We start from the raw sequence: 115,343 nt of genomic DNA on the forward strand, positions 1-115,343 counted from the left end.
AGCACCAAGCAAGTGAAACATTTACAGCCAAAGATCAATCAAAAATTATCCTTCGCCCTGCACAAAAACATGATGCGAAAGATATTATCTATTCTGTTACCTCTATCATTAATCAAGGAACATATATCCAAAAAGAACGAGTTCGAACCATTCAAGAGGAAGAAGCATTTATCAAGGAAATGAAAGAGGCTGGCAATATGTACATCGTCATTGAAGTGAATGGAGCAGCTCGAGGTATTGCGAGAGTTCTCCGTGGAGAACTTCAAATGAAACATCATACTGGCCTATTCCGAACATGGCTTCATGAAGAAGCTCAAGGGAAAGGAATTGGGAAAAAGGTGATGGAATACACGCTTGCTTGGTGTAAACGAGAACAGTTGCATAAGTTGTGCCTTACTGTTTTCTCATCAAATAAAGTAGCTACGCACTTATATGAAAAAGCTGGATTCGTCATTGAAGGCATACAAAAAGAACAAGCCTATCTTAATGGGACGTATGACGACGAGATATGGATGGCTTATTTCTTTAATCGTAATAGAAAGGAGGATTCATTGTAATGTTATGGAGAATGGCAAAATCAGTGTTAATCGTCGGGCTCGTCGGTATCGGGCTAGCCATTATTGGAAGAGCTCTTATTGACGACAATGGGTATACAATTCAATCCAAAAAGATTCCAGAGGATTTAGAAGTCTCTGCTATGAATCACTTAATGGCAGAAGATCTATCTATGACCACATCAATGTTTTTAAAGCAGCTCTCCTCTCAAATGCAAAGATGGGCAAATCAAGACTTAGAGGATCAAGAATTACAAACTAAGTTTAAAGAAGAAGTAAGAGAACATCCTCATTTTCACGGTTTTGCTATACTAGAAAACGAAAAGGTTATCAGCCAAGTTGGTCAAATTGAACGAATGGATGTAACAAAGCTAACGCACCGTCATATGAAAAGTAACTTTTCTGACCCTTATTCAATTGATGGAAAGCAATACATGTTAATGGGGGAAACACTTGAAGATGGTCGAACGGTATTAGGAGAAATTGATTTATCTTTTGTGAAATCCTTCGTAAAAGGCCTTGCTTCTGTAGCCGATGCAACTGGAACCTTTTTTGTTTCGGGCGCAGACCCAGAGGTCGAATGGGAAACAACTGAAGATATCCCTGAAAATTTAGAAGCTGAAACCGTACCAGAATTAGGTTGGCAAATCGTTGTTCATTCTGATAATCATAAACCAGAACAATTTCAACAGCCTTTCTATGAGAAACAAGCTGTAATAAAATTTAAAAAACGCGAAGTTGCGTCAACGTGGTTTACTGAAAATCAAGATTTGCTCGTTCTAGAAGATAACAATCCGTTGTTTGTGGTTGAATCCAAAACGGAATCGACCGAACAGTTAATCCAACGATTACGCAAGGAATATGATTTAGCGATTGCAGAACCAAATTATAAAATATCGAAACAAGTTATTCTTTTTTCTACAGATCCAAATGAAAGAAGACACACTCCTCCAAGGCAAACCACTAGAGAACAAAACAGAAGCCGTGCCGGAGATGAAGAGGACCAACATAATGTGTTAACAACTAAACCGAATGATGAATTTTTTGAACCATATCAGTGGAACTTAGATCAAATTGAGATAGATGAAGGGTGGAACTTGTCAGGAGGTCAAGGGATAAAAATTGCCGTATTAGACACCGGCGTTGATCCTAATCACCTTGATATTGCCGAGAAGTTAGGACCGGGATACAACTCGTTTGATGATTCATCCGATTTCTCTGATGCACATGGACATGGAACTCACGTTGCGGGTGTTGCCGCTGCGTTAACAAACAATGTAACAGGGATAGCTGGTGTGTCTTGGGATAGCACAATTTTGCCTGTTAAAGTATTAAACGATGAAGGAGAAGGCTCATCATTTGAAGTCGCTAAAGGGATATACTGGGCTGTTGAACAAGGGGCAGATGTGATTAACATGAGCCTTGGTGATTACTACTCGTCTGATTTGTTACATGATGCCATTCGTTATGCATATGAACAAGATGTTGTTTTAATTGCCGCATCTGGAAATGACAATGTCGAAGACCCTATGTATCCAGCTCAATATGAAGAAGTATTCACTGTTGCTGCAGTGGATGAAGCAAAAAACCGTGCATTCTTTTCCAATTACGGAGAACATGTTGATATTTCCGCTCCGGGTGAGCATATTCCAAGCTTGTTTCCTGACAACAACTATGTAGTCATGTCAGGGACATCAATGGCGGCTCCACATGTCGCTGGCTTGGCTGGGCTCATTCGCTCTCTACGCCCTGATTTAACCAATGAGGAAGTATATGAAGTGATGCGGTCAACAGCTAAAGACCTCGGTACCGATGGACGTGACCCTTACTATGGATATGGCGAAATCGATATAGCGGCCGCGTTAAAATCCATAGCCAATTAACAAACTAGAACTAGTCCATATTGCGTTACCAATGTTAAGGAGGGAGTCTGACCCTTCCTTTCCTTTTTTACACCCAAAAACTTTAGTAGCTAAATGACAAAAGTCAGACCCTCTCTGCAATCGACCGCTTTTTAATACGGTGAAGATCAACAGAGGGGTCTGACTCCTAAATATGTTTTTATAAAATATTCTTGTCTTTTAAGTAAGCTACTATTACATTGACTGACTCTTCGACAGTCTGCTTATCCGACTCTACGATGATTTCTGGAGCATCAGGCTCCTCATAAGGCGAACTAATTCCTGTAAATTCAGGAATTTCTCCAGCACGAGCTTTTTTATAAAGCCCCTTTGGATCACGTTCTTCACAAGTCTCCAAAGAACAACGCACGTAAACCTCAATAAATTCTCCTTCTTCCACTAAGTCACGAATACGATCGCGGTCTTCTTTAAAAGGAGAAATAAAGGCCGTACAAACGATCGTTCCTGCATCAACAAAAAGCTTGGCCACCTCGCCGATTCTTCTTATGTTTTCTTTTCGATCCTCATCACTAAAGCCAAGACCTTTATTTAAACCATGACGTACATTATCTCCATCTAAAACATAGCTGTTTTTTCCTTCCAAGAACAGCTGATGTTCTAATGCGTTAGCTAATGTTGACTTCCCAGCACCCGATAGCCCTGTAAACCATAATATCGCGCTTTTATGACCGTTTCGCTCTTGGCGTTCTTCTTTCTTGATTGTTGTCTCATGCCAAACAATATTGTGACCTGCCATCATTTCTCCCCCTCTAAAAACTTCTAATATTTATCTTTTATAAGACCTCTGCCCCACCCAATTAATTGGTGCTCTAGTTGTTGTAATGAACTAGTCACATATTAAGCTCAGCGAGAATGATGGAGAATTCGACAGCGATGGAAGTCAGAATCATCCCCATTCCCACTCGTTCTACTTAAGCGTGCACTTTCTGCATTCCACGAATTAGCACTTCAACTACTTCCTTACGGCTGAATTCTGGCGGTGGTACGACACCTTCAGATAACATTTGACGAACTTTAGTTCCAGAAAGAACCACATGATCTTCTTTTCCATGAGGACATGTTTTCGTTGAAGCCATGTTACCACACGCTTTACAGAAAAAGCTATGTTCAAAGAATAGCGGGCTAATCGCTAATTCACCTTCTTCAAATTCAGAGAAGATCAATTGCGCATCATACGTACCATAATAGTCACCAACACCAGCGTGATCGCGACCAACAATAAAATGTGTACAACCGTAGTTTTGACGAACAATCGCGTGGAAAATGGCTTCACGTGGACCAGCATAACGCATTGCCGCAGGGAATACCGCTAAAAATACACGATCTCTTGGATAGTACTTATCAAGTAACACTTCATAACTTTCCATTCGAACATTAGCTGGAATATCATCTGATTTGGTCTCACCAACTAATGGATTTAAAAATAGACCGTCAACAATCTCAAGAGCTGATTTTTGTATATACTCATGTGCACGGTGAACTGGATTACGAGTCTGGAACCCGACAATTCGCTTCCAGCCTAATTCCTCAAATTTCGCTCTTGTTTCTTTTGGGTCTAAATAATACGTCTCAAAACGATCATGCTGCACACGTTTAATCAACGTAATTTCTCCACCGACATAAACATTTGGACGTTCAAACATTTTTTTCACGCCTGGATGAGCATCATCACTTGCTCGGTATACGTTGCTAGCCTCGACTTTTTTATCTGGTGTAAAAATGTCAGCAATTTCAATGACACCATAAACCTCACCATTAAATACTAACTTCACCTTTTCACCAACAGTAAGAGTGGCTGCCTTTTCTTCTAAAACTGGCAACGTAACAGGAATACTCCAAACCGTTCCATTCGCTAAGCGCATGTTGTGTACGACTGATTCATAGTCTTCTTTTCCTAAAAATCCCGTTAATGGGCTAAATGCACCAATTCCTATTAGTTCTAGATCTGACAGAGAAAACGAATCTAGTTCAATTTCTTTCGTTAGAGCTGATGTGTCATAAGATTGGTCAAAACGATCAATTAGTGTTCCTCCATGTGCTTGAATCATGTAACATCTTCCTTTCTAGTTCCGTTATTATTTGTGTAATCCACATTCTGTTTTTGCTAAATTGGCCCAGCGTCCACTTCGAGGATCTTCGCCTTTTGCAACTGGCTTGGTACAATATTCACAACCAATACTTGGGTAACTTTTATCATGTAATTCGTTATAATCCAATTGATGAAGTTTCACATACATCCAAATCTCTTCTTCCTTCCAATGAATTAATGGGCAGATTTTAATGGACTTGAATCGGTTATCTCGATTGACAAACTGTGTATTGGCACGTGTTGGAGACTGTTCTCTTCGCAAACCTGAAATCCATGCATCATAACGGCTTAACTCCCTCTCAAGAGGAACCATTTTTCGAATATTACAGCAAGCATCAGGGTCACGCTCCCAAAGGCGATCTCCATGTTGTTGTTTTTGTTCTTCCGGCGTAAGGTCTGGTTTTGCTAGCTCAATATTTAAGCTAGGATAACGTTTTTTCACTTTATCAATTAAGTGATAAGTTTCTTTGAAATGAAAATCGGTATCGAGAAAAACAATCGTGGCATCTTTTTTTACTTTGCTTATCAAGTCAATTAATACCATTCCTTCGACACCGAAACTACAGGAGTAAACTAAGTTCTCTCCAAATTCACGATATGCCCATTTTAGAACTTCTAACGAATCCTTATGTTCTAACTCCTTGTTCAACCTTTCATAATCCTCATTGATTAACGCTTGATAGTTAATATCCATACACTCACCCCTCTTTGAAACATAAAAAACGACGAAGATTAAGTAATCCTAATCAAACGTCGCCTCTAGTTTTCTAGTCAGCACGCCTTATTTAATTCGTACTTTTTCATTTTTCTCCAGTTGAATAACTTTTCCATCTTGAACGATTAACGTTACAGAGCCATATTTCAGACCATCTAATAGCTCTTGTAGTTGTTTACTTATTCGTTGGAATTCCTGTTGACTTCCCATCGTAACCTTAACCTCCCTCAATTACCGTTATTTAAAACGAGGAAGTTTAATTCCTTGTAATTTGATATGATTTATTAGTTTAATAGTATTCTATCCAGCATTCCAAAAAAAGTCAAGATGATATCCGCCTAAAAAGAAGACAAAAAAAATAAGGAGTATCACATTAAAGGGGAAGTTTCCCTTTTTCAGTGTTCTCCTTATTTTTTAAGGTTGTGTAATAGTCCCTGTCACATCTTCAATATTAACGGCTCCGCCCCGACTTTCCAAAATTTCTACATCACCATTTACGCCTACAATGTTAATGTTACCTGAACCACTTCTAATCAGAACATCTCCAATATGATCCTGAAAATCAACATGCCCTGACCCCGCTATAAGTTTCAATTGACCCGATGATCCGGAAATATTTGTTGTTCCTGCATTGTTATTAATCGAAATGGCTCCACGTACATTTTCTAACGTCACATGCCCTGCTCCGTCAGTAATCTCAACATCCCCTTCAATATCTTGTAACGTAAGGTTGTTAGACCCATGTTGTAATTTTATATCCGACTTCATTGATAAGATTTTTAATTGACCTTCATTTTGTCGATAAGCTAAAGGTAAGTGATCTGGCACTTCGATCTCTAAATGAACAAAGCCTTGTTCAATATCTGTTCCACGTTTCACAGAGGTGCGTAGCTCTCCGTTTCCCTCTCTCGCTTCCAAAACGAGTGAAGTGTTATTTTCACTAAATCTTTTAGCCTGTTCAATGTCTTGATCACTCATGGCTGCAAACGTCGCTGTTACTTGAATTTGCTCAAGCCCTTCAACACCCGTAATGGTCACATCTCCTTCATCTTGATCAATGACAAGAGCCTCTAATCCCTCTGAATCCAATGTGAAAATTTCTTCATTCTCATACGTTACAATATTACACCCTGTCATAACAAAAATTGCCAAGACAAGTAGTCCTGCACTTACTATTTTGTTCATTCTCTTCTCTCCTGTCTATTATGCATGCCAGTTTCCAAGTTAAGTGTACAGAATGTTCCGGGCACAAGCCAATAATTATAAACAGAAAGTACGATTATTCACGATTTAGTCACTTTTTCAAAAATGGAATGACTTCAGCTGGGGGTTTAACAATGGAAATATATTCAATTTTATAACCTTCTTTTTTCCTTTTGAGAAATGTTGATTTAGAAATCGGTCGAGCTCTAGACCACCCTAATGAATCAATGTTTTCCCAAGAGTCATATGTAATTAATTCTTTTTTATAATAATAGTCATTTCCGGATGGATATGACTCACAAATGTATTTTACCGTCTGTTTTGAATGCATATATAGCCACCCCTTTGGCTATTAGCTTTCCCCAGATTAAAACAAGTTAAAACTACTGGTTAGAGTTTATGATTGTAATTGATTCATGCTAAACTAAGAAAGTAAAATTGGAATGTTCTATTATTTAAATGCGATCATTTTCCTTGTCGTAACTCATTTTTAATGGCAGACTCACGTCCTTTAAATAGCACTTGTAAAATGGGCCTGGTAACACAACTCGGCACTTTTGCTTTAAAATTAACCACATCTTCCATAATTGTGTGTGCACCAAATTTAGTAAAGTTGTGCAGATGGCTCCATTCCGTAAATGGAAAAGGGAGATCTTCGCCCTGATCTAGAAAGCAACTTAGATGATCTACCTTACTTATCCGCGAAGTCCAGTTTACACTTAACAAAGCAACTTGAAGCTTCAGGTGAATTATATTTCCCTCAACGGTTTCTGGGTTGGATAAAATGGTTACCTTAGGAAAAGTTGTAATCTTAGCTAAATTGTCTGCAGTAGAAAAAAAGGCCCATACTTGTTCAATTGGTGCATCAATTATTGTTCTATATGTAAATACAAGTGAACCCATGGCAAGTACCCACCACCTTTAGCAAATTTACTATCATTTTAAGAGGGATTATCTATGGTAAAAGAAGATTTCATTTTTTATTTTGGTTATTCTTTTGGCAGTTATGCTACTAGCAGTCAGCTTTATGATTATTCCCAGTTATTTTTGGATTCTTTTTCCTTTTTCACTTTTTTCGTTATCTATTTACAGTTGGACATTTGAGAAGCCACAAGTAAAGAAACTCCATATCTTACATTGGCTACTCTCACTATCAAGTGGCCTCTTTCTTTATCTCCTTTTTGCTTTTGGAAAATGGTTTATAGAGATATCCGACATTCCACTAATGAACCAACTGCAAGCCCTTTATGAATTAGTTAAGCCGAGTGATTTGCTTCATTATATTTGGCTATTTATTGTAGTCATCCCTGGGGAAGAATGGTTTTGGCGGGGGTTTATTGTGGAGCGAGTCAGCAAAAAAACAACGATGTATAAAGCGGCTTTTTCGGTACGCTTTTATACGGAGGAGCACATCTTATGACCGGAAGTCTCCTGTTAGTACTAGCTGCTCTATTTGGAGGCTTACTTTGGTCCATTCTATATTTGAAGACAAGAAACATTCTTGTCCCGATTATTTCCCACATTTTTTTCGATATTCTTTTGCTAATCGTTTTTCCTTTAGTATAAAAAGATGACTCAATCCCTAGGTGTTATTGAGCCATCTTACGCATAGATATTTACTAACAGTCCTTTAATCTCCCCAACCATATTTAGAATATCTAACCCTTTTTTCTCCTTTTGAAGTACCGCATCTGTTAAGTCTAACAACTTCCGATCAACTTCTTGAACAATTTTATAAATCTTCGTTCGCCCTCTGCGGTTAAATCCTCGACGCTCTTCTAAACTTAAACCAAATTGAACAGCATCTTCCATAAATTCTTTGACAAGTGCCTTGTATTTGCGCAACTCATCGACAGTTCTCGTTTCGGAAAGGACTTTTCCTTGATCGTCAATTTTACTCATGAGTTGCGAGAGCCGTTCATAAGCTTTTTCATCTCGTTGTTTGCCCATTACTTCTTGAAAGGACACCTTTGCCTCGGGCCCCGTCTTCTTTGGTTCTAAACGCCCCAGTCCTGTTTTGGCTATACGTTGCACATCCATAATAAACCTACTTTCTAAGCGAGTCTCATGTTTGTAGTTTACCACAAATTCCTTAGAAAATGAGGTGTCTCATTAGGCAAACAATCCCTATGAGGCACCTCTAAAAAAATATTATTGTAACAATTGTAAAACACCTTGTGGCAATTGATTTGCTTGAGCAAGCATTGCCGTTGCTGATTGATTCAAGATGTTGTTACGAGTAAATTCAGTCATTTCAAGTGCCATATCAGCATCACGAATTCGTGATTCAGCAGCTGTTAAATTTTCGTGAGTGACTTGTAAGTTGTTAATCGTATGTTCAAGACGATTTTGAATCGCACCAAGAGTGGAACGCTGACCTGATACGGTTTTGATAGCAGCGTCTAGTAAATCAATTGCTTCTACAGCACCATCTCTATCAGTTACACTTATATTGTTAATACCTAACTCGGTACTATCCATTTTTGAGATATCAAAATCGACGCTTTGATCACCGTTGGCACCGATTTGGAAAAACAATGTCAAATTCCCAGCACCACCATCTCCATTTAACAAATTTAATGTATTAAACTCCGTTTTCTCAGAAATATCATCAATTTCCTCAATCAACTGAGAAATTTCTTTATTAATTTCAACACGATCATCGTCTGTATTCGTATCATTCGCTGCTTGAACGGCTAGTTCTCGCATACGCTGAAGCATTGAGTGAACCTCTTGCATCGCTCCCTCCGCTGTTTGCATAAGTGAAATACCATCTAGCGCATTTCTTTCAGCCATTTTTAACCCACGAATTTGTGAACGCATTTTTTCTGATATTGCGAGTCCTGCAGCATCATCTGCAGCGCGGTTAATACGTAGACCTGAAGATAGCTTTTCTAAATTTTTTGACGTACTTGCTTGGTTTTGGTACAAATTACGGTAAGAGTTTAATGCTTGGATGTTGTTATTAATTTTCATGTGATTTTATCCCTTCATTTCTCATAGAGTGAATTGGTTTCATACACGTTTACCTTGGCCGTTGTTCTTTTTGCCATTGAATTCGGTTTCGTTTTCATTGATTCATTCCATGATGACATAATTTCAGTTAACAGATGAATAACCTCATTGATGATTTTCTTGTCTTTTTTTATATTAGCTTCAACTAAACGGTCAGCCATATAGTTATAAATTTGTTCAAGTTGATCTGCAATAATTCCAGCACCATAGTTTAATCCTGCACCTAAACGGTGAACAATGTCACTTGCCAACTTTAGCTTTTCATTAGCCTGAATAAAGTCCTTTTGATCAATAAAAATGATCGCATTTTCTAAATTCGTTACGCATGCTTCGTACAGCAATGCGGTCAGCTCTTGAGGAGATTTTTGATAAAGTGTCTCGTTCGTAAGGCTTGTGGTCAAGCGTTCCACCTCCATATTGTCCATTCTTCCATATACTTAATATCGGATCTTGTCGAATATAGTTTAATAGTTTTTTTCCATTTCCTCGATCAAAAGTAAAATCTCTGCCATAACAGAATAAAGTTGTGGTGGAATGTTATCCCCCAAGTCCATATCAAGTAAATTTTCAACTAGCTTCGCATCTTCTTGCATATGAACATTGTTTTTCTTGGCTAACTCCATAATTTGTGTAGCAACTTGTCCTTTCCCTTGTGCTACAACTTTCGGCGCTTCTCCATTCTCATCATATCTAATAACAGCAGCTGTTGGACCATTAATCTTCTTGCGCTGTTTATGATTAAAATGTCTTGTGACCATCATATTTTATAATCAAACCCTTTCTCACCAAACACAGGTTGTTGAGATGTTTCTCGTTCTTCTTTCTTTATCAACTCTTCACCTTTTGACAGTTTACTAAAATTAATACCATTTATTGAATAACCAATCTCAGAAAGCTTTGCGACAGCCATTTCAACAAGAGGGGTCATTTTCTGTTCAAAATCTCCTTTATCATTTTTTAACGTTACAGAAAGGTGCCCTTTTGCGGCTGATACAGCTATCCCAATTTCGCCCATTTTGGGCGTTTCCATTAAAAAGTAAAGACTACAATTCTCCCAATCTACTTGCTCACCTTCATTTCTCGAATTAACAAATACTTGTAAATTCTCTACTTTATCCTCTAATAGCATCGGAAGTTGAAAATACAAACTTTGTAAATTATTTTGTTGATCTGATCTACTTAATAGTTGCTGTCCAGTAATATTGGAGAGCGCTTGACTTGCAAGCTGTTGGACACGAGTACCTTCCTCTTCTCCGCGCGCTAATTGCATTAAAATTGATTTTAAATTTCGATCAGAGGCTTCGTGTTGTTCACGTCCAGAGGCTAATTGCATAGCGATCTCGCTATCACGGTTTAATCCTGCATTTCTGATCATTTCAAACATTGCTCGCGGAGAACCTTCTTGTATAGGTCCACGGACAGTTTCAGCATATTTTGATCCAAAAGATTGATTTGGTGATTGCCATTCACGTAAAACTTGTTCATTTGCTGCGGTATAAAGCTTCACTTTCGTTTCTGATGGTTGGAATTGTAATCTCTCGACCTGCTGCTTCACATCTCGAACAATTTCATTTGCTTCATGATGCTTCCCTTGTGTTAACAATTTTTTTGCTTCAGCTAATTGACTGCTAGCTTGCATCAATTGCCGTTCTGTCTTCATATCCGTTAACAACATCATCTCACTTTTTAAAATCGCATTATCTAAATTTTTTATCGTCGTTTCAAGTAAGGGCTTGGCCTGAGGATGGGCTTGACTTCGAAATTGCTCAATTTGCCGGTTAATCAGGTCTAAATTTCGAGTAATATCTCGTTGAAGTTTCTTAAAGTCGCTTGCCATTTCTGCCATTTTTTCTGTAACCGTTGTAACCGCAATTGACTTACTGGACAGATCCACACTTGTTTGGAGCCCTTCATTTTGTGTATACGTAGTTATCTCTTGTTGCCTTATTTGATTAATTTGCTTAATATCTTCAATTGCATTGGCTACTTCTTGACGAGACTTTAATTCTCTCCCCTGTTGCTGCAGCTCATTTGCTTCGTTAATTGATTGTCTAAATTTATTTTGCTCTTCTTTAGTAAGAGCTTGATGGCCACTTAGTAAAGAATGTACCTTTTTGATAGCACGCTCTAAAGAAGCTTCCCTTTGAAGCGCCGTTTCTGCTTCTTTCGCCACTTCCCCTAAATTACTTACCTGCAAAATTGCATCAGACCTTTGTTTCGATGGAATACTTTGTTCCATTGCATTTAGTGATTGCTGTAATCGATCATGAGCGACATTTTGTAATTGGTTTGCCTGAAGCAATGTTTTAGAAAGCTGTTGGCTTATTTGGACATCTGAATTGGCTATTTGTCTAATAATCATTTCTACTTTTTCGTTCACAGAATGAGATAACCCACCTTGTGCAAGTTGTTGCCGAACCTCCAAAAGAGCTTGGCGTCTTTCTTCATTCTTAATAGAGTGTTCTGTTTGTTGTAAAGCTGCGTTCATACGATCATGAGAAATTCGATCTAGTTGTCTTGATTCAGTTAGTGCGCGGTTAACAGTTCGGCTAGTTTCTCGGTCTATTTGAGGATCGTGCGTAAGCTGTTGCACTCGGTCCGCAGCTCTTTGGATGGATTCACGAGGAATCTCATTTCGTACTTGTGCAATTTGATCAACTATCCGAGATCCATTACCTTCATTTGATTGAGCTTGACCTCGATTCTGAGTCCCTCCTGCAGCATCACTTCTTACCTGCTGTGCAACGCGTTCTAACTGGCCCACCTGATCACGGCTCACTCGTTCATTTTGGGTCAATCTTCCTTCGATTTGTCCACTCGCTTGTTGCACCGTTCTTGCTCCTTGTACATCTTGCCGTCCTTCACGATCAATGGGGGCTCCAGTTTGAGTTGGTTGTTCCACATGTACTCGTTGAACCTGGCTTTCAATTGAATTAATTGCCCTAACTAAACGATCATTCGATACCTGCTGAACTTGATTCGCTTGACGAATTTCACGTATTAGTTGTTCATGTACCGGAGTACGAGCCTCTCCTCTAATCGTCTCAACTCTTTCTCTCGTTGCTTGCGTCAACCCTTGTTGCTCTAACGACATTCGGATATCTCGTAAAGCTTGGCGTTCTGCTGGATTTTTCGTAATTCGCTCGACTTGCAAAAGCGCTTGAGAAATTCGATCGGTCATCACACGGTCTGCTTTCCGTACTTCAGCTAGTACCCGCTCAATCGCCTTGCTAAATTCCGGATCTTTTTGTACCAAATTCGCTAATTGAAGCACTCGATCAGTTGCTTTTTGGACTGACTCACGCTGAATTTCGTTTCGTGTTTGCGCAATTTGATCAGCCACTTGCGATCTATTTCCTGCAGGGATTTCGGTTACTTGTCCTCGTTCTTGAGGTCCTCTTACGTCTCTCTCCATCTGATTAAGAGTCCGAACTATCCGCTCCAGCCCAGCACCCTCTCGGCCTCTGGTAACATCACTTCTTGCCTGCTGTACGACGCGCTCTAATTGATCGGCCTGATCACGGCTCACTCGATTATTTTGGATCAATCTTCTTTCAATTTGCTCACTCACTTGTTCGACCGTTCTTGCCGTTTGGACATCTTGGCGTACTTCGCGAATGCTCGAATTAAGTGTTTGATTTTGACGTTCAATCCGCTCTCTTGCAACAGGCTCTACCTTGAAGTCACGATCTATTTCTTTTGCTAAATCTGTTAATACATTATGGACCGGCCGACCATGTAAGGCTTCATGTATAGAACGCAGATGCGTAGAGGTCGCTTCTAGTCGCTTATTCGCTAATGCTTGAACGGATTGCAGGCGTCGTTTTGAATCGCCTTCGTTTAAAAACTTTTGTAAATCTCTAACAGCTTCCTTTGATAAGGCTCCCCCTTTATCAAGTATTGTAGTAGCAGCCTGCCTTAACTCAGGAGTTGGCTGTTGAATTCCTAATTGACGTAATGTTTGATTAACACCTTGCTGACGTCCCGGCTCTTGATTTCGAGAGTCTTGAGTCCCTCTCACACCCTCATCATGAATCACCTTTACATGAATGCGATCTGCTTCTGAACCAAGTACCTGGACCGTTGTTCGTTCACCTTTCGGCATGGCACCTTCAAACTTAGCTACCATCTCTCTTCCCCTAACAGAAAGCAATGCTTCATGATTCCCTTTTTGTTCTTTCACGGTAACCCGATACACGTCACCCTCTCTGAGTTGCATCGCTCGTTCCGATTGCTGTGTTGTATGTAAAGGTGGTTGAATCTGCATCCTCTCACGCTCCGCTCATCTTCATTCTACTTTTATTATCGGTTGCATTTGAGAGAATCTTTACTACTGTTCCTCTTCTTCTTTTTTCCAACCTCTTTGAACAACGCCTTCACCAAACCGCTCACGTAATTGATTTATTGTCTCATTTATTTCTTCTTTTTTGATCTCCTCTGTGTAAGTAAATAAGTCCAGTTGTTTGTACGCATGCTGTTTTTCAAGTAAATCATAAGTACTTATCCCTAATAACCGGATCGCATTTCCGTTCCATGCTTTCTCTACAAGCGCCTTTGCCTCTTTCATTAAGTCTTCGTGAGATTGAACCGGGTTTACAAGTTTATGACTTCTCGTAATCATTTTCCAATCATAATATCGAATCGTGATTTGCACTCCTCTAGCAAACATGTCTTTTTTCCGCAATCTTTGGTGTACCCGTTTAGCAAGGTCATCCAAGGTCGCTCTTATTACTTGTATGTTTTTTGTATCTTTACGTAATGTTGTTGAATGCCCTATTGATTTATATTCAGAATAAGCATGAGGGTTAACAATTCTGCAATCATTTCCGTTTGCTCTTTCTTTTAACTCTAACCCTCGCTCCCCAAATTTTTTCGAAATTAATTCTTTTGGGGCCAATGCTAAGTGACCGATCGTCAGAATGTCTACTTTCTTCCACTTTTCTACTGTTCTTTTCCCAATTCCGTGCATCTCTTCTATTGGTAGTGGCCATAACTTCTGCTTAATGTCGCGTTTTCGTAGTATTGTAATCCCATTTGGCTTTTGCATGTCACTAGCCATCTTAGCTAAAAATTTATTCGGTGCAATTCCAATGCTACAAGGAAGGTCCAGCTCTGTTAACACACGTTTTTGCATATCTTTAGCTAGTTGAATTGGATCTTGTTTATGTAAATATGTCGTTAAATCTAAGTACCCTTCATCAATAGATACTTGTTCAACAAGAGGAGTATAGGTAAAAAGAAGCTCAAAAAGAGCTTTCGAAGCTGCGCGATACCGATCACCATTTGGTCTAAGAATAATAAGACTAGGACATAACTTTTTTGCTTGCCAAATTGGCATCGTTGTTTTCACCCCTTTAGCTCTTGCTTCATAACTACTTGTTATAATAATACCTCGGCGCTCTTCTGGATTTCCGGCAATAGCAACTGGTTTTCCTACTAATGAGCGGTTATAGGCAATTTCCACCGAAGCAAAAAAACTATTCATATCCAAATGAAATATCAAACGAGCACGATTCATCTACCTGACCTCCTTACCCTCATTATACGAAAATACGTTCGTCTTTACAAAAAAAGCCCATAGTTGCAAGACGAATCAGATTACGGTAAAGTTTTAACTACCAATTAGTAGGAGGGAGTAATAAGTTATGAAGAAAAAGAATTCTAATAATCAATCACGCCACTCTGATCTTCTTCAAAACATACTACTCCTTGAAAACATCACTCGTAGAGAAAAAAGAAGATCACCAACTATAGCTGAACTAGCAACCCTTGTTGGTGACTCAGAAGAACATATATTAGAATGCTTAGAGCTCGGCAGATCCACTTCACCCACCAATATCCATTAATTTATCTAATAAACCCTTCCTTTTCCATAAAAAACGGGATGTCCTAAGTTTTAGAACATCCCCCTGCACTAAATTATTTCACCGATACTTCTTTAATCACTGCAACTACAGCCTCTGAAAGCTTAACGAGTTCAGAAATCGGCATACGTTCGTTTTTCGTATGAATTTCCTCATAGCCTACAGCTAAGTTTACAGTCGGTATCCCATGTCCTGCAAAAATATTAGCATCACTGCCTCCCCCACTTTGAAGCAGCTTTGGTGTACGACCAATTTGTAACATCGCTTTTTTGGCCACTTCAACGACCTCGTCGCCATCTCCAAGCTTAAACCCTGGATACATAATCTCAACCTCTACTTCAGCCGATGTGCCCATCTCTTTGGCAGTAGCTTCAAAAGCTTCTTTCATCTTTTCAACTTGTGCTTCCATTTTCTCGGCAATTAACGAACGCGCTTCAGCCAAAATAGCTACGTGGTCACAAACGATGTTCGTTTGTGTTCCGCCTTCAAAACGGCCAATGTTTGCCGTCGTATCCTCATCAATACGTCCAAGAGGCATATTTGAAATTGCTTTTGCAGCTACAGTTATTGCAGAAATTCCCTTCTCCGGAGCTACACCTGCATGAGCTGTTTTTCCAAGAACTGTCGCCTTTACCTTTGCTTGAGTAGGCGCAGCAACAATGATATCGCCAACAGGACCGTCACTATCTAAAGCAAACCCGTACTTCGCTTTTAAAAGGGCAGGATCTAGAACTTTAGCACCATTTAAGCCCGATTCTTCCCCGACTGTTATAATAAATTGAATCGTACCATGCTCTATTTCTTCTTCTTTGAGTACACGAATTGCTTCAAACATAGCTGCAATACCAGCTTTATCATCTGCCCCTAGAATGGTCGTTCCATCTGTCACAACATAGCCGTCTTGAATAGATGGCTTTACACCATTCCCAGGTACAACGGTATCCATATGTGAAGTAAAATAAATTGTTTCGACACCTTCTTTCGTTCCCTCAAGAGTACAAATTAAATTCCCTGCTGCATGTTCTGTTTTACTAGCCGCATCATCCTCAACAACAGACACTCCTAAGTCTTCAAACTTCTTTTTCAAAATTGGGGCTATAATGTCCTCGTGCTTTGTCTCTGAATCAATTTGTACAAGTTCTAGAAACTCATCTACTAAACGTTGTTCATTTACCATATGTATATTCCTCCATTTTCAATTAAGAGCAAAGGGCAGAGTGTGGGTTGAAACTCCTCCTCTTTGTAAGCTCTACTAAAGTCAATCGTTAAAAAGGGACCCCCTATTTACGACCTATATAAATGGTACCGTTGTCTTTCATAAAGCGCAAGTTCTACAACAAGCTCCATTACATCTTCTCGCAAAATTCATATAAAACACCATTTGTTGATTTCGGATGTAAAAAGGCTACTTTTGCTCCACCAGCACCCTCAACCGGTGTTTCATGAATCATTTCTATCCCATTTTTTATAATATCTGCTATTCGAGATTTAATATCGGTCACACCTAAAGCTACATGATGAACACCCTCTCCTCGCTTAGCAATAAATTTTGCAATCGGACTATCCTTGGATAATGGTTCAAGTAATTCTATCTTTGATTGTCCAATTGCTAAAAAAGCAACCTTCACACCTTGAGATGGGACTTCTTCTATTCCGAGCAACGGTAATTGCAGATGGTCTTTATAAAAAGGTAGTACTTGATCAATTGAATGAACGGCGATTCCAATATGGTCAATTCTCTCTGGCCTATTCATGGTCAAACTATCACTCCTAAAACATCGTTTCATTTTTATTCTTTATTCAATTTAAGATTCCTTCTTTTATCTGGTATTTCTAGATTCCTCTTAGTCCAAAAACGTATAAGAGGATAAAATAGAACAAGGTATTGGTATTGAAGAGGAGGGTTTCACATGCCACGTAAATTTCAAAAAGCTATTATTTATATTATGATTGTAACTATGGTTCTTGGTACCCTTTTAATGGGTGTATCTTTTTTCTAAACAAAACGATAAAGCAAGCTCATTATAATGAAAAGGAAAGCACCTGGTATATACATTACCAGGTGCTTTCCTTTATGGCTCCAAACTCTTTTGCTATTTCAATATATGGTTCATCTTGATCGGTTATATATATTTTTGTCCCTAAAGGAATCCCATCAAATATCTCCTCAACAATTTGGTTTGGCAATCGAATGCAGCCTGCTGTAATGGAATAGCCAATAGAGTCAGGACGATTTGTTCCATGGATCCCGAACGTTCTACCGTCTGTATCATTTGCATCAAAGCCTATCCACCTGGAACCAAGTGGATTAGTTTTATCTCCACCTGGGATATCTTTCTTCCGATAATAAGGATCTTTTGCCTTCACAATAATGGTAAAGGTACCAAGTGGGGTCTCATCCCCTGTTTTACCGGTCGCAACTTTATACACTTCTTCCACTTTTCCATCGTGAATATAGGCAAGTTCATTCTTTTTGACATTTACGATAAGAAACGGATCTCCTACGATTGGATTTTCTCCAATTGGCCAAATCGGAGAAGCAAGTAAGAAAAATAACATTGCAAGAAGCGAGAGTCTCATTCATAATCCTCCCTTTACTTTTAGCAATTGTGCTCATCATATTTTTGATTAGTTTCTCACTACAACTTCTTTTTATCCGCATGATTCCATAAACGATCCTTTATATGCAAATATTCCTCAAGTTCATGTAAGATATAAACGAGAGAAGACCTGACTTCAAACTCCTCTCGCGTTTTTGGAAGTGGCATTTCTTCAAATCCAGCTCTCATCAAACGAATTCTTTCCAAGAAATAGGGGACTCTGTTAGCAGGACTGACAGACTGACTAAGTTCATCCATAAAATCGGCTACCGTCTCACTTTGAGAAACTGTTTGATGAATTTGTGATACAAATGGCATCAACCGTTCGATGATTTCAAATTGTTTCTCGCGCATCTTAAAGTAATAATAGTATTGATCATCATATCGCAAGATGTGATTATGAATATTTTTCAATGCAAGGTTCTTTCCTTGCTGTAGTAGCTCAATTGTTTCTGGTATTTCTTTCCCGTCCCAATCACTTTCTCCATATCGTAAATAAACGGATAATTCATGAAGAATGGTCTTAAAATGCTCCTCAATCTCTTTATGATACATTCTTAAAGCTTGATCACTATTTGGCATATAGAGATTCATTAACAAAGCAACTCCAACCCCAATAACAATGATCAACAGTTCATTGAAAATCAACGCCAATGACATGTTGCCCACTGTATAAAGATGAAGAATAATGACTGAGCTAGTAGCAATGCCTGCATTCATTCTTAATCGTACAACAATTGGAATGAATACGATCATAATTAAGGTTAGCGTCCATGGGTGATAACCGATCACCTCAAATAAAACACCACTTATCATCATCCCAATTAAACACGAAACGACACGAGCCCAAGATACCTTAAGTGAATCTCTTCTCGTTACAGAAATACAAAGAATCGTAATAATAGCAGCAGATCCGTAAAAATCTAAATGAAGTCCTTGAGCAATTGCAACGGCAAGTCCAGCCCCTACTGCTGTTTTTAAGGTACGATAGCCAATTCTAAATGACATGAGTTCCCTCTCTTATGTACAATTTATTTTTAAGTCATTTTACCATATATGTCATCTTTATATGATGTCCTTCATGAAAAGAAAAAAACGACTACATTTTTGCAGTCGCTTCAACTATAGTACTTTTTCCAAAAACTCTCTAGCCCGATCAGAACTTGGCGCATGGAAGAATTCACTCGGCGGCGCATCTTCCATTAGTATTCCTTGATCTAAAAAGAGAACACGATCAGCAACTTCCTTAGCAAAACCCATTTCATGGGTAACAATAGCCATTGTCATCCCAGTTGTTGCTAAATCTTTCATAACCGCTAGTACTTCTTTTACCATTTCCGGGTCAAGAGCTGATGTCGGTTCATCAAATAACATAACTTCTGGTTCCATAGCAAGTGCACGCGCTATGGCTACACGTTGTTTTTGTCCTCCCGAAAGACGACTAGGGTATTCATCACGCTTTTCAAGTAACCCTACTTTTTTAAGTAACGTTTCCGCTCTTTCTGTTGCCTCCTGCTTAGATAGTCCTTTTACAGTCATCGGTGCATATGTTAAATTGCCCAAAACCGTCATATGCGGAAACAAGTGAAAATGTTGAAATACCATTCCAATTTGTTGTCTGACACTTAGGACGTTCGTTTTTGGACTCGTTAATTCTTTCCCATCGACATAGATTTTACCTGATGTCGGTTTTTCAAGTAAATTCATACATCTTAGAAACGTCGACTTCCCCGAACCAGAAGGACCAATTATTGCTACCACATCTCCCTTATTAATTTCGGTAGAGATGCCTTTTAAAACTTCGACTTTTCCAAAGGATTTATATAAATCGTCTACTTTAATCACTGCGCTGCAATCTCCTTTCAATCAGTCGACCTATGATCGTCAATACCATCACAAGTAAATAGTATATCAGCCCAACAAATAAAAGTGCCTCAAAATATCGATAAATTTGTGCATTTAATACTTGAGCACGGCGCATAAGGTCCATAACACCAATAATAGAGACAATCGCTGACTCTTTTGTTAAGTTAATAAATTCATTGAATAATGCAGGCAATATATTTCGGAATGCTTGAGGTAAAATGATTCGTAACATCGTAGGACGATAGGGAATACCAAGTGCCTCTGCAGCTTCCTTTTGCCCCTTGTCTACGGCTTGAATACCTGCACGAATAATTTCAGAAACATAGGCTGCTGAGTTTAATCCAAAAGCTAATACCCCAGCCACATACGCCGAAATATCCATCCCAAACTGCGGAATTCCAAAATAAATTATTGATAATTGTAATATCAATGGTGTTCCACGGAATACTGACGTGTAAGCATCTGCAAACCAACGGAGCACTCGGAATCGACCAATTTTAAAAATGGACAAAATGATTCCTAACACTAAACCTAATACTAATGCTGCTGATACAAATTGTAACGTGACCCCGATCCCTTGTAGTAAAAAAGGGATATGGGGCACGATTTGGCTAAAATCCAAATTCATGCCCAATTATCCTTCCTATTAACATTCTTGTAAAACATAACACATCCCGCGGCAAAAATTTGCGCGCGGGTGAGATTTAAATAACTTTTATTTTACTGCGCCATATGACCTTCTGCAACAGTATCTTCCATTAAGATAGCATCGATACGTCCAGCTTGCAATTCTTGCATGATTTCAGGAATACGATTTAATTTCACTACTTCAAATCCATATTCTTCAGCAAGTTCATCTGCTTCTTCTTCTTGAATTGAACCTAATTGAACTCCAACTTTTAATCCTTCTAAATCTTCAAGAGATGAAAGATTCGTACTTTCTTTTGAAACAATTAGATTTGTTGCCTCATAATAAATATCAGAGAAATCCACATTTTCTTTACGTTCTTCAGTAGGCGTCATACCAGCTAATACGAAATCAACTCGACCTGATTCCATTGCAGGAATTAATGCATTAAAATCCATATCTTCTATTTGTAAGCTATAGCCTAATTCTTCAGTGATGTACTTAGCAATATCAATATCAAAACCAATAATTTCTCCTGTTGCAAGGTCAACAGATTCATACGGAGGATAATCTGCAGATGTTCCCATAATTAATGTAGTTTCTCCATCAGCCTGCTCTGTTTCTTCTGAATCTACTTCTTCAGTTTCACCAGCATCAAACCATTTTAATACTAGTTCATCCATTTTCCCACTTTCCATTAACTCATTTAACGTTTCATTGAACGGTTCAACAAGTTCACTTCCTTGTGGAAAAGCAATAGCAGACCCTAATTCTCCTTCTGTAGGTACTTCAAAGCTTACTAATTGATTAGCATCATCGCCACCACATCCAGCTAGTAATCCCACTGACATTACAGCAGATACCCCTAACATCCACCAACTCTTTTTCATTGTAAAATAACCCCCTGTATCTTTTTCAATATAATATTTATTCTCGTAAATGCATATTAACACATAGTTTAGTTGTTGAAAATAACTTTTTTCGCAAAATCATCATTACTATTATTAGCAGAATATTCATTGCTTTTCAATTATTCGAAGTAGATTACCTAACAGTAATATTTGCTATTTCTCAATATTTTATTGAAAGTCAACGAAAAGAGCGACCGATTTTTTTCGGTCGCTCTTAATACTAGTTTTCAATTGTTACGTAAGTATTTTAATCTGTAGCTTCTGCATCATCTTCTGCAGGCTCATCAATTGTTGCTGGATCATCCACTGGTGCATCCTCATCCACTGGCTCTCCACAAGCTGCTAATACACTGATAGAAAGTGCTCCTGCTAATACCGTATAAAGTAGTTTCTTGCTCATCGCAAATTCCTCCTTTGTCGTTGAGTTGGAATTATGATGCGCTTCCAACTGTAACCATCATACTAAACTACCACAGCCGTTAGAAGCATATTGCCTTTTTTTACAAATTTTCACAAACTCATTTGATATTATCACAATCTACTAACTTATTTTTTTAGAATTCACAGACTCTTTACATATGCGAAATTTATGGGTGTGTATCTCTTTTAAATTCAGTATACTAACGATATGAACTATGCAGAAGAAAGAGAGAGATTAACTATGCCTTATCGACGTAATGACGCTTTTCGTTATGTATTTAAGCACCCGATCGATGCTAAGTTTAAAATCATTAAAGTTGCTGATAAAGAAGTTGCAAGTTCAGAGGGCAGCTTAAAAATAGTTGATATTAGTCAAGGGGGCTTACGAGGAAATTCTACTCTAGCCTTACCAGATCCAAAGGATGCAACTGTCTTACTTGAAATTAGTTTGCAATTAAACTCTGAGATATTATTGCTGCATGGAGCTGTTGTTTGGAAACAGGCGTTAACATACTCGTTTGAGTATGGAGTTGAGTTTGAGCTAAACGAAGACCAAGGCACTTCTTTATTAAATGAATTAAAAAAATATGCAAAAGAAGTGAAATAAAAATTAATCATTGGCTTTTAGAGTGTCCCAAAAGTCAAAAAAAGACTTTTGGGGACTCCCTATAAAGGTAACATTTCGTTTTTCTTGATTTCTAATTGGGCAGGTAAGATAATTTCCATTTTTGTTCCCTTGCCTTCTTCACTATAAATATTAAAAACCCCATTATGATGCTCAATAATTTTATAACAAACCATTAAACCTAAACCTGTTCCTTTTTCCTTTGTCGAATAAAATGGTTCACCTAAACGCTCTATTCTTTCTTTTGGGATTCCACACCCATTATCTTCGACCTGAATGCATATTTGATTATCTGGATGATTTAATATACGAATTGTAATCTTTCCATTCTCCCCAATTGCTTCTATTGAATTACGAATTAAATTTATAAACACTTGTTTTAACTGTTTCTCTAAACCATAAATAAATGGAACTTGTTCATATTCAAACTCTAAAGTAACATTATTCATATTTGATTGCGTTTTGGTTAGGGTCAAAATTTGATTTACAAGATTTAAAATATCTAGTTCCTCCAATTGATTATCAAAATTGGGCTTAGCTAACGTTAGATACTCATAAATGATCGCTTCTACTCGCTCTAGCTCTTCCATAACCAAATTGATATAAAAAGGATTGTACTGTTGTTCTTTTTGAAACAATTGCAAAAAACCTTTCACCGTCGTTAATGGATTTCTAATTTCATGCGCTACTCCCGCAGCAAGTTGAGCTACTACGGATAACTTGTCTGATTTCCTTATAATATCATCTACTTTTTTTCTTTCTGAAATATCCTTTAATATCGTCCGAAAAGCAGATCTCCCGCGGAATTTAATGACCGTTGTCGTGGCTTCTACTTCTAGCGTCTTCCCTTGTTCCAATTGAAGGCAGTAAATGGTATTAGCCACAGATATTTTCCCTAGAAGTAACAGCCGGCTATCCTCTCTCACTCTCGCCCTATCATAATTAGATAATAGACTATTTAATTTTAATCCAATTAATTTTTGTGGATGAATAAAACCAAAAAGCTCTTCCCCTGCTGGGTTCACATAGATAAGTTTTACACCATCATGAACCATAATCGTCTCGGGTGTATTCTCTACCAAGCTACGGTAGTTTTCTTCTTTAATCCGAAGTTCCTTCTCCATTTTCTTCCGTTCAGTAATATTAATGAAGTACATCGTAACTTGTTCATCTGAACGATAGGCTCTTACATCAAACCATTGCTCATGATGTTCGTGGAAATATTCCACTTGTGTATACTCCTCACCAACAAGCAATTGATAAAGTTGCTTTGTTAACGTTTCTTTCTTATCCTGTTTTATACTTTCCCAAAAATCACTTCTTTGTAATTCTTTCCAAGACATATTTAACATTCGTTCAGCTTCTTCGTTTACGTATAGAAATTGTCCATCTAGTCTAATGGTAATAATAGCATCTTTTATTCCATCGAGAATTTTTTTCGGCAATCGAACTTCATCTCGATTTCGAAGGCTTGTTTCGAGCAACGAGGTTTCTCCTTCTTTGCCCATGACCATTAGTCGATCAAGTTGAAAATGGAAACAGATCTCTCCTTCTATAGAAACATCTGTAACTGTAAATAATATGGTCTGAAGGTACCCTTTTCCATGTAATACTAACTTTTCAATTTGACAGTTCTTTCGCCCCTTTTTCAACAATGTTTCATTTGGACTTTGTCGATCTAGATGGTCTTTATAAATAAAAAAAGAATCTATATTTAATAACTGAATCTCCTCTTTTGTATAACCTAACTGCTCACAAAATGCTGTATTAACGAACAGAAATTCACCATGTTCATTTACAATGGCTTGTCCTTGTAACGACGCCTCTAAACAGGAAGAAACAATCGAACCATTCATATCTATCCATTCTCCTAACTTAGGCAAACTATTCCTCTCGATAAGATTCGCCGTTATCCCTATAAATCCTGTTTTTTCTCCAGTTTTCTTACCTTATATCATTCGACAAAAACAAGTGACTTTTCTCATAATCTATAAAAAAAGCCGACTTATGGAGCTTTCCTAGTCGACTTTTCTATAGTTATTTCTACATCATGTGAGGTGGCATATGTGGGTCTTTTGGCAACATTGTATTATGAACATAAGGAGGTGCTGGTCTTAATTTTGGAATTTTCCCGAATGGCTTTGGATTATGATAATATTTAAATTCTCCCAATCCATCCATACTTGGGCCAGAAGCCCAGCGCCCCGCTTTGCTTGCTGTTCCACCAGAGAGATCATAATAATCGTAAGCAACTTCTTGCTTTTCTAAAGCACGTGGGAATGTACTTGGAACAACGATGTTTTCCTTTTCTTCTAATTCACAGATCGCCGCATACCATTGATTTTGGTGCATCGTATCACGTGCAATTAAAAAGGAGAGCATATCTTTTACCCCAGGGTCTGTCGTCATTTCATACAGTCTTACAGCTTGTAAGCGACCTTGTGACTCTGACGTTAAATTTAATCTGAAATCAGCCAATAAATTCCCACTTGCATTAATGTAGGCAGCCGTCCATGGATTTCCGACACTATCTGCTGGCATTGCTCCAAGTCCACTAACAATGACATGTTGTGGATTCATCCCCCCGAGAACAGCCCCAATGACAGGATCCTTAGCTGCCGCTTCTTGATCCCCAATTGGTGCGTTATCTAAAAGACGAGCAATCATTGTTGCTAACATTTCGACATGGGCCATTTCTTCCGTTCCTGTAGCTAACAATAAATCTCGATACTTTTCTTCCCCCCGAAAGTTCCACCCTTGAAACATATACTGTAACGCTACTGATATCTCCCCAAACTGACCGCCTAATATTTCTTGTAGCTTTTTTGCGTAAACTGCATCCGGTCTAGATGGTTTTGCATTGTATTGCAATTGATCAACATGATAAAACATGATTTCAACCTCCATACATTTTAATTATTTGTTCATAGCTACACTATTCGATTAGATATCAGCAGGTTACAATATCCCAATTATAATTTAAATATTATGCATGTTGAAATGAAGGCAGGATACTTCCTGCCTTCTACAAAATCATGATCGTTCTATTAAAGAACATCAAGGTTAACTAGTAACGCGAGGAGAATTTGTAACAATAATTGAATGTTTACTCCAATTTGCGTATCTGTCGTAGTGACATCGACATTTCTTGAGTTTTCGATTACTGTTTTTTGGAATGTCATTTGCTTTGTTTTGGTGCTCTGTAATAACTCTTGTGTAATTTGTTCAGCTTGCTCGCTGCTTGCGATGGAAATGCTAATAACTAATGCAATTGCAGCTTGCAATGATGCTTGTAATGAAACGGCTGCTTTTGTGTCTGTTGAACTTACATTTACATCACAAGAGTCTTTAATAATAATATACTCCTCAGACTGTTGAAATGTCTTATCTACTTGTTGGGCACCTTGCGTTTCTGTGTCGTCGTCTAATGGGTGACAAGCTTTCGAGTCAAGCGCAGACCACCTTGTTGTATCTTCTTTTTTTGATGAATAGTATACATCTTGATTCATTTGCAATTCCTCCTTTCCGTTTCTAATTTACACTATGTCTTAATGCGGATTTTGCTTGGTCATTTGCCTCGGTTCATCTGATTAATTTCAAAATTCCTTGTAAAGTTTTCGGAGTTATCAAAAATGTCCTACGATAACTTTAGGGACAACCCAGACCAAAGCTTAAAATCATGACAACTTTAAAAGCCTAGAGAAGAGCTGTTTCTCTCTCTCTAGGCGAGCAACGAACAAAAACCATTGCGTCCTCCTCTAAAGGATATCTAAGTTAACAAGTAACGCGAGGAGAATTTGTAATAGCAATTGAATGTTAACCCCAATTTGCGTATCTGTTGTTGTTACATTTACATTTTTGGAGTTTTCAATAACGGTCTTCTGGAACGTCATTTGTTTTATTTTTGAACTTTGGATTAATTCTTGAGTGATTTGCTCTGCATCGTCACTACTTGCTACAGAGATGCTAACAATTAAAGCGATCGCTGCTTGTAATGAAGCTTGCAATGAAACGGCTGCTTTTGTATCCGTTGAACTAACTGTAATATCGCAAGAATCACTAATCAATATATACTCCTCAGATTGTTGAAATGTTTTATCTACTTGACCAGCTGTTTGAATTACATCTTGACTCATATTTCCTTCCTCCTTTCCTTCTCTAATCTACACTATTGTCTTCTAACTAAATTTGCTTGGTTATTTGTCTCCATAATTGCGCCTATTTTTATTGTGATGAATGATATTTGTTCAGAGCATTGGGAAATACTAGCACTGCTTCAATCCATTCTTAGGAAAACTTATTAAAAAAAGTTTTTACATTCGATAAGTCATTGTTGCTTTTCATCATCTTTTTTAATGATTCCTCAATAACTGGGTTTGCTTGAACTGGTTCTTTTTCCTGTACGTTTTGAGGAGGATTGTTTTCCTTAAAATCCTCCTCGCTTATACTTTTGTTTTGGTTTTCAAGAAATTTCTCTACCTCTGATTGAATTTCTCCTACCACTTTCTTTACTTTCTCTTTTTCCTCATTTGATAATTCAGATACTGGTTTCACATTATGCTTGCTCAGAACTTTTTTCACCATTATATCCATAAGCTCTTGCTGATAATTGCTCATTATAACCGCTCCTCTCTTCCTTTCATTTATAGCCGAATGGCATTATTAGAATATGATACAAGCGGAAGCAATGTGTTAGACTGTTGCGGAGTTCATTAGTAATAAATCTAGCATTGAACTAAAAGCTTACCGCAAAAGAGCATAAAAAAAGCGTCTTAAAGAATATATTTCTTTAAAACACTTCAAAAAAACAGGAGGCACTAAAACAGAAATCTTTTACGGCCTCCTGTTATGGTTTATTATTTATTTCTTATTATCATGTTCAATATCCAACTCTTCTATTAAATCCTCTTTTATTTCTTCTTTCATTTCTTCATACATTTCCTCTTTCATTTCTTCCATTACTTCTTCTTTCATTTCCTCATACATTTCTTCCCGAATTTCTTCTTTTATTTCTCTTCTGTTTCTCTTACGACGCTTTCTTCCTTCAAGTTTATAATCTCTTCCTAGCATAATTACAATCGAAACAACCATAAGTGTCATAATAATTGCAAATGGGAGTGCCGCAATAATTGATGCTGTTTGCAGTGCACTAAGGCCCCCTCCTCCACTGATCAAGAGTACAGCTGCTGTCCCTGCAATTAAAATCCCCCAGAGCATTTTTGAAAATAAACTAGGATTTAAGCTACCATGAGAGGTCATCGCACCTAATACATACGAAGCTGAGTCAGCCGATGTAATAAAAAAGATTAGAATGAGTATCACTGCAATGAAACTAGTGATGCTACTAAGAGGCAGTTCACCAAGTGTAGCAAATAGTGCTAATTCTACATTATTCATAACAAGATCTCCAATCGGAGCTGCTCCAGCAATTTCTAAACTTAATGCCGTTCCTCCGAAAGTTGTAAACCAAATAACAGCTAATATGGATGGTACCACTAGGACACCTGTCATAAATTCTCGGATGGTACGTCCACGGGAAATCCGAGCAATAAAAATCCCCATAAAAGGAGCCCAAGCGATGTGCCACGCCCAAAAGAAGATAGTATTTGTTCCAAGCCACGCACTTTCAATAAAAGGCGTCATCGTCAAACTCATTGAGGCAACATTTGTTATGTAACCACCTAACGTGGTCACAAAGCTCTCAGCAATAAACAACGTCGGTCCCACAACAATAACAAAAAGCAATAAAATAGCTGCAACGGCTAAATTAATATTACTTAACCTCTTTATCCCTTTATCTACTCCCTTAGCAGCTGAAAACATAAAAAGAAATGTAACGACCGCAATGATTATGACTTGAGTCGCCACCGTATTTGGCACAGGAGAAATATAGGAGAGTCCTCCTGTAATTTGTAGTGCACTTAGACCAAACGTAGTCGCAACACCTGTACAAGTTGCTATGACAGCAAGGATATCAATCGACTTGCCTAACCATCCATGAACCTTATCACCAATTAGCGGGTAAAACGCAGAACTAATTAGCGCAGGACGATCTTTACGAAACTGCACATATGCTAATGTTAAGCCAACGATTGAAAAGATTGCCCACGGATGAAGGGCCCAGTGAAAAACTGCATAACGTAGTCCAGCAACTGCTGCCTCTGGCGTTTCAGGTGTAAAACCACTAGGTGTGTCAAAATAATAAAGAACTGGTTCAGCTACTCCCCAAAACACAAACCCTACACCAATTCCCGCAGCAAAAAGCATCCCTATCCATGAGTACCACGAATACTGCGGTTTCTCTCCTGGCTTTCCTAAACGCATACTTCCAAGCGGACTAATAGCTAAAACAATCACAAATAATACAAAAAAAGCAGTAACTAACATATAGAACCAACCAAAGGTATCTAACATCCAATTAAGACCTTGTCCTGCCGCATAATCAAGTGAGCTTGGCGACAGCGCACCCCAAATAACAAACAACCCAACTAATATTGCCGATATAATAAGAACCATACTTACTTTTTTTGATTCATTTCCTTGATCCATAATAACCTCCCTAAACAAAAACAAATAATCAACGTAGATAGTTAAAAGTTAATATTACCCCAAATCCATAACACGATAAACCTATTTCTTGTTAATCTTCTGTTATATTCAGACATCTTATTCTTTTATCGCTTCACCAATTCCAATAATTGTAAAAAAATTTTACAGTTTAGAATCTATTTTTATAGATAAACTAAGCGATATGTAAGTTTAAACTGCAGTGACTATTTAGGTTTGATCTTCTTTTACGTATAAATTTACTTGTTCTAGACGAGACGATACTAGAGTAGAGAGGTCGGTGCTAATGAATAAAGAAAAAAGAGCTGAGATTATCTTTTGGAGTATTGCCTTTCCTGGATTCGGTCAATTTCTAAACAAGAAATATGCCAAAGGATTCTTATTTGTTACCTTAGAATTTATAGTTAATGTTCAAGCTAAATTAAATTTAGCCATCATCCCCAGTTTTTATGGATTAGGAGAGACTGCTAACGCTTCTGTTAATTATCAGTGGATTATGTTTTATCCTTGTCTTTATTTATTTTCAATGTATGATGCATATCGCGACGCTGGTGGTGTACATATACGTTACGCCTTTATTCCGTTTGTTGTCTCAGCTTATGCTGGAACCATTGGTGTTGTCTTCTCTTCAACAATGGAAATATTCGGGAGAATCGCGGGTGTTATTTGGCTCCCCATCCTCTTTCATTTAGGTGGCTATCTTATTGGATTAATAATTAGAGCCATCGTTTTAAGAACACTGAAAGCTAGTCCCCAAACGTAAAACCCTAATCATTTTCCTACGAAAAGAATAATTGATATAATAACAATAAAAAGGGGGGTCTTAGTTGGATAAGCACATTACAGAAAAGGCAACGTTTGCTGGCGGTTGCTTCTGGTGTATGGTAAAGCCATTTGATCAATTTGAGGGAATCAAGTCGGTCATCTCAGGCTATACGGGTGGAATGACTGAACACCCTACTTACACAGAAGTTTGTTCTGAAACTACGGGACACTACGAAGCAGTCCAAATCATATTCGATCCAACCGTTTTTACATACGAGAGACTTCTAGAGATCTTCTGGCAACAAATTGATCCTACTGATCCAGGCGGACAGTTTTTTGATCGGGGTGATTCTTATCGAACGGCGATTTTTTACCATTCAGAAGAACAGCGGAAACTTGCCGAAGAGTCAAAAAGGTCATTAGAGGCAAGCAAGAAATTCTCGACATCCATAGCAACAAAAATCTTACCAGCTCAAGCATTTTATCCTGCTGAAGAATATCACCAAGATTACTATAAGAAAAATCCTATCCATTATACAAGATACCGCAAAGGATCAGGAAGGGAATCATTTATCAATTTACATTGGGGGCAAAACCATGAATAAAGAATCAAAAGAGCAATTAAAAAAGCGCCTCACACCGATGCAATATGCCGTAACACAAGAAAACGGCACAGAACCACCTTTTCAAAATGACTTCTATAAGCATGATGAAGACGGGATATATGTTGACATTATTTCAGGCAAGCCTCTATTTAGTTCTAAAGACAAATATGATGCTGGATGTGGATGGCCAAGCTTTACCAAACCAATCATTGCTGAAGAGATCATTGAAAAAGACGATTTTAGCCATGGAATGATCCGAACAGAAGTCCGTAGTAAAGAGGCGGATTCACATTTAGGTCATGTCTTTAATGATGGTCCAGGACCAAATGGATTACGTTACTGCATAAATTCTGCAGCACTGCGATTTATTCCAAAGGCTGACTTAGAAAAAGAAGGGTACAGTTTGTATCAAAAGCTTTTTGATTCATAATAAAAAGAGGTTGTCTCATAAGCTCTCCCCTCATGAGGTATAGATAAGTACATTTATTGTATTTAGTCACATATATTATGTTCCCTTGGGGTTGAACTTTTATTGAGAGACAACCTCTTTGTTATTTTCGAAGTATGAACTACATTGTTTCATCATACGTATATCGGACCACATATTTATCCGTTCGAAGCTTCTTAATTTCTACAAGGGGGCCAATTTCATACCCGTTCGTCCAGTTGTCTTCAATTTTTGCTTTTACACAACCGGCCTGAAATTTCGACCTGAATACTTGTTTATAATAAATCCACCTTGGAATTTGAGACATTGTCACCCATACCTTTCTTACTTTTTCTATATAGTACAAAATATTAATCAACTACACAATTTGTTCAAACTGTCTATTTGTATTTATTTACAATTTTTGATCAAATCATCCGAGAGGTATTTTTAACTAGATCCCTACAAGAGCGAGTTGCTTATCATGGCATTCTTCCTTATCATTAGGTAAAATAAAAAAAGGAATTCTCAGTAAGAGGAGATAAAGTATATGAGCAAAAAATCATTAGAAGGCACAATTACAGAAACAAGCTTTAGAAGCGAAGAGCTACAAGCGGACATACCATTACTTATCTATACACCGCCAAATTTCACACCTTTGCAAACATATGATGTTTTAATATGTCAAGATGGAAACGACTATTTTCAGCTCGGTCGGATCCCGAGACAAGTTGAACAATTAATCGAAGAAGGGGAAATAAGAGAAACGATTGTAGTAGGGATTCCTTATCCATCTGTTACCGAACGAAGAAAACGTTATCATCCTGATGGTGAAAAAGTTGAATCCTATATTCGTTTTTTAGCTAACGAGATGATTCCATTCCTTGATGAAACGTACCCAACTCACCAGCTTGCCTCCTCTCGTACTTTAGCCGGAGATTCACTTGCTGCCACTGTATCTCTACTAACATCTTTAAAATACCCTAGTCTATTTGGGCAAGTGATGATACACTCTCCATATGTTAACGAGACAGTTATCCAAAACGTAACAGATTATAATAAGTTAGAGAACATAACGATTTATCATGTGATTGGAAAAAAGGAAACATCTGTAAAGACAACAGATGGGCAAACGTTGGATTTTTTAACACCAAACCGCAAATTACATGCTTTGTTAAAAGAAAAGCCATTTAGCTATACCTATGAAGAATTTGATGGAAATCACACTTGGACATATTGGCAAAAAGATTTGCCAAAAGGCTTAACTACGTTACTAACATAGCAGAAACAATTATAATAGAGGATGTGTTATTATGAATTATGGAATTGCTTTGTTTCCATCCAAAGAACTTCAAGACCATGCCAATTCTTACCGGATGCGTTATGACAGTCATTATTCTTTAATCCCGCCTCATATCACTATTAAAGAAACATTTGAGGTCAGCGAAGATGAACTTCCTTCAATCGTATCCACGTTAAGAGAGATTGCTAAAAATGCAGAACCTGCTTTTATAGATATTTATAAAGTTGACACCTTTTATCCACAATCAAATACAATCTTCTTTAAGATTCGTGAACATGAATCACTAACAAACTTGTATCAGGCATTACATGATGATCCCTTTTCTGCAAATGACAAATATGGATTCATCCCACACGTTACGATTGGGCAGGACCTCTCAAGTCAAGAGCATTCCGATATTGTCGGACAATTAAAAATGAAAAAAATTGAACACCAAGAAACGATCAATCGAATACAGCTGCTTTATCAATTAGAAAATGGTTCATGGACTGTATATGAAACATTTCATCTTGGAAAGGACGTTTAAAATAATTTATGAAAGTCATTAAAGTCACATCAGAAAATCAACTAGAGGATGCATACACCATTCGTACAGAAGTGTTCGTTAATGAACAACATGTTCCAATGGAAGAAGAAATAGATCAACATGAAGCCGAAGCACTCCACTTTGTCGTGTATAATGATACAGAAAGACCCATAGGAGCAGGTCGTCTTCGCTTTGTTGACGGTTATGGCAAAGTTGAACGAATATGTATTGCCAAAGAAGCTCGTGGTACAGGTGCAGGTCGAGAACTGATGAACAGAATCGAGGAAGCTGCTCGCTTAGAAGGCGCAGAAAAAACAAAACTCAATGCGCAAGTTCAAGCCCAAAGCTTCTATCACAAACTAGGCTATGAGACCATTTCTGGAGAGTTTTTAGATGCTGGAATTCCCCACGTTGCTATGACTAAATCATTATATTAATCAAAAAGGGGTACCCAAAAGGTCAAAATAAGACCCTTGGCACCCCTTCTTTTTTATTCTTTATGGTGTACAGGCTCTACCTCTACTTCTGCTTGGCTCATATGCGCTTGAACCGCAGCTAACTTCTTAGTCATTGTCGACTCCTTATCACGCCGGTCATCAATGCGGATATTTGTTGCCACTCGCTTTAATCCGTGTTTAAAAGGCACTTCATGTATCGCTTGAATCACCTCGAATAAAACAGGTAGCTCTCCTTCTATTAACGTACTCATCGGTGTTAATTGGTATGATACTTTTCCTTCATACGTCTGTAATACCTCTTGAATTTCCGCTACGTATTTGCTTACACTAGGCGTGTCTGTCCCAATTGGAATGACGGTTACATCAACAATAGCCATATGTTTTTTCTCCTCCTTTGGTTTTGGACGCTTTACGGTTATTCTGTCAGGAAACTCTTGTGCTGCGAGTTTACGATATGATTCGATTGAAGCAATCATATGTGCTCGCTCAGGCTCCATCGTTGTAACATGAACTTGCAGCCAATAAGAAATCGCCAGCACCACCCTTTTTATCATTCCAAATCCTTTACCTTCCATTACTCTTTGAATAATTGGAACAAGTACAAGACTGCCATAGGATGCTACTTCAATTGCCAAACTTATTCTCCCAGTAATTCCCGTTAAAAGCATCGAAAATAATAGAACACCTAAAAAGTAGATAACAACTACATTTGTTGAACAGTAGCGATTCGTAATACTTGCTTTTCCAATTTGATATAATCGAGCCCTGCGAATAATTCCCTTATCACTAAATACTTTATGTTCAGCCCCATGATATTTTTTTAACTGTTTTGGAAATAAAAAATGAGTTCCGAACATGTAATAGAACAAAAAGTAAAAGGGTAATCCACCCCAAATCATAGGATACCAAATAGCCAACAGTTTCGGAACAAAAATCAAACTTAAATAGAAAGCAGTTAATATCTTAAACCAAAATGGCATCGACCAAACAATTTGTTTCATCATGACAGCCATTGTCGTTGCATTTACTGGTTTAAGCCAACTATTTAAACGTCCCTTTTCATGATACGCGCATGCAACATGTTGTTTCCCTATATAAAAAATACCATTTTGATAGGAGAGCCCCCTTACTTTCATGCACATACCTTCCTTCTGTTATGTTACTCTTCCCTATTGCTCACCCTCAAACTCCAATGAGGAACATTCGCTGCCCCTGTGAAAGTCGGCGATGACAAAGATGCATCTGTCATTTCAAGTGGTGCATGTTCAGTCCACGTATGTATTAAAGTTAAGAACACGTCTCCACCTTCGATGTCTTCCCCAAAAATCTCAACTTGCAGTCGCCCTACATTCCCAAAACTTTCATGTTCCTCAATTTTATTTGAGAAAGGAAAAATAATGCCATTCTCTACCATTGTCCCTTCTGATTGTTCAATCGTTCGATCAGCATACAATAATTCTAGCACTGCACCTTCCACTTCAATATCGGTACGCGGCGTCATCGTATCTCTTTCCATAATGACAATTCCAATATAATCCTCACCATATAAACCTTCCGCAGGCATCACAGTCCAATCCCAATTAGCTGTTACTTTCATTCCATGTGCTGTCTTATTTGTATTCAGATCAAGTTCAATAACATCTTGCAATTCTTCATTCGTAATAGCTTCAGAGCTTTCTAAAAAGTGATATCCTCCTATTAACATAACAATAGCTAATATTGCTGGCAAGATGAGTACAAGTTTATTTCCACGAAACATAGTATCTATTCTTCCTTCCTGTTCACACAAGTCAATTTACTATACTACCCATAATATTAAACGATTCATGTACATCTAGTAAACGGGTAAGTCATAAAACAAATCATTAAAAAGAGCCAACTAGATAAAGCTCCAGTTGACTACTAATGTTCGTTTATTTATTTTTATATGCCGCATGATTCGTTGGGCCAATTCCACTTCCAATGTTTAAGGAATGCGAGATAGCAGCTGTAATAAAAGCTTTGGCTGTCTCGGTTGCGTCTTTTATTTGAGCTCCTTTTGCTAGCTCAGATGCAATTGCAGCTGCAAATGTACAACCGGTGCCGTGCGTATGCTTCGTATCAATCCGATCTACTTCGAGTTCATGAATCACTTCTCCATCAAAAAGCAAATCAACAGCAGGTCCCTCTGTTAAATGGCCACCTTTTAAAACAACATAACTAGGACCCAGTGAGTGGAGATCAACCGCTGCCTGCTTCATTTCTTCTAGCGATTTCATTTCTGGTCTTCCTAGCAATTTCGCTGCCTCTGGCAAGTTCGGGGTGATAACTGTTGAAATTGGCAGCAATTCACTAGTCAGTGCTTTTACTGCTTCTTCTTGAAGAAGAGATGCTCCTCCTTTGGCAATCATCACCGGATCGACAACGATATTTTTCACATCATACTTTTTTAATTTATTAGCTACAAGGCTAATAATATCCGCAGAAAACAACATTCCCGTCTTGACCGCATCTGCACCAATATCTGATAAGACCGCATCCAGTTGGGCTTCAATCGCCTCTAATGTCTGAGGATAAACCCCATGAACCCCAAGTGTATTTTGAGCTGTTAAGGCTGTAATCACACTCATTCCAAACGTGTCTAATTCTTGAAATGTTTTTAAATCAGCTTGAATTCCGGCTCCACCACCACTATCTGATCCAGCTATAGTTAATGTTTTTGCTAAAGTCATAGAAAGACCTCCTTTCTTTATCTCCGTTTCATTCGTTCAAGCATTATGTAAATCGTTCAGGTTTACAAGATACAAGTGGTGCATAGGCTTCTTTTTCATCTAGCAAATCTGCAACTGCTACAGCGGTAATTGGACTTAATAAGATTCCATTACGGTAATGTCCTGTTGCAAAGACGACATGTGGTGCTGCCTCTAGTTTACCTATAAGCGGAAAACCATCCTGGGTTGCAGGTCGCAACCCTGCCCACGTATGAAAAGGAGTCCTTTCTCCTAAAAAAGGAAAAACGTGCTTATTCCAATTTGTTAGTCTCTGGATACCTTTTTCTGTAACATCTGTCTTGAAACCTGCTATATCTTCTGAAGCCCCATTCACCAACGTTCCATTTCCTTTTGGAACAAGATAACCCTGACTTGTATAAACAATATGCTTCACATGATTCACTGGGAGATCATACGCACAAATTTGCCCGCGAATTGGATAGACTGGAATACGAACTCCAAACACTTCCTCTAACTCACTTGACCAAGCACCTGAACAAATAATTAAGCGGTCTCCTGTGAATTGACGACCATCTTTCGCTTGCAACGTAACCGATTGTTTCCAATTTTCGACGGTTACTTGTTCAAGATGCTCTTCAATTTCCACACCATTTAGCCGACAAGCAGCCTCAAGTGCCTTTACATAATCTGGTGCAAACACATGACTTTCTTCTGGATAATACATTGCCGCTTTGATATCTTTTGAAAGTGTTGGTTCCATTTCCCATAGTCGACTTCCAGTTATCAATTCAGTTTCTGCTCCCCATTCACGTTGCCAAGACTGCCTTGTTTCAAGTGCGAGAACATCGGCATCATGATAAACCGCATGAAGACTGCCGCTCTCCGAATATTCAAAGTCCATTTTTGAAACATTCTTTACATCGCTTTGCCATTGCTTATACATCCTTAAACTATCTAAACATAATCTAAAAAAGTCATCGGGATCTTCACCAATTTCCGAATAAGGGGCAAGCATCCCAGCTGCCGCTCCCGATGCTTGTCCTCCACAACTAGTTTTTTCTAATACGGTTACATCATAGTTACGTCGACTAAGCTCAAATGCCGTTGCTAGACCTATGACGCCCCCTCCTAGAATTATAACTTTCTCTTGCACAAAACTCCCCCCTGCTCTTACTACTTTGAAACGAATGATGCTAGCCCACTACTTGCTGTAGCATACTTCTTCTTCGGAATTCTTCCTGCTTCGTAGGAAAGCCTCCCCGCTTCAATTGCACATTTCATGGCTCGAGCCATTTTAATAGGATCCTTTGCTTTGGCTACAGGTGTATTCATTAAAACTCCATCCGCACCTAATTCCATCGCCAGAGCAACATCGGTCGCAGAACCAAGACCTGCATCAACAATAATTGGTACATTCGCTTGCTCAACAATGAGTTCTAAATTATATGGGTTCAGTATGCCTAATCCCGTTCCGATTGGAGCACCACCTGGCATAACTGCTGCTGCCCCGGCTTCCTCTAATCTTTGACAAAGAACTGGATCATCCGATGTATACGGCAATACGACAAATCCTTCTTTTGCCAAAACTTCTGTTGCTTTTAATGTTTCAATTGGGTCAGGGAGTAATGTTTTCTCATTGACACTGATTTCAATTTTAATCCAATCACTTAAGCCCGAAGCCTTCGCTAATCTTGCAATCCGAATCGCCTCTTCTGCTGTTTTAGCTCCTGAAGTGTTCGGCAAATAAGTAAACGACATTCCCTCTAGATGTTGTAAAATCGCATCCTCATTCGGAGCTCCTAAATTGACTCGTCTAATAGCAAAGGTCAGGACCTCAGTTTCAGATGCCTTTATTGCTTCATTTTGTACAAATGGATTTGGATACCTTCCTGTCCCAAGAAAGAAACGCGAAGATAATTCTTTTCCAGCAATCGTTAATTTATTTTGCTTCATATTAACCACCTCCAACAAATTGAACCAGTTCAATTCTCATGCCTTCTTTTAATTCCGTTCCTTTCCAATTTGCACGTTCAATAATATTTCCATCTACCTCTACTACGACAAGATGTGGCTCGAGTTCAAAATTCGACACCACTTCTTCAAGGTTAGAAGCATCCACATTGTGGTCTTCTCCATTTATTATTAATTGCATTCTCTTCACCCTTTTTCAGCTAAAATATTTGTGAATTGCTCGCAAACATCTTTTACATCGTCTGCACCAACAATTTCAGAGATCATACAAATTCTAGTTGCCCCTGCATCTAATACTTGATCTACATTGTGCAACTTAATTCCGCCAATGGCCACAAATGGTATCTTAATTTCTGAAACCACTTGCTTAATATATTCCGTTGTAACAGGATCGACCACATCCACTTTACTATTAGTATGAAAAATTGGTCCAACACCAATATAATCTGCACCAAGTGCTTCAGCCTCGCGAGCTTCTTCAATTTTGTGAGTAGAAAGACCAATTATTTTATCTTCTCCCATGATCTTTCTTGCTTCAGCTAGCGGCAAATCATCTTGGCCAATGTGTATCCCATCAGCATCCACTGCAAGAGCAACATCTATATGGTCATTTACAATAAACAACACATCGTGTTTTTTTGTTAATTCACGAAGAGATTTTGCCTTTTTTTAGCACATCTCTTTTGCTACTTTTCTTATCTCGTAGCTGAATAATATCGACACCACCAAGAATGGCTTCTTCCATAACTTCTACAAGGTCTCTACCTTGATGGAACTCTTCACCTGTAATCGCATATAACTTAAACTCTCTCATGGGTAACCCACCTTTTATACATAAAATCGAAAAAAAGCCGCATCCGAACATACGGAATACGGCTCAGATGACTTCCCTACGCTGGCGTGATCCAGATCAGGTATGAGGGTAAAAGGACAACCTTTTTCTCAGTCCACATTTGTGGACACCCCTAGTCTTTACATTCTTACTAGTTATACATTTATTATGACATAATGACTAAAAAAAGCAAGAGGACAAGTAAAAAGGCCGCTGAAAAGGAACGATTTTCACCTTTTTCAGTGGCCTTTAAGCAATGAGAGGAACCGTTGCTTTGTTTTAAGCCTGCTATGAGTGGGTTTCTTGTAGCTGGCGCGCAACGTGTGGAGCCATTGCTGCTTCCTCGAAATTACTAAAATGGACTTTTTCAGCAGTCTCACAAGTAAACACTTATTCTTCTATAAGCGGAACAATTGCCCCTTCCGCTAGATCAAAAACACGCTCAAGACGGTCTCCAAATAGAAGAAAAGAGCCTTCAGGAGAAACACTTATTGGAACATGCCTCTCAAGTAAAGTTATTTTTTCCTCCGCATCTCCTTGTACATCGTAGGCAACTAGTTCAAAGCCATCAGTATAACTAAAGAAATCACTACTATATTGCGGTCTTAAATAATAAAAAATACCTTTGTCTTCATCATAAGAATAATAAGGGATCCACCATTGTTCCGAATATGTGTTAAGAATTGGCATTTCAATCTGCCTAAAAGGTTCTTGCTCATCATAAAACGTATATGTTGAATAAAGATCATAAACAGATTCCACTGTCACGGAGAGCGAGAGACCATCCGAAAAGCTCATATATGCAATGACAGCATCCTTCCATTTCTTCACATCCCCACTATCGACATTGACTTCATAAAGAGGAGCTTGAAAATCAGGTTCGAGCTCTTCCCATTTCAAATAACCTACATCTGTAGCTGATATCCATTGTACATAAGATTGTTCTAAATCAATGCTTCTCACTTTCACTTCCTCTACATCAACTACGTAGGTTTCAAAATCCCAATTTGGTAAAAACGCAATCATTATAAACGTATTCAGTTTATATGGATTCCAATAGACAGTATATTCTTCTCCATAATCTTTAATTGTCTGTATTACTGTACCATCTCGATCAACAATTACTAATAAAGTCTCGTTATCTAAAGTTACCTGCGATATGGCAAAAAGAGAATAGTCTGCATTAGGACGCACATCTGTAATCCACCCATCCACTTCAAAAAAATTCGTCGATTCACCTGTTGCAAGCTGATGTTTAACTAGACTCGAGCGTTCTTCTCGCTCTTGCAAATACAAGACCGTATGAGCATCATACCAACCTAGTATTTCGGCAACATTCTGTTCATTTGGAATAGGTGAAATATCTGATCCAGTAAAGAAGGAGGTTGAAACATCTCGCTTTATTGAATGATATTCTGAACTTTTTGGTAAAGGTTGACTCTCCATCGGAGTTTGGGTACAGGCTGAAACTATAAAAAGAAAACAAATACCTAATATCACTCGCCTCATCTTGTCCCTCCCTCTCGGTCACATTAGTCTATATTATTAGACGAAAATAACCCCTTAAACGTTTCAAATTTTTTCACATAAAAAAAGAAAGATGACTCATATCATCCGACCCACTAAATTACTACATTATAGCAGAAAGAGATAGATTTGTACTATGTTTTAGCTAGCTAATTAAATAGAGAGCATTGAAAAGGTGGTTTTCACCTTTCAATGCTCTCTCCCTTTAATTCATGAATTTACATTTCTCCATCTATGAACCTTGAACCTGCAATTCCAGGATTCGTCATCTCCTTTGGATCAAGGATTTCATTCAATTCCTCTTCTGATAAAATTCCTCTTTCAAGGCAAATTTCTCGTACTGGACGATTGGATTGAATCGCTTCCTTTGCTACTCTAGAAGCGACCTCATAACCAACATGAGGATTAATTGCTGTTACAATCCCTACACTTTTTTCAACCATCTGACGGCAATGTTGAATATTAGCAGTCATTCCTTCAATAGCATATTTCCTGAAGACACTTATTCCATTTTGTAAAATAGAAAACGATTGTAATAAATTAAATACTAACACAGGTTCCATGACGTTTAATTCCAATTGCCCAGCCTCAGAAGCTAAACTAATCGTATGATCATTTCCAATGACTTGAAATGATATTTGATTTACAACTTCGCACATTACAGGATTTACTTTCCCAGGCATAATAGAGGAGCCCGGTTGCCTTGCCGGCAAGTTAATCTCATTAATTCCAGTACGAGGCCCTGAACTCATTAAACGCAAATCATTAGCCATTTTCGATAAATTAATAGCCATAATTTTAAGAGCACTTGATACTTCCGTATAAGCATCTGTATTTTGAGTTGCATCAACTAAATCCTCTGCTGTTTCAAATGGATATCCTGTAATATCGGCTAAGTAATTTGCTACTTTTTTAATATACTCAGGCTTTGCATTTAAGCCTGTACCAACTGCTGTCGCTCCCATATTCACTTCATATAAATGGCCAACAGATCTATCTATTCGACCTAAATCCCGACTGAGCACACGCTGATAAGCTCCAAATTCTTGTCCGAGTCTAATCGGTACAGCATCTTGCAAATGTGTGCGACCCATTTTTAAAACATCATCAAACTCTTTCTCTTTCTGCTTTAATGCTTGAATCAATTCAGCTAACTCTTTTTTTAACCCATCAGCTAACCGAAGAGCCGCAATATGAATCGCCGTCGGAAAGGCGTCATTTGTTGATTGCGCCATATTCACATGAGTATTAGGACTAACCCTCATATACTCGCCTTTTTTGCCACCAAGTATTTCAATCGCTCGATTTGCAATCACTTCATTTGCATTCATATTAAATGAAGTTCCTGCGCCACCTTGTATTGAATCTACAATAAATTGATCTTGAAATTTACCATTTATAATTTCGTCAGCCGCTGCAATAATAGCATCTGCAATATTCACAGTGAGAACCCCTACATCACGATTTGCCATAGCAGCAGCCTTTTTTACGTACCCAAACGCACGAATTAACTCAGGGTGTGGAGGGTAACCAGTAATGGGGAAATTCTCCCTCGCTCGCATAGTTTGAATTCCATAATAAGCTTCTTTCGGCACTTGTTTCTCCCCGATCAGGTCGCGCTCCGTACGATATTCTATCATTCACATTTGTCTCCTTTTTTGATGTTTGCTTCTATATTACTTCAATGATTGTCCATTATTATTCTATGTAATGCAATATTTAATGTGAACAAGTTACCCCCTTCTTACGAATTCCTATAGGAGGAACTTATCATTATAGATTCAATAATGATAAGTTCCTCCCAATCTTATAAGGTTGATCTTTTAATTTAATGACCTAGTTTCGTTGCGTAAAATAAGAAGCCCTTGCTGAAACGTTTCCCTATCGATCATCTTCCATTCATACAGTTCCTTCAATTCATCTTCCATTAAGGCAAGATCTATTGAACGGTCGCGGGTATAGACAATGGAACCATGTTTTTTTAAGAGCTGTCTAACTTCATACATCGTTTTCAACACATTCACCTCAATAACCATTATAACAGCTTTACAACTGCCACGAAAAGAAGCCAAACAAGTGGTGTAAAGGAAATAAATGAATAACGCCAAAAGGCTTGCCGTATTTGCATTTGAACAAAAACTCCAATCCCTAATGCCGCCGTAAATAAAAATGACGCTGCTATCGTAAAGAACGTTCTAAACTCAAGTAATCCCCATTCCATTCCCATTAAAAAGAATAGAATGGTCAAAAGTAATAACAAAACTTTATCTTCTGGATGAAAAAAACCAAGTGTAGGATGAAAACGACTAAAACAAGCCACAATAAACAACAGAGAAAGAATCGATAAAAGAATTTCAATAATTCGTACGCCAACCCATCCTGTTATTAACATTCCAGCAATCATACCAATGTAACATAGAAACAAGAAAAATAAAGAAAATAATAAAAAGTGAATAGGTCTAATTGGGTCACGCGGAGCCGTTAACAGGCCACCTATTGTAAGACCAATCGTAAAAACAAAAATCATGATGATAATAATAAACCACATGCTATACACATCCTTTTTAAGCCACTGAAAAGGCGATTTAAAATCTTTTTAGTCCTCAAATTATGCAGCACGTCTTGTGGGAACGGTTTCTAATTAACAATTTTCGTACATCTTAAAGTCACGTTATGTTGAAATTCTTTCTTATGCTATGATATGTATTCAATAGAGAAATAAGAAGGACAAGATCAAACTTGTTCAAGTAAAAAATGAAATGAGGAGCGGAAGATGGACCAAAAAGTAAAAGATATCATTGACCGAGCACTTTATGGAACTCCAGAGATTAAACCAGAAGAGAGAAATTTATTTTTATCGACTATTTTGGAAAGAATTCATATAGCTTTAACCAAAAAGCAAGTCATTCAAAGAGGAATGTATGCGGAAGTAATCAAGTTAATGAAAGACAAAAACAATCTACACTTATATTTAAATGGACATTTAAATTACGGTAATTACTCAAATTATATTCAGGAAGCAAACAAGGCAGGAATTCGCTTTACGATTGTAACTCCGCAAAAGGAGACACCCTTTGGACTCGTTTTAGCAGATGAATCAAAAGCAATAGATAGCAACGACATTTTTGTGAAAGATGATTTATATGAGTTAGATATGAATGAGTCGATCAATCTCTAAAATAAATAAATAAAAATGAAAAATAGAGGCCACTGAATAAGGTACGATTTTTACCTTTTTCAGTGGCCTTGCGACTATCTCAAATTTGCTGAAGAGACTTGAATAAAAGGTAATTTCCCTTGTCCAGCTCCCTTCTTTATGACCTGTGTTTACCTGTCAGGATCATTGGGATGTACTGCGCTAGGACGTTGTTTTTTTAACGGCATTGCTGTCCGGAATAGTACGTCTTTTAAAGCCGATCCATTAAATGGTATAAATGGCCACATATAAGGGGTACCTAATGATTTCAAATGAACAAGCATTAGTAACCAAACCGTTATCCCTACAACAAATCCAGCTACCCCAAATAGAGCAGATGCAATTAATAAGGCAACCCTAATTAACCGGTTCGCCAAGCTCATTTCATAACTTGGTGTCGCAAACGTCCCTACAGCAGCCACCGCTAAATAGAGCACAACTTCAGGAGAAAAAAGACCTACATTAATAGCGACTTCCCCAATTAAAAGCGCTGCGACCAAACCTAGTGCTGTAGCTAATGCATTGGGGGTATGTATGGCGGCCATCCTCAGCATTTCAATCCCTACTTCTGCAAGTAGAAACTGGGCATATAAAGGAACAGTCCCTTCTTCCTGCTGCCCAATGAAATTTAATGCTGCAGGTGCAAGTTCTTCATTTGTAGCAAGTAAGTACCAAAGAGGCAACAAAAATAAAGAAGCCCAAACTGCTGCATAACGAACCACTCGCAAACTTGTTCCTACAATCGGCTTTTGACGATATTCTTCTGCGTGCTGCATATGATGCCAAAAAGTAGTAGGCGCAATCATTACACTGGGCGAACCGTCTACCATAATAATGACATGCCCTTCATATAAATGACTCGACGCAACATCAGGACGCTCCGTGTACCGGACCATTGGATATGGATTATAATGATGTCCAAATATAAATTCTTCTATTGTTTTATCACCCATAGTTAACCCGTCAGTGTCGATTTTTTCTAACGCCTCTTTTATATGTTGCACATATTCTTGATCAGCAATATCTGCAATATACGTAATGGCTAGGTCTGATTTGGAACGCCGTCCAACTGAAACATACTCAACCCTCATCGTCTTGTCACGAATTCGTCTTCGTATTAAAGCGGCATTCATCACGAGCGTTTCAACGAACCCATCTTTTGAACCACGAATCACTTTTTCTGTATCAGGTTCCTCTGGTCCTCGAACTGGATACTCCCTTGTGTCAACCAAAATGACTTGATCAATGCCTTCAACGACAAGCGCAGCAGGACCCGCTAGAACCTGATCCACTACTTCGTCTAAATCATCTGTCGCCTCTATTTCCGCATATGGAATATGGTGCTTAATTAACCTATCTAATGGTCTATCTGCTAAATCGGAGCCTTTCATTCGAATTAGCTCACGTTGAATTTGAGTAATCGCCTGATCTTTTCCAAATCCATCCACAAGAAAGAGTGACATTTCTCTTTCTCCATGCTCTAACTCAAGGTGCACTAAATCAAAGCTTGCATCGACCGCTAGTTCCTTTTTCAGATATTCAACATTGTCATTATAAATAATTGTGACAGGATTTTTCACTTTATTTTTATCCACGTGTCATCACCTCCCATTCCTTAACATTATTTGCTTCTATGTCTTTTTCCATTCATAACAACATGCATAAGTACGATTGCATTCACATATAAATGTGACAAACTGTTTGTCCACTGGAGGCAGAACGATGAACAAATGGAAATTTGCAATAGTCATGCTTATCACGTCTTTTTGTGTGGGATTGTTTCTTGTTTTTACGATTAAACCCGAGCCTTTAAACGACGCTCTTATCTTTTTTCCGCTTGATCCAACCGCTACTTTTGATGAAGCGACATCACACATTGACTTTCTCGCAATGGAAGATGAGGACGAGTATATTTTAGATTGGAATGTTACGTCGGTTTTAAATCAATCCGCTTATTTAAGGCAAGACGTCTCTCTTTTGTTTGAAGACGGTTATTTAAAAGATACGTTATCAACATGGAGAGAAAACACAGACACAATCAATATAGAAAAAGATGTAAAATCAGATGATAGTGGTCATTACCGTGTAGTAACATTTCATCATGCTGAGTTACACTATCCTAATGATGAAATCAAAAGTGCTCAAAAACTTAGTTTTGATCAGCTCTATGTAATTGACTCACCTTTAAGTCCATTACATGCTTTTCGAACTCCAAAAACCGAAGAAGAAAAGGAAAGCAAACGAATATTGGATTATATCTTACAGCAACAGCAAGACTATGACTGGGATGACTTATTTGAATATTACAACATCCCAAAAGATCGATACTTGCGCATTCCTCTTACCGACTTAGTTCTATACGAAGAGGAGTCGATTCCCGGATTAACCAAAGAAAAGACCGCACAATTTCTCGGTGGTCTTTGGGAAGGACTATATAAAAACTATGTATTAGGTATTACAAAGCAAGATGGGACTACAGTTAGCCCCATTGGAAGTACGGTACCCTTAATTCTAGTTCCTGATACAGCTGATCATTTTTTCATCCTTTTTCGAACCTCAGATGGAGAACCGGTTCAACTTTTACAAACCATAACAAACTAGTTCCACATAAATATCAAGTTTGAGATAGCACAATCCTGGAATACACGTTAATAACAGAGTGCTCCAGAAAAAAAGATCGCCTGAAGGGACTGAAAAAGGAGCAATTTTTTACCCTTTTTCAGTCCCCTCTCAACTTATCTTTATTTTACCCCCTTTTTCAATGGCGACTCACTCAACCTCTCTTGCAAATCAAGGTACATTTCATCTGGATATATTTGTATTGCCCGATCGATTGAATATCGAGCTTCCTCAATCTCATTAAGTTCAATATAAACTAAAGACAAATTGTAATGAGCTTCATGAAAGTCTTCTTTCATATCAATGGTTTGCACAAGAAGCTCTTTAGCCGTATCATAATTTTCAAACGTCGCTTCTGCATAAGCTAATAAAAAGGACGCTTCAGGAATCTCAGCTCCTTCTTCTACAGCTCTTTTTAAAAAAGGATATGCAGCTTCAATATCATCCTGCTGTAGATATTCTTGGCCAATTTGTAATTCTAAGACAGGCGAACGAGCTTTATGTTCATTACTCATTCCAAACCAAAACAAACTTAGCAAAAATAAAATTGTAAACATTAAAAAGAGGAACGGTCTAAAAGACTTCTTATGTTTTGGTAAATGAACAATGACAGATGCAAAGAACCCTCCAATTAAACCACCAATATGCGCACCATTATCGACCATTGGAACAGCAAAACCAAAAACTAAATTAATGACTAATATTGTTAGTAAACTTTTTCCCATCGTCCGAAAAAACAACTTTCGATAAATCGTACCAAAATATAGCAGTGCACCAAAACAACCAAAAATTGCCCCTGATGCTCCTGCTGCTACTTGTTCGTTAAAAGCAAAACTAGCAATCGATCCCGATAACCCAGCTACGAAATAGATAAACAAAAAACGCCAGGTACCGTACATCCTCTCAACTGCACTCCCAAGATAAAATAATGCTAATGAGTTCATAAAGAGATGAAGGAAGCCGATATGTAAAAACATAGCCGTGAACAGGCGCCACCATTCTCCGCCAATAATGAGCGGATTGTATTTAGCACCAAACTCGATTAATGTCAAAACAGAAGTACTGCTTCCAACTTGTTCTAACATATAAAACATAAATGCAATTATAACTAAAAGGGCCACCGTTGCTATAGGCTTACCGTAAAAGAATAACGATTTCTCTTTATGTTCCCGCTCTTTAGTCGCTTGTCTAATTTGCTGTTTTAGATGTAAAATAATCATTTCAATGTCTTCAATCGTTTCTAAAGAGGAGGAATCTGTTACTTCTGTCTCATGAGTTTTTGTTTTGTCAATGACATTTGAATGAACAGTCGTTCTCTTCTTTTCACTCTCAAAATAAGCCGTTCTTACATCTTCCCAGTCATCCACTGGTGGATACAAGCTTATATAAATATTTTCTCCTACTAGTTTACGACATCGCATATGACGCCTGATGCGTTCAAATTGTTTGACTGATTGAACCACATCTTTTCTGAGCCAGCTAGAAAAATCTATGTCAACTCTCACAATCCGAAGAATCTTCTTGGGCTTTGACTCTTCATCTTCTAACCAGATCTCTCTTGAACTTTGGTCAAGAACTCTAAACCCTTTATTAAAAATGTAAAAATGGGCGAACCTCCAGAAAAAATAATCCTGTTGCAAACGATCCATAACATCCTCCTCTCTCCTATTTCTTATTAAACAGTATAGCAATTATTTCCTTAAATAGAAGGACTCTTATAATAAAAATAAAGGGTCTGCCTTTAGATACAATATACCTAGAAGACGGACCCCTAAGTTGGATTAAAAATTTTCTTGTGGACGGCTTGATTGAAAAACCGAACCCAGTACTTTATCACGGATAAACGGAATTTGCATCGCAAACATAACGGCTAGCTTCCTTAGCATTCTACGACTCAAAAAGGCGTTGATCACGCGATAACGATACTTATAAGCAAAATACATTGAAAAAACTAACGATAAAATTGAAATGAGACGTTGAAACATGGTCATCCCTCCTAATCTTAATGTGGCTGTGAAACGAATCTTTTATCCACGATTAAAAGAAAAGGATCAATTTGATCTCTATACAATATCATGAACAGGTTTCATCGCTTGTTTTAAGACTGAAGCTGAATGATGTAATTTCTTATGTTCCTCTTCACTTAAATTTAGTTCTAACACTTCACGAATCCCTTGACGATTAACGATAGCAGGTACACCAATATAAACGTCATCAAGACCGTACTTGCCTTTCAGAAGTGTCGAAATCGTTAAAACTGAATTTTCGTTTCGTAAGATGGCTTTAGTTAGGCGAACTAACCCCATTGCTATCCCATAGTACGTTGCACCTTTTCGTTCGATAATATGGTAAGCAGCATCACGAACATTAGTAAAAATCGTATCTAGTTCATTCATTTCGACATGATTATCCTCTTTCACATACGTTAAAATTGGCTTTCCTCCAATGTCAGCATGGCTCCATACAGGTAGCTCGGTATCACCATGCTCCCCCATAATATAGGCATGCACATTTCTAGAGTCCACATCAAAATATTGACCAAGTAAAAAGCGAAAACGTGCTGTATCTAAAATGGTTCCAGAACCAATAACTCTTTCCATTGGGAGACCAGAAAACTTCCACGTGGCATAAGAGAGGATGTCGACAGGATTGGTGGCTACTAGAAAAATGCCATTAAACCCACTATCCATCACAGATGCGACAATGTTTTTAAAGATCTTAGCATTCTTTTCAATAAGGTCAAGTCTTGTTTCACCCGGTCCCTGATTGGCACCTGCAGTAATGACAACAAGGTCTGCTTCGGAACAATCTTGATATGTACCTGCCCAAATTCTCATTGGTGAACCAAACGGCATTCCATGATTTAAATCCATCGCATCGCCTTCAGCCTTCTCCTTATTCAAATCAACTAATACCAGTTCATCTACAACCCCTTGATTAAGAAGAGCATAGGCATAACTCGAACCAACAAAACCCGTTCCTATTATTACTACCCTTGTTCCCTTTCCTCTTTTCTCCATCATAACAGCACCTTTCTTTTGAAGATACGCTAACTAACATCTTTCTAAAGCCTTACCCACCAATATATTTACTATACAGAGTTTTAGCTCTTGAAAGATCCTCCGTTCCTTGGATTAACACTCGGCCATCCGGAAACAACACTAACCTCTCTCCCTCTTGTAGCTGCACTCGAAGTAAAAATGGAGTTACTTTTAATTCAGCAATCGCAGCTAATTTCTTTGCCCAAACCTTTAAATCAATAGGCTCATTACGTTGAATTTGGACCGTTTCTCTCCCACATAAAGTTGTAACGTGATCCTCTTCTTCCATTAATGATGGGTACTCTTTTCTTTGACAGGTTGGACATTCCTTTTTTGATTTCTCCATTTTCAAGTCAAATTGGTGATTTTTCCATAAGTCAAAGCTTCTTAAAGTTCCTCTCAGTGATTGATCATCACTTACTAAATATTTCAAAACTTCTACCACTTGATAGGAAGCCACAATATCTACAACCGGACTAATAACACCAATTGTATCGCACGTTTGTCCTGCTCCTTCTCCCGGATTGATAAAACAACGCAAACATGGCGTTTTTCCCGGAATAAATAAAGCCGACATCCCTCTAGCACTTACAGCTCCACCATAGGCAAAAGGCAACCCTAACTTAAAACACAGATCATTTAAGAGAAATCTGGTGCGAAAGTTGTCCGTTCCATCTAAAACAAGATCTATCCCTTCCAATAATTCAGGTAAGTTTTCTCTCGTCACATCAGCAACGATTCCTTCAATTTTTATACTAGAGTTAATCGCTTTTAATTTTTTTTCAGCCGCAATCGCTTTTGGTAAACTTTCTAGTACATCTATTTCGTCAAAAAGCATTTGCCTTTGTAAATTGCTCATTTCAACGTAATCACGATCAACGAGTCTTACTAACCCTACTCCTGCACGAACCAGGTGATTGGCTAACACTGTTCCTAAAGCACCAACACCAACAATTAAGACTGACTTATTCATCAAGCTTTTCTGACCATCTTCGCCAATTGGCGAAAAACGCATTTGTCTAGAGTAACGTTCCAAAGAATTTTGTTCCATCTTTCTCCTCCTTATAGCAACAACCAACCTGTAAACAAACCAACAGCTGCTCCAAAAACCGTACAGCCTATATTAACGATGTCATTATCCATCCATTTCTTACCTTTAATTCGTTCTGTCTTCCGATTACAATGATTTTCACGTTCCGTTTCAATTAAACAAACAGGACAACGATATACAACTTGCCAAACTCCTCCTAGCACTGTATCAACTAAATTACCTAGAAATCCAGCTAATGTCAAAGCTAGCAATAAGATTAGACTACCATAAGACGGTCCCCACCAAAAAATGATTGAGAAGATAACAATTAAGAAACTTCCAGCAATGGAGGCAGCCAAACCGAGGGATGTAATAGCTCCAGACATACCTGGGCTAACATGTTTTCTTTTCATAAGATGATATGGCTTTTTTTTGCTATGAGAACCAAGTTCCGATGCCCACGTATCTGAATTAGCTGCAGCCAAACTGGCAACGAACCCGCAAATGAGGATCTCAGAAGGGTTAAGAAAATAGATAAAGGCCAACAAAGCAGAAACCCCACCATTAGCAAATACTTGGTTCGTATCTCTTTGTTGGCCTTTTTGTACAATTCCAAGCTCATTTTCATTAGGTGGGAACGACCCAACCAATATAGAACTAAAAAAGAAAATTCCAAGTAAAAGTAATCCAAATATTCCAAGTCCTAAAGAGATTGCGCAACCAACTAACGCAGCAGCAATAGCTCCACCAATGGTTAATTTATTTCTTTTATAAGCAATGAATGCAATGAGAATAATCGCTATAAACAAGATTATAGTCATGATAAAAACCCGTCAGGATTGATTATGTGATCAATTAGACAATCATGGGGCTCGGTTGGGACTAATGGAACAATTTGACACGGAAAAGCTAACGCAATTCTCTGTGCTTTGGTTTGTGGAAGAAAGCGATCATAGAACCCTCCACCGAACCCAAGTCTAGATCCGTTTTTATCAAAAGCAAGTCCGGGAACAATCACTAATTCAATCTTTTTTGGATCGATAGCAGAACATCTCCTTAAATTCGGCTCTTTCAAATTATATGGACCATCTTCTAGTTGATCAAAACTGGTTAATTCATAAAATGCCATCTCTCTATTTTTGAAATTCGTCCGAGGAACGACTACTTTTTTTCCTTGCTTCCATGCTGTTTCTATTAAAAAATATGTATCTACTTCTTTTCCACGCGAAATAGTAAGTGCAAGTACTTCTGCTCTTTTCCATAGACTAGAAGAAATAAGGTGTTTTGCAATTTCCTTAGACCAACCTCTCCATTCTTCATCAGACATCGATTCTAATTTTCCGCTTACTTCATCTCTAATGTCCCTTTTTGTAACCATAGCTTTCACTCACTCTCATTCTATTGATGAATGCGCCATCAAAAAACTCTTTTAAAATGGCTGTTTTCGCATGTTTTGTTGTTTTTATGGATTACGTATCTCCTTTTCGTTCCACCTGCGCTCCAGTCACTCACCACAAGGAGGTGCCGATCCTCCTCTGCTGTGGGGTCTCGCCCCTACCTCTGCATCCCGCAGGAGTCGAGTGACTTCCACTCCATTTCACGACCAGGTAAAACTATTTAATAGCAACCAACCTTACGAAAACAGCCTTTTAAATAGAAAAAAGCAGCGGAGAATCCAGCTGCTTACTTTGTTTCACGGTGTAACGTATGACGCTTTAATCTTGGGCTGTATTTTTTAAATTCAATACGCTCAGGATTGGTACGTTTATTTTTTGTTGTAATATAGTTACGATCTCCTGTTTCAGTGCAAGCAAGAGTTACTTGTACACGCATTTGCTATCCCTCCAAACTGTGCTTACTTCATACTTGAATATGATAGCAAATCTTTCCCGTTCAATCAAGTGGTTTTTCTTTACAGGATTTGTTTTGTCACTTGCTTTAGATGCTCAGATCGAATTTGTCGATCGTGTCTTTGCATAACTTCCTCTTCTGAGGTTCCATTAATTTCCCAGATCCGTCCATATGTCTCCTGCCATGGGTCTAATTGAATACTAGTTACCATCATGCTTTCATGACCAGTTTGGCATAATGGTGAAACAGCCAAATTCCCACTTATTTCTGACCAAATTATTTCTCTTTTTCCTACAGCTAATTGACTTACTTTACTACGAAAAAAATTCGCTGCTAGGAGGGTTAAAATCGGGCTACCATAATGCATAATCGTTTGTTTCAAAGGAGAAACAAACGCAACTTTTGACGAGACGTTACCACACCTTTGTTGATGCACAACAAATTTAATATTGCGCAGTTCTTCAGATTGATTTTTAAAGACAAATGTATAAACAAAACTACTTTCCTCTTTTTTAAACTCTTGTAAAATTGTTAGTTGAATCCTCCATTCTTTATGAAAAGCAACAACAATGGACAGGTCTGACCCACGTTCTTGCTTGGACGACATTTCCCACTCATCGCTATTTAACCAAGAACATTTTCCATTTAACCAAACGCCAAATCTCTTTAAAAAGTGGTGATTGTTCTTTTGGATTGTGATCATATTAGGATGTTTGCTGTTTAATAAAATTAATTTGTTCAATGTATTCACCTGCCAGTTGTTTTGCATGTGCTCCATCTGTTGATTGAGCATACACAGTAAATGTTCCTTTTTCTTGGTCTGGAACAATAAATGTCCAACTTTCTTCCGTATGCTTTACCTTCATTCCATCTATTAATTCTACGTTTTTTCCTTTTAATGATTCTAATAATTTTCGCATGACGATCCCTTTTTGTTGTGTTTTACAAGTGACTTCTTGTTTATAAATAGATTGTACAGGTAGTGCATTTAAAACTTCTGACAGAGTTTTCTCACTCTCGACCACATGGTCTAAAAGTTGAACGATCGCATAGGGACCATCATATGACATCATTTGTACCGTTCCTTCTGTTTCCATCATTGCCCGAGCTGAAGTCTTTGTCCTGATTAGTGTTTTATCGTAGCTCGCTGCTACTTCCTCAAGTGCACTTCCACCATATAATGGAACAGCAAGCTCTTGTCGTATACCTTTTTCAAGTTGCATGTATATAAACAGCAATAATTGTTCTTCTTCTGAAACTAAATGACCTTGCTCTGTCATTAAACTTATGAATTCTCCACTTTCCCCAATCAAAATTCCAAAATCAGCATTAAATTCAAGTAATGCCTCCCTCATCCTAGCAACGTCTACATGGTCATCCAAATGATGAATTGAACAACCTAATTGTTCTAACATTGTTGTAAATAATGGCAGTTTACTTGATCCCTCTTCATGAACGACTACATGAAGATTTCTAGCTTTAATATTTTTAACATGAATATGTTCCATCAAATTAGTTACGTAATTTTGTTCTAACTGATGGTTAACCTCATATTGACCAACATACTCAAATGCTACCCTACGGTAAGTTTGAAATGTTATGACTTGTTCCAACTCACGCTGCTCAGAAGAACTCACCGGCAAGCCATCTTCATTATAGAATTCAATGACTAACTGCTTTTCCTGATTTTTATCTACTAATCGAATATAAATACCGCCTTTAGACTCGCTATGCTCGACACTAAATCTTAGTACAGGCAACATGGTTTGTCCAAGTTCAACAACATCAACACCTGATGCTTGTAAACTTTGAATAAGAGATAATTTCATCACCTGACTGAACGAATGCCCATCGCTAGCTACTAATACTTGTGACCCTTGATTAAGTAAGGTACCGTAAGCAGCACCAAATTTTGTAGCTTCCTCTGGGGTCATTTCAATATTGGCAACACCTGTAGCACGATGTCCTTTTAATAATGATTTAGCACCAACTTCATTCCAAACAAAGGCTTGTGGTACTGTTGTGGCTTCCTCTACTCTTTTATAAGGCCAAACTTTTACCTCTGGTTGGATAGTCGCAGCTCCCCCAATAACTGTATGATGTCCAATGACAGCATCTTCAAAGATGGTTGCTCTAGTTCCAACAGTCACACCTTGACAAATTGTAGCTCCTCTTAATTCACTTTCGTCTCCAATATATGTGCCATCCCATAAAACGGATCGCTTAATTGAAGCTTTATTGGATACAGTTGAACCTGATCCAACAACTGCATGTTCTCCTAAGTGAGCCCCAGACCGAATAACTGAATTCGCTCCAATTGATACAGGACCTTCGATTTTGACTCCTTCTTCTATAATCACATTCTCGCCAATCCAAACATTTGGTTGAACCTCCGTTCCGTAAATGGAAGCATTAAGTTCTCCACTTAATAAATCACTTTGAGCTTGACGATATTGCTTGAGGTTACCTATGTCTGACCAATATCCTTCAGCAGAATATCCATACAAAGGTGATTGATCCTCTAAAAACTTTGGAAAGACGTCCTTACTAAAATCTACTACTGAATCTTCTTTAATATATGAAAAGATTTCCGGATTCATAATATAGATACCTGTATTCACCGTATCACTAAATACTTCGCTCCAACTCGGCTTCTCTAGAAAACGAACAATTTGATCTTGTTCATCTGTCATAATCACACCAAACTCTAGTGGACATTCTACTTGTTTCATAAAAATAGTAACTAAACTATCATTTCCCTCATGGAAATTAATTCCAGATTGAAGGTTAAAATCTGTTAAAGCATCACCACTTACAACTACAAAAGGTTCATCTAAGAATTCTTCCGCTTGTTTCACACTCCCCGCTGTGCCTAAGGGAGTAGTTTCTTCAAAATAATGCAATTTCACACCGAATTCAGAGCCATCTCCAAAGTACTCTTTAATGACATCTGATAAATATTGAACGGTTACAGCAATTTCAGTAATTCCATATTTCTTTAATAGTTCAATACTATATTGCATAACTGGTTTTTGAATTAGTGGAACCATTGGTTTTGGTACATTACAAGTTAATGGACGTAATCTCGTACCTTTTCCTCCTGCCATGATGACACCCTTCATATAATTGCCTCCCTTAAAATTAAATAGTAAGTTCTAACTCTCCAACTAGACATTTTTCTATTTCTTCTTCAGTTTGCTTGGCAATGGTCTCCCAGTTAAATTGAGACTTTACATCACGCAGCCCTTGAGTTGCTAATGCTTCTCTTGTAATTGGATGATTATAAAGATAAAGGACTTGAGTAGCCAAACTTTGGACATCACCCGGAATCATTTTCAAACCATTCTCTTCATGTCGAATAATGCCAGCTAATCCACCAGTATCAGAAACAATTGTTGCTTTCCCAGCAGCAAGGCCTTCTAATGCGACAATCCCAAAAGGTTCGTAATAGCTTGGGAAGATCGTTGCATCACAACGAGAAAACCACTCATTTCTCTCTTCATCACTAACAAAACCGAGAAACGTTACATGAGAATCTAACTGCCTCTCAAAAACCTGCTGTTGATAGGCATGAAGCATCGGACCCTTTCCAGCAATGACAAACCGAATTTTTTCATTTCGTTCTTTTAACACTGCTGCTGCATCAATAACCGTTTGATACCCTTTTTCCTTGACCATTCTTCCAACTGAGAATAAAGTAAACTCATTCCTTTTTTCGATCGTAGCAGATCCGGTATATGGACGAAGTAAATCGATATCAACACCGTTTGGTATAACTGAAAGCTTTTCTTCAGGAAGTGAGAAGATCTTCAATAATTCTTCTTTCATGTAGTCACTGCAAACGATCACCCGATCAGCTTCATAAGATAGTTCCCACTCTTTTTGATTGATTTCATACTGTAATTCGCTATGAATCCCATTATTTCTGCCATGTTCCGTTGCATGAATGGTGGCAAGTAGTGGAAGTTGAAGAGATCTCTTAATAGCTCCTGCTGTTACGCCAACTAACCAATCATGAGCATGAATAATATCAAATTGTTTTTTCCTTGCTAGCTTTTTAATATAGCGAGTCATTTCAATATTTAAACTTCCTACCCAATCAAAGAAGTTGTCTGCTTCAGGCTGTAAACCTTTGATACGATGAACATGTACCCCCTGATTCATTTCATAATTTGGATAACCAGCTACATGTGAAGTAACAACATGGACCTCATGACCCTCATTGACCATTGCCCTTGATAGGTCAAATACATGTCGAGACAACCCGCCGACCATCATCGGAGGAAATTCCCAGCTAAGCATTAAGATGCAACGTTTCCTTTCTACATGAACCTTATCTTGTGTTTGAATGTATGCATCATGAGGAGAAAAGAAGATTTTCTCATCGATTTCCTGTAAAAAAGGATAACTCTGTTCCATTTTCATTATCCATTCTTCCTGAACGAATCCATTTAATAACTTCTCTTTTGTTACATCAAACCGACTCAGGTGTGTTGCAAACCGTTCATGCGCATATTGAACGGCACTTTGACCATCCATAATAAATGCCCAGTCACTGCTCACTGCTAGCATCCATTCACGTACCATCTGCTTTAAATAACGTTTTTCTACATCCGTTGGATTAGAAAATAGTGCCACAACTGTTGCTAGGTCCGTCTCCATTCGGTGGTGATGACGGTAGAGATATTGGTTCTTCTCATTTATCCAAACATCACCATACCCTTCACGTCCCCATGTCGAAAATGATATATGAGCAGTGTCAAAATCTTTATAGTGTCTGTCAATATAGGTTTCAGGAGTAACAAATTGAATTCGTTCTTGCCCTTTTTTAATGACTTGTCCTATCCACTCAGGACCTTCAAACCACCAATGCCCAAATAATTCTGCATCAAACGGAGTAACCATTAAATATGGTGGATAACACTGTTCTCCAGAATCATTAATTTCATTTTCTATGGAATGAATGAAATGATCAGCATGAGCGTGTATTTTCCCTTCAGCCCATTCACGGACATAAATTGCTTTTTCTTCTCCTACACCTGTTATTCTCTTATGTTTAATTCCAGTATCTATTCTAATACCGTCCTCATGGACATAAGGTTTTATATAATCCCAATCTCGTTCGTAAGCTATATCTCTGTAAAATTCTCGATAATCAACATCACCAGGGTATCCTAAAGTTGAACTCCAAACTTTGCTGGATAATGTTGTATGCCTTGGAAACAAGATTAATCCGTGCGGTGAATACACGGGAGCTCCACTACCTTTAGATGGACTCGGTTCTGCGTTTAAGACAGCATGTTCATCGACAAATGTATAGGCAATCCCTTCTTCAACCAAAATCCGATCCACCCCTGGTGCAATCGCACACTCGGGTAACCAAAAGCCTCGAGGCTTCACACCAAAATGTTGTTCAAAACAACGAATAGCTTCAACAACTTGAGAACGAATGGCAGATTTAGTTTTTAAGTACGGCAAAAATGCATGAGTTGCTGCACTTGTTATACACGTAATCACTCTTTTTTCGAATAATTCACGAAACCCCAAAAGAATGTTTTTGTTATAATCAACAAATGTATTTTTAATTTTCTGATAACGATTGATGTAAAATGTGACTAAATCTTCCTCTTCTTTCGTTTCAGCCAATTTCATTTCTTTATTTAATAGTTCTTCTGTCTTGATGATATAATCTAAATAACGTTCCTGAATAGTGCGATCTGCCAACATTTCTAATACTGGTGGTGAAAATGATATGGTTAGAACGTCTTTTAATGGAATATCATTATTTAATTCCCATAATAAAGGTATGTATGATTCTGTAATCGCTTCAAATAACCACCTTTCTTCCAGCCTGCCTTCTTCCTTATGACGAACATAAGGAAGGTGCGCATGTAAAACTAAAGAATAATACCCTTCCTTCAAAAAAATCCCTCCTATTTAACGGTTTCATAATACGAATAAGTACTAAAATGCTCGAGCCATTGGGGTTCATCTTGGGTTCCCGTTTTCCATTGATTCACAGCGTCAATATGTAAACCTTGTGTTGCTTTTTCATTCCGTGGTGTATCTACTGCATTCGATCTTAAAAATGATAAAAATGATCCTTGTCTTGTTTGAATGCCTAAATCAAAGATAAATGTACGATTTGGATCTAAACCCCTGACAACCCAATTATTAGTCATCTCAGGAAGAGAGATATCAAAAAAACGATGAGCATTATGCCCATTAAACTCAATCAGAGTACAATCATAGATTCTTAATTTCTTAGTTAACTCATGCCATGGAAGTCTTGTTTGGTGTTCAATGGTTTGTTTTAACGATGAGCTAATTTCCCAAAAGGAATATATGGAAGATGGACTTTGCGGAAGCAAAGTAATTTCATCTCGTTCATAACTCGAGGGTACAATTGGAGTTAAATTCATTTCGTCAATCTCCTTATTTTCTTCTTGTTGTTGTCGGTGTTTTTGATACCGGTATTGTACTTTCCCAACTGTAGTATCTAATTCTATTGCTATTTTTCGAAAGGAATATCCTTTTTTTCTTAAAGCAAGTATTTCTTCAATCAACATATTCACCTCCAGATACAACTAAAAATACTTTTTTGGAACAATTAGTTACGTTACGTGAGTAATTTACAAAGTATGACTATTTTTTGTTATGTTAATCATACAATTCAAATTTTCAGCAAACAAGAAGCCCATTTTGTCTCTTTTTGTCAGGTCAAGGCTACTAAAGCCATTGCTTCACAAAAAAAATTATTCGCCTTTTTTCGCCATCTACTTTTGTCAAATATTCGGGTCGTATTTTGGCGAAAATACTAAAAAAGGTTTTGTTGTAAGCGTATTCTTAAATAGATGTCGAATTCGGGAGCACTTTCTTTGAATTTGACTTCAGCTTAGATCTTGATAAACTAGTACTATTCTATTTGAAAAAAATGAAAGAAGGTTTTATTGTGGAAATTTCCATTATTATCTTACTATCTTTTGCTATTCTCCTTTTTATTTTATCGTTCTTCCGAAAAGATCGAATTGAACAGGTAGAAAAACAATTAGATCAAATGTCTATTACTTACATGCAAGAAATTTACCAATTGAAAAAAAAGATTCGGGTACTTGAAGAAGAATTGTTAATAAGTAATGATAAACCAATTCATTTACAAAATAACATGAAAGAATTCACGAATGATAATGACTCTTGAAGTTGATACTTGCTATTTAAAATGAAAGGAATGTAGAGGAGTTTATATGTATTAAAATAACATAGACTTAGTAATTAGACCGTTGGTACGAAACATTTTCTGACAAAAAAATATTCCACAATTGGAAAAAGGTGTTTCAAAAGGTCATGGACCTTTGAAACACCTTTTTTTATTCTTCAGGTTGTTCAAGGATTGGACGTTCTGCTTTTTCAGGTCCATTCCTTACATCCTTCATTTCAAAGTAGGCATCTAATGCTTGACTCGCTATTTCCTGAGCCATGCCTTGTCTCCCACCATTTCTTTCTAACTTCACATTCGGCACAACAACTGCAAAGGCAATTTCAGGATTGTTATAAGGTGCATAACCTACAAGAGTCTGAGTATTTCCATCAATAAATTGACGATTATCACCTGTACCAACTGCTACGCGTACCTGGGCTGTTCCTGTTTTGCCAGCAGGCTGATAAGATTTATTAGCAAAACGGCTACTTGCAGTACCACGTGTCATTACTCCACGCAATCCTTGTTGAACACGAGAAATATATTGTTCACTCATATCGATACGATTCAAAACTTGTGGTTCAAACTTTTGAATAACCGCACCTTGCTCATCTGTATTCGAAACAGGCTCACGGATTTCCGTAACTAACCTAGGCTGCATTCTAAGCCCATCATTAGCTATAGTAGATATATATTGAGCGAGTTGTAGTGTAGTATACGTATCATATTGTCCAATCATTAAATCTAGTAAGTTCCCATAGATCGTAGAACCACCAGATAAGCCTGTTGAGCTCGATGGTAAATCTATTCCCGTATCAGATCCTAAACCAAACTGACTAAAACTATATCTAATCTCATTGTAAGCCTCTGCAACTGAATTATTGTTCCAATTACAATTATTAGGGTAATTACAATTGGCCATTAGCATTGCCATTTCAAACATATAGACATTGGATGAAACTTCCAACGCTCGTATATCATTGACCCAGCCATAATTTCGTACGGATTTCTTCTCAGGAGTTGATGGCAACCTGATTGGCCGATCATTAAAGCTTTTACCTGGATGAGCAACTCCAGCTTCAAATCCCGTCAAGACAGAAGCTGCTTTAACGGATGATCCCATTTCAAAAGCTTTCGTTACATTTCCGATATGGTCCGCATTTGTTTCTCTTGTTTGTCCAGCAGGGTCATTGAATCCAGCCATTGCCAAAATATCACCCGTACGCGGATCCATCATGACAGCATAAGCCGACCGATCTAAGATAAAGGAATTACCAGCCTTTTTCATTTCTTCAGATATAATTCCTTCTAACGTTTGCTGCAATTCCATATCTACACTTAGCACTAAATCATTTCCACGTTGACCAAGTCGTTCATTTACAGTATGGTCTACTGTAGTACCACCACTTGAATGAGTAATGCTTTCTACAACAGCTTTTTGACCTCTTAACACATCTTCGTATTGTAACTCAAGATAACTAGTTCCTACTATATCCGAGCGGTCATAGCCCCTAGCCAAATAATAATCCACTTTTTCTCTTGGGATAGTTCCCGTGGATCCAAATACACTACGTAGAGACTCTCCATAAACATAGTTTCTACGAGAATCTCTTAAAATATCGACACCTGGTAAACGATATAAATTTTCACTTAATTTATGAGCTTCTGCTTCTGTAATCCCACGTTTAATTCGTTGTGGCGAATTTGCATAGCCACGGGACATTTCACGATAAATAGCAAGCACACGTAAATCTGTTTCGGTTAACCCATCCGTTTGCTCTTCTGTTATTCTCTCCACTTCTAGTTGGTATTCTTCAGTAGAACTTTCTAACTCATTTCGTTCTTCTCGACTAACAAGCTCAAAACGTTCCTCTTGAGTCATTAGCATTAAGATATAATCCTGTTTGTCACGTTCTGTAATCCGGTCTGTTTCAACATCAATCAATTGTTCTAACTCTTTGGCAATGCCAAGCATGGTCTCTGAACTTGTAGAACGAGATGGATTCGTGTATGTTACTGATAATTCAAGTTCATTATCTACAACAACATTTCCAAACCGATCATACATCAGTCCTCTAGGTGCATCGATTCTTGCTGTCGTATTACTAGTTCCTTCAAGTTCCTTTACAAATTCTTGCCCTTCAACAATCTGGACAACACCTAAACGTAGAATTAGAACAGAAAATAATACGAACACAGCAAAGAATAGGACATTCAACCGAGTTGGAACATGATGTTTCTTCTTACGCTTTGATGCTCTTACCACCTTTTCATGTTCCTCCTAAATAATTCTAAAATACATTAGAATAGGCACCTTTTAAAAAGGTGCCTACTCTAAAATTCGAAAGTCGTAACCCGCGTATGCCGTTGCTTCAGTTGTTTCATGAACCTACTCTCGTAGGTGGGTGTTCGCAGAATCACTTTCAACGTCCAGAACAGGCTGGCTTGTTGGCAGTGTTTCAATATAGAACTCCCTTAAAAAAATCAAGGTTCGAAACAAGGAGAAGCTGACTAACACGGCAGGCAACGTTTGATTGATTTCATTATAGCATACACAATCCTTTTGTCAAAAGGGAAAGGGAACCAACTACACACTCGTCCCACTTCCGCCTGAAGGATCACCATCTCCACCTTTTTGTCTAGCAAAGCTATAGCTTTCTCCCCCCTTATTCTCTTTAAAATGAACCTGCTTAACAAAAAAGTAAATGACCGTATGACCAGCACCAAGAACCAGTAATAAAATAGGGATCCCTTTTTCTTCTGAAAAAAGAGTTACTGTAGCTAAAAAAGCCAATACAGACACAATTCTACCTGAATTTACAAATAATTCTCTGACCACTATATATTCTACTCTCATCTCAGCAGCCTTCCAACCTTTGCCTATTACATCAAAGGTAAGAGAAACATAAGGAACGAGTAACATTGGATAAGCGATTGAAACAACTACACCATATGTTATAAGCTTTGTAAATGTTAATTCTCCTAGCACAATAATGAAAATGGCTCCATAGAGGATTAACCCGCCCATTAGAATTAATTTTTTTCTAATCGTTGGTTTAATGATTCGAGTAATAACATAGTAAGCAACAAATTGAGTTGCAGAAGCTACTAACCCGTACGTACCAATAGCCAGTTCACTACCCGTGGCAATATACACCCAAACAACAATAACAAAGACAAAGGTTCCTTCTCTTAAGCCTTGAAAAAAATGGGCCCTCGTTATTTGTCTCCAATTCGGATTGTTTTTACGCTCTTTTAAAATCCGTTTGAAACAATACTGTCCTTCCGCCGACCGGCGCTTTAGTAAGAAGCTTGTGAGAACAGCAGCCAGAAAGAGAGCGAGAGAAACGGTAAAAATGATTGTATATCCGGTAAATTGCTCCATTCTTGTAATAATGAATCCGGATAAGATTGGCCCTATCATTCCTGCAAAAGACGTTAATAAGCCTAAAAAGCCATTAAAGAAATCTCTTGTTTCAGGCTCCGTTATTTCAAATGTCAATACATTAAAAGCGAGCCAATAAAAACCAAAACCCGTTCCAATTAAAACTCCTAAAAGAATTAAGTATTCATTAGCATCTTTACCTAGAAATAAAACCGTGGAGAAAAAAATAGCAAGTGCACTTACACCTACTCTTAGCACAATGACCCGGTCTATTTTCTTAGCTATTTTTCCAGCTATTATAAACGCTATTGGTTGCATAACAACCGAGCCCAAATTATAAAGAGCAATATCGACAAATTCACCTGATTGTTTCCACAAATAAACATTGACGAAAGTATTTGACAAAGCAATACTTAGCGCATATAGCCCACCAATAATAAGCAACAGCTTTAAGTCCCTTGTCACTTCTATATCACCAATTACTTTCTTAACGAATACCTTATTCACCGACTCCACCACCCTCACAAGTAGTGTGTCACTTGCAAAACCGCTTATACACAAAAAAGACCTTAAGGTGGGTACCTTAAGGGTCTTTTTGTATACCTAAGTGATTACCTTAGGTTTTTATTTAGCTTCATTATAACGTTTTGCAACTTCATCCCAGTTAACAACATTCCAGAAAGCATTAATGTAGTCAGGACGACGGTTTTGGTAGTTCAAGTAATATGCATGCTCCCAAACATCAAGACCTAAAATTGGAGTCTTCCCTTCCATTAATGGAGTATCTTGATTTGGAGTGCTTGTTACAGCAAGCTTACCTCCGTCAACAACTAGCCAAGCCCAACCAGAACCGAAGCGGTTAGCACCTGCGTTTGCAAATTCTTCTTTGAAAGCATCAAAGCTACCAAATGTCGAAGTGATTGCATCAGCAAGTTCACCTGTAGGGTTTCCCCCACCGTTTGGACTAAGGATTTCCCAGAACAACTTATGGTTAGCATGTCCACCACCGTTGTTACGGACAGCGCCACGGATATTTTCTGGTACTGCATCTAAGTTAGAAACTAACTCTTCGATGCTTTTGCTAGCAAGATCATCATGACCTTCTAATGCTGCGTTTAATTTAGTGATGTAAGTATTGTGGTGCTTACCATGGTGAATATTCATAGTTGCCTCATCAATATGAGGTTCTAATGCGTTTGCTGCGTAAGGTAATTGTGGTAATTCGTAAGCCATGTTAAATTCCTCCTCAAATATGAATCTGATTATTGGCGGAGTATGTACTCCAAAAAACAAGGACTTTTGCAACATTTATGTTTCATAAGTCTTTCAATTCATACATTACCAAAATTTGAACATTCTTGCAATGATTATGCTCAGTATTTTTAATAATGTAACCACATTTACTCTACCCTTACAACAGTCGAATTAAACCATTAACGTCATAACAAACGTACAAAATCATAAACATGTACAAACCTTTAAATAAAAAATGGAGGAACCGTATGAATTGGTGGCAAGCATTAATTATTGGCTTTATTCAAGGAATATCAGAATTTATGCCAATTTCATGTACAGCCCTCATGTTGTTGGCTCAACGAATACTAAACATCTCTATTGAAAATAATTCGAAATTGGCATTTGAAACTTTTTTACATATCGCTTCTGTCTTAGCTGTTATTGTTTATTTTCGTCATGATTTACATAAGATCCTGCACGATTTCATTATCTATATTCGAACTAAGGAAGATCAAGCACAAACAAACTACAGATTCGTGCTTTTATTAATTATGTCGACACTCGTAACCCTTTTAGCCGCAAAAACGCTAGAATCAATTATGGGGGGTCATTTTACTAATTCCGTCACCATTGGATTTTCACTTATTATTACAGGTTTCTCACTAGTGTTAATAGAGCACGGGTTAAATGATGGAACGAGAAGGTTGAAAATGTTAAACTGGAAGGATGGAATAATTATTGGTATCGGACAAGCACTCTCCTTAATTCCAGGTATATCTAGAACAGGAAGTACACTATTTACCGCTCTTTGTTTAGGGATTTGTAAAAATACCGCCCTTCGCTATTCCTTTCTCCTTTCTATACCTGTCTTTCTAGGAATGACTTTATTGAAAATACCTGATTTACATTATTCGCAAATAAGCTTTCCTTCATTAGCTACTGCTTTTATATCATCATTTATATTTGCATTAATAGGGATTAAATGGTTTATTTCGATGTTACAAAATACAAAGTTAACTTATTTTGCTTTTTTCTGTATTGGATTAGGGGTTATCACATGGAAGTTTATATAATGAAAAAAGGACCTGTAAAAAGGTCCTTTGAATATGTATGAATAATGGCGGAGGAAGAGGGATTCGAACCCCCGCGCGGTTTAACCCGCCTGTCGGTTTTCAAGACCGATCCCTTCAGCCGGACTTGGGTATTCCTCCATATTGGCTGAATAAAATTAAATGGTGGACCCTGTAGGACTCGAACCTACGACCGATCGGTTATGAGCCGACTGCTCTGACCAACTGAGCTAAGGGTCCCTATGGGGCGACTGATGGGAATCGAACCCACGAATGTCGGAACCACAATCCGATGCGTTAACCACTTCGCCACAATCGCCGTAAAACATATAATTAAAGTAGCGGCGGAGGGAATCGAACCCACGACCTCACGGGTATGAACCGTACGCTCTAGCCAGCTGAGCTACGCCGCCAAAATGGCTCCACAGGTAGGACTCGAACCTACGACCGATCGGTTAACAGCCGATAGCTCTACCACTGAGCTACTGTGGAATATTACTTAAGAGACAAGAATTATCTTAACACGCTTATTCTATTACGTCAACACTTTATTTCACATTTTATCCAAAAGCGCATTAAGAACTTGAATCCTGCTATAACTTATCATACTCCCCAAAAAGAAACAAGCAATTTCAGAGAACACAAAGTCCCTTCTTACCTCAGCAAGGGACCTTGAGCCACAATGAAACTTAGTGATCTTCTCCGATAACGGCTTCAGCAATATTTACAGAATGATCGCCAATTCGTTCTAAATTGCTAACAATGTCGACAAAGACAATTCCAGCTGAACCTGAACATTTGCCATCATTCACCCGTTGAATATGCTGCTTTCTAAGCTTTCTTTCCATTTTGTCTATTTTTTCTTCTTTCTCCAAAACAGAACGCGCTAAATCACCATCTAATAATTCTAAAGACTGTATCGCTTCTTTTAACGTCGAGAGGGTTAATTCCGACATTTCACGTAAATCTTCAAGTGCTTTCTCTGATATATGAACTTTGTTTACTTTTTGATAATCCTTTAATTCGACGATATTTTCAATATGATCGCCAATACGTTCGATATCACGTACTGTATCCATTAGCATCGAATGCATCTTCGAATCATGTGCAGATAATGACCGAGAAGAAATTTGAATTAAATAATCTGTAATTTTCCTATCAAGATTATTAATGGCCTCTTCAAACTGGATAGACATTTCAGCATGTCGCTTCTGACCATTCTCAAGATATTGGCTCACTTCATGAAGCCCTCTTTCTGAGAATTCAGCCATTCGTAATACTTCTTGTTTCGCTTGCCCAAGAGCAATAGCCGGTGAACTCCCAATAAATCGAGGATCAAGATGTTTTGCCTTATATTCAATACTGTATTCCTCACCCGGTACTAACTTAGTTACAATGATTGCTAACAAAGCGACAAATGGCAGTTGAATCATCGTATTAGAAACGTTAAAAATACCATGTGCAAACGCAATTGTCATCGGTCGATTAAGACCAAGCTCAACGGCTAGAAAACTAACAAATTGGAAAAAGAATGGATATATTATCAAAACAATAATCGTTCCAATTAAATTGAAAATCACATGAGTTAACGCCGCTCTTTTCGCAGCAACAGATGCACCAATTGCCGCTAGAACCGCAGTTATTGTTGTTCCAATATTGTCACCAAACAGAACAGGTAATGCTGCATCTAACCCCATTGCTCCTTGTTCATACAATTGCTGCAACAATCCAATCGACGCACTTGAGCTCTGAACAGCAACCGTAAATATCGTTCCTATAAGTACACCGAGTAATGGATTTTCACTCATGCTTACTGTAAGTTCGGCAAACGCTTCGAGCTCACGTAATGGCTTTAAACCTGTACCCATTAATTCTAACCCATAAAATAATGCTCCAAATCCAAATACAACTTGTCCATAATTGTTTACTTTTTTCGCTTTTATAAAAAAGATTAACGCTGCCCCAACGGCAATGATTGGCAATGCATAGGCGGATATTTTTATTCCTATAATAAAGGCTGTTACAGTAGTTCCAATATTGGCCCCCATAATAACCCCTATCGCCTGTTTAAGAGTCATAAAACCCGCATTAACAAGACCGATAGTTAAAACCGTAGTCCCCGTACTTGTTTGAAGAAGTACGGTTACAAATAATCCTGCAAATACCCCCATTACAGGGTTAGTCGTAAACTTATCTAAAACATCACGTAAGCCATCACCAGCTACCTTTTGTAAACCATCCCCCATGTATTTAATACCAAAAAGGAAAATACCTAGTCCACCAAAAAACATGAACAAGAGCGTTTGTAAATCCACAAATCCTCATCCCTTCATCTCATAAGTCAAATCCAATTTTCGACAAACATCAACATGGACACCCTGTCTATTATTAAGCATTTATTAAGGATTTGTAAACAATTAATTATTAAAAAACATTATTATTTCAATCAGTTGATGAATTTCTTACAAAAGACCCTATGTAATAAATTCAATCATAGCAATTTCAACCTTAATTCGTTAAAATAACGAAGAATGAAAGAGGTGAGTTTATGAATTACTGGGAATGGTTTTATAAAAGTTTTTACAATAGAAAAGTGATAGCATATAGTCGCTTCAGACCAATCACAACAACCATTGGTTTTGTTTTAATGATTATATTTATCGCTAGCATCCCTTATTTTATTTCGTTAAATGTTACAACCGTATCAAGCATTCAACAGCTCAATCGCATTTTAGAAAATGATTTACCTAACTTTTATTTGAGCGATGGGACATTAACAGCGGAAGATGAAGAGGTTTACTATAACGAAGAAGTACTTGATGGTTTTTTCCTCATTGATCCTTATAATACGCTATCTCAAAAAGAATTATTGCAGCTAGATGAAGGGATTGCACTACAACAAAGGGAATTTCTTTTTGTTTCAAACGGGGAAATTCAGTCTATATCCTACTTACTACTCGGTTTACAGGAGGTTTCTAAAGAAGACCTCTCTCATCGTATAAGCTTATTATTAAACTTCTTACCAATTTTATTAACGATTATAACGAGCTTGCTGTATGTCGCACTTGCAGGTCTAGGATTTATCAGTATTTCTATACTTGCCTTTCTAGCCCTTCTTTTTAAAGGAAAACGAAATTTAGAATATCGTCATATGTGGCTAATTACTGCTCACTCTCTCACATTGCCAGTTATTTTGTTATACTGGATTGATATTCTTATCTATCCTATCCCATTTACTGCGTTTATTGTATCAACGTTTATCATTGTTTTAGCAGCCGTTACGTCTATTCCTATCCCAAAAAGGTCCAAATAAGATCAATAGGGGATGCCCCAAAAGGTCTATTGTTGACCTTTTGGGGCATCCCCTTTATTTGATTCCATTTCAATTGAGTAAGCCTCAACTATCCGTATTTTCCTCATTCTCTAATGGTTTAATTAATATTCTTGTACCGTCCACCGACACGACAATAATATCTTGACTTGCTTCAATCCAACTTCCTCCACTTGTTGCACTGTATTGCTCGCCTTCAATTTCAACTGTTCCAGTTGGGCGAAATGAACTAATCGTTCTTCCTCTTTTTCCAACAAGTTGATGATATTGCTCATTTATTGAGTTATACCCTAACTCATTCGTTAGTTTATCTTTTAATGTCATTTTTGCCCATAAATTACGTGATGGAAACACTTTTAAAAATAAAGCTGAACTAAATCCACCGATAATAAATCCCATTGAAACTAAAACCCCATATATGAAAGTTGGGGCCGGTACTGCCAAACCAATAATCATTAAAACGACTCCTAATAACGCTACCGTACCATCAGTAATTACTTTTCCATCAATAACAATTAACGCAAGGCCTACTATATATAATATGACAACCCATAAGCCTACATCACCTGTAATGTGATAAGAGAAATACATAGCCATTATTGCAATTCCTAAAATAGCAAATAGCCCTTTAACTCGAACTAATAACTCACCAATTAAAAATAGAGTCCCTAAAAAAACAACAACAAATCCGATACTAGGTGAATCTAACCATTCCATTCCCCTTCCTCCTTTCTATGTCATTTACGTTTTTGATCGTACATTCGTTTCATTAATTTTAGAAATAAAAAAGAGAGAGGATTCTCCCCTCTCCCATTATGAACTAAATAAACCACGAAGGGAATCAATTAGTCGATTAATTAAATCAAGAAAATTCTTGATAAACCCTTGAGTATCTTCTCGATTTAAAAATTCATCCAAATTATCTCGAACTCTTGAGATTTGATCTTGAACCTGGCTCCAGTCAATGTTAAGGTCTTTCATACGCATAAATAGTGACACTAGGCCATTTAATTCTTCGTCCGTTAACGTAATACCAAGCTCTGCAGCAACACGCCGAATCAGTTCTCTTAGATCCTCTTCTGTTTCAACAGGATTATTCGCAATTTCTTCTTTAATTCGATTCATCAGTTCTGTTGCTTCTTCCATCCCGATCGAATCACTTAATTCACCAGTACGTATCAATTCTTCATTTGCAATTTGCTTTTGTTCTTCTGGGATTTCAATCTCCGTAGCAATTTCGTATGCTTTAATTAAACCAGTTAAAGCTGCTGTTCCTGAGACAGCGATTGGCGCAGTAATATAGATATCTGCATCCTCAACGCCCGCTGTAATTAATGCATTAGAATACATTTCATCTGAAACCCAGTTGATATTATTGGATTCAACTGCTATTCCTGCTCCTTCTTCTCCGAGGGTAATCTTTGAAGAGGACAGGGCATTGGTACCGATTCTTGATGCACTAATATAGTTCCCTAAATATTGATGCTCTTCCTCATTTGTTACATAAATGATCGTATCATCTTGTGTTGCACCCATCTCATTTAAGATTGACTGCTTTTGTGTTTCAGATAAATCTTCACCAAGAGTAATAATCACATCCCCTGGAATTGCATCAGCTGCAGCAAACACGGGTAATACAAGAGCAAAAACTAGCGTAAGTGCTAAACATTTCTTCCAAATTGATTTCATTTTCATCTTCTCCTTTTATGACTGCAACGATTTTGATCGTTAAGTCGGTTCTCATCAATGAGACGAGAGCTCTACTAAATAAGAAACACTTTTTCTATAAGAATAAAAAGGTACTTTAGTCTCATTTTTACTTAAATACGTGAAAGATCCGTGACATGACATTCCTTCCCCAAAGGAAAACACTTCCAGCTAAATAACAATACTACCATAGTACAGGTGACAAAGAACAATGCGGTAAACATCATTTGTTCAACGTTACTTATCCAATAACCAAAGCAAAGCGGACCTAGAGCAACTCCCAAAAATCGCAGCATAGAATAGAAAGAAAATACCGTCCCTCGTTCCTTTACTGAAATAATGGAGGCCAAAGCAGCATTGGCTGCCGGGAGTACAATACCAAACCCCACGCCATAAATGGCCATTGAGAGAACAAACAAATGTAATTCAGGTTGTACCACCATCATAACAGAACCACTTGTCATAATTAATCCCCCATAAATAAAAGCTCGTTTATAATTATTCTCATTCCCTTTTAATTTACGTGCTGTTACAAAAGAGAGAACCGTAAGCATTAAAAGGGGGACTGCAAGCAATAGTCCATTGATAAGGGAGGAAAAATCACCGCTCATTTCGAGTAAATACGAAAAATAAAATAAATAACCAAATAAAAGAAACATCCCGAATAATCCAAATGTAAATATAGGGATGAGCCATCTCCAATGAGTATGAAATAAATCTATTAACCTCCTCCATTTCTCTATGTTCTTTTCCACCTCTTTTGAAGGCGTTTTCTTTGTACGTATAAAAAACATGATCCCTATGAAAGCAAAAAGAGAAATGGCCAAATAAAATACAAAACTAAAGTACCAAGAAAAAGATAAAATCACCCCACCGACAATTGGACTTATAACTTTTCCTGCTCCATTAAATACTTCAACCGTTCCTAAGGCTCGATTTCTTCGTTCCCCTTCAAATAAATCTGTAATAAACGCCATAGCTAAAGGGGTCAAACTACCTGCTCCAACCCCTTGTAAAACCCGTCCAAACATCATTAATTCAAAAGCACCTGCTACACTACCCATCATTCCAGCAAAAGCACTAATGATGCAGCCAATTATAATAAGCGGAAGAGAAATAAGAGCAATTCTTTTTCGCCCATAACGATCAGAAAAAATGCCTCCTAGGGGAACAAGAAGGGAAGCCGGAATGGAAAAACTAGTTAATAACCACCCACCCTCCACTGATGTTAACCCCATATCTACTTGCATCTGGGGTAGGAGTGGAATAAACATGGAATTACCAATAGCCATTATAAAAGGGAGAAGCCCCACAAAAAAAAGAATATACGTTGACCGAGCACCGTCCAATGTATTCACTCCCTTCAAATTATGTTTTAGAAAATTCTTCCTTAAATTTGTCATATTCATTCTTAAACTACATATACTCTTAAATGAAATGACACGTTATTAAAGGAGGACAAGCTAATGAAACGTATCGGAATTTTTTTCATCATCCTCGTTATTTTATACAGCACTTATTATGATCTAACTATTGGAACATTACCCAACGGACTTTCCCATACAGCTTCTCACCCTCAAGCTGATTCAATAGAACAATTGGATGTTGCAGAGCTTCAAGAAACAATGGCAGAAGAATTTGAACCATTTAAAGAAATGGTCGTTGAACCTGGTCATACGGTTTTATCGATTGTAGAACATTTACACGAAGGTCCTATCTCAGCATCAATACAAGAAATCGTTCATGATTTTCAAGAATTAAATGGGGGAACAAAACCAGAGGAAATTCAAATAGGAAAAAAATACTTCTTTCCCATTTATCATTAAGTTACCTTCGTCTTCACTTTATCCTTGCCAAACAATTGTGGACATTGATAAAATGAAGGCGATTCTCTTTTTGAGACTAGGTGAAGAGTAACTCTTCAAAATAAAGGAGCGATTGGTCAATGACCGAAATAATACATCGTACAAAAACACGCCCCGTTAAGGTAGGGAATTTGACTATCGGTGGCAATAATGAAGTAATCGTCCAAAGTATGACTACGACAAAAACACATGACGTTGATGCAACAGTTGCTGAAATTAAGCGGCTTGAAGAAGCAGGCTGTCAAATTGTCCGTGTAGCTTGTCCTGATATGCGCGCAGCAGAAGCTATTGCGGATATAAAAGCACAGATCAATATACCTCTTGTTGTTGACATTCACTTTGATTATAAACTTGCCCTAAAAGCAATTGAAGGTGGAGCCGATAAAATTCGAATCAATCCAGGAAATATCGGAAAACGTCACAAAGTTGAAGCCGTTGTTAAAGCAGCAAAAGAAAAGGGAATTCCTATTCGCATCGGAGTTAACGCCGGTTCTCTTGAAAAGCGAATCCTTGATAAATACGGTTACCCAACAGCGGATGGCATGGTAGAAAGCGCCCTTCACCATATCCAAATATTGGAGGAACTTGATTTTCATGACATCATTGTTTCCATGAAAGCATCAGATGTGAATTTAGCGATTGAAGCCTATGAAAAAGCAGCAAAAGCATTTGATTACCCTCTTCACTTGGGAATTACAGAATCCGGTACACTATTTGCAGGCACCATTAAAAGTGCTGCTGGTTTAGGTGCTATTCTAAATATGGGAATTGGTAACACCGTTCGGATTTCCTTAAGTGCCGATCCTGTTGAAGAAGTAAAAGTAGCTCGTGAATTGTTAAAGTCGTTCGGCCTTGCAGCCAATGCAGCTACACTGATTTCTTGTCCAACGTGCGGTCGAATTGAAATTGATCTTATAAGCATTGCTAATGAGGTTGAAGAATATATTGCCAGCATTAAAGCACCAATAAAGGTAGCTGTACTTGGTTGTGCTGTCAATGGTCCTGGTGAAGCACGTGAAGCCGATATCGGGATAGCTGGTGCACGCGGAGAAGGTTTGCTCTTCATGAAAGGGGAAATTGTTAGAAAGGTCCCTGAAGAAACGATGGTTGAAGAGTTAAAAATTGAAATTGATAAAATTGCTGAGGAACATTTCAAAAAGCAACGTGAATTAGAAAAAGCATAAGCGATGAGCTTATGCTTTTTCTCTGTTTGTGTTCCCCGTTCACCCCTTAATCTCGTTAGAAAAATGGGGAGAAAAAGACTGTCATGAGAATCGAAACGGCACCAATACCAATTGCCCAGTTACCAAGCGTAGTGGAGCCATAACGACGCGAAACAAAACCTATTACAATACCAGCTGCCCCAAGCAATACTGGCAAGAAGAATAAAGATAAAATGGAAAGCACAATCGCAAATGTACCTACACCACGACCTGCCGTAGCATCATCTACGTTTGCTTCTGCTGTTTCATCCCGTTCAGCCATTCCGTTCATAGTTGCATATTCTGCAGCTGTTTCCTCTTGGAAATTTGTCACGAATGGTTCATCTTTTTCTTCTTCTCTTAATGAAAGGTCACGGGAATCATCTCTCCCGTTTTCATATCGTCCACCTTCAACATGGTTATTAACCAGTGTCAAGGAACGATCATCTTCATCAACCAACCTGATTGGTTCATCTTTCGGATGTTCTCGGTCTGCCATACGAATCCCTCACTTTCTTTTTTTCGGGGAACAGTTATAGTATGGCAACAGACAGAAAGAATTATCGGTGTAAATCTTTTCATACAGAGGAAACTAACTAGACCAACCGCTTACTTTCGTGTAAGGTAAAGAATACAAAAGGAATTTTGTTGAGGTGACGAAAAATGACAAAAAAAAGAATGGGATTGGACATTGACGGTACTGTCACTGATCCGAATACATTTATCCCTTATTTAAACAAACATTTCAAGAAATCATTAACGTTAGATGATTTAACGGAATATGATTTAACATCTGTTCTCAATATAACTGAAGAACAATTTTGGAAGTGGATGGGCGAGCATGAAGGTCTCATTTATAAAGAGGCCGAATTAGCTGCGCATGCAGAATTGACACTTCATGAGTGGACGAAACATCATGACCTTATTTATATCACAGCAAGAAGATCTCACTTAGCAGAGATTACACAGAACTGGTTTATGACAAAAGCTGTTCCTTATGACCACATTGAACTTGTAGGAAAGCACGACAAGCTCGATGCAGTTAGAGAACATCAATTAGATATCTTTTTTGAAGACAAGCATGATAACGCAGTCGCAATAGCTGAAGAATTTAACATTCCTGTTATTTTAATGGATACACCATATAACCGTCTTCCCTCCCCTAATAATGTGATTAGAGCAAATGACTGGGTAGAAGCAAAGCGATGGGTGGACAACTGGTTAAAAGAAACGATGTAAAAAAGGACTGGCTGCCTTTACTACAAGACAGTCAGTCCTTTCCTTTACTCTTTTGGACGGAAGGTATGACAACAAGTTTCTTTTATATTATGAGCAGAGTCTTGATGTTCAGCTTTTTCATAAGGCTCAACGCCTGCTTCCATTGAGTAGTCACGATTGGCATGTGCATCTATTTCAACAAGAATAGATTCAGCTTGACACTTATTGCCTTCGCCCCAAAAAGAACAGTTTGCCACATTACATTTTACAATTGGCTTTGCCATGGTATCATCCCCTCCTACATTTAGGATAAAACAATACTTTAATTTCATGTCATTCAAAATATGGCATCCATAAAAATAAAAAAGTGCAAAGCCTTCCTTTTACAAACCATTGCTAGCTTGTACAGGATTACTTTTGCACTTTTGTTAATTACTACAGTTTTCACATTTTCCATATATTTCGAACTTATGCCCTGTAACTTGAAAATCTGGAAATTGCTGATTAATTGAATCCATTGGACAGTTTTCAATATGTTTTGTTTTGCCACATTCCAAACAAATTAAATGATGATGATGGTTGTTTGTAGAACAACTAAAGCGGAAACGTTTTTCCCCCTCAAGTTCAGTCTCTTCAAGGATGTTAAGCTCAGCAAATAAAGATAAGTTTCGATAAATTGTATCAAAGCTCATACCGGGATAATTACTTTGTAAACGCTCTAGTACATCCTTAGCAGACAAATATCGCTTTTCATCTGCAAAAAAATGCAACATCTCTTCCCGTTTACCTGTATGTTTGTATCCTTTATCCTTTAAGAGCTCCATTGCCTCTTCCACATTCATGATAAGCCCTCCATTCAATTATCGCATTAAACGTTTTAATAATAAAACAAGTAGTAACACCAATATGCTAATTAATACAATCATACCACCTGTTGCAATATTAAATTGATATGAAAAATATAATCCAAATAATATTGAAATTTGAGCAAATATTATACTAAAAAAGATAAGCTGTTTAAAGCTTTTTGAAACTTGTATACTTGCTGCAACAGGAATGACCACAAGAGCTCCAACAAGTAAGATTCCCACGACTTTCATTGACATTGAAATAACCATAGCAATTAATAACGCAAAGATAAAATTCACGAATTTCATTGAAATTCCTGATACCTGCGCAAACTCTTGATCAAATGATGTCAATACAAACTCCTTATAAAACAAAACAATGATAAACAAAACAAAAATAGCTGTAATCATTATAAATTGTACATCACTAACGGTTACACTTACAATACTCCCAAATAAATAAGAATACCATTCATTATATCCTGTCCGCGCAAGACTGATAAAGATAGCACTCATTCCAATTCCAGTCGACAAAATAATCGGCACAGCTAACTCCTGAAAATGGCGATACATTTCTCGTAAACGCTCAGTAATTAATGCACCAATTAAAGCAAAAACCACTCCTAAATACATTGGATTCATGTTTTGAAATAACGGTCCTAATGTCCCTAAAAAGACTCCTGCAGAAATACCTGTTAGTGTAATATGGGAAATGGATTCTGTTACGACTGATATTCGGCGAACGAGTAGAAAGGATCCGACAAGCGGGGCTATTATACCAATAATCACGCCGGCCAGAATTCCTCTTTCGATAAACGTAAGATTTAATAAAAATTCCATCGATTAGAGCCCCTATTCTTAAATTTTTAGCTCATTTTTTGCATTCTAAGTCCTCGAATTGATCTAGTGCCCGATTCTACCGCAATGACAATAAGTAAAATCAGAACTGAAATCATCACAATCATTCCACCAGGTGCCAAATCTAAATAAAATGAAGAAATCAAACCTGTAACTACTGCTATCTCGCCAAAAAAAATAGAATAAAAAAACATTTGCTTAAATCCTTTTGCCAATCTCATAGCAGCCGCTACAGGTAACGTCATTAATGCGGAGACCAGAAGGATTCCAACAATTCGCATCGAAGCAGCTATAACAAGTGCAACCATAATAATAAAAAGAAAGTTAACCAATTTGCGATTAATTCCTGAGACTTTCGCTTGTTCTTCATCAAATGACAAAAGGAATAATTCCTTATAAAAAAGTATTAGAACAAATAACACGACCACTGTTATCAAACTTATAGCCACTAAATCGGAGCGACTAACAGCAATAACACTTCCAAATAAATAATTAAACAAATCATTATTAAATCCATCAGCCATAGATATAAACACAACACCAAGACCTATTCCTCCTGATAAAATTATCGGTATGGCAATTTCTTTATAGAATTTATAGGCACTTCGGAGTTGCTCAATTAATAATGAACCCCCAACAGAAAAAATCAATCCCATATATAAAGGATTGAGTCCTTGAAAAAAGACAACATGCTTAGCTAGCAGTAAGCTTGCCGCAATTCCTGATAAAGTAATATGCGACAAAGCATCAGCGATTAGAGCGAGGCGACGGACAACTAGGAACACACCCAATAGTGGAGCTAACAGTCCAATAAGCAATCCAGAGTAAAATGCATTCTGCAAAAACTCATACCGAAAAAAAGCTTCTATCATGATTCAATGCCCCCCATGGTGATGATTATGGGTAACTAAGTGGACATCATGCCCATAAAATGACGATAAATCTTGGTTTGCCTCGAAATCTGCCGTATTTCCGTGGAAATGAAGCGTCTTGTTTAGACAAGCTACGTCAGTAACGTGATCTGTCATTACACCAATATCGTGAGTCACAAGAATAAGAGTAATTCCATTGTCCCTATTCAGATGGTCAAGCATATCATAAAACTGTTTTACACTAGCTGCATCGACTCCAACTGTTGGCTCATCCAGAATAAGCAATTCTGGCTCACTTACAAGTGCACGAGCAATAAAAACTCGTTGTTGTTGTCCCCCAGATAATTCCCCTATATTTTTATGGATATATTCAGTCATTCCAACTTGCTCTATTACATCTCGGACGAGCTGCTTATGCTTACGGTTTAAAAAACGCATCAAACCTACCTTCCCGTATAACCCCATCGAAACGACTTCAAACACCGTAGCAGGGAATCCTGAATTAAAACTATTCGCTTTTTGCGAAACAAAACCAATTCTTTCCCACTGCTTAAATTTTGAAATACGTTGATCAAACAATGTTATTTCTCCAGATTGAAGGGGTATTAACCCTAATATCAATTTTATTAATGTTGATTTTCCTGAACCATTCGGTCCAACCAATCCAAGAAATGAACCTTTTTTTATTTGTAAAGATACATTTTCCAGTACATTTTGATTACCATACTGAAAAGAGAGATTGTTTATTAAAACAGCATTATTTGTTTCTGATTCATTCACCGGTTGTCCCCCCCTTTTTATAAGAACAATTACGATTTGTTATATGTCCTTACCTATTATAAAGGTTATTTTGAATCTGTCTACCTTTAGGCTCTAGTAACAAATTTTGCTATAATTAACTTACTCCTGAACATAAAGAGGTGAAAGGCATGATAGAAAAACATGTAGCCATAGTCGATATGGGGTCTAACTCCATTCGTTTAGTGATTAATAAAATTGACAGCAATGGATATTATAATGAATTGCATAACTTTAAAACCGTAGCAAGACTTAGTGCCCATATTGACCAGAATGGAAACTTATCTGAAATCGGAATTCAAACGATTTTAGACACTCTTGCGAGATTTAAAGAAATGATTCATTTTCATCACGTTCAGCAAGTTATGGTGATCGCGACAGCAGCCATGCGTAAAGCAAAAAATCGAGAAAAAATTGTAAAGTTAGTGAAAGAAACAATAGGATTTGACATTCGCATTCTCTCGGAATATGAAGAAGCTTATTATGGCTATTTAGCGGTTGTGAATTCAACCAATTTAGAAAATGGCTATACGATTGACATTGGTGGAGGAAGTACAGAAATTACTTTATTTGAAAACAGGGAATTAAAGCATTATCACAGCTTTCCTTTTGGAGCCATTACGTTACATCAGCAATTTTTTAAAAAGGACCTAGATGAAACTGAAACGTTAGCTCGACTTACAAAGTATATTATAAACCAGTTAGGAACTCTTCCTTGGTTAAAGGAAAAAAAAGCTTACCCTGTAATTGGCATTGGAGGCAGTGCTAGAAATTTAGCTCTAATTCACCAACGAAAAGAGAATTACCCTTTAGCTGGCCTTCATCAATATGAAATTTCTAAGCAGGAATTACTCGATATTAATACAATGTTACAGCATTCTACTATAGAAGAACGCATTGAATTAGATGGATTATCAAAGGACCGTGTCGATATTATCGTTCCAGCTTCTACGGTGATTGCTCAAATTGTAAGCCATGTGAAAGCGAACACTTTTATTCTAAGTCGAAAAGGTCTTCGTGACGGAGTGTTTTATGAGGAATTGTTAAAAGCTATGGAAACCAGCCGATTTCCTAATGTAGTAGAAGAGAGTCTATATCAATTATCAAATAGCTATGAATTAAATGTTGAACATGTTAACCACATCTCCCTGCTTGCAAACCAATTATATACACGACTGTATAACTATTGTCCTGTTGAACACAACTCAAGCGATGCAATCACACTATTAAACCAGAGTGCAAGGTTGCTCTATATCGGAGAGTATATAAATAACGAAGCTAGCAGTCAAAATACGTTTTATCTTTTAACCAATATGACCATTGAGGGCTTAACACACAGAGAGCGCTTGGCCATTGCTTTGATTTCATCCTATAAATCAAAATCACAAATGAATCAATACGCCAAGGCCTTTGACAAGTTACTTACTAAAAAGGAACTCAAATACTATGAATTCTTAGGTGCCATTTTAAAATTAGCTTACTCATTAGACCGAACGAGAAGAAAAGTAATTACCAATATTGGACAAGTTGAACAACATGAAGACGAACTATCCATTTATCTATACCACCAAACGGATGCTTTTTTTGAAGACACCCAGGCCACGAAACATAAAAAGCATTTAGAACGTGTAATTAAACATACAATTGATTTTAGATATATGCCTGCAGAGGTTCTGAAATAAGAATCTTAACATAGAATTTACAATCAGCTGTTAAAATTGAAATGTAGAATTTAACAGAGAGGTTGAGTCCCATGCAAAAGGATAAGTTAATTCAAAAACACATTGACCTTAATAACCCAACCTTTTACAACAACCGTGAGTTAAGCTGGCTCGCTTTTAATGAGCGGGTCCTAGAAGAAGCCATTGATGAACGCAATCCTCTTTTTGAAAGACTGAAATTCTTAGCGATTTTCAGCTCTAATTTAGACGAATTCTTTATGGTTCGTGTTGCTGGGCTAAAAGATCAAGTAAAGGCTGGTTTTAACCGGCCCGAAAACAAAGCCGGCTTAACTCCCAAACAACAATTAAAGCACATTTCTGACAAGAATCATTTACTTGTACATTTACAAGATACGGTTTATACGGAAACAATTATTCCGATGCTCGATCATGAAGGTATTCAATTTGTATCGATGGAAGATTGCGATGATGAACAACTTACTTATTTAGAAGGACGATTTCAAAATTATATATTTCCTGTATTAACTCCAATGGCCATAGACGCCTACCGACCATTTCCTATGCTATTAAATAAAAGCTTAAATTTAGCAGTTATTTTAAGACGAGTAGGAAATGATGAATTTGAAAAAGATCAATTAGCGATCGTCCAAGTTCCTTCTGTCTTAACTCGGTTTATTAGACTGCCTAAATCAGAAGGTCAAAAGGACCAGTTTATTTTACTTGAAGAAGTCATAAGTTATTTTATTAGTGCTCTATTCAATGGCTTTACCGTTAAGTCTGTATCTCCTTTTCGTATTACAAGAAATGCTGATATGACGATTCATGAGGAAGCATCTCGTGACCTGCTAAGTGAAATTGAGAAGGAGCTCAAGAAGCGTAAATGGGGAGCCGCTGTTCGATTAGAGATGCAAGAGGGCCAAATGAATCAAAACGTCCTCAATTTGTTACTGGATGTCCTTGAATTGCATCAAAATGACGTCTATTCCTATAAAGGGCCACTTGATTTAAGCTTTTTATTCAAACTATATGGACAACTTGCAAAAGAAAATGAACATTTGGCAAATGAGACGTTAATCCCACAGCCTCCAGAAGATTTAATTGGTGAAGAAGATATTTTTCAAGCAATTCAAAAACGTGACATTATTCTCCATCATCCATATGAATCCTTTCAACCCGTGATAGACTTTGTTACGCGTGCAGCTGAGGATCCTTCCGTTCTCGCCATTAAGCAAACACTATACCGTGTTAGTGGGGATTCTCCGATTATTCACGCATTAGCACTTGCAGCAGAGAATGGTAAACAAGTTACCGTCCTAGTTGAATTAAAAGCACGTTTTGATGAAGAAAATAACATTCAGTGGGCAAAAAAGCTTGAAAAATCAGGTGTTCATGTTATTTACGGAATTACTGCTCTAAAAACTCACAGTAAAATTACCTTGGTTGTTCGTCACCAAGAAGATCAAATTCAACGTTTTGTTCATCTAGGTACCGGAAATTATAATGATTCTACAGCAATGCTCTATACCGATCTTGGTTTTTTTACAGCTCGTGAGAAGTATGGAGAAGATGCAACGAATTTCTTTAATTATTTAAGTGGTTATAGCGAAAAACCAAAATGGCATTACCTCTCAACTGCCCCATTTGAAATTAGAGAAGAGTTCCTCCATTTAATAGATGAAGAAATTAAAAATCATAAAATAAATGGCAATGGCAAAATTATTGCGAAGATGAACTCCCTATCAGATAAGCCAATTATTTTAAAATTATATGAAGCTTCTCAAGCCGGCGTACAAATTGATTTAATTGTTAGGGGCATCTGTTGTTTACGACCTGGAATCAAAGATGTGAGTGAGAATATCCGAGTGTTTAGTATTGTTGATCGTTTTTTAGAGCATAGCCGAATTTTTTATTTTCACCATAATGGTGAGGAGAGAATTTTCTTGTCTTCAGCTGATTGGATGACGAGAAATATGGAAAAAAGAATTGAGATCTTATTTCCTATTGTAAGTTCGAGGAACAAAGAGCGTGTGAAAGAGATTTTAACCATTACCCTTCAAGATAATACAAAAGCGCGTCAACAAAAATCAGATGGGAGCTACAAATATATTACGCGACCAACTCATGACCAGCCAATTCAAAGTCAGCTTACATTTCATGAACTAGCTTCACGCTTTACAATTATCGAAGAATAAGATTAGGCATAACAAAGGGGGCGTCCCAAAAACGAATCATTTTTGGGACGCCCCCGAAGCTATGTGTTGGAGTCGCTACATTTAAAAAATGCCTCTTAATAGGAGAGAGTTTCACCTCTCAAGGCGCACATTGCCACATAGTTCCTGACTTTTAGTGTTATGCTCTTTGAACTTTCCGAGCACGCCATTTTTTTGTTAGAACTCCTTGTTTAGGTGAGAAGAAAAACGCAAAGCCAAATAATACAGAAGCAACTAATACAATCGAAGCTCCTGATGCTACATCATAAATGACTGAATAATACATTCCTACTATAGCTGATATCACACCAAACAATGCAGATAATGAAAGCATGACTGGCAAGCGATCAGTTAACAGGTAGGCTGTAGCTCCTGGTGTAATAAGCATAGCGACAACTAGAACAATTCCAACTGTTTTAAGTGATGCAACGGTTACTAGTGATAATAAAAGCATCAACAAATAATGAACGAGTTGAACAGGCACCCCTGTCGCTTTAGCCATAACAGGATCAAAGGTACTTAGCAACAGTGGACGATAAAAAATGACAATCATTAATAACACAAAAGCTCCAATTCCGACCGTGACCATAAGATCGGCTCTCGAGACCGCAAGCACGTTCCCAAAGAGGATATGCCAAAGGTCTACTCCTGTTCCACGTAGTCCTGTAATTAAGACAATTCCTAGCGCAAAAGCTGCGGTAAACATGATGCCAATAGCAGAATCATCTTTTATTCGACTATTTTGAGATACATAACCAATAGCAAGCGCAGTAAGTACACCTGTAATTGTAGCTCCAATAAAGAAACTAGCTCCAATCATATAGGCAATGACAACTCCTGGCAAAACAGCATGCGATATCGCATCCCCCATTAGAGCCATCCCACGTAAAATGATAAAACACCCAATTACGCCACAAATAATACCAACCAAAATTGCAGCGATTAACGCCTGTTGCAAGTAAGAATACCTCATTACTTGATCAATGAACATTGTAATGTTACTCATTACTCACTCACCACCATTATGTTTTCATCTTGCCCGAACAAGGTAATGCTACCCTTGTAAGTTTTTGAAAGAATATCAGGTTTATAAACAGCCTTTACTTCCCCAAATTCAACTAGCTCTTTATTAATTAACAATAATTCATCAAAATAATGCTCGACTTTACTTAAATCATGATGAACAACAAAAACCGTTTTCCCGTTATCCCTCATTTCTCTAAGGAGGTTGATAATAATTTCTTCTGATGTAACATCAATCCCAACGAAAGGTTCATCTAAAAAGAACAACTCAGCATGCTGTGCTAGTGCACGCGCAATAAAGACTCGCTGTTGCTGCCCCCCTGATAGCTCCCCGATTTGCCGCTTTCGATAATCTAACATTCCTACTTTTTCAAGAGATTCAATAACAATTTCTTGATCTTTCTTTCCAGCTTTTTTGTACCAAGGAATATGCGTAAACCTTCCCATCATGACAACATCCTCAACTAAAACAGGGAAATCCCAATCAATTTGATTGCGTTGAGGTACATATGATATTTGCTTTCTAACTTCATTTACTTTTTCACCTAAGACCGTCACTTTTCCTTGTGCTTTTTCTAATCCTAAAATGGCTTTAATTAATGTAGATTTACCTGCACCATTTGGACCGACAATCCCGATTAGTCTTCCTTTGTCTGCTTGAAAGCTAATATCTTTAACGGCTTGATTGTTCTCATAGAAAACAGAAAGTGACTCAACTTCTAAAATTTTATTCACTAGCTTTTCCTCCCATCAACATAGTCTTTAGTGTTGCAATAGAGCAACTTTTACGAGAAAAAACTCCCTTATTAGTAATGGACAATTGGACTTAAGTATTATAGAAGACATCGTCTAGTCAGAATTCATAGCCCACTTCATACATGATCACAACATCTTATGGATAATTTATAAAAAGGGTGCAAACTTAGGACAGGGCATAAAAGTTTCCCTAAGTAAACTTTTTCATATTATTTATTATAATCCTTTCTTACAAAGATGTAAATGTGTAACAGGATTTCTTTTTCTCTCAGAGCAAAAAGCTGATAATTGTTGAATTCCTTAACAATGATACATAAAAAAACCTGAGACCTATTAATTAAAATAGGTCTCAGGTTCCTAATGGCAATGAAACAATTACATTTGTACCAATACTATACGTACTATCTACTCGAAAACTTCCTCCATGATCTTCAATGATCTTCTTACATAACGGTATTCCTATTCCTGTACCTCTTTCTTTTGTCGTAAAGAAAGGCTTTCCTAATTGATTTAGGACAGATTCAGGCATGCCTTTACCATTATCCATTACTTGAATAATATAATTTTCCTCTTGGACCCTAGTTTCTATTGAGAGAACTCGATTTGAATTCGACTCTCCAAATGCTTCTACGGAGTTTCGTAAAAGATTAAGCATCACTTGCTTCACCATTGATTCATTCACGTAGATCTGCTTTTCGGTTTCTGCTAATTCAAGTTTAAATTCCACATCATGTAGAAGGCATTCTGCTTTCATAATTTCAGTTAAAGAATTCATAATCTGTACTGGTGATTGCCATCTCCGCTCCATTTTTTTGCGAGAGACGGAAAGGAAATCCTCAAGAATGCTGTTCATTCTGTTCATTTCCGACATGATCGTGTCATAATACTTTTGATGATCATTCGTTAATTGCGCCAATTGCAAAAAACCTTTAATTACCGATAATGGATTACGTAATTCATGAGCAACCCCTGCAGCAATATGTGATACTGCTTCCATTTGATGATGAAAGGTTAGCAGATTTTCAAATTGCCTTTGTAGCGAACGATCTTCATATACAAGATAAACCATTCCATCCTCCGCAAATGGAATCACTCTAATACGATAAACCATTTCATCTTCTTCAAAGTCCTCTACTTGTTTACTCTTTGTCATTAATGCTCTTTGAACAAGCTCTAAGCAAAATAAAATAAACGGGTTATCGATACTTAAATGCTCCAAAGTACAAACACGCAATTGTGACTCATTTATGTTAGTTACTTCTAAAAAAGCTTGATTCCACTTTAATATATGTAAATTTTGATCTACTTTTAAGTAAGGAATACCTAATTCTTCAATGAGAAAATGTTGTTCAATCATTTTTTCCTCCGTAAGTGTCGATGAATGAGTGTGCGAGAGTTGACTTGTTACTGAAGAATTCATTGACATTGAGTTATTCCTATTTGGGGCTATTTGTTCGTCTAGGTGCTTATTTTCCATAATGCCCCACCCCCCTCTTCTTGTAGCAATTTATGACATATTCAAACATGAGTTAGATTCTAATCGTTCCTTTATCAATCCTTTATTCGATAAGTCTACCAATATTTCCTTTTTTTCTGCACATTTTCTTCAAGTAACTCATACACTGTCATTATGTTACTTGATTAAAGGGGTGCTATTATGAATGCAATTATGCAACAACTGGTAAATAATAAGGTTAATTCTCTAACAGCAAATGAACTATTAAACCTAGCAAGTCAGTATAATATTAACCTTAGTAAGCAGCAAGCAGAAAAAGTCATTGCCATTCTAAGATCAGAGCAAATTGATGTTGCTAACCAAGCTCAAGTCCAAAGAATGATCCAACGTCTTCAAACAGAAGTAGACCCTTACGTATCTTCAGTTATTCAACAATTGCTTCAACAATTTAGTCAGTACCTTTAATTCACATAATAAATAACATAGACCGTTACACATAAACTGTATGACAAAAAAGCAGAGGTCATCTCGATGGCATGAACAAAGGACGTGTTTCCTTCAATGCTTCTTGATATCCCTTCTGCTTTTTGTTATTACAGGACGATTTTTGACTTTACGTCCGCATCAAATTCTCCTGAACGTATCATTTCAATCTCGTGTTTATAAGGTGCTTTTTTGTTCTTTTTATCTTCTCCAACAAACGGTGTCTCAAGAATCTTTGGTACGTCACTTAATTGTGGGTGATGCACAATATAGTGTAATGCTTTAAATCCAATATGACCAAAGCCTATATTTTCATGACGATCCTTTCCCGCCCCTTTCTCATTTTTACTGTCATTAATATGAAGGACTTTTAATCGATCAATTCCAATAATACGGTCGAAAGAATCGAGGACACCATCAAAATCAGCAACTATGTCATAACCAGCATCATGTGTATGACAAGTGTCAAAGCAAACAGACAAACGCTCATTATGCGTAACGCCTTCAATGATAGCTGCAAGTTCCTCAAACGTACGACCACATTCCGTGCCCTTTCCTGCCATCGTTTCTAAAGCAATTTGAACATCACGTTTTTCTTCAAATACCTCATTGAGCCCTTCGATGATTTTCTGAATTCCCGCTTCCGTTCCAGCCCCTACATGTGCTCCAGGATGCAAAACGATTTGTTTAGCACCAAGAGCTTCTGTACGTTCAATTTCCGATCTCAAAAAACGTACCCCTAACTCAAACGTTTCTGGTTTTGTCGTATTTGCTATATTAATGATATACGGGGCATGAACAACGATGTCGGACATCCCATTTTCTTTCATGTGTGCTAATCCTGCCTCAATATTTAATTCCTCAATCGCTTTTCTTCTTGTATTTTGTGGTGCTCCTGTATAAATCATAAATGTACTTGATCCATATGAAGCTGCTTCTTCACTTGCTCCAAGTAACATTTTTTTCCCGCTCATTGAAACATGAGAACCAAGTTTTACCGTCATAATTTCCTCTCTCCTACTTACTTTTTCTTTTTAATTCTTCTTTGTCTTTGCTCTTCCTTCGCTTGCTTAAACCGTGCCTTTTTCTTATAACCAGGCTTAACATTTTTAGGTCTCGCTACTGCTTTCCCACCTGTACGTTTCTGCTCTTTCGGTTTCGTTTCCGTCTTAGTTGTTTCGGATGATTTGGTTGTCTTTTTCTTTCCAGGGACACCAAGTGGAGCGCGTTCAAGCTGAGTCCAACTACCTTGCTTAAAATCATAATACGTAAATGTAATTCCTCTTTTCAGAAGTTTCTCAATCGCCTGTTGGTCATGATCTTCGTAGATCGTAAAGGCAATTCCATCCAAGCCGGCACGCGCTGTCCGGCCAACACGATGAATGTAAAAGTCTAGGTCCTTCGGGATATTAAAGTTAATAATATGAGTTACACCTTTTACATCAATTCCACGTGCTGCCAAGTCCGTAGCTACAAGGTATTGAACTTTTACCTCTTTCACTTGCTTCATGACTTGCTTACGTTGTCTAGGTTGCAGGCCACCATGAAGCCGTTCTACATTTAACCCCGCTGCTAACATGGCATCTGCCACTTCATCCGCTTGTTCTTTTGTATTTGTAAATACAATGGCTAAATAAGGGTTAATTGACTTTGCAATGTCTACAACAAATGGGATCTTTTCACGATGTCTAAGTGGTACAATTCGGTGTTCAATTTTCGATGCTGCTATATGCTTAGGCTCAACTTGAACATGGCGAGGATCCGTCATATATTTTTTTAAGAATGGCTGGAGCTTTTCTGGAATCGTTGCAGAGAATATCATCATTTGCAATGATTCTGCCATTCTTGATGCAACTTTGTCTACATCCGCAATGAAACCCATATCAAGCATCTGATCAGCCTCATCGACAACTAGCATTGCTGCTGTATAGACTTGGAGAGCCTGATCATCCATTAAATCACCAATTCGTCCAGCCGTACCAACAACAACATGCGGTTGTACTTTCAAACTTTCTATTGCACGTGAACGATCCGTTCCGCCCACTAACAATTTAGCATGAATTTGCTCATTTTCTGGGCAGAATTCAAGCAACTTTTTTAATTCATCAAATAACTGACTGGCAAGTTCACGAGTAGGTGCTGTAATAACAGCTTGTACTTCATTCACTGTAGGATTAATCTTATCTAATATCGGTAATAGAAATGAAAGAGTTTTCCCTGTTCCTGTTTGAGATTGCCCGATAACATCTCTCCCATTTTTAATGGCAGGTATAAGCCGTTCTTGAATTTCTGTCGGCAAAACAAATCCTTGATTACTTAATGCCTCAATTAAAAAAGGCTTAAGTTCAAATCGCTTAAAATTTTCTGATTTCATTATACATTTCAACTTCCTTCCGATGCCATTTGTGCAATACTTCATTTTATCATACATTGTTAGAACTTGACTATTTTAAAAAGAATTACTCTAGTGGCATTATCTATTTTATTAAATTTATCAACTCACCGCACACCACACATTTGCATATAGTTGTTATAAGAGTTTATGTATCCTTATTTCTATTTTCCCCAAAATTAGAAGGCGGTACACTTATTAAATCTGTTCATGCTAGGAAAGGAGATTTAATCATGCAACCATTTTTCGGTCCCCCATTCGGTTCAATGCCAATGCAAGCCCCTATGCAAGGAATGTCACAAGCAGCAAATATGTTTGCTCAAGGCGCTCCTTCTGCAAATGCGTTAGGGGGAGCAGGAAGTCAGGCACTTAGAGGAGGAGGGGGGCTTCTTTCTAGATTATTCGGAGGGTTAGGTGGAGCTTCCACAATGGCAGGCAATCCTATGATGGGCGGATTTTCATCGGCTGCTGCCGGTGGTGGGATGAATTTAACTTCAATGCTGACCAATGCTCAAAAAGTATTAGGGTTAACGCATCAAGTAGTTCCAATGATTCAACAGTATGGACCACTTATTCGAAATGCGCCAGCTATTTGGAAAATTATGATGAGTAGCAATTCAGATGAAAACGCTACTGATAACAGTAACGTTGATACAACAGAAACTGAAGGAAGCACGAAAATCAATATTGAAGAGACTGATGATTCAACAATGTTGTCACAAAGCTCTCCAATAAAGGGAAATATCTCATCCGTCCATCAAACAAAAACTCATCCCTTTAAACCGAAAGCCATTAAGGGAATCCCTGGTCCTAAATTGTATATTTAACCAAAGTAGAGAGATACTAGCGATATAACTAAAGATTTATGACATTTTTTTATTGACAAGAATTGCACATTGGTAGTAAAATTTACTTTTATATTTTTTTGTGTTACAATAAGGCTACTACTCGATTGGAGGAATGCCCATGTTTAAAGTTGGTGACCACGTTGTCTATCCTTATCACGGTGCAGGAACAATTCAAGATATTGAAGAGAAGGATGTTTTAGGAGAAACTCACTCTTATTTTATTCTTAACTTCCCGCTCGTTGATGTGAAGCTTATGCTTCCAGAAAGTAAGATTAACGATTCTGGACTGCGTAAGGTGATAGACCAATCAGAGTTAGATTCACTTGTAGATGCCCTGCAGAACGGGCCAGATATCCCACCTTCTACAAGTCATTTTTCTCGTGAAACCGAAAACCTCTTAAAGAGTGGAAGTATTATTGACGCAGCTCATCTTATTTCATCTCTTTCAAGAAAGCAAACAGAAAGGGCAAACGGCCTCCATATTCAAGACCGTAATCATTTACAAAAAGCCAGACAAATGATTGCCAGCGAGCTTGTACTAGTCAATGACATGACAGAAGAGCAAGCTTACGAATTCATTGACGATGCGCTTATTGAGCTAAAAGAAGCGTAAGCATTGTCACTTGAGGGAAACTACATTATACTATATAGCAGGAAAACTAAGGCTGTCTCCTTTATTTAGTCTCACTCTTACGTGAGACTAAATCCCCTGAGACAGCCTGATCTTGTTTTTCCATCTAATTATTTACCTACTACTCATTAAAAATGAGTCCAATTATAGGAGGCCTTTCATGAATGTAAAGAAAATTTCTCCAAGAGGATATTGTTATGGTGTCGTAGATGCAATGGTGCTTGCAAGACAAGCAGCTTCAAACTTGGACTTGCCTAGACCCATTTATATTTTAGGAATGATCGTCCATAACAAACATGTTACAGATGCATTTGAAGAAGATGGGATTATTTCACTAGACGGACCAAATCGTGTGGAAATATTAAAAAAAGTAGATAAAGGAACAGTTATCTTTACCGCACACGGTGTATCCCCTGAAGTTCGAAAGCTTGCAAAAGAAAAAGGGTTAACCGTTGTTGATGCAACATGCCCTGATGTAACTCGTACTCATGACCTTATACGTGACCAAGTAGCACAAGGATACGAAATTATTTATGTCGGGAAAAAAGGGCATCCTGAACCTGAAGGAGCTATTGGAGTCGCACCTCATTCGGTACACCTTGTGGAATCAGTCGAAGACGTAAAAAGCTTAGAAATTAAAACGGAAAAAATTATCATCACCAACCAAACGACAATGAGTCAGTGGGATGTTAGTGATATTATGAAAAAGGCAATGGAAGCTTATCCAAGTGCTGAAGTCCATAATGAAATTTGCTTAGCTACACAAGTACGTCAAGAAGCTGTTGCAGAGCAAGCAAAAGAATGTGATCTTGTTATAGTAGTTGGAGATCCAAAAAGCAATAATTCCAATCGTCTAGCTCAAGTTTCTGAACAAATTGCTGGGACCAAAGCTTATCGCATTGGAGATATTACTGAGCTCCAACAAGATTGGCTTCAAGGAATTCAGACCGTCGGTGTTACATCAGGTGCTTCCACACCAACACCGATTACCAAAGAAGTGATTACCTTTTTAGAGCAATACGATCCACAAGCAGATGCTGCTTGGAATCCTGAACGGAAAGTATCTCTTCAAAAGATATTACCAAAAGTCAAATCAAAAAGTTAAACAATGAAAAGGGGTGCCTCAAAAGGTCAAAAACAGACCTGTTGAGGCACCCCCCTTTAAATTTATACGAATTGAAATGGATCTGTATTTGGTTCCGAAATCATGACCGTTGTATCATACTTTGATTGCTCTAGAAACTCATCAAAAAATTTCTTCACACCGCTTTTCATGATTTTCTCAACATTATGTCCTGGATCGACGATATGTAAGCCTTCCATCATCGCATCATGAGCCACATGATAATATACATCACCAGTCACAAATACATCAGCGCCTTTAAAGATCGCATCCTTCATATATTTGTTTCCATCCCCGCCGAGAACAGCAACTTTTTGTACATTTGCTGTTAAATCACCGACCACTCTAGCGCCTTTCACTCCAAAAACTGTTTTCACATGCTCTGCAAACTCAGCTAATGTCATGTTAGATTCAAGCAACCCAATACGACCTAAACCAAGTACTTCTCCTTTATTGTCTAATGGGTATAGATCGAATGCTGGTTCTTCATATGGATGAGCTTTCAGCATGGCTCTAATCACTTTATTTTGAAGGTGTGAAGGGATAATGGACTCTATCTTTACTTCATCGACCACTTCGATCCTTCCTTTTTCACCTATAAAAGGATTTGTTCCTTCTTCAGGTTGAAACATCCCTTTTCCTATGGTATTAAAAGTGCAATGACTATAGTTCCCTATATGCCCTGCACCAGCTTGACCAATTGCTTCCCTGACTTGCAGAGCGTGAGTCTCAGGTACAAATACAACCATTTTTTTTAAAGCAGTAGTTATAGTTGGTGCAAGTACTTCTCTATTAGTAAGACCGAGAGCTTCAGCCATCATATCATTCACGCCGCCCTTTGCTACATCTAAATTGGTATGCGCTGCATAGATAGCTATGTCATGTTTAATTGCTTTTGCTACAATTCTTCCTTGTGGGGTATCGATGTCTATCTTTTTTAATGGTCTAAATAACAAAGGGTGATGAGCGATTATGAGATCAACCTCATTTTCAATCGCTTCATCAATCACCTCTTCTAGAACATCTAAGGCGATCATCACTTTTTTTACTTCTTTGTTTAATGTTCCGATCATTAAACCATTTTTATCACCGTCCACAGCCAATGACTTAGGAGACCATGATTCAAAATGTTGAATGAGAGCTTGACCATTAATGTATTTACTCATCTATGTAATACCTCCTCAACCATGTTAATTCTTTTTAATAAGTTCTTTCTTTTTTGCTCCACTTGTTCATTTATAGTGGCCTTATCAAACTGAGTTAAAATTCTCTTCCAATTTTCAACTTCAAACTGCCATTTTTTCTTGAAAGCAAGATTACTTTCTAGCATTAAAAAGGGACCAAGTAAAAGCTTAAGTTCTTTGTTATCTTCATATAAAGACTCGTCATTTCCTCGTTTGGCGACTAAAACTTCATAGATCTTTTCATCTTCTTCAAGAATCTCTTCTGAATTGAGAATCCAGCCATTATTCAAGAGCCATTTTCTAATCATATCAGCAGAAACGTTAGGCTGTAAGATCAAAGTTTCTACTCCTTCTAATTTATCTTTTCCCTCATCTAAAATGGTAGTGATCAGCCCTCCACCCATTCCAGCTATCGTAATTGTATTCACTTCACCACACTTAATAACTTCCAAACCATTTCCTCTTCTTACATCTATTCTTGCTGTTAATCCTGATTTTTCCACTTGTTTTTTAGCTGACTGAAACGGTCCTTCATTTACTTCACCAGCAATAGCTGTTAGGTTTGGATCCTTAATACATAAATAACATGGCAAGTACGCATGATCGGAACCAATATCTGCAATCTTTGCTCCACCTGGAACATGCTCCGCAACTCGAATTAACCTTTCAGACAAATGCTTCTCGTTCATTTTATCACCTATTACACATCGTTTATTTTAATAATTACCTTCTCTTTGTACTTTCTCCCAGTTCATCCATTTCAAACATATATAGAAAAGACGAGAGTTGTCAATGTACTCTCGTCTTCATATTATTCGGATTCTGCTAACAAATATTGAGCAATTGCATCAGCTTCCACTTCATTTAAGTTCGTAATAGCTGGCATGGCTCCGTAACCACCAGTAATAATATCAGTAATTTCTTCCGCTGAATATTTACCTTCAAGCGCTGTTAATGCTGGACCTGATGCACCACCAAGGTCTCCACCATGACAACCAATACATGATTGTTGAGCAAGTTCTTGACCAGCAGTCACAGGATCTTCAAACTCTGTTACTTCTTCAGCCTCATCTGTATCATCAGCATTCATTTGTGCTCGTTGGTCAAGTCCAACAAATGAAAGTGCTACCATAAGCAATATTCCCACAATAGCGGTAATTGCAAAAGGTAATAGTGGTCTTCCTTTCATCATCATATCCTCCTTTTGATAGTCTCGGATCACACATATCGTCAAACAACTATGTAGACGCTTTTAAAGATTCCCTTCTCATTCTACTTGATATTGTCCATAAAGAAAAGGGATCTTTTGAGTTTTGCTTTTTTTGTCACTCTTTTATCTAAAACAAGAAAAAGATTGATACTAAAAAACCTATAGCTCCTGCTATGACAAAGATACGTAACGAATACCACCAACCCACAAAAAGCCAAACTATACAATGAATGATGGAGAGGTGGATCAGGTATGCCGAATGACCAACTGCAGCCATTACTATTTCTACAGTTAATAAATAAAAAATAAGTGCTGTAATCATAAAGTAATAAGAAGAAATAAGTGCATGACTTGATTTACTTGCCACTAGTAAAATAGCAGCAATAAATGGCACAACAACTGTTATTTGCATTGCTAGCGAAAAATCGGTAAAATAAATGACAAGAATTGTTAATAGAAACAACAGTTGCACCATAATAAATGTCAATAATGTGAATTTCGTTACACTTAATGATTTCTTTTTGCTACTTTCTTTTAATTCATGCTCACCTTCTGTATAGAGCGTTAGTAAAAAATCACAATAGTTCTCAGGGAGTAATTTTGTTGATTTCCAATGCCTAATTTCATTAATTATTATCTTTTTTCTATTCTCGTCCATCTTATCCTCCTGCCAGCCAAAGATTGAATCAAAGGCAAGCCAAAAGGCCTGATTCCAATAGATGAATATAGTTAACGATCAACTATACGTACTTTCAATAGAATCAGACCCATTATGAAGACTCTTTTGTCCTATATCATTCGCTTACTAAGATCTACTCTAGAAAATCCTTTAATCGCTTGCTACGACTAGGGTGGCGAAGTTTCCTTAATGCTTTCGCTTCAATTTGACGAATACGCTCACGAGTAACACCAAATACTTTACCGACTTCTTCTAAAGTGCGAGTACGACCATCATCTAACCCAAAACGTAAACGAAGAACATTTTCTTCTCGATCTGTTAACGTATCGAGAACATCTTCTAATTGCTCTTTTAGTAGTTCATACGCAGCTGCATCAGATGGAGCCAATGCTTCTTGGTCTTCAATGAAATCACCAAGATGCGAGTCATCTTCTTCACCAATTGGCGTTTCCAAAGACACGGGCTCCTGAGCAATTTTTAAGATTTCACGAACTTTGTCCGGAGTTAACTCCATCTCTTGTGCTACTTCTTCTGGTGTTGGCTCCCGCCCAAAATCTTGAAGCAACTGACGCTGTACTCGGATTAGTTTGTTAATCGTTTCTACCATATGAACAGGTATGCGGATTGTTCGTGCTTGGTCCGCTATCGCACGAGTAATAGCTTGCCTAATCCACCATGTTGCATACGTACTAAATTTATATCCCTTTTCATAATCAAACTTTTCAACAGCTTTAATTAAACCCATATTGCCTTCTTGGATTAAATCAAGAAACAGCATACCACGACCAACATAACGTTTTGCAATAGAGACAACTAGACGTAAGTTAGCTTCCGCTAATCTCCTTTTTGCTTCTTCATCACCTTGTTCAATTCGTTTGGCAAGCTCAATTTCTTCTTCAGCCGAAAGAAGGGGAACACGACCAATTTCCTTTAAATACATTCTTACTGGGTCATTTATTTTAATACCAGGTGGTACACTTAAATCATTTAGGTCAAACTCTTCTTCATCTTTTACAGCTTGCTGGAGATTAGGAACAACATCGTCTGCCTCATTTAAGATTTCGACACCTTGTTCACCTAGATATTCAAAAAACTCATCCATTTGATCGGAATCCTGGTCAAATGCTGCTAATTTCTCTGTAATCTCAGCATAAGTAAGTACTCCGCGCTTTTTACCTATCTCCACTAATTGTTCTTTCACTTGATCGATAGACAATTCACCTTCCGCTAGTGGGCGTAGTGGTTTATCTGCCATTCGATCCCCTCCTTCCATTGTTCACAACCAAAGCTTCTTGCCAATATACTAGTGAAGCTCTTGTTTCATACGATTGATCTCCATCAGAAGTCTTGCTGCTTCTAACGGGTCTTTTTCCTGCTTCATTTCTAATTCTTTTTGTTGTATTTGTACCCTTTTTGGATAGATTTCAATCAATTTCATATAATCGAGCAGTTCTTGCTCTTGAACGTCATCATTTAACGACATCATTGCAAGCTCTGTTGCAATTCTAATTAACCTTTCATCTTGCAACCCTTGAATAAACTGACTTGGATTTGCTTCATACCCTTCTCCAAAGTATGCAAAAAGATGAGCTGCAATTGCTTGATGTTCATCAATATTAAAACTCCCACCGATACGCTCTTGAACAAGTTCAGTAACTTCAACATCTCTCATCATATGAGCAAGTAAAAATCGCTCAGCATTTTGATGGGCAGGTAATAATTTTTTTGCTTCTAAGGATTTCCTAGATTGTATTGGACGCTCTTTTGCTTGATATTGACTCTGATCTTGCTTCCGTTTTTCTCGATAAATCTGAAACTGTTCGTGCTTTAATGCTTCTAAAGAAAGTGAAAATTCTTCCGCAATCTGCCTGAGATAGTGATCTCGCTCAACTGCACGTGGCAAAGCACTTATCTCCTTTAATACATCCTCAATATAACTCATTCTTTCTGCTTCATTTTGCATATTCTTACCTTTACGCAAATAACGCATCTTAAATGACATTAAGGTCAAACTTTCCCCTATTACATTCGATTTGAAGCTTTCGGCACCGTATGTACGAATATAGTCATCGGGGTCAAGTCCTTCTGGCATTTGAGCCACTTTTACAGTACAACCGACTTGTTCTAATATTCCTGCCGACCTGAAGGCCGCGCTTGTTCCTGCTTTGTCTGAATCATAACAAATCGTAACCGTTTCGGCGTTACGCCTAATTACTTTGGCTTGCTCTTGTGTTAATGCAGTACCAAGTGTTGCAATTGTATTAGAAAGTCCTGCTCCCCACGCTGCAATTACATCTACATATCCTTCAAATAAGACAGTCGAACCTTGTTTCCTAATTGAAGGTCTAGCTAAATGAAGACCGTAGAGCGTATTTCCTTTATGAAAAATGGGTGAATCTGAACTATTCAAATACTTGGGCTTTTCATCTGAAATGGTTCTACCACCAAAAGCAATCACATTTCCTTGCCCATCCCAAATTGGAAACATGAGTCTGTTTCGAAAACGGTCATAATAACCATCTTTTGATTCCCTTTCACCTAATAAACTTGCTTGAACCATTGTTTCTAGTGAAAAATTGCGTTTCGATAAGATCGTAACAAGCGCATCCCAGCGATCTGGAGCGAAACCAATTTGGAAATGCTCGATTTGTTCTTTTGTAAAACCACGCTTTTTCACATAAGATCGACCTTCAGACCCTTGTTCTGTTAACGTAAGGACATGATAGTACAGCTTTGCTGCAAGCTCATGTGCTGATCGCATAAGAACCTGTGGTCCTTGGGCAGTGGTCTCGGCAGTAACTTCAGGCAAGTCAATATTTGCCCTCTCTCCAAGTTTTCTGACGGATTCAATAAATGTAAGTCCTTCGAGTTCCATTAAGAACGAAAATACATTTCCACCAGCACCGCAGCCAAAACAATGGTATAGCTGTTTATCCGGCGATACAGAAAAAGAAGGGGACTTTTCACCGTGAAAGGGACATAATCCAATATACTGCCGACCTTGCTTTTTTAGTTGCACATAATCACTAATTACTTCGACAATATCTGATGAGCGTCTAACAAGCTCAACCTTTTCATCCGGTATTCTGTTGCTCATTGTGTTCATCACCATTAATTCATACCAATTTCTCTTACAATTCGAGTTTTTTTGCTATGTTCCTTCTTTTTCTGTAACAATTTTTGTGAGTTGTTTAATAAATAATTGACGATCTTCTTGTCGAAATGGCTTTGGTCCTTTTGTTTTCCCACCCATTCTCCTATGTTTTTGCGAAATATAACGCGTATCTAACATTTGTAAAATGGTATCTTCTTGATAAATAAAACCACGTGGAGATAACGTAATAACCCCTTTTGCTAACATAATTGAGGCAAGTGCATGATCTTGCGTTACACATATATCCCCTTTTTGGGCATTATTCATCAAAAACAGATCGGCTGCCTCTTTATCATTATCGACTGTCACCACCTTAGCCGTAGGCGGTAAAGTCAATGTGTGTGCATAGGAAGAGACAAATACCATCGGCAAATTAACGAACTCACAAATTTCTACTATTTCTGATTTTACCGGACAAGCGTCCGCGTCCACATAAATGGTTTGTAATGAAGGATTCATAGTAGTTGAATTCAACATTCCCTTCAAAAATCCTGCTATCATTTTAAAGAATTTCGTAGATATTTGTCGAATGAAACAACTTTAACGTGTTTCTTTTTTTATCCTTACTATCATTACCAAAAAACAAAGAAAAAGTCTTGACTTTTAAAATTTATTTGTTCTTTTTTAAAATATAACCAAAAATTTCATTACTATTAGAATCACAATTCTTTATTATACGCAACTTAAGCTCCTTTGACTAGCCTAAAAATAAAAAGTACCTTGCGCGAAGACGCAAGATACTTACCGTTATTTTTTTAAGAACATACTAGAGATTAAATTTGCAGTTTCTTCCACTGCTTTATTTGAAACATCAATGACGGGACAGCCGATTCGTTGCATGATTTTTTCTGAATACGCCAATTCTTCTTTTATCCGATCAAGATTGGCATAATTCGCTTGAGCTTTTAACCCAAGTGCTTTTAAGCGTTCTGCCCTTATATCATTTAGCTTCTCTGGACTTATTTTTAATCCTACGCATTTCTTGGGTGTAACATGAAATAACTCTTTTGGAGGTTCCACTTCCGGCACAAGCGGAACATTCGCTACTTTTAATCGCTTATGTGCTAAGTATTGAGAAAGTGGTGTTTTTGAAGTTCGAGATACACCAATTAACACAATATCAGCACGGATAATCCCCCTTGGGTCTCGACCATCATCATATTTAACAGCAAACTCAATGGCCTCGACTTTTCGAAAATAATCTTCATCTAATCGATAAATTAATCCTGGTTCATAACGCGGAGCTTTGTTCGTCAGTGTTCCTATTTTCTCTAACATTGGGCCGATAATATCAACGGTATCGACACCGGTTTCCTCTGCCAACGTTAATAAATGTTCTTTGATTTCAGGAACAACCAATGTAAAAGCGATTAGTGCATTCGCTTTGCGTGCTAAGATAATGACCTCTTCAATTGTTTCTTTATCTTCCACATAAGGGATTCGTCTTACTTCTAGCCCGGCACTGCTAAACTGACTTGCTGCAGCCTTTACAACCAATTCAGCTGTTTCCCCTACTGAATCCGAAACAACATAGACAACTGGTCGCTGTCTAACATCTTCCATGAATGCCCCTCCTTACCGCTTATATTACTTCATCATTAGCTAAATCAACTAGTAATGCTGTTATATTGGTTTTCGTTATCCGCCCCACTACTTCAAAGCGTGAGCCATAATCTACTTCCACTACGATAGGAAGCCCGTCAATTTGTTTGTCAATCAGCTTATTAGCCACTTCAATAATTAAATCATCCTGCTTGCAAACTGTAATATTAGGCATTCTCGTCATAATAATACTGACAGGTATTGACTCGAGCGCTTGCTTTCCGAGACTTGCTCTTAGCAAATCTTTCCTTGAGAGAACACCTACTAAGGTTATATGCTTATCCACGACAAATAATGTTCCAACATCTTCTAGAAACATGGTACAGATCGCATCATAAACAGATGCTGACTCTTGAACAACCACGGGTCTGGATTGATATTCATTAACCGTTATGTTCTTAACTTTTTCAGCTAACATTTGGTTTCCGGATTTGCCTGTGTAAAAATACCCGACACGTGGCCTAGCATCTAAATATCCTGCCATTGTTAAAATAGCTAAATCAGGCCGAAGCGTAGCTCTTGTTAATGAGAGACGTTCTGCAATCTGTTCACCAGTAATTGGGCCACTTTCCTTAACAATCTCAACAATTATCTCTTGCCTACTTGTTAGTTCGATTGGTTTTCACCGTCCTTAGCACTAAAAGTGCCATACTAATATATAATTATTATATACGAATGATAGCCAATATGGAAAGCGCAAGCTTATATGACCTCCTATTTAAAAAGAAATAGGAAGTCATTCATTGCCTGATTAAGCAAATACGATGGACTGGAATTGAGCATAAGAACGAATCACCATAGACAGTTCTTGCATTTGCTGTAGTCGATTATGTCGTACTTTTTGATCCTCAGCCATAACCATGATGTGATCAAAATATTGATTAATCACCGGTTCTGAACTTGCAAGCTCTTCATAAGCTCGCTTGGCATCTCCCATTCCTAACGCCTTTTCCACATTTACTTTCAACTCTTGATAATGGTTAAATAATGCTTTCTCTTCCTCTTTTTCAAACAAAGTTGGATCAATTTCAATCGAGTCCTCAGCCTTTTTTGCGATATTGGTAACTCGACTAAGCGCCTCGACAACCTTTTTAAATGCCAAATCTTGACGTTGATCCGTTATAACCTTCGCTTTTTTAATAACTGTTTGAACATATCCTATTTCATCACTTAATACAGCATCAATAATATCATATTGAATCTCATTTTCTTGAAGGAGTGCTCTAACCCTTAATTTAAAAAACTCAACTAGTTCCATTTGAATGTCTTCATAGTCGCGCTTTAACAACTTTCGATCTTCAGCAACGTCTAAACTTATTTTTAATATTTGCTCAAGAGTGACGTCTAAATTATGATCGTGAAGCATTTGTACAACCCCTGCAGCTTGACGCCTAAGCGCGTACGGATCCTGTGAACCTGTAGGAATAAGACCAATGGCAAAACAAGTGACAATTGTATCTAGCTTTTCTGCAATACTGACTACCGTTCCAGCAAGTGAGAGAGGGCTTGTATCGCCAGCAAACCTAGGCTTATAGTGCTCATTAATCCCTTGAGCCACCTCTTTTGGTTCTCCTGCTAATTCAGCGTAAACTTCTCCCATTCTTCCCTGTAATTCAGGAAATTCATTTACCATTTGAGTAACAAGGTCAAACTTACCAATCTCTGCAATTCGATTCGCTGTTTTGGCCATTTTTGACTCAACTTTAAGCAATGCATTTAAGTCGGTAACAAGCTTTGTTACACGTCGAACCTTATCCCCAACAGAACCTAATTCCTCATGATAAACAATTTGTTCCAAACGTAAAAGCGCATCATTAATGTTTAACTTTTGATCTTCATTATAGAAAAACGAAGCATCAGAAAGTCTTGCGCGAAGGACTTTTTCATTTCCTTTTGCTACATTCTCAAGATGTTGATGATCTCCGTTTCTGACTGTAATGAAATAAGGTAGTAAGTCACCTTTTTCATTTTCTACCGGGAAATAGCGTTGATGTTCTTTCATCGAGGTAATCAACACTTCTTTTGGCAGCTTTAAAAAATCTTCATCAAAACTTCCTGATAGAGCAGTTGGATATTCAACTAAATGCGTCACTTCCTCTAATAGCTCTTCATCTATCGGAACAATCCAACCGTTCCCTTCAGTCATTGATTCAATTTGATTTCGTATTGCTCTTTTTCTTTCAATTGGATCAGCAATGACGTATTCACCAAGTAACGCTACTCCATACTCACTTGGATCACGCAACTCAATTTCCTTGCCAAGGAACCTGTGTCCATATGTTTTTACACCCGTTGCAATACCAGTAATTGAAAACGGAATGACCTCTTCACCGTACAAGGCAACAAGCCATCTAATCGGACGAGCAAAGCGGAGATCATTGCTACCCCATCTCATATTTTTGGGAAAGTGTAATGATACAATAATCTCTTTTAAAGCAGGCAGTAGCTCTACTGTCTTTTGCCCTGCAATGTATTTATTGGCAAATATATATTCTATTCCTTTAACTTCTTTAAAAAAGAGATCATCAGTCGTGACACCTTGCCCACGAGCAAATCCCTGAGCTGCCTTTGTCCAGTTTCCTTCATCATCATAAGCTATTTTTTTAGCAGGGCCCTTCGCTTCTTCCTCAATATCTGGCTGGCTTTCCCCAAGCCCTTCTAAGAAGATAGCAAGACGTCTAGGTGTAGCAAAGGTTCTAATAGAATCAAATGACAAACGTTCATCCTTTAACCATGATTCCACTTTTTCTTTTAATTGCTCAATAGAACTAGTGACAAAACGAGCAGGTAATTCTTCTAATCCAATTTCTAGTAAAAAGTCTCGTTTACTCATTGTTTTTCCCCTCCTCTTTTTTTAACATCGGAAAACCTAATCGCTCTCGTTCATCATAGTATAATTTTGCCGCTGCACGAGCTAGGTTTCTCACTCGCCCAATGTAACCAGTGCGCTCTGTAACAGATATTGCGCCTCTTGCATCAAGCAAGTTAAACGTATGGGAGCATTTTAAAATATAATCATAAGCTGGAAAGACAAGCGACTCATCTAGTGCTCTTTTAGCTTCTTGCTCATACGTTCCAAAAAGAGAGAATAGCATTTGAGTATCTGACACTTCAAATGTATATTTTGAATGCTCATATTCTGGTTGTTTAAAGATATCTCCGTACGTAAATCCTTCTACCCATTCAAGGTCAAACACATTTTCCTTATCCTGAATATAGGATGCTAGTCGTTCAAGTCCGTATGTAATTTCTGCTGAAACTGGACTTGCCTCAAGACCTCCAACTTGTTGGAAATATGTAAATTGAGTAATCTCCATTCCATCTAACCATACTTCCCATCCTAACCCTGCACAACCAAGCGTCGGGTTTTCCCAGTTGTCTTCTACAAAACGAATATCATGTTCTAATGGATTGATTCCAAGTGCCTCTAAGCTTTTTAGATACAACTCCTGAATATTTAGTGGCGATGGCTTCATAATAACTTGAAATTGATGATGTTGATAAAGCCGGTTTGGATTCTCTCCGTATCTTCCGTCTGCCGGCCTGCGTGATGGCTCAACGTACGCAACATTCCAAGGCTCAGGACCAATCGTTCTAAGTAGTGTAAAGGGACTCATCGTTCCTGCCCCTTTCTCTGTATCATATGCTTGCATGATCATACAATTTTGCTTTGACCAATATTCTTGTAACGTCAAAATCATATTTTGGACATTCACTTTTGTTTCCTCCTTAAATGGTTATGGTGACATTCGAGTGATGAAGCATAAGAAAAAGCTCCCATCCCTATGTCATTCTGACATAGGGACGAGAGCTCTTCCCGCGGTTCCACCCTAATTATTAAAGTCTAAGCAGACTTTAATCACTTTCATCGAATGTGCTCCAGAATGCCTTCCTTATCATCTAGAGCCCTAGCTCACACCGTCCTAGGTTCGCTTTCTCAAAGAGAGGATAAGTACTACTTTCCATCAATGCACCATATGTTATTACTAGCATCATATAAAACTTCGGCAAAAGTGTCAACATTGGAACTATAAATCACCCATCCGCTCCATCTGTTCAAGAAAACGTTTAGACTTTAACCTTAAACCTGAGTACTCATCATAATAAGCCGTTAACACTTCTTTTAATTCTTGTTTTGTTTCTTTCTTTAATGATATTTGTCCGAGACGATGCAAATCAATGTAAAAGAATAACCTTAATAATCTCGCCGTGTGAGCAGATAAACGATAAGCTTTCTCATCTCGATGAGAACATCGACTGCATAAAAAACCAGCATGACGAATTGAAAAGGCAACAGGGAGATCTGTAGAACTACAGCTCACACATTGGTCTAGCTCTGGTTTAATCCCAGCAACAGCAAGCATTTTCACCTCGTAAATTCTAAGCAACACATCAGAGTCAATACCTTCATTTAAATAATAGAGCGTTTGGTATAACAATTCAAAGAGATATGGATTTCTGGTCCTCTCTTCTGTTAATTTATCTGTCAGTTCAACTATGTAGGTGGCATAAGAGGCTCGAAATAAATCACTCCGAACCTCCCTAAAAGAATCTACTATATCTGCTTGGTTAAGGGTGCCTAAACCTTGATTTTGCTGGTAAACAAATGTGCCATAGATAAATAATTGTGAAGCAGCTGACAAGCGGTTTTTGGGCTTTTTTGCTCCACGTGACATAACCCCTATCTTTCCAAGTTCTCTTGAAAAAATGGTTAAAATTTTATTTGATTCGCCATAATCAGTTGTCCGAATCACAATACCTTCAATTTTTTGAATCATACTTGTCACCACACGTCCTTTGTGAGGTGTCAACATACATTAATGTGTTGGAGCGTCGGATGTTTCGATATCCTCCATGTCTTCTTTACTGAATTGATCGTCTGAATCCCGCTCTAATTCTTTCAACAATAAATACGTGTCCACATTACCTGTCATTGAAAAGACTTTCCATGAAAAATCGAGCATTTCAGAATCCACCTTTCTATAAAAGACTTAGACTTACGCTCTATACTTGTATGATGACCTACTTTCCTAGAATCATGATAAGGAAATATTGTTAATTGTAATTGCTTGACATTTACTATTTCCATTGTTTCGTTTGTCTACTTTTATGATAAAGAATTATGCAGTAAAAAACAATGGATATACGCCTAACGGATTTAGTTTTGAAGCAGTTCTTACTATACCAATAAGTAACACTATCCAGAGAATGGTTTAACAACTCAGCTATCTCCATGGATTCAAGCACACCTTAGTTAAGTTTAGTTAGAAAAGGGATATTTACCTTACCAAGCGAACATAAAAAGGAGTTCAAATTCATATGAATTTGAACTCCTTTTCAAGGAGGGTTCGCTCTTGCTCCTCGGGTTTATTAATCGTTAGGGCTCTTGGCTCTTGTTCCGTGCGAACATCGTTGCGATGGCTTCACTCGCCGTGCGCCTTTTGAGAAGATCGCTCAAAAGGCTTGAAACATGACGGCGGGTTTGCTCTTGCTCCTCGGGTTTATTAATCGTTAGGGCTCTTGGCTCTTGTTCCGTGCGAACATCGTTGCGATGGCTTCACTCGCCGTGCGCCTTTTGAGAAGATCGCTCAAAAGGCTTAAAACATGACGGCGGCTTCGCTCATCGCTTCGAGTTTATGATAAAAGGCAAGATCGGCCTTTTATCATAAACTCTCTAGTACTCATCTTCTCTAAATCCAAAGTCTCTGAGGTGGGCGGGTTTGTTGCGCCAGTCTTTTTGGACTTTGACCCAGATTTCAAGAAACACTTTTGAACCGAGGAGTGATTCTATATCTCCTCTTGCTCTCTTTCCTACTTCTTTAAGCATCGATCCTTGTTTCCCAATAATGATTCCTTTTTGGGAAGAACGTTCAACAATAATCGTTGCGCCAATATACACAGTATCACTATTTTCGCGTTTTTTCATTTGTTCAATGTTCACAGCAATTGAATGAGGAATTTCTTCTCTAGTCAAATGAAGAACTTTTTCACGAATTAATTCTCCAACAACAAAACGCTCTGGATGGTCAGTTACTTGGTCACTCGGATAATATTGTGGACCTTCATCTAAGTATTCTGTAATTTGTTCCATTAGTGTAGGAACGTTATTTCCTTGCAATGCAGATATAGGAATGACTTCTTTAAAATCATATTTTGTCCGATACGTATCAATAACCCCTAGCACATCATCAGGTGCAATCTTGTCAATTTTATTTATGACAAGAAAGACAGGTGTTGACGTATCTTTTAGCCGTTCAATAATAAACTCCTCGCCTGACCCAAATGCTTCTGCAGCATCCACTACATATAAAACTAGATCTACTTCTCTTAGAGTATTTTGTGCCACTTTCATCATAAAGTCACCGAGCTTATGCTTAGGCTTATGTATTCCAGGTGTATCAATGAAAACAATCTGAGAATGATTACTCGTATAAACACCTTGTATTTTATTTCGAGTCGTCTGTGGTTTATCCGACATAATTGCGATCTTTTGTCCAATTACATGGTTTAATAGCGTTGATTTCCCCACGTTTGGCCGACCGATAATTGAAACAAATCCTGATTTAAATCCTTTTTCGTTATTCATCCATATCCTCCGCTGTAAATGCACCAGGTAGTAATTCTTCTACCGTCATTTCTGTTATATCGCCTTTTAAATTCGTTAAAATAACATTTGTATCACGTGAACATAATTCAACCATTACTTGACGACAAGCTCCACATGGCGATACAGGCCTATCTGTATCTGCCACGACAGCTACCATCTTTACATTCTTATTTCCCTCAGAATACGCTTTAAACAAAGCTGTACGTTCTGCACAATTCGTAAGTCCATATGAAGCATTTTCAATATTAGCACCTTTATATACGGTACCGTCCTCCATCAGAAGAGCCGCTCCAACAGGGAAATTAGAATAAGGCACATGCGCTTGTTCTCTCGCTCGCTTAGCTTCGACGATTAATTCTTCTTTATTCATTTTCCTCATCCTTTCTTCTTGAACGCACATGAACGACCATATCCCGTTCATTGTACTCTGTTTCCATCTCACTTACTATAGCTTCTGTGTCAGGAGGCACAACGACCCCACCTGAAATAATGAACTTGAGTCCTTGCTCTACCGTCATATTTAATACGATTACCTCATCTCTAGGAACGAGTACTAGCCAACCAGAAGTAGGATTGGGAGTCGTAGGTAGAAAAACATTGATACAATCTTTTGAAGTGACACGCTGTACTTCTCCTTTTGATTCACCTGTTTGAAATCCAACCGTATACAAGCCTTTCCTTGGATATTCCACTAGAACAACGTTTTTAAAAGACGTTCGTTCTTGTGCAAACGCATGAATGACTTGTTCGACCGATGTATATATGGAATTAGCGATCGGAATCTTCCGGAAGGAACGATCAATCGTCCCAAACACCTTCGTGCCTTTTCCTTGAATACGCATCGCTCCTACCCAAGTTATAAGTAAAATCGTTAACACAAAGCCAATACCAAGAAGACGTTCCGAAAATGGCGTATATACTCCAAGAAAATAAATACGACCCTCTTCTGTTGTAATAATATTCAAAGCCTTTAATACGTCTGTAATAAAAGAACCAAGAAATGCGTCTACCAAGCCAAACAGAAATTGTATAACATAAATCGTTGCAATAGCAGGCAACAAAAAGATAATGCCTGCTATAATGTTCTTTTGAAATCTCTTCCACATAGTAGAGGGTACTCCTCTCAACCAGTTCTAAAACAATTCAAGTAAAGCTGGGATAAAAAGAATACACCCAATTGCTACTGCAAATAGACAATAGATGAAGACAGCGGCCGCCGCTATATCCTTGGCCCGTTTTGCTAATGGATGATATTCTTCCGTTACAAGATCAACTGTACGTTCGATCGCTGTATTCATTATTTCTAGAGCAAACATGCTAGCTATTACTAATAGCAACACTACCCAATGCCCTACTGGAAATTGCAATAAAAATGCAGCAAATACAGTTACAATTGCTACTAACAAGTGAATCTGCATGTTTTGTTCATGTTTAAGGACATATTTAAACCCCTGTGAAGCATAAAAAAATGACCTGAGTAACCTTTTAAACCCTCTTTTGTTTCTATCGTGTAAGCCCATAAGCAGTCAAAATGTCCTCTTGCCTCGAGAACATTTCCTTCTCATCGGCATCAGTCATATGGTCATAACCAAGTAAGTGGAGCATACCATGAACAGTTAGAAACCCTAATTCCCGTTCAAATGAGTGACCATATTCCTCCGCCTGCCTTTTAATGTGAACCGAAGAAATAATGATATCTCCGAGGATATTCGGCATATCTTCTGCATAAACAAACTCAGGTTCATCATCATCTTGTTCATTTAATGCAAAAGAAATAACATCTGTTGGTTGATCTTTTTCTCGATATTCTCTATTAATTTCCTGAATACGCTTCTCATCTACCACAGTTACCGAAACCTCAACCTCACCTTTTAACCCTTCTAGTTCTGCCGTCTTTAAAATGACAGACTCAATCAACTGATGCTGCTCATCAGAAATACTATTCGTCTCATCCGTAAAATCAACAGTTATGTTCATCCTTTTTCTCCTTTTCCTTTTACATCTTCTGGGTATTCGATGCGTTGATGAAACGTTCCTTTTAACGTTTCTAGAATTGAAACAGCGATTTGGTCAAGTTCCTTTAATGTTAAATCGGATTCATCAAATTGCCCATCTTCTAATTTGTCTTGAATTATTTTTCGAACGAGCGCCTCAATTTTATCTGGTGTCGGCTTTTGGATCGTTCGAACTGCCGCTTCTACGCTATCAGCTATCCCAACAATAGCCGAAACTTTCGTTTTTGCCTTTGGTCCCGGATAGCGAAATTGCGACTCAGGAATAGGCTGGTCTGCATCTTGATTCGCTTTATGATAAAAATACTTAAGTAGTGTCGTTCCATGATGTTGCTCCGCAATATCAATGATTTCTTTTGGCATCTTGTACTCCCGCAACAAATCAGCACCATCATATGGGTGTGCAATAATAATGGTTCTACTTAATTGTGGAGAAATTTTATCGTGTGGATTTTCCATTCTCATTTGATTTTCAATAAAAAAGTGTGGTCTCTTCGTTTTACCTAAATCATGATAATAAGAACCAACCCTCGCTAGCAATCCGTTTTCTCCAATTGATTCGCAAGCTGCCTCAGCTAAGTTGCCAACTACGACACTGTGATGGTACGTCCCAGGAGCCTCAACCAATATTTTACGCAACAAAGGATGATTCGGACTTGAAAGTTCAATTAATCTTGATGTTGATAAAATGCCAAATCCAGCCTCAAAAAATGGCAATAACCCTATTGTCAGTACTGCAGCAACAAATCCAGATAGAAAGGCAAAGCCTACATGCATCCCAATTTCAAACCAGCCACTTTGAACAGTTTTCATAAACATTAGAGCAACGACTGCCACCATATTAATGGCCGAAACAAATAAACCAGCTCTTAAAATTCTCGAAATTCGATTAGACTTATCTAAGAAATATGCACCTGCAAATGAACTAAACAACATGTAAAAACCATAAGTAAAGTTGAATGTTCCGACTGTTTCATTATTAAACATTATACTTCCAACAACAGCGAACATGATCCCCGTGTAAAGCGCAAGTCGAGTATGAATGAGTAATGTAATTAGCATTGCACCAATAGCAACAGGAACAACAAAGCCAATTCCTTGAATTTCTAACCCTTCTAATAGGCTAGTAATTTTCATTAATGATACTGTTACAATAAAAATTAACGTATACATTAGTAAATGACTGTTATTTTTCTGTACGGACGTTTGTGCTTCATTTACATAATAAGCTAACATTCCTGTAATAAGCAAAACGAGTAAGGCTAGTCCAATGTAAGGAAAGAAATTAAAAGACCCATCTAACAGTCCTACAATACGAAGTTGTTCATAGATGTCATGACTAATCATCTCCCCTTCTTTTACAAGGAGTTGTCCTTCTCGAATTAACACAGGCTCGACACTTTCCGCTGCCTCCTGTCGTAGTTGCTCCGTAGCATTAGCATCATATATGTAATTTGGAATTATAGCAAACTGTGCTACTTCAATCATTGCGTCTAACAATCTACTACTAACCGTCGATATAGCTATTTGGTTACTTACCTCTTGTTTTGCATCTGCTAGTTCACGAATGGATATTCTTTCACTCATCACTTCATGGACAGCATTTGTCGTCGTTTCTTTGGCTATTTGTAACTGTGAATCACCGGCTTCCAACAATGTCACTAGAGTTTGATCGGTAATTCCATGATTCCTTCTTAACGATAAAACTTCTTTCACATAGTCAACTCTCAGCTCAATAAGTTCATCACCACTTAAAGGCTCTTCTTCTAAATCTCGGTCCTCTATAAGGTCTTCTTCCATATTCTTTGTTTTATCTACTACTTCAAATATATCATCAACTTTCTTCACCTGATTTTGAGCATACTCTCGCTTTAGGTCATACACAGGACCAATCTCATCAACAGCTGCACTCCTTCTCTCCTCTGTTGCTGTTTTATGCTCAATTGTTATAGGAGAACGGATATCTTTATCAGCAATTTGAGAAAGACGAATATCAATCGTTTCAGGAATAACATTTCCTAATAGTAATATATAAAGAATAAAACCTATTGTACAAAAAAGAATTGCACGTATATATTGATGTTCTCGCAATCTCCTCCACCATTTTTGTTGATCAATTGATGACCTTCTCTTCAAACAAATCACCTCATTTCTTTCCTTCTTAATCCTAAAAAGAAAGACCCTCTTTCGTTAAGAGGGTCTTCATATTAACGCCTCCTAGGGCAGGCTTTCTTTTTCAAATAAAATTCTATGTTTTCTCGATGAATTCTCGCTCATCTGCATCTTGTTTTTCGTAGGCCTGCAAAATCTGTTGCACCAATGTATGACGAACAACATCAGACTGTTGAAGATAAATAAATGCAATATCATTCACTTTGTCCAATATTTCAATCGCAACTTTCAAACCAGACTTCTTTCCACGCGGTAGATCAATTTGTGTTAAATCTCCATTTATCACCATTTTCGAACCGAATCCGAGCCGCGTAATGAACATTTTCATTTGTTCACGAGTTGTATTTTGAGCTTCATCTAGTATAACAAAAGCATCATCTAGTGTACGTCCACGCATATAAGCTAAAGGTGCTACTTCAATGGTACCTCTTTCCATCAACCTCGCTGTTTGTTCCATGCCCAAAACATCATGAAGAGCGTCATAGAGAGGACGTAAGTAAGGGTCCACTTTCTCCTTTAAATCTCCAGGTAAAAAACCCAAGCTTTCTCCTGCTTCTACAGCTGGACGCGTCAAAACAATTCGCTTTACATAACCTTCTTTTAAAGCAGTAACTGCCATAACAACAGCTAGGTACGTTTTCCCTGTACCTGCAGGACCAATTCCAAAAACCATGTCCTTTTTCTTTAAGGCAGAGACGTAATGTCGTTGGCCAAGCGTCTTCGCAATAATCGGTTTTCCTTTAACATTCGTTGCCACTTTTTCATCATAAAGCTCAAGTAGCTCATCGAGACGATTATTTTCAGCTAATTGAGCAGCGTATACGACATCTCTCTCTGAAATAGATATCCCTTTTCGAATTAATTGTATTAATGTTGTAATGATATGGCGAACAATTTCTATCTTTTCAACATCTCCAGTAACGAGGACTTCCTCACCACGAGTAACAAGCGTCACATCAAGATGTTCTTCTAGTCGCTTCAGATGTCTGTCACGAGGGCCAATAAGCGCCTGTGTCTCATTAGCATCCTTGACTTCTAACTGTATTGTTTTCGCTTCTGACAATAGACTCAATCTCCTTGAATAATCGGCTGCTCCGATGTAATATCTTCTATTACTTGGTAATGTATCCGTAAGTTTACTTTACCATTCTCAACAGTTTCGTGCAAAACTTTTTCTCCCATTATCTCTGCATCCTTCGGTAAATGCTTCGATAAATCTATGCGGGCACGTTCTCTAGCTGCCCGTATGGCTTCTTCCTTTGTATACGTACGTTCAAATTGTTTGGTTTCAAGATAATCAGATCGTTTATACGTTAATGGCAGCGACCAGTTAAAAAATCTGAATGGTCTTTCGTGAATTGATTCTGTCGATTCTTCAAACTCCACCTTCCCATATCCCCAAATCGGAATATCTAATCCGTAAATCGAGAGGTAATGTTTGGATTTCTTTTCACCAGTCAATGTTGTAAATAGGCTATCTAAAGGGATATTCACTTCAGACTTGTACCAAATCTCACCAAGAACTACAGCCTGAGCTGGGACTAACTCTTTTTCTTCATTTTCGGATTCTTTTTTTCCAATATAACCAGAGACAAGCAGGTCTCCTTCTCTGACGAAATCATTAGGCTTGACCATAGCTTGGCCGTGCTCAACAAATATTTTGCGAATGATCGCCTTTTTCGTAGCCACTAAATTTCTCGGGCTATAGCGTTCTGCTTCTTCAGGGAGTTGCTGTTCAACTACTTCAAATTCAAAAGTGGTTCCTTTTTGCCTAACTCCAACCCAAGTAGCCCCTTGAACTAACTCGGTAACGTCTCTTTGTATAAGTTCAACACTTGGTAGGGAGAACTGAAAAGCTCCTCGCTTTATCCCCATCTCCGTTACAACTTGTCTAAGTTCATGCTCTACCTGAGGAGAGGCTCCTTTAATTTCAACCCCCCAAACCATGTTTGAGAGAACGAACATAATAGCCAAGAACCCCACAAGCCCCGCAACAAAGCCCGAACGCACCATCAGCCTTCTTATAAAAAAAGGCAAACCATTCCGTTGAATAAACGATACCCTACAATTGGTCATTTTTAAAATAGGACGTATACGCTTCGCATCATCTACGTCCATATAACAAACCATCCTCTTATCGCCAATCTTTTTAATTTGCCATATTGATATCTCTTCCTCAATACAACGATTTAGAAACCTCTCTGGATAATCACCATCTATCCGAACCCGTACATAGCCATGCAAATGGTTAGTCCAATTATTCTTCATTTTTGTTTTTCCCCCTTTAAAACATACGTATACCTAGCTACTAGCTATGTACGTGAATCATCTATAAAAAGGACTTGATCAATGCGCCCTTCAAGTAACAGTTCTTCTGGTAAGATCGTTTTAATGACAAAACTGTCACCTTTTATGAGTAATTGCCCCTGCTTTAGTAACAACCGGAGCTCTTGATTAGAGAATCTTAATACACCGCGATGATTTTCAATGTATATATGCAACTGACCGATCATTGTGATTCGCGGCAGGTCCATCATGACATCAGCAGGTAATTGCAATTGCTTTGTCATCCAGTTCTTCATTTGTTGTCTCATCTTTTTCATACGTGAACCCCCTCTCCTCTAATCTTTATGATCAATGGTGAGTTGATATCACAACGAATCGACGTCAAACAAAAAAAAGAAGCAGTGCCTAGTTGGCACTACTTCATATAGCGTTTTCTCGAAAAAGTATTATGCGGCTGACGTCCTCTTGGGGGACCAAGTACTTCCGACCAGACAACTGCTTTCATTGCTTCTTTATTCGATAGTCGATTTAAACGGAGATCAAGACCTCCACTCTGATTTGTTGCTTCTGTTTCGCTTTTAGTTTCAAGACCTCTTTTCAAAGTCTTTTCTCTTTTTTGACGAAGCTCATCGTACCGGTCTTGAAGTTCTTGCTGCAATAGCTCTTTTTCCACAGGTACCGTCACCTGGTCCATTTTAGATTCTTGTCGAGCTGGAACTCGTTCAGGTTCCACTTCTTCTTGCTTAAATATTTCTCGCCAGTCCACTTTTTCTTCTTGAGGTTGTGGTTGCCTTTGTGGTTGTCTCTGTCTCTGGCCAGTTCCACGGTTTTCTTGTTGCTGTTGCCCAGCACCAGACATTCGACCTAGCATACTAATGATACCACCAACAACAACCGCAACGAAGACAAAATTTTGAACAATAAAATCAAATAAACGTTCTAAAGGCACATTCATCTCCTCCTTTCATTTTTAGGGGAGGATTCATGATTATTCACCCTTTTGATTAGTTGAATCACCATCAGTAGCTTTGCTGATCGAATCACGCATATCTGTATCTGCCATTACATTCTGATAGTTCATATAATCCATAACACCCATGTTTCCTTGACGTAATGCCTCAGAAAGTGCCATTGGTACTTCAGCTTCAGCTTCAACAACCTTCGCACGCATTTCTTCTACTTTAGCTTTCATCTCTTGTTCTTTCGCTACTGCCATTGCACGACGTTCTTCTGCTTTTGCTTGAGCAATCTTCTTATCAGCCTCAGCTTGGTCAGTCTGTAATTCAGCACCAATATTTTTGCCAATATCAATATCTGCAATATCAATAGACAGAATTTCAAACGCCGTTCCTGCATCCAATCCTTTTGAAAGAACTGTTTGTGAAATCATATCAGGATTTTCTAATACTTTTTTATGATTTTCTGCTGAACCGATGGTAGAAACGATCCCTTCACCAACACGTGCAATAACCGTATCTTCACCAGCACCCCCAACAAGGCGGTCGATGTTAGCGCGTACTGTAATACGAGCCTTCGCTTTCACTTCAATTCCATCCATCGCCACACCGGCAATAAATGGCGTTTCGATTACTTTCGGGTTAACACTCATTTGTACCGCTTCAAGTACATCACGTCCAGCTAGATCAATTGCTGCTGCACGTTCAAAACTCAATTCAATATTCGCTCTTTGCGCTGCAATAAGCGCGTTAACAACACGGTCAACATTACCACCAGCTAAGTAATGCCCCTCTAATTTAGATGTACTTAAATCAAGCCCTGCTTTTACCGCTTTAATTAATGGGTTTACAACACGTGCAGGTATAACTCGACGTAACCTCATTCCAACTAATTCAAAAATACCAATTCTAACTCCTGCCGCTAAGGCTGAAATCCATAGCATAACTGGTACAAATGTAAATAATACCGCAAGCAAGATAAGCAAGATCGCCAAACCAATTAACAATGTAATACTTCCAGGATCTAATGCCATTTTCTTATTCCTCCTTTAAATTGTTTTCTTTCACTTCACGAACGACAATTCGCGAACCAGCTGTATACACAACTTCAATTTTGCTACCCTGTCCAATATATCCTCCCTCAGATACAACGTCAAGACGCTCTTGATTAAAAACTGCTGAACCTGAAGGACGCAGTGGAGTCAAAGTCGTACCAGATTGACCAATCAATTCTTCTCTTGTTTTATTAGAGATATACCCTTTGTCTGTACTCGTTGAATCCGTATGGATGATCTTCTTCATCGGACCCCAGTTGCCAAAATATTTAAAGATAAAAACCGTTGCAACAGCTGTTATCACAAGGGCAATCGCAATATAGATCAGCATCGAAGCCGTTGAAAATGAAGCGAGCAGCATACCTCCAATAACGGAGGCAATCCCTAACAAACCAAAGATCCCAAAGCCAGGTATAAATATTTCTACCACAATGAGTAAAAAACCAATCACAAACAAAATCATCGATTCCCAACCAGCAAATCCCGCAAACATATGCCCGAAGAAAAAGAGCATCAAGGCGGAAATCCCCATTATTCCCGGTACCCCAAAACCTGGTGAGTAAAGTTCAAGAACAAGCCCCAAGCTACCTATGGATAATAGAATTGGTATGACAACAGGATGAGTGACAAAACGCGCAATTTGCTCAGAAAAGCTAACTTGCATATCCCGCTCTTCTACACTCCCTAATTGTAAATAGTCAATAAGCTCCGTTCGATTAGAAGCAATCGCTTCGGCATACTCTACCTGCATTGCTTGTTGCGCTGTAAGAGTTAATAATTCACCTTCAGGCGCCCCTAATTCAGGCAGATCAATACGTTGATCAGCCATGGCAAGAGCATACTGCGGATCTCGACCATTTAACTCAGCAGCACTACGCATCTCAGACAACCAGTATGATTGTGTCTTATCTTCAGCCGCATTTCCGGCACCATCGATTACAGCTGCTGACCCCATAGTTGCCCCTGGCGCCATAATTATTTGCTCAGTATTAAGCGCGATATAAGCACCTGCTGAAATCGCCTTATTTTTAACAAAAGTAATAATTGGAATATCACTTTCTTGGATTAACAGTGCAATATTACCAGCTGCATCAACCGCTCCTCCTGGTGTATCCATCTCTAAAATAATATGGGTAGCTCCATTTTCTTTCGCCGTAGTAATAGAACGTGACATAAAAGCTTCAAGCCCACGCTCTACTGTTTGTTCAACTGGAATATAATAAACTAAAGATTCATTCTCAGATTCTTGATCACTATAAACGAAAGATTGAATCGGTATGAGCAAACAAGCTAAAAAAAGAAACGCGATTGACCCAATAAGACGTAAACGTTTGCTTTTCATATGTACCCTCCCTTCTATCGTCACTCTTATTCTTATACGAATATAAGCAAAATGAGGTTTCAACTTTTTAACCACTTTTATTATAATATTCACTTTCCATCTACTTATCATTCTATCACGAAAACAAATTCCAGCTCTAGTATAAGCGAAAAAACGTCTCACCTCTAACAAGAGATGAGACGTTTGTGTCATTATGATAAATGTTTTTGCACAAGACGATTCACAAGACCACCATCAGCTTTTCCTTTAACCTTAGGCATGATTGCTCCCATGACCTTACCCATGTCTCCTTTGGTTGAAGCCCCTACCTCTGCAATTGTTTCTAGAACAATTTGAGAGACCTCTTCTTCAGAAAGCTGTTCTGGCATATAGTCTTCAAGTACGTTAATTTCTTCACGCAACTTGGAAGCTAAATCTTCACGGTTTGCTTTTTCAAACTCATGGAGGGAATCCTTGCGTTGTTTCAGTTCGCGATTAAGCACCGTAAGGCTATCATCGTCCGTCAACTCACGTCCGAGCTTATACTTCTCGTTTTGCAACGATGACTTTACCATACGGATGACAGAGAGTCTATCCTTTTCCTTGTTCTTCATCGCATTCTTCATGTCTTGATTTAACCGTTCAAGAAGATTCAATGAAAGCACCCTCTCACTTCAATTAGAACTTACGTTTTCTTGCTGCTTCAGATTTCTTCTTACGCTTAACACTAGGCTTTTCATAGTGCTTACGCTTTTTAACCTCAGCCAACGTTCCTTCTTTAGAGAGTGATCTCTTGAAGCGACGAAGTGCAGCATCAATCGATTCGTTTTTGCGAACACGAGTTTCTGCCATTTTATTTCCCTCCCTCCGAAACAACCAACTCAGGACGTACATTCAATTTGAGTGCACGTCTCTTAGCATTATAATATAATCATTATGATAGGTCAACCGAAAATCAACAAGTTCCGCTCTATCATTTTGCTTTTAACCCGTTAAGCATTAAATCAATATATATTTTAGATACAGCCTTTTCATTTAACTCTCCTTTTGGGTCAAACCAATGATAACTCCA

General features: G+C 37.9%; 122 protein-coding genes, 5 tRNA genes, 1 other RNA gene, 4 pseudogenes and 1 riboswitch (3 of these 133 running past the window's edge). Of the genes and pseudogenes, 28 read left to right on the forward strand and 104 right to left on the reverse strand.

Annotated features, from left to right (window positions below):
• Window positions 1–16, forward strand: partial view of a divergent polysaccharide deacetylase family protein gene (locus LQ50_RS00285; RefSeq protein ID WP_052144499.1) — the final stretch only. Its footprint begins 830 nt before the window's first position; only the last 16 of its 846 coding nucleotides appear in the window; the start codon falls outside the window, past its left edge; the stop codon is at window positions 14–16.
• Window positions 1–557: the 3' portion of a GNAT family N-acetyltransferase gene (locus LQ50_RS00290; protein WP_034624886.1), read on the forward strand. The gene continues 16 nt to the left of window position 1, outside the view; only the last 557 of its 573 coding nucleotides appear in the window; its start codon lies off the left edge, out of view; the stop codon is at window positions 555–557. Before LQ50_RS00285 ends, LQ50_RS00290 begins: the two co-directional genes overlap by 32 nt.
• Window positions 557–2,437 carry a S8 family peptidase gene (locus tag LQ50_RS00295; RefSeq protein ID WP_237563611.1) on the forward strand — a complete coding sequence of 627 codons (1,881 nt, stop codon included), beginning with the start codon at window positions 557–559 and terminating at the stop codon, window positions 2,435–2,437. Before LQ50_RS00290 ends, LQ50_RS00295 begins: the two co-directional genes overlap by 1 nt.
• A 178-nt stretch (window positions 2,438–2,615) precedes the next feature.
• On the opposite strand, the gene cysC is transcribed toward LQ50_RS00295, so the two are convergent.
• From cysC to LQ50_RS00325, 7 genes are all read right to left on the reverse strand, one after another.
• Window positions 2,616–3,212, reverse strand: coding sequence for an adenylyl-sulfate kinase (cysC, locus tag LQ50_RS00300; protein ID WP_034624888.1), 597 nt, complete (start codon window positions 3,210–3,212; stop codon window positions 2,616–2,618).
• A gap of 175 nt (window positions 3,213–3,387) precedes the next feature.
• Window positions 3,388–4,524, reverse strand: coding sequence for a sulfate adenylyltransferase (gene sat / locus LQ50_RS00305; protein WP_034624889.1), 1,137 nt, complete (start codon window positions 4,522–4,524; stop codon window positions 3,388–3,390).
• Window positions 4,525–4,551: 27 nt separating this feature from the next.
• A complete protein-coding gene (locus LQ50_RS00310) occupies window positions 4,552–5,259 on the reverse strand; it encodes a phosphoadenylyl-sulfate reductase (RefSeq protein ID WP_034624890.1) in 708 nt (235 codons plus the stop codon).
• A gap of 87 nt (window positions 5,260–5,346) precedes the next feature.
• The gene (locus LQ50_RS24725) at window positions 5,347–5,490 is read right to left on the reverse strand and encodes a YezD family protein (RefSeq protein WP_084138570.1); all 144 of its coding nucleotides are present in this window, start codon (window positions 5,488–5,490) and stop codon (window positions 5,347–5,349) included.
• 204 nt (window positions 5,491–5,694) lie between these two features.
• A complete protein-coding gene (locus tag LQ50_RS00315) occupies window positions 5,695–6,465 on the reverse strand; it encodes a DUF4097 family beta strand repeat-containing protein (RefSeq protein WP_034624892.1) in 771 nt (256 codons plus the stop codon).
• Window positions 6,466–6,574: 109 nt separating this feature from the next.
• Window positions 6,575–6,814, reverse strand: a complete 240-nt coding sequence (locus LQ50_RS00320) for a hypothetical protein (protein WP_034624893.1) — start codon at window positions 6,812–6,814, stop codon at window positions 6,575–6,577.
• Window positions 6,815–6,948: 134 nt separating this feature from the next.
• Window positions 6,949–7,386, reverse strand: a complete 438-nt coding sequence (locus LQ50_RS00325) for an SRPBCC family protein (RefSeq protein WP_034624894.1) — start codon at window positions 7,384–7,386, stop codon at window positions 6,949–6,951.
• A 124-nt stretch (window positions 7,387–7,510) separates the two neighbouring features.
• On the opposite strand from LQ50_RS00325, the gene LQ50_RS00330 reads away from it, so the two are divergent.
• A complete protein-coding gene (locus LQ50_RS00330) occupies window positions 7,511–7,903 on the forward strand; it encodes a hypothetical protein (protein WP_237563612.1) in 393 nt (130 codons plus the stop codon).
• Window positions 7,900–8,049, forward strand: coding sequence for a CPBP family glutamic-type intramembrane protease (locus LQ50_RS25885; protein ID WP_237563613.1), 150 nt, complete (start codon window positions 7,900–7,902; stop codon window positions 8,047–8,049). Before LQ50_RS00330 ends, LQ50_RS25885 begins: the two co-directional genes overlap by 4 nt.
• A gap of 36 nt (window positions 8,050–8,085) precedes the next feature.
• Here the strand turns inward: LQ50_RS25885 and LQ50_RS00335 are convergent, their stop codons facing one another.
• From LQ50_RS00335 to LQ50_RS00360, 6 genes are all read right to left on the reverse strand, one after another.
• Complete coding sequence (locus LQ50_RS00335; RefSeq protein ID WP_034624896.1) at window positions 8,086–8,523, reverse strand: YaaR family protein; 438 nt, start codon at window positions 8,521–8,523, stop codon at window positions 8,086–8,088.
• 111 nt (window positions 8,524–8,634) lie between these two features.
• Window positions 8,635–9,459 carry a flagellin N-terminal helical domain-containing protein gene (locus LQ50_RS00340; protein WP_034624897.1) on the reverse strand — a complete coding sequence of 275 codons (825 nt, stop codon included), beginning with the start codon at window positions 9,457–9,459 and terminating at the stop codon, window positions 8,635–8,637.
• Between the two features lie 14 nt (window positions 9,460–9,473).
• Window positions 9,474–9,908 carry a flagellar export chaperone FliS gene (gene fliS / locus LQ50_RS00345; RefSeq protein ID WP_373279159.1) on the reverse strand — a complete coding sequence of 145 codons (435 nt, stop codon included), beginning with the start codon at window positions 9,906–9,908 and terminating at the stop codon, window positions 9,474–9,476.
• Window positions 9,909–9,962: 54 nt separating this feature from the next.
• Complete coding sequence (locus tag LQ50_RS00350) at window positions 9,963–10,259, reverse strand: EscU/YscU/HrcU family type III secretion system export apparatus switch protein (protein WP_034624900.1); 297 nt, start codon at window positions 10,257–10,259, stop codon at window positions 9,963–9,965.
• Window positions 10,256–13,765 (reverse strand): coiled-coil domain-containing protein, encoded by a 3,510-nt coding sequence (locus tag LQ50_RS24175; RefSeq protein ID WP_052144501.1) that lies wholly within the window; start codon window positions 13,763–13,765, stop codon window positions 10,256–10,258. Before LQ50_RS24175 ends, LQ50_RS00350 begins: the two co-directional genes overlap by 4 nt.
• 63 nt (window positions 13,766–13,828) lie before the next feature.
• Window positions 13,829–15,016: a DNA polymerase IV gene (locus LQ50_RS00360; RefSeq protein WP_052144502.1), complete on the reverse strand. Its 1,188-nt coding sequence runs from the start codon at window positions 15,014–15,016 to the stop codon at window positions 13,829–13,831.
• A gap of 127 nt (window positions 15,017–15,143) precedes the next feature.
• Here LQ50_RS00360 and LQ50_RS25630 point away from each other — a divergent pair, with 127 nt between their 5' ends.
• Window positions 15,144–15,344, forward strand: a complete 201-nt coding sequence (locus tag LQ50_RS25630) for a hypothetical protein (protein ID WP_034624901.1) — start codon at window positions 15,144–15,146, stop codon at window positions 15,342–15,344.
• A 73-nt stretch (window positions 15,345–15,417) separates the two neighbouring features.
• Here the strand turns inward: LQ50_RS25630 and LQ50_RS00370 are convergent, their stop codons facing one another.
• The gene (locus LQ50_RS00370) at window positions 15,418–16,539 is read right to left on the reverse strand and encodes a tripeptidase T (protein WP_034624903.1); all 1,122 of its coding nucleotides are present in this window, start codon (window positions 16,537–16,539) and stop codon (window positions 15,418–15,420) included.
• 169 nt (window positions 16,540–16,708) lie between these two features.
• Entirely contained in the window at window positions 16,709–17,116 is a 408-nt protein-coding gene (mce, locus tag LQ50_RS00375) for a methylmalonyl-CoA epimerase (protein WP_034625380.1), read from the reverse strand.
• Window positions 17,117–17,272: 156 nt separating this feature from the next.
• Here mce and prli42 point away from each other — a divergent pair, with 156 nt between their 5' ends.
• A complete protein-coding gene (gene prli42, locus LQ50_RS25130; RefSeq protein WP_152608134.1) occupies window positions 17,273–17,362 on the forward strand; it encodes a stressosome-associated protein Prli42 in 90 nt (29 codons plus the stop codon).
• A 55-nt stretch (window positions 17,363–17,417) separates the two neighbouring features.
• On the opposite strand, the gene LQ50_RS00380 is transcribed toward prli42, so the two are convergent.
• The 6 genes and pseudogenes from LQ50_RS00380 to LQ50_RS25635 form a co-directional block, all read right to left on the reverse strand.
• Window positions 17,418–17,942: a L,D-transpeptidase gene (locus LQ50_RS00380; protein ID WP_034624904.1), complete on the reverse strand. Its 525-nt coding sequence runs from the start codon at window positions 17,940–17,942 to the stop codon at window positions 17,418–17,420.
• Window positions 17,943–18,001: 59 nt separating this feature from the next.
• On the reverse strand, window positions 18,002–18,970 hold the full coding sequence (locus tag LQ50_RS00385) for an aromatic acid exporter family protein (RefSeq protein WP_034624905.1): 969 nt from the start codon (window positions 18,968–18,970) through the stop codon (window positions 18,002–18,004).
• Window positions 18,971–19,084: 114 nt separating this feature from the next.
• Window positions 19,085–19,807 (reverse strand): amino acid ABC transporter ATP-binding protein, encoded by a 723-nt coding sequence (locus tag LQ50_RS00390; protein WP_034624907.1) that lies wholly within the window; start codon window positions 19,805–19,807, stop codon window positions 19,085–19,087.
• A complete protein-coding gene (locus tag LQ50_RS00395) occupies window positions 19,800–20,456 on the reverse strand; it encodes an amino acid ABC transporter permease (protein ID WP_034624909.1) in 657 nt (218 codons plus the stop codon). The genes LQ50_RS00390 and LQ50_RS00395 overlap by 8 nt, the downstream gene beginning before the upstream one ends.
• A gap of 101 nt (window positions 20,457–20,557) precedes the next feature.
• Window positions 20,558–21,154: pseudogene (locus tag LQ50_RS24565) on the reverse strand (transporter substrate-binding domain-containing protein); the annotation flags it as partial.
• A gap of 460 nt (window positions 21,155–21,614) precedes the next feature.
• Window positions 21,615–21,767, reverse strand: coding sequence for a hypothetical protein (locus LQ50_RS25635; RefSeq protein ID WP_202595329.1), 153 nt, complete (start codon window positions 21,765–21,767; stop codon window positions 21,615–21,617).
• Between the two features lie 261 nt (window positions 21,768–22,028).
• Here LQ50_RS25635 and LQ50_RS00405 point away from each other — a divergent pair, with 261 nt between their 5' ends.
• The gene (locus LQ50_RS00405) at window positions 22,029–22,394 is read left to right on the forward strand and encodes a PilZ domain-containing protein (RefSeq protein ID WP_034624910.1); all 366 of its coding nucleotides are present in this window, start codon (window positions 22,029–22,031) and stop codon (window positions 22,392–22,394) included.
• Between the two features lie 59 nt (window positions 22,395–22,453).
• Here the strand turns inward: LQ50_RS00405 and LQ50_RS00410 are convergent, their stop codons facing one another.
• From LQ50_RS00410 to LQ50_RS00435, 6 genes and pseudogenes are all read right to left on the reverse strand, one after another.
• Window positions 22,454–24,295 (reverse strand): PAS domain-containing protein, encoded by a 1,842-nt coding sequence (locus LQ50_RS00410; protein WP_237563614.1) that lies wholly within the window; start codon window positions 24,293–24,295, stop codon window positions 22,454–22,456.
• A 160-nt stretch (window positions 24,296–24,455) separates the two neighbouring features.
• Window positions 24,456–25,304: a manganese catalase gene (locus LQ50_RS00415; RefSeq protein ID WP_034624914.1), complete on the reverse strand. Its 849-nt coding sequence runs from the start codon at window positions 25,302–25,304 to the stop codon at window positions 24,456–24,458.
• Window positions 25,305–25,459: 155 nt separating this feature from the next.
• Complete coding sequence (locus tag LQ50_RS00420; protein WP_034624915.1) at window positions 25,460–25,921, reverse strand: spore coat protein; 462 nt, start codon at window positions 25,919–25,921, stop codon at window positions 25,460–25,462.
• 249 nt (window positions 25,922–26,170) lie between these two features.
• A pseudogene (locus LQ50_RS00425) lies at window positions 26,171–26,542 on the reverse strand (spore coat protein); the annotation flags it as partial.
• A 157-nt stretch (window positions 26,543–26,699) separates the two neighbouring features.
• Complete coding sequence (locus tag LQ50_RS00430; protein ID WP_034624918.1) at window positions 26,700–27,029, reverse strand: hypothetical protein; 330 nt, start codon at window positions 27,027–27,029, stop codon at window positions 26,700–26,702.
• Between the two features lie 243 nt (window positions 27,030–27,272).
• A complete protein-coding gene (locus LQ50_RS00435; RefSeq protein ID WP_034624919.1) occupies window positions 27,273–28,961 on the reverse strand; it encodes a BCCT family transporter in 1,689 nt (562 codons plus the stop codon).
• 304 nt (window positions 28,962–29,265) lie between these two features.
• Here LQ50_RS00435 and LQ50_RS00440 point away from each other — a divergent pair, with 304 nt between their 5' ends.
• From LQ50_RS00440 to msrB, 3 genes are all read left to right on the forward strand, one after another.
• Window positions 29,266–29,742, forward strand: coding sequence for a hypothetical protein (locus LQ50_RS00440; RefSeq protein WP_034624921.1), 477 nt, complete (start codon window positions 29,266–29,268; stop codon window positions 29,740–29,742).
• A 64-nt stretch (window positions 29,743–29,806) separates the two neighbouring features.
• Entirely contained in the window at window positions 29,807–30,349 is a 543-nt protein-coding gene (gene msrA / locus LQ50_RS00445; RefSeq protein WP_034624922.1) for a peptide-methionine (S)-S-oxide reductase MsrA, read from the forward strand.
• Window positions 30,342–30,779, forward strand: coding sequence for a peptide-methionine (R)-S-oxide reductase MsrB (msrB, locus tag LQ50_RS00450; protein ID WP_034624924.1), 438 nt, complete (start codon window positions 30,342–30,344; stop codon window positions 30,777–30,779). Before msrA ends, msrB begins: the two co-directional genes overlap by 8 nt.
• Before the next feature lie 139 nt (window positions 30,780–30,918).
• Here the strand turns inward: msrB and LQ50_RS00455 are convergent, their stop codons facing one another.
• Window positions 30,919–31,104 carry a hypothetical protein gene (locus LQ50_RS00455; protein ID WP_034624926.1) on the reverse strand — a complete coding sequence of 62 codons (186 nt, stop codon included), beginning with the start codon at window positions 31,102–31,104 and terminating at the stop codon, window positions 30,919–30,921.
• A 222-nt stretch (window positions 31,105–31,326) separates the two neighbouring features.
• Between LQ50_RS00455 and LQ50_RS00460 the strand changes: the two genes are divergently transcribed.
• The 3 genes from LQ50_RS00460 to LQ50_RS00470 are packed head-to-tail and all read left to right on the forward strand — an operon-like array spanning window position 31,327 to window position 33,042.
• Entirely contained in the window at window positions 31,327–32,058 is a 732-nt protein-coding gene (locus tag LQ50_RS00460) for an alpha/beta hydrolase (RefSeq protein WP_034624928.1), read from the forward strand.
• A gap of 31 nt (window positions 32,059–32,089) precedes the next feature.
• Window positions 32,090–32,605, forward strand: a complete 516-nt coding sequence (locus LQ50_RS00465; RefSeq protein WP_034624930.1) for a YjcG family protein — start codon at window positions 32,090–32,092, stop codon at window positions 32,603–32,605.
• An 8-nt stretch (window positions 32,606–32,613) separates the two neighbouring features.
• Complete coding sequence (locus tag LQ50_RS00470; RefSeq protein ID WP_034624932.1) at window positions 32,614–33,042, forward strand: GNAT family N-acetyltransferase; 429 nt, start codon at window positions 32,614–32,616, stop codon at window positions 33,040–33,042.
• 53 nt (window positions 33,043–33,095) lie between these two features.
• On the opposite strand, the gene LQ50_RS26390 is transcribed toward LQ50_RS00470, so the two are convergent.
• The 12 genes and pseudogenes from LQ50_RS26390 to LQ50_RS00525 form a co-directional block, all read right to left on the reverse strand.
• Window positions 33,096–33,440, reverse strand: a complete 345-nt coding sequence (locus LQ50_RS26390; RefSeq protein WP_052144520.1) for an MTH1187 family thiamine-binding protein — start codon at window positions 33,438–33,440, stop codon at window positions 33,096–33,098.
• A 78-nt stretch (window positions 33,441–33,518) separates the two neighbouring features.
• A pseudogene (locus tag LQ50_RS26395) lies at window positions 33,519–34,205 on the reverse strand (DUF1385 domain-containing protein); the annotation flags it as partial.
• A gap of 17 nt (window positions 34,206–34,222) precedes the next feature.
• On the reverse strand, window positions 34,223–34,822 hold the full coding sequence (locus LQ50_RS00480) for a hypothetical protein (RefSeq protein ID WP_034624934.1): 600 nt from the start codon (window positions 34,820–34,822) through the stop codon (window positions 34,223–34,225).
• Between the two features lie 154 nt (window positions 34,823–34,976).
• Window positions 34,977–35,774: a bifunctional hydroxymethylpyrimidine kinase/phosphomethylpyrimidine kinase gene (gene thiD, locus LQ50_RS00485; protein ID WP_034624936.1), complete on the reverse strand. Its 798-nt coding sequence runs from the start codon at window positions 35,772–35,774 to the stop codon at window positions 34,977–34,979.
• A gap of 43 nt (window positions 35,775–35,817) precedes the next feature.
• Window positions 35,818–36,927, reverse strand: coding sequence for a glycine oxidase ThiO (gene thiO, locus LQ50_RS00490; RefSeq protein WP_034624937.1), 1,110 nt, complete (start codon window positions 36,925–36,927; stop codon window positions 35,818–35,820).
• 20 nt (window positions 36,928–36,947) lie between these two features.
• On the reverse strand, window positions 36,948–37,727 hold the full coding sequence (locus LQ50_RS00495) for a thiazole synthase (RefSeq protein ID WP_034624939.1): 780 nt from the start codon (window positions 37,725–37,727) through the stop codon (window positions 36,948–36,950).
• 1 nt (window position 37,728) lies between these two features.
• Window positions 37,729–37,926, reverse strand: a complete 198-nt coding sequence (gene thiS / locus LQ50_RS00500; RefSeq protein ID WP_034624942.1) for a sulfur carrier protein ThiS — start codon at window positions 37,924–37,926, stop codon at window positions 37,729–37,731.
• Window positions 37,927–37,931: 5 nt separating this feature from the next.
• Window positions 37,932–38,559 (reverse strand): annotated as a pseudogene (gene thiE, locus LQ50_RS00505) (thiamine phosphate synthase).
• A 56-nt stretch (window positions 38,560–38,615) separates the two neighbouring features.
• A riboswitch (TPP riboswitch) is annotated at window positions 38,616–38,722 on the reverse strand.
• Window positions 38,723–38,967: 245 nt separating this feature from the next.
• Window positions 38,968–40,086, reverse strand: coding sequence for a YqgU-like beta propeller domain-containing protein (locus LQ50_RS00510; protein ID WP_034624943.1), 1,119 nt, complete (start codon window positions 40,084–40,086; stop codon window positions 38,968–38,970).
• Between the two features lie 236 nt (window positions 40,087–40,322).
• Window positions 40,323–41,744, reverse strand: coding sequence for an aspartate ammonia-lyase (gene aspA / locus LQ50_RS00515; protein ID WP_034624945.1), 1,422 nt, complete (start codon window positions 41,742–41,744; stop codon window positions 40,323–40,325).
• Window positions 41,745–41,927: 183 nt separating this feature from the next.
• Window positions 41,928–42,110: a YqgQ family protein gene (locus LQ50_RS00520; protein WP_308417908.1), complete on the reverse strand. Its 183-nt coding sequence runs from the start codon at window positions 42,108–42,110 to the stop codon at window positions 41,928–41,930.
• Window positions 42,111–42,139: 29 nt separating this feature from the next.
• Window positions 42,140–42,652: a hypothetical protein gene (locus tag LQ50_RS00525; RefSeq protein WP_034624948.1), complete on the reverse strand. Its 513-nt coding sequence runs from the start codon at window positions 42,650–42,652 to the stop codon at window positions 42,140–42,142.
• A 225-nt stretch (window positions 42,653–42,877) separates the two neighbouring features.
• On the opposite strand from LQ50_RS00525, the gene LQ50_RS00530 reads away from it, so the two are divergent.
• Window positions 42,878–43,282, forward strand: a complete 405-nt coding sequence (locus tag LQ50_RS00530) for a YueI family protein (RefSeq protein ID WP_034624949.1) — start codon at window positions 42,878–42,880, stop codon at window positions 43,280–43,282.
• A gap of 149 nt (window positions 43,283–43,431) precedes the next feature.
• Here the strand turns inward: LQ50_RS00530 and LQ50_RS00535 are convergent, their stop codons facing one another.
• Entirely contained in the window at window positions 43,432–44,895 is a 1,464-nt protein-coding gene (locus LQ50_RS00535; RefSeq protein ID WP_034624950.1) for a spore germination protein, read from the reverse strand.
• A 127-nt stretch (window positions 44,896–45,022) separates the two neighbouring features.
• Here LQ50_RS00535 and LQ50_RS00540 point away from each other — a divergent pair, with 127 nt between their 5' ends.
• A complete protein-coding gene (locus LQ50_RS00540; protein ID WP_034624951.1) occupies window positions 45,023–45,901 on the forward strand; it encodes a hypothetical protein in 879 nt (292 codons plus the stop codon).
• Window positions 45,902–46,041: 140 nt separating this feature from the next.
• On the opposite strand, the gene LQ50_RS00545 is transcribed toward LQ50_RS00540, so the two are convergent.
• From LQ50_RS00545 to LQ50_RS00595, 11 genes are all read right to left on the reverse strand, one after another.
• Complete coding sequence (locus LQ50_RS00545; protein ID WP_034624952.1) at window positions 46,042–47,568, reverse strand: rhomboid family protein; 1,527 nt, start codon at window positions 47,566–47,568, stop codon at window positions 46,042–46,044.
• Window positions 47,569–47,700: 132 nt separating this feature from the next.
• The gene (gene yqgO / locus LQ50_RS00550) at window positions 47,701–47,904 is read right to left on the reverse strand and encodes a protein YqgO (RefSeq protein ID WP_034624953.1); all 204 of its coding nucleotides are present in this window, start codon (window positions 47,902–47,904) and stop codon (window positions 47,701–47,703) included.
• A 78-nt stretch (window positions 47,905–47,982) separates the two neighbouring features.
• Window positions 47,983–48,939, reverse strand: coding sequence for an L-lactate dehydrogenase (locus tag LQ50_RS00555; RefSeq protein WP_034624954.1), 957 nt, complete (start codon window positions 48,937–48,939; stop codon window positions 47,983–47,985).
• 52 nt (window positions 48,940–48,991) lie between these two features.
• On the reverse strand, window positions 48,992–50,011 hold the full coding sequence (locus LQ50_RS00560; RefSeq protein WP_034624956.1) for a ThiF family adenylyltransferase: 1,020 nt from the start codon (window positions 50,009–50,011) through the stop codon (window positions 48,992–48,994).
• An 11-nt stretch (window positions 50,012–50,022) separates the two neighbouring features.
• On the reverse strand, window positions 50,023–50,811 hold the full coding sequence (locus tag LQ50_RS00565; RefSeq protein WP_034624957.1) for a DUF92 domain-containing protein: 789 nt from the start codon (window positions 50,809–50,811) through the stop codon (window positions 50,023–50,025).
• On the reverse strand, window positions 50,808–51,368 hold the full coding sequence (locus LQ50_RS00570) for a 5-formyltetrahydrofolate cyclo-ligase (protein ID WP_034624959.1): 561 nt from the start codon (window positions 51,366–51,368) through the stop codon (window positions 50,808–50,810). The genes LQ50_RS00565 and LQ50_RS00570 overlap by 4 nt, the downstream gene beginning before the upstream one ends.
• A gap of 305 nt (window positions 51,369–51,673) precedes the next feature.
• Entirely contained in the window at window positions 51,674–51,823 is a 150-nt protein-coding gene (gene rpmG, locus LQ50_RS00575) for a 50S ribosomal protein L33 (protein WP_034624960.1), read from the reverse strand.
• 79 nt (window positions 51,824–51,902) lie between these two features.
• Window positions 51,903–52,583 (reverse strand): hypothetical protein, encoded by a 681-nt coding sequence (locus tag LQ50_RS00580; protein ID WP_034624962.1) that lies wholly within the window; start codon window positions 52,581–52,583, stop codon window positions 51,903–51,905.
• Window positions 52,546–54,963: a sugar phosphate nucleotidyltransferase gene (locus LQ50_RS00585; protein WP_034624963.1), complete on the reverse strand. Its 2,418-nt coding sequence runs from the start codon at window positions 54,961–54,963 to the stop codon at window positions 52,546–52,548. The genes LQ50_RS00580 and LQ50_RS00585 overlap by 38 nt, the downstream gene beginning before the upstream one ends.
• Before the next feature lie 19 nt (window positions 54,964–54,982).
• Window positions 54,983–57,763 carry a 1,4-alpha-glucan branching protein domain-containing protein gene (locus LQ50_RS00590; RefSeq protein WP_034624965.1) on the reverse strand — a complete coding sequence of 927 codons (2,781 nt, stop codon included), beginning with the start codon at window positions 57,761–57,763 and terminating at the stop codon, window positions 54,983–54,985.
• 11 nt (window positions 57,764–57,774) lie between these two features.
• The gene (locus LQ50_RS00595) at window positions 57,775–58,410 is read right to left on the reverse strand and encodes a DUF4912 domain-containing protein (RefSeq protein WP_237563615.1); all 636 of its coding nucleotides are present in this window, start codon (window positions 58,408–58,410) and stop codon (window positions 57,775–57,777) included.
• A gap of 383 nt (window positions 58,411–58,793) precedes the next feature.
• On the opposite strand from LQ50_RS00595, the gene LQ50_RS00600 reads away from it, so the two are divergent.
• Window positions 58,794–59,039, forward strand: a complete 246-nt coding sequence (locus LQ50_RS00600) for a hypothetical protein (protein ID WP_237563616.1) — start codon at window positions 58,794–58,796, stop codon at window positions 59,037–59,039.
• A gap of 169 nt (window positions 59,040–59,208) precedes the next feature.
• Here the strand turns inward: LQ50_RS00600 and LQ50_RS00605 are convergent, their stop codons facing one another.
• From LQ50_RS00605 to LQ50_RS00615, 4 genes are all read right to left on the reverse strand, one after another.
• Window positions 59,209–61,305, reverse strand: coding sequence for a peptidoglycan D,D-transpeptidase FtsI family protein (locus tag LQ50_RS00605; RefSeq protein WP_034624966.1), 2,097 nt, complete (start codon window positions 61,303–61,305; stop codon window positions 59,209–59,211).
• A gap of 82 nt (window positions 61,306–61,387) precedes the next feature.
• Window positions 61,388–61,568: non-coding RNA, 6S RNA (gene ssrS / locus LQ50_RS24570), on the reverse strand.
• Window positions 61,569–61,626: 58 nt separating this feature from the next.
• Window positions 61,627–62,931 (reverse strand): MFS transporter, encoded by a 1,305-nt coding sequence (locus LQ50_RS00610; protein ID WP_034624969.1) that lies wholly within the window; start codon window positions 62,929–62,931, stop codon window positions 61,627–61,629.
• A gap of 117 nt (window positions 62,932–63,048) precedes the next feature.
• Entirely contained in the window at window positions 63,049–63,657 is a 609-nt protein-coding gene (locus LQ50_RS00615; protein WP_034624971.1) for a superoxide dismutase, read from the reverse strand.
• Between the two features lie 269 nt (window positions 63,658–63,926).
• Here LQ50_RS00615 and LQ50_RS00620 point away from each other — a divergent pair, with 269 nt between their 5' ends.
• Entirely contained in the window at window positions 63,927–64,733 is an 807-nt protein-coding gene (locus LQ50_RS00620) for an undecaprenyl-diphosphate phosphatase (protein ID WP_034624972.1), read from the forward strand.
• A 45-nt stretch (window positions 64,734–64,778) separates the two neighbouring features.
• Here the strand turns inward: LQ50_RS00620 and LQ50_RS00625 are convergent.
• From LQ50_RS00625 to LQ50_RS00650, 6 genes are all read right to left on the reverse strand, one after another.
• Window positions 64,779–64,871, reverse strand: a tRNA-Ser gene (locus LQ50_RS00625).
• Window positions 64,872–64,893: 22 nt separating this feature from the next.
• A tRNA-Ile gene (locus LQ50_RS00630) sits at window positions 64,894–64,970 on the reverse strand.
• Window positions 64,971–64,973: 3 nt separating this feature from the next.
• Window positions 64,974–65,049 (reverse strand) — tRNA-His (locus LQ50_RS00635).
• A 20-nt stretch (window positions 65,050–65,069) separates the two neighbouring features.
• Window positions 65,070–65,143 (reverse strand) — tRNA-Met (locus tag LQ50_RS00640).
• A gap of 4 nt (window positions 65,144–65,147) precedes the next feature.
• A tRNA-Asn gene (locus LQ50_RS00645) sits at window positions 65,148–65,222 on the reverse strand.
• Between the two features lie 197 nt (window positions 65,223–65,419).
• Window positions 65,420–67,045: a Na/Pi cotransporter family protein gene (locus LQ50_RS00650; RefSeq protein ID WP_034624974.1), complete on the reverse strand. Its 1,626-nt coding sequence runs from the start codon at window positions 67,043–67,045 to the stop codon at window positions 65,420–65,422.
• A 233-nt stretch (window positions 67,046–67,278) separates the two neighbouring features.
• Here LQ50_RS00650 and LQ50_RS00655 point away from each other — a divergent pair, with 233 nt between their 5' ends.
• Window positions 67,279–68,043 (forward strand): DUF1189 domain-containing protein, encoded by a 765-nt coding sequence (locus LQ50_RS00655; RefSeq protein WP_034624975.1) that lies wholly within the window; start codon window positions 67,279–67,281, stop codon window positions 68,041–68,043.
• An 84-nt stretch (window positions 68,044–68,127) separates the two neighbouring features.
• Here LQ50_RS00655 and LQ50_RS00660 read toward each other — a convergent pair whose 3' ends face one another.
• From LQ50_RS00660 to LQ50_RS00670, 3 genes are all read right to left on the reverse strand, one after another.
• Window positions 68,128–68,778 (reverse strand): NfeD family protein, encoded by a 651-nt coding sequence (locus tag LQ50_RS00660; RefSeq protein WP_034624977.1) that lies wholly within the window; start codon window positions 68,776–68,778, stop codon window positions 68,128–68,130.
• Window positions 68,779–68,874: 96 nt separating this feature from the next.
• Window positions 68,875–69,750 (reverse strand): DUF1002 domain-containing protein, encoded by an 876-nt coding sequence (locus LQ50_RS00665; RefSeq protein ID WP_034624979.1) that lies wholly within the window; start codon window positions 69,748–69,750, stop codon window positions 68,875–68,877.
• A 131-nt stretch (window positions 69,751–69,881) separates the two neighbouring features.
• Window positions 69,882–71,117, reverse strand: a complete 1,236-nt coding sequence (locus LQ50_RS00670; protein ID WP_034624982.1) for an MFS transporter — start codon at window positions 71,115–71,117, stop codon at window positions 69,882–69,884.
• A 117-nt stretch (window positions 71,118–71,234) separates the two neighbouring features.
• Between LQ50_RS00670 and yqfZ the strand changes: the two genes are divergently transcribed.
• Both yqfZ and ispG read left to right on the forward strand, forming a co-directional pair.
• Window positions 71,235–71,594 (forward strand): protein YqfZ, encoded by a 360-nt coding sequence (gene yqfZ, locus LQ50_RS00675; protein ID WP_034624984.1) that lies wholly within the window; start codon window positions 71,235–71,237, stop codon window positions 71,592–71,594.
• Window positions 71,595–71,722: 128 nt separating this feature from the next.
• A complete protein-coding gene (gene ispG / locus LQ50_RS00680) occupies window positions 71,723–72,817 on the forward strand; it encodes a flavodoxin-dependent (E)-4-hydroxy-3-methylbut-2-enyl-diphosphate synthase (RefSeq protein WP_202595334.1) in 1,095 nt (364 codons plus the stop codon).
• Between the two features lie 55 nt (window positions 72,818–72,872).
• On the opposite strand, the gene LQ50_RS24735 is transcribed toward ispG, so the two are convergent.
• On the reverse strand, window positions 72,873–73,334 hold the full coding sequence (locus LQ50_RS24735) for a DUF4190 domain-containing protein (RefSeq protein WP_052144504.1): 462 nt from the start codon (window positions 73,332–73,334) through the stop codon (window positions 72,873–72,875).
• Window positions 73,335–73,498: 164 nt separating this feature from the next.
• On the opposite strand from LQ50_RS24735, the gene LQ50_RS00690 reads away from it, so the two are divergent.
• Window positions 73,499–74,074, forward strand: coding sequence for a nucleotidase (locus LQ50_RS00690; RefSeq protein ID WP_034624987.1), 576 nt, complete (start codon window positions 73,499–73,501; stop codon window positions 74,072–74,074).
• Window positions 74,075–74,118: 44 nt separating this feature from the next.
• Here the strand turns inward: LQ50_RS00690 and LQ50_RS00695 are convergent, their stop codons facing one another.
• From LQ50_RS00695 to LQ50_RS00715, 5 genes are all read right to left on the reverse strand, one after another.
• A complete protein-coding gene (locus LQ50_RS00695; protein WP_034624989.1) occupies window positions 74,119–74,337 on the reverse strand; it encodes a DUF1540 domain-containing protein in 219 nt (72 codons plus the stop codon).
• 144 nt (window positions 74,338–74,481) lie between these two features.
• Window positions 74,482–74,895, reverse strand: coding sequence for a Fur family transcriptional regulator (locus LQ50_RS00700; protein WP_034624991.1), 414 nt, complete (start codon window positions 74,893–74,895; stop codon window positions 74,482–74,484).
• Window positions 74,896–74,913: 18 nt separating this feature from the next.
• Window positions 74,914–75,741, reverse strand: coding sequence for a metal ABC transporter permease (locus LQ50_RS00705; RefSeq protein ID WP_052144505.1), 828 nt, complete (start codon window positions 75,739–75,741; stop codon window positions 74,914–74,916).
• Window positions 75,742–75,767: 26 nt separating this feature from the next.
• Window positions 75,768–76,631, reverse strand: coding sequence for a metal ABC transporter permease (locus LQ50_RS00710; protein WP_034624992.1), 864 nt, complete (start codon window positions 76,629–76,631; stop codon window positions 75,768–75,770).
• A 3-nt stretch (window positions 76,632–76,634) separates the two neighbouring features.
• Window positions 76,635–77,411 (reverse strand): metal ABC transporter ATP-binding protein, encoded by a 777-nt coding sequence (locus tag LQ50_RS00715; RefSeq protein WP_034624994.1) that lies wholly within the window; start codon window positions 77,409–77,411, stop codon window positions 76,635–76,637.
• A 149-nt stretch (window positions 77,412–77,560) separates the two neighbouring features.
• On the opposite strand from LQ50_RS00715, the gene ppx reads away from it, so the two are divergent.
• Together ppx and LQ50_RS00725 are read left to right on the forward strand one after the other, a co-directional pair.
• Window positions 77,561–79,111, forward strand: a complete 1,551-nt coding sequence (gene ppx / locus LQ50_RS00720) for an exopolyphosphatase (protein WP_034624996.1) — start codon at window positions 77,561–77,563, stop codon at window positions 79,109–79,111.
• 71 nt (window positions 79,112–79,182) lie between these two features.
• The gene (locus tag LQ50_RS00725; protein ID WP_034624997.1) at window positions 79,183–81,303 is read left to right on the forward strand and encodes an RNA degradosome polyphosphate kinase; all 2,121 of its coding nucleotides are present in this window, start codon (window positions 79,183–79,185) and stop codon (window positions 81,301–81,303) included.
• A 157-nt stretch (window positions 81,304–81,460) separates the two neighbouring features.
• Here LQ50_RS00725 and LQ50_RS00730 read toward each other — a convergent pair whose 3' ends face one another.
• From LQ50_RS00730 to LQ50_RS00740, 3 genes are all read right to left on the reverse strand, one after another.
• Entirely contained in the window at window positions 81,461–82,327 is an 867-nt protein-coding gene (locus tag LQ50_RS00730; protein ID WP_034625000.1) for a metal ABC transporter permease, read from the reverse strand.
• Complete coding sequence (locus LQ50_RS00735; protein ID WP_034625002.1) at window positions 82,327–83,079, reverse strand: metal ABC transporter ATP-binding protein; 753 nt, start codon at window positions 83,077–83,079, stop codon at window positions 82,327–82,329. The genes LQ50_RS00730 and LQ50_RS00735 overlap by 1 nt, the downstream gene beginning before the upstream one ends.
• A gap of 370 nt (window positions 83,080–83,449) precedes the next feature.
• Window positions 83,450–84,577, reverse strand: coding sequence for a two-component system sensor histidine kinase NtrB (locus LQ50_RS00740; protein WP_034625004.1), 1,128 nt, complete (start codon window positions 84,575–84,577; stop codon window positions 83,450–83,452).
• 180 nt (window positions 84,578–84,757) lie between these two features.
• On the opposite strand from LQ50_RS00740, the gene LQ50_RS00745 reads away from it, so the two are divergent.
• Window positions 84,758–85,021 (forward strand): DUF2624 family protein, encoded by a 264-nt coding sequence (locus LQ50_RS00745; protein ID WP_034625006.1) that lies wholly within the window; start codon window positions 84,758–84,760, stop codon window positions 85,019–85,021.
• Between the two features lie 128 nt (window positions 85,022–85,149).
• Here LQ50_RS00745 and LQ50_RS00750 read toward each other — a convergent pair whose 3' ends face one another.
• On the reverse strand, window positions 85,150–86,043 hold the full coding sequence (locus LQ50_RS00750; RefSeq protein ID WP_034625008.1) for a deoxyribonuclease IV: 894 nt from the start codon (window positions 86,041–86,043) through the stop codon (window positions 85,150–85,152).
• 17 nt (window positions 86,044–86,060) lie between these two features.
• Window positions 86,061–87,413, reverse strand: coding sequence for a DEAD/DEAH box helicase (locus tag LQ50_RS00755; RefSeq protein WP_034625009.1), 1,353 nt, complete (start codon window positions 87,411–87,413; stop codon window positions 86,061–86,063).
• A gap of 251 nt (window positions 87,414–87,664) precedes the next feature.
• Between LQ50_RS00755 and vrrA the strand changes: the two genes are divergently transcribed.
• The 3 genes from vrrA (at window position 87,665) to LQ50_RS00770 (ending at window position 90,015) form a co-directional block, all read left to right on the forward strand.
• Complete coding sequence (gene vrrA, locus LQ50_RS24185) at window positions 87,665–88,258, forward strand: VrrA/YqfQ family protein (protein WP_052144506.1); 594 nt, start codon at window positions 87,665–87,667, stop codon at window positions 88,256–88,258.
• Between the two features lie 139 nt (window positions 88,259–88,397).
• Window positions 88,398–88,892, forward strand: a complete 495-nt coding sequence (locus tag LQ50_RS00765) for a CarD family transcriptional regulator (protein WP_034625011.1) — start codon at window positions 88,398–88,400, stop codon at window positions 88,890–88,892.
• 178 nt (window positions 88,893–89,070) lie between these two features.
• Window positions 89,071–90,015: a 4-hydroxy-3-methylbut-2-enyl diphosphate reductase gene (locus LQ50_RS00770; protein WP_034625013.1), complete on the forward strand. Its 945-nt coding sequence runs from the start codon at window positions 89,071–89,073 to the stop codon at window positions 90,013–90,015.
• Window positions 90,016–90,077: 62 nt separating this feature from the next.
• Here the strand turns inward: LQ50_RS00770 and LQ50_RS00775 are convergent, their stop codons facing one another.
• The 28 genes from LQ50_RS00775 to LQ50_RS00905 all read right to left on the reverse strand — a co-directional run.
• Window positions 90,078–91,199 (reverse strand): Nif3-like dinuclear metal center hexameric protein, encoded by a 1,122-nt coding sequence (locus tag LQ50_RS00775; RefSeq protein WP_034625015.1) that lies wholly within the window; start codon window positions 91,197–91,199, stop codon window positions 90,078–90,080.
• On the reverse strand, window positions 91,196–91,906 hold the full coding sequence (locus tag LQ50_RS00780) for a tRNA (adenine(22)-N(1))-methyltransferase (protein ID WP_034625017.1): 711 nt from the start codon (window positions 91,904–91,906) through the stop codon (window positions 91,196–91,198). The genes LQ50_RS00775 and LQ50_RS00780 overlap by 4 nt, the downstream gene beginning before the upstream one ends.
• A 122-nt stretch (window positions 91,907–92,028) precedes the next feature.
• Complete coding sequence (gene cccA / locus LQ50_RS00785) at window positions 92,029–92,406, reverse strand: cytochrome c550 (RefSeq protein ID WP_034625020.1); 378 nt, start codon at window positions 92,404–92,406, stop codon at window positions 92,029–92,031.
• A gap of 148 nt (window positions 92,407–92,554) precedes the next feature.
• The gene (locus LQ50_RS00790; RefSeq protein ID WP_034625023.1) at window positions 92,555–93,085 is read right to left on the reverse strand and encodes a hypothetical protein; all 531 of its coding nucleotides are present in this window, start codon (window positions 93,083–93,085) and stop codon (window positions 92,555–92,557) included.
• Window positions 93,086–93,239: 154 nt separating this feature from the next.
• Window positions 93,240–94,361, reverse strand: coding sequence for an RNA polymerase sigma factor RpoD (gene rpoD / locus LQ50_RS00795; protein ID WP_034625024.1), 1,122 nt, complete (start codon window positions 94,359–94,361; stop codon window positions 93,240–93,242).
• A 48-nt stretch (window positions 94,362–94,409) separates the two neighbouring features.
• Window positions 94,410–96,203: a DNA primase gene (gene dnaG, locus LQ50_RS00800; RefSeq protein ID WP_034625026.1), complete on the reverse strand. Its 1,794-nt coding sequence runs from the start codon at window positions 96,201–96,203 to the stop codon at window positions 94,410–94,412.
• A gap of 54 nt (window positions 96,204–96,257) precedes the next feature.
• Window positions 96,258–96,737 (reverse strand): YaiI/YqxD family protein, encoded by a 480-nt coding sequence (locus LQ50_RS00805; RefSeq protein ID WP_070808099.1) that lies wholly within the window; start codon window positions 96,735–96,737, stop codon window positions 96,258–96,260.
• A 270-nt stretch (window positions 96,738–97,007) separates the two neighbouring features.
• Complete coding sequence (locus tag LQ50_RS00810; protein WP_034625028.1) at window positions 97,008–97,823, reverse strand: pyruvate, water dikinase regulatory protein; 816 nt, start codon at window positions 97,821–97,823, stop codon at window positions 97,008–97,010.
• Window positions 97,824–97,842: 19 nt separating this feature from the next.
• A complete protein-coding gene (ccpN, locus tag LQ50_RS00815) occupies window positions 97,843–98,478 on the reverse strand; it encodes a transcriptional regulator CcpN (RefSeq protein WP_034625029.1) in 636 nt (211 codons plus the stop codon).
• 135 nt (window positions 98,479–98,613) lie between these two features.
• The gene (glyS, locus tag LQ50_RS00820; RefSeq protein WP_034625031.1) at window positions 98,614–100,695 is read right to left on the reverse strand and encodes a glycine--tRNA ligase subunit beta; all 2,082 of its coding nucleotides are present in this window, start codon (window positions 100,693–100,695) and stop codon (window positions 98,614–98,616) included.
• Entirely contained in the window at window positions 100,688–101,578 is an 891-nt protein-coding gene (glyQ, locus tag LQ50_RS00825) for a glycine--tRNA ligase subunit alpha (RefSeq protein ID WP_034625032.1), read from the reverse strand. The genes glyS and glyQ overlap by 8 nt, the downstream gene beginning before the upstream one ends.
• Window positions 101,579–101,890: 312 nt before the next feature.
• Entirely contained in the window at window positions 101,891–102,640 is a 750-nt protein-coding gene (recO, locus tag LQ50_RS00830; protein WP_034625034.1) for a DNA repair protein RecO, read from the reverse strand.
• 39 nt (window positions 102,641–102,679) lie between these two features.
• Entirely contained in the window at window positions 102,680–102,826 is a 147-nt protein-coding gene (locus LQ50_RS24740) for a YqzL family protein (protein ID WP_084138575.1), read from the reverse strand.
• A 710-nt stretch (window positions 102,827–103,536) separates the two neighbouring features.
• Window positions 103,537–104,448, reverse strand: coding sequence for a GTPase Era (gene era / locus LQ50_RS00835; protein WP_034625035.1), 912 nt, complete (start codon window positions 104,446–104,448; stop codon window positions 103,537–103,539).
• Window positions 104,441–104,839 (reverse strand): cytidine deaminase, encoded by a 399-nt coding sequence (locus LQ50_RS00840; protein ID WP_034625036.1) that lies wholly within the window; start codon window positions 104,837–104,839, stop codon window positions 104,441–104,443. The genes era and LQ50_RS00840 overlap by 8 nt, the downstream gene beginning before the upstream one ends.
• Entirely contained in the window at window positions 104,832–105,575 is a 744-nt protein-coding gene (locus LQ50_RS00845; RefSeq protein ID WP_034625038.1) for a DUF502 domain-containing protein, read from the reverse strand. Before LQ50_RS00845 ends, LQ50_RS00840 begins: the two co-directional genes overlap by 8 nt.
• 27 nt (window positions 105,576–105,602) lie before the next feature.
• Window positions 105,603–105,989: a diacylglycerol kinase family protein gene (locus tag LQ50_RS00850; RefSeq protein ID WP_034625039.1), complete on the reverse strand. Its 387-nt coding sequence runs from the start codon at window positions 105,987–105,989 to the stop codon at window positions 105,603–105,605.
• Window positions 105,973–106,446 carry an rRNA maturation RNase YbeY gene (gene ybeY / locus LQ50_RS00855; RefSeq protein WP_034625040.1) on the reverse strand — a complete coding sequence of 158 codons (474 nt, stop codon included), beginning with the start codon at window positions 106,444–106,446 and terminating at the stop codon, window positions 105,973–105,975. The genes LQ50_RS00850 and ybeY overlap by 17 nt, the downstream gene beginning before the upstream one ends.
• On the reverse strand, window positions 106,443–108,617 hold the full coding sequence (locus tag LQ50_RS00860) for an HD family phosphohydrolase (protein WP_034625042.1): 2,175 nt from the start codon (window positions 108,615–108,617) through the stop codon (window positions 106,443–106,445). Before LQ50_RS00860 ends, ybeY begins: the two co-directional genes overlap by 4 nt.
• Window positions 108,618–108,729: 112 nt before the next feature.
• On the reverse strand, window positions 108,730–109,716 hold the full coding sequence (locus LQ50_RS00865; RefSeq protein WP_034625043.1) for a PhoH family protein: 987 nt from the start codon (window positions 109,714–109,716) through the stop codon (window positions 108,730–108,732).
• 5 nt (window positions 109,717–109,721) lie between these two features.
• Window positions 109,722–110,921 (reverse strand): sporulation protein YqfD, encoded by a 1,200-nt coding sequence (yqfD, locus tag LQ50_RS00870; protein WP_034625045.1) that lies wholly within the window; start codon window positions 110,919–110,921, stop codon window positions 109,722–109,724.
• 44 nt (window positions 110,922–110,965) lie between these two features.
• Entirely contained in the window at window positions 110,966–111,256 is a 291-nt protein-coding gene (gene yqfC, locus LQ50_RS00875; RefSeq protein ID WP_034625046.1) for a sporulation protein YqfC, read from the reverse strand.
• A gap of 98 nt (window positions 111,257–111,354) precedes the next feature.
• Window positions 111,355–111,888 carry a YqfB family membrane protein gene (locus LQ50_RS00880; RefSeq protein ID WP_034625047.1) on the reverse strand — a complete coding sequence of 178 codons (534 nt, stop codon included), beginning with the start codon at window positions 111,886–111,888 and terminating at the stop codon, window positions 111,355–111,357.
• Window positions 111,889–111,927: 39 nt separating this feature from the next.
• Entirely contained in the window at window positions 111,928–112,929 is a 1,002-nt protein-coding gene (gene floA, locus LQ50_RS00885) for a flotillin-like protein FloA (protein ID WP_034625050.1), read from the reverse strand.
• A gap of 4 nt (window positions 112,930–112,933) precedes the next feature.
• Entirely contained in the window at window positions 112,934–114,292 is a 1,359-nt protein-coding gene (locus LQ50_RS00890; RefSeq protein ID WP_034625051.1) for an NfeD family protein, read from the reverse strand.
• A gap of 191 nt (window positions 114,293–114,483) precedes the next feature.
• Window positions 114,484–114,927: a GatB/YqeY domain-containing protein gene (locus LQ50_RS00895; protein ID WP_034625053.1), complete on the reverse strand. Its 444-nt coding sequence runs from the start codon at window positions 114,925–114,927 to the stop codon at window positions 114,484–114,486.
• A 22-nt stretch (window positions 114,928–114,949) separates the two neighbouring features.
• Window positions 114,950–115,123, reverse strand: a complete 174-nt coding sequence (gene rpsU, locus LQ50_RS00900) for a 30S ribosomal protein S21 (RefSeq protein ID WP_003323311.1) — start codon at window positions 115,121–115,123, stop codon at window positions 114,950–114,952.
• A gap of 121 nt (window positions 115,124–115,244) precedes the next feature.
• A protein-coding gene (locus LQ50_RS00905) for a TetR/AcrR family transcriptional regulator (RefSeq protein WP_034625056.1) crosses the window boundary here: on the reverse strand, window positions 115,245–115,343 show its end. It continues 465 nt past the right edge of the window; 99 of the gene's 564 nt are visible here — the last part of the coding sequence; the start codon falls outside the window, past its right edge; its stop codon occupies window positions 115,245–115,247.

This window comes from Halalkalibacter okhensis, assembly GCF_000787375.1.
GTDB classification, from domain to species: domain Bacteria; phylum Bacillota; class Bacilli; order Bacillales; family Bacillaceae_D; genus Halalkalibacter; species Halalkalibacter okhensis.

What these genes read in the sequence shown, in the direction of transcription:
- LQ50_RS00320 (WP_034624893.1), bottom strand. Translation starts at nt 6,814, where the DNA reads ATGCATTCAAAACAGACGGTAAAATACATTTGTGAGTCATATCCATCC.
- LQ50_RS00560 (WP_034624956.1), bottom strand. Translation starts at nt 50,011, where the DNA reads ATGGAACAAAATTCTTTGGAACGTTACTCTAGACAAATGCGTTTTTCG.
- LQ50_RS00790 (WP_034625023.1), bottom strand. Translation starts at nt 93,085, where the DNA reads ATGGACGAGAATAGAAAAAAGATAATAATTAATGAAATTAGGCATTGG.
- yqfZ (WP_034624984.1), top strand. Translation starts at nt 71,235, where the DNA reads ATGAAACGTATCGGAATTTTTTTCATCATCCTCGTTATTTTATACAGC.
- rpoD (WP_034625024.1), bottom strand. Translation starts at nt 94,361, where the DNA reads ATGGCAGATAAACCACTACGCCCACTAGCGGAAGGTGAATTGTCTATC.
- cysC (WP_034624888.1), bottom strand. Translation starts at nt 3,212, where the DNA reads ATGGCAGGTCACAATATTGTTTGGCATGAGACAACAATCAAGAAAGAA.
- LQ50_RS00690 (WP_034624987.1), top strand. Translation starts at nt 73,499, where the DNA reads ATGACAAAAAAAAGAATGGGATTGGACATTGACGGTACTGTCACTGAT.
- floA (WP_034625050.1), bottom strand. Translation starts at nt 112,929, where the DNA reads ATGGCATTAGATCCTGGAAGTATTACATTGTTAATTGGTTTGGCGATC.
- LQ50_RS00770 (WP_034625013.1), top strand. Translation starts at nt 89,071, where the DNA reads ATGAATGTAAAGAAAATTTCTCCAAGAGGATATTGTTATGGTGTCGTA.
- LQ50_RS00890 (WP_034625051.1), bottom strand. Translation starts at nt 114,292, where the DNA reads ATGAAAAGCAAACGTTTACGTCTTATTGGGTCAATCGCGTTTCTTTTT.
- LQ50_RS00780 (WP_034625017.1), bottom strand. Translation starts at nt 91,906, where the DNA reads ATGAACGAGAAGCATTTGTCTGAAAGGTTAATTCGAGTTGCGGAGCAT.
- LQ50_RS00330 (WP_237563612.1), top strand. Translation starts at nt 7,511, where the DNA reads ATGATTATTCCCAGTTATTTTTGGATTCTTTTTCCTTTTTCACTTTTT.
- LQ50_RS00435 (WP_034624919.1), bottom strand. Translation starts at nt 28,961, where the DNA reads ATGGATCAAGGAAATGAATCAAAAAAAGTAAGTATGGTTCTTATTATA.
- LQ50_RS00565 (WP_034624957.1), bottom strand. Translation starts at nt 50,811, where the DNA reads ATGACTATAATCTTGTTTATAGCGATTATTCTCATTGCATTCATTGCT.
- rpsU (WP_003323311.1), bottom strand. Translation starts at nt 115,123, where the DNA reads ATGGCAGAAACTCGTGTTCGCAAAAACGAATCGATTGATGCTGCACTT.
- dnaG (WP_034625026.1), bottom strand. Translation starts at nt 96,203, where the DNA reads ATGAGCAACAGAATACCGGATGAAAAGGTTGAGCTTGTTAGACGCTCA.
- LQ50_RS00700 (WP_034624991.1), bottom strand. Translation starts at nt 74,895, where the DNA reads ATGAATGTGGAAGAGGCAATGGAGCTCTTAAAGGATAAAGGATACAAA.
- LQ50_RS25885 (WP_237563613.1), top strand. Translation starts at nt 7,900, where the DNA reads ATGACCGGAAGTCTCCTGTTAGTACTAGCTGCTCTATTTGGAGGCTTA.
- LQ50_RS00655 (WP_034624975.1), top strand. Translation starts at nt 67,279, where the DNA reads ATGAATTACTGGGAATGGTTTTATAAAAGTTTTTACAATAGAAAAGTG.
- yqgO (WP_034624953.1), bottom strand. Translation starts at nt 47,904, where the DNA reads ATGTTTCAACGTCTCATTTCAATTTTATCGTTAGTTTTTTCAATGTAT.
- LQ50_RS00750 (WP_034625008.1), bottom strand. Translation starts at nt 86,043, where the DNA reads ATGACGGTAAAACTTGGTTCTCATGTTTCAATGAGCGGGAAAAAAATG.
- LQ50_RS00420 (WP_034624915.1), bottom strand. Translation starts at nt 25,921, where the DNA reads ATGAATCAAGATGTATACTATTCATCAAAAAAAGAAGATACAACAAGG.
- LQ50_RS00385 (WP_034624905.1), bottom strand. Translation starts at nt 18,970, where the DNA reads ATGTCATTTAGAATTGGCTATCGTACCTTAAAAACAGCAGTAGGGGCT.
- LQ50_RS00725 (WP_034624997.1), top strand. Translation starts at nt 79,183, where the DNA reads ATGCAAAAGGATAAGTTAATTCAAAAACACATTGACCTTAATAACCCA.
- LQ50_RS00455 (WP_034624926.1), bottom strand. Translation starts at nt 31,104, where the DNA reads ATGTCTCAAATTCCAAGGTGGATTTATTATAAACAAGTATTCAGGTCG.
- LQ50_RS24735 (WP_052144504.1), bottom strand. Translation starts at nt 73,334, where the DNA reads ATGGCAGACCGAGAACATCCGAAAGATGAACCAATCAGGTTGGTTGAT.
- LQ50_RS00380 (WP_034624904.1), bottom strand. Translation starts at nt 17,942, where the DNA reads ATGAGACTCTCGCTTCTTGCAATGTTATTTTTCTTACTTGCTTCTCCG.
- yqfD (WP_034625045.1), bottom strand. Translation starts at nt 110,921, where the DNA reads ATGAAGAATAATTGGACTAACCATTTGCATGGCTATGTACGGGTTCGG.
- LQ50_RS00615 (WP_034624971.1), bottom strand. Translation starts at nt 63,657, where the DNA reads ATGGCTTACGAATTACCACAATTACCTTACGCAGCAAACGCATTAGAA.
- ybeY (WP_034625040.1), bottom strand. Translation starts at nt 106,446, where the DNA reads ATGAACATAACTGTTGATTTTACGGATGAGACGAATAGTATTTCTGAT.
- thiD (WP_034624936.1), bottom strand. Translation starts at nt 35,774, where the DNA reads ATGACTTTAGCAAAAACATTAACTATAGCTGGATCAGATAGTGGTGGT.
- LQ50_RS00315 (WP_034624892.1), bottom strand. Translation starts at nt 6,465, where the DNA reads ATGAACAAAATAGTAAGTGCAGGACTACTTGTCTTGGCAATTTTTGTT.
- LQ50_RS24175 (WP_052144501.1), bottom strand. Translation starts at nt 13,765, where the DNA reads ATGCAGATTCAACCACCTTTACATACAACACAGCAATCGGAACGAGCG.
- LQ50_RS00465 (WP_034624930.1), top strand. Translation starts at nt 32,090, where the DNA reads ATGAATTATGGAATTGCTTTGTTTCCATCCAAAGAACTTCAAGACCAT.
- LQ50_RS00520 (WP_308417908.1), bottom strand. Translation starts at nt 42,110, where the DNA reads ATGTATGAAGTTAGACAGCTCTTAAAAAAACATGGTTCCATTGTCTAT.
- LQ50_RS00370 (WP_034624903.1), bottom strand. Translation starts at nt 16,539, where the DNA reads ATGGTAAATGAACAACGTTTAGTAGATGAGTTTCTAGAACTTGTACAA.
- LQ50_RS00335 (WP_034624896.1), bottom strand. Translation starts at nt 8,523, where the DNA reads ATGGATGTGCAACGTATAGCCAAAACAGGACTGGGGCGTTTAGAACCA.
- sat (WP_034624889.1), bottom strand. Translation starts at nt 4,524, where the DNA reads ATGATTCAAGCACATGGAGGAACACTAATTGATCGTTTTGACCAATCT.
- LQ50_RS00340 (WP_034624897.1), bottom strand. Translation starts at nt 9,459, where the DNA reads ATGAAAATTAATAACAACATCCAAGCATTAAACTCTTACCGTAATTTG.
- LQ50_RS00430 (WP_034624918.1), bottom strand. Translation starts at nt 27,029, where the DNA reads ATGAGCAATTATCAGCAAGAGCTTATGGATATAATGGTGAAAAAAGTT.
- LQ50_RS00660 (WP_034624977.1), bottom strand. Translation starts at nt 68,778, where the DNA reads ATGGAATGGTTAGATTCACCTAGTATCGGATTTGTTGTTGTTTTTTTA.
- thiS (WP_034624942.1), bottom strand. Translation starts at nt 37,926, where the DNA reads ATGCAATTAATAATAAATGGAGAAGACCACAATGTGGATGCTTCTAAC.
- recO (WP_034625034.1), bottom strand. Translation starts at nt 102,640, where the DNA reads ATGATTCAAAAAATTGAAGGTATTGTGATTCGGACAACTGATTATGGC.
- LQ50_RS00765 (WP_034625011.1), top strand. Translation starts at nt 88,398, where the DNA reads ATGTTTAAAGTTGGTGACCACGTTGTCTATCCTTATCACGGTGCAGGA.
- LQ50_RS00470 (WP_034624932.1), top strand. Translation starts at nt 32,614, where the DNA reads ATGAAAGTCATTAAAGTCACATCAGAAAATCAACTAGAGGATGCATAC.
- LQ50_RS00740 (WP_034625004.1), bottom strand. Translation starts at nt 84,577, where the DNA reads ATGGAAAATAAGCACCTAGACGAACAAATAGCCCCAAATAGGAATAAC.
- LQ50_RS00710 (WP_034624992.1), bottom strand. Translation starts at nt 76,631, where the DNA reads ATGATAGAAGCTTTTTTTCGGTATGAGTTTTTGCAGAATGCATTTTAC.
- LQ50_RS00840 (WP_034625036.1), bottom strand. Translation starts at nt 104,839, where the DNA reads ATGAATAAAGAAGAATTAATCGTCGAAGCTAAGCGAGCGAGAGAACAA.
- LQ50_RS00440 (WP_034624921.1), top strand. Translation starts at nt 29,266, where the DNA reads ATGAATAAAGAAAAAAGAGCTGAGATTATCTTTTGGAGTATTGCCTTT.
- prli42 (WP_152608134.1), top strand. Translation starts at nt 17,273, where the DNA reads ATGCCACGTAAATTTCAAAAAGCTATTATTTATATTATGATTGTAACT.
- LQ50_RS24725 (WP_084138570.1), bottom strand. Translation starts at nt 5,490, where the DNA reads ATGGGAAGTCAACAGGAATTCCAACGAATAAGTAAACAACTACAAGAG.
- LQ50_RS00845 (WP_034625038.1), bottom strand. Translation starts at nt 105,575, where the DNA reads ATGTGGAAGAGATTTCAAAAGAACATTATAGCAGGCATTATCTTTTTG.
- LQ50_RS00480 (WP_034624934.1), bottom strand. Translation starts at nt 34,822, where the DNA reads ATGTTTCGTGGAAATAAACTTGTACTCATCTTGCCAGCAATATTAGCT.
- LQ50_RS00530 (WP_034624949.1), top strand. Translation starts at nt 42,878, where the DNA reads ATGGACCAAAAAGTAAAAGATATCATTGACCGAGCACTTTATGGAACT.
- LQ50_RS00570 (WP_034624959.1), bottom strand. Translation starts at nt 51,368, where the DNA reads ATGGTTACAAAAAGGGACATTAGAGATGAAGTAAGCGGAAAATTAGAA.
- aspA (WP_034624945.1), bottom strand. Translation starts at nt 41,744, where the DNA reads ATGATAGAATATCGTACGGAGCGCGACCTGATCGGGGAGAAACAAGTG.
- LQ50_RS00350 (WP_034624900.1), bottom strand. Translation starts at nt 10,259, where the DNA reads ATGATGGTCACAAGACATTTTAATCATAAACAGCGCAAGAAGATTAAT.
- msrB (WP_034624924.1), top strand. Translation starts at nt 30,342, where the DNA reads ATGAATAAAGAATCAAAAGAGCAATTAAAAAAGCGCCTCACACCGATG.
- LQ50_RS00460 (WP_034624928.1), top strand. Translation starts at nt 31,327, where the DNA reads ATGAGCAAAAAATCATTAGAAGGCACAATTACAGAAACAAGCTTTAGA.
- LQ50_RS00525 (WP_034624948.1), bottom strand. Translation starts at nt 42,652, where the DNA reads ATGTGGTTTATTATTATCATCATGATTTTTGTTTTTACGATTGGTCTT.
- era (WP_034625035.1), bottom strand. Translation starts at nt 104,448, where the DNA reads ATGAATAACGAAAAAGGATTTAAATCAGGATTTGTTTCAATTATCGGT.
- LQ50_RS00545 (WP_034624952.1), bottom strand. Translation starts at nt 47,568, where the DNA reads ATGGATCGTTTGCAACAGGATTATTTTTTCTGGAGGTTCGCCCATTTT.
- LQ50_RS00695 (WP_034624989.1), bottom strand. Translation starts at nt 74,337, where the DNA reads ATGGCAAAGCCAATTGTAAAATGTAATGTGGCAAACTGTTCTTTTTGG.
- LQ50_RS00510 (WP_034624943.1), bottom strand. Translation starts at nt 40,086, where the DNA reads ATGAGGCGAGTGATATTAGGTATTTGTTTTCTTTTTATAGTTTCAGCC.
- LQ50_RS25635 (WP_202595329.1), bottom strand. Translation starts at nt 21,767, where the DNA reads ATGAGCAAGAAACTACTTTATACGGTATTAGCAGGAGCACTTTCTATC.
- LQ50_RS00850 (WP_034625039.1), bottom strand. Translation starts at nt 105,989, where the DNA reads ATGGGCTTACACGATAGAAACAAAAGAGGGTTTAAAAGGTTACTCAGG.
- LQ50_RS00810 (WP_034625028.1), bottom strand. Translation starts at nt 97,823, where the DNA reads ATGGAAGATGTTAGACAGCGACCAGTTGTCTATGTTGTTTCGGATTCA.
- LQ50_RS00620 (WP_034624972.1), top strand. Translation starts at nt 63,927, where the DNA reads ATGAATTGGTGGCAAGCATTAATTATTGGCTTTATTCAAGGAATATCA.
- LQ50_RS00415 (WP_034624914.1), bottom strand. Translation starts at nt 25,304, where the DNA reads ATGTTTTATCATGTTGATCAATTGCAATACAATGCAAAACCATCTAGA.
- LQ50_RS00595 (WP_237563615.1), bottom strand. Translation starts at nt 58,410, where the DNA reads ATGTTGATTGAAGAAATACTTGCTTTAAGAAAAAAAGGATATTCCTTT.
- rpmG (WP_034624960.1), bottom strand. Translation starts at nt 51,823, where the DNA reads ATGCGTGTACAAGTAACTCTTGCTTGCACTGAAACAGGAGATCGTAAC.
- LQ50_RS00360 (WP_052144502.1), bottom strand. Translation starts at nt 15,016, where the DNA reads ATGAATCGTGCTCGTTTGATATTTCATTTGGATATGAATAGTTTTTTT.
- LQ50_RS24740 (WP_084138575.1), bottom strand. Translation starts at nt 102,826, where the DNA reads ATGCTCGATTTTTCATGGAAAGTCTTTTCAATGACAGGTAATGTGGAC.
- LQ50_RS00775 (WP_034625015.1), bottom strand. Translation starts at nt 91,199, where the DNA reads ATGAGTAAATACATTAATGGTCAAGCTCTCATTCAACATTTTGAATCA.
- mce (WP_034625380.1), bottom strand. Translation starts at nt 17,116, where the DNA reads ATGAATAGGCCAGAGAGAATTGACCATATTGGAATCGCCGTTCATTCA.
- LQ50_RS26390 (WP_052144520.1), bottom strand. Translation starts at nt 33,440, where the DNA reads ATGGCTATTGTTGATGTAACCGTCATTCCAATTGGGACAGACACGCCT.
- LQ50_RS00745 (WP_034625006.1), top strand. Translation starts at nt 84,758, where the DNA reads ATGAATGCAATTATGCAACAACTGGTAAATAATAAGGTTAATTCTCTA.
- LQ50_RS00805 (WP_070808099.1), bottom strand. Translation starts at nt 96,737, where the DNA reads ATGTTGAATTCAACTACTATGAATCCTTCATTACAAACCATTTATGTG.
- LQ50_RS00665 (WP_034624979.1), bottom strand. Translation starts at nt 69,750, where the DNA reads ATGAAATCAATTTGGAAGAAATGTTTAGCACTTACGCTAGTTTTTGCT.
- LQ50_RS00555 (WP_034624954.1), bottom strand. Translation starts at nt 48,939, where the DNA reads ATGGAGAAAAGAGGAAAGGGAACAAGGGTAGTAATAATAGGAACGGGT.
- LQ50_RS00495 (WP_034624939.1), bottom strand. Translation starts at nt 37,727, where the DNA reads ATGAAGCAAAATAAATTAACGATTGCTGGAAAAGAATTATCTTCGCGT.
- vrrA (WP_052144506.1), top strand. Translation starts at nt 87,665, where the DNA reads ATGCAACCATTTTTCGGTCCCCCATTCGGTTCAATGCCAATGCAAGCC.
- LQ50_RS00705 (WP_052144505.1), bottom strand. Translation starts at nt 75,741, where the DNA reads ATGGAATTTTTATTAAATCTTACGTTTATCGAAAGAGGAATTCTGGCC.
- LQ50_RS00395 (WP_034624909.1), bottom strand. Translation starts at nt 20,456, where the DNA reads ATGAATTTGGATTTTAGCCAAATCGTGCCCCATATCCCTTTTTTACTA.
- cccA (WP_034625020.1), bottom strand. Translation starts at nt 92,406, where the DNA reads ATGAAAGGAAGACCACTATTACCTTTTGCAATTACCGCTATTGTGGGA.
- LQ50_RS00540 (WP_034624951.1), top strand. Translation starts at nt 45,023, where the DNA reads ATGAACAAATGGAAATTTGCAATAGTCATGCTTATCACGTCTTTTTGT.
- glyS (WP_034625031.1), bottom strand. Translation starts at nt 100,695, where the DNA reads ATGAGTAAACGAGACTTTTTACTAGAAATTGGATTAGAAGAATTACCT.
- LQ50_RS00325 (WP_034624894.1), bottom strand. Translation starts at nt 7,386, where the DNA reads ATGGGTTCACTTGTATTTACATATAGAACAATAATTGATGCACCAATT.
- LQ50_RS00295 (WP_237563611.1), top strand. Translation starts at nt 557, where the DNA reads ATGTTATGGAGAATGGCAAAATCAGTGTTAATCGTCGGGCTCGTCGGT.
- LQ50_RS00405 (WP_034624910.1), top strand. Translation starts at nt 22,029, where the DNA reads ATGCCTTATCGACGTAATGACGCTTTTCGTTATGTATTTAAGCACCCG.
- ppx (WP_034624996.1), top strand. Translation starts at nt 77,561, where the DNA reads ATGATAGAAAAACATGTAGCCATAGTCGATATGGGGTCTAACTCCATT.
- LQ50_RS25630 (WP_034624901.1), top strand. Translation starts at nt 15,144, where the DNA reads ATGAAGAAAAAGAATTCTAATAATCAATCACGCCACTCTGATCTTCTT.
- LQ50_RS00755 (WP_034625009.1), bottom strand. Translation starts at nt 87,413, where the DNA reads ATGAAATCAGAAAATTTTAAGCGATTTGAACTTAAGCCTTTTTTAATT.
- LQ50_RS00310 (WP_034624890.1), bottom strand. Translation starts at nt 5,259, where the DNA reads ATGGATATTAACTATCAAGCGTTAATCAATGAGGATTATGAAAGGTTG.
- LQ50_RS00585 (WP_034624963.1), bottom strand. Translation starts at nt 54,963, where the DNA reads ATGAAGGGTGTCATCATGGCAGGAGGAAAAGGTACGAGATTACGTCCA.
- LQ50_RS00730 (WP_034625000.1), bottom strand. Translation starts at nt 82,327, where the DNA reads ATGAGTAACATTACAATGTTCATTGATCAAGTAATGAGGTATTCTTAC.
- yqfC (WP_034625046.1), bottom strand. Translation starts at nt 111,256, where the DNA reads ATGAAAAAGATGAGACAACAAATGAAGAACTGGATGACAAAGCAATTG.